Here is a 99,474-nt window from a genome sequence, read left to right as displayed (position 1 = left end):
GCCCCCCCCCACCCCGCCCACTGCCTCAGGCCCCCCGGCCCGAATCCGCTGCCTTCTCCAGCTGGAACGCCTCGTTCCCGAGGCCGATCCGCGCATGCGCGGCAGGCCGCGCCGACTTCAGGTACGCCCCGTACGCGAGCCCCACCACCGCCGCCGCCACGATGATGCCCGGCAGCACCCAGCCGAGGGTCGAGTCGGGGCCCGCGCCGACGAGGACGTCGAAGTCCTTGACGGTGTAGCCCGCGATGACGAGGAGGGCCACGGCGGCGACGGCCGACGCGATGATGCGCCAGATCTGGACGCGCGCGGCGCCGCGCCGGACGAAGAAGACGATCACGGCCAGGGACGCGGTGGCCATCAGGAGGAGCACGCCGAGGGCGCCGACGTTGCCGCCCCAGGTGAACAGGTGCAGGACCGGCGCGGTGGGGTCGCCGTGCGGGCCGTCGTCGGTGAGGGCGAAGCCGATCACGATGACGACGGAGACGACGGTCTGGAGGAGGGAACCCGTACCGGGGGCGCCGCTCGCGCTGTTGGTGCGCCCGAACGCGGCGGGCAGCAGGCCCTCGCGGCCCATGGCGAAGGCGTAGCGGGCGACGACGTTGTGGAAGCTGAGGACGGCGGCGAACATGCCGGTGACGAACAGGACGTGCATCACGTCGGTGAAGGTGGAGCCGAGGCGGGACTCGGTGAGTCCGAACAGCAGCCCCGCGCTCTGCTCCTGGGCGGCGGGCACGATGCCGGAGGGCCCGGCGGCGACCGTGAGGGCCCAGGAGCTGAGGGCGAAGAAGACGGCGACGAAGCCGACGGCGAAGAACATCACGCGGGCGACGACGACCTGGGGCCGGCTGGTCTCCTCCGCGTACACGGGTGCCTGCTCGAAGCCGGTGAAGGCCGCTATGCAGAAGCACAGCGAGGTGGCGACGCCCGCGCCGGTGAGCGTGTCGGGGTTGAACGCATGCAGCGACAGTCCCTCCTTCGCCGGGTCGGCGATGGCGGCGACGTCGAAGACGACGACGAGGGCGACCTCGACCAGGAGCAGGACGCCGAGTACGCGCGCGTTGAGGTCGATCTTCAGCAGGCCGAGCGCGCCGACGAGGGCGACCGCGACGAGGGCGGGGATCCACCAGCCGACGGTGACGTCGAGGTACTTGTCGAGGAGGCCCGAGACCTCGAAGCCGAGGATGCCGAACAGGCCCGCCTGGAGGGCGCTGTACGCCACGAGCGCCACGGCGGACGCGCCCGCGCCGACGGTGCCGCCGAGGCCGCGCGAGATGTAGGCGTAGAAGGCCCCGGCGTTGTGGACGTGCCGGCTCATCTCCGCGTACCCGAAGCTGAACAGGGCGAGGACGACGCCCAGTATCAGGAAGAGCAGGGGCTGCCCCACCACGCCCATCACACCGTATGTAGTGGGCATGACACCGGCGACGACGAGCAGGGGCCCCGTCGCGGCGAGGACCGAGAGCAGCAGGCCCGCCGTGCCGAGGCGGCCCGCGCGCAGGGCCCGTTCCTCTCCCTTGTAGGTGTTGATGCCCCCTTGGGGCGGTACCGACCTGCCCCGGGATCCGGTGCCGCCGTGGGCTCCGGTGGGCAGGCCGGCTCTGCCGCCCGCCCCTCCCGCGCTGCTTGCACTGGTGCTCGATCTGCCCGTCGCCATGGTGCGGTGATCCTCTCCGCCCGTCAGGGGGCTGTAGGTCTCTCAAGCCGTACTGGGTCTCTCAAGCCGTACTGGGTCTCTCAAGCCGTACCGAGTGCCGCGCCGCGCGCGGCGGAGTAGGCCTGGTGCGGGTCGCGGTCGGGGTACGACCAGGGGACTTCGGTCGTGTACCGGCCGATGCGGTGGAACAGTGCGGCGGCCTCGGCCGCCCGTCCCTCGCAGAACGTGGCGTGCGCGAGGAAGTTGAGGTCGACGAAGGAGCGCGGATGCGCCGGCTCGTGCGGCATCTCCCACTCCAGCCACCAGTCGAAGGAGGTCTTCATGACCTGCCGGGCACGCCGTGTGGCCCAGTGCCCCGAGGCCACCGGGTCCCTGTTCTCGCTGCCCGCCGTGGCGAGCACGCGGTAGCGCTCGGTGTGCGCGATCACCGGGAGCACGGCCAACGGCGAGTGGTCGGGGGCCTGTTCGGCCGCCCAGGAGGCGAAGTCGTAGACCTCGTGAAGCGGGTCCTGCCCGGCGCCGGGCCGCCGTTCGGCGAGCCGGGCGGCCATGAGGTGGTGCGCGTGGTGGTGCTCGGGGTGCCGGTGCCGCACCTCGTCGAAGAGGCGTACGACGTCCTCCTCGTGGCCGAGCGAGCGCTCCAGGAGCAGCAGCGCGAGCCACGGGGAGGGGTCGGCGGGGACCAGGGCGGCCGCCTCGCGGCAGGCCGCCCTCGCCTTCTCCGAGCGTCCCTTGCCGCGCAGCGCGCGGTGCACGGCGGCGAAGGCGAGCAGGACCACGGCGTCGGCGCTCTCCGGCTCCGTGATCCGCCAGTCCCGCGCCCACGCGGCGGTCGTGGACTCGCGGCCGAGCACGTCGAAGCGGTGGCCCCGGCGGTCCCAGTCGTCGCCGGTGTCCGCGAGCAGCGCGCGTACCTCGGTCCAGCGTCCCTGCGCGAGCGCGGCGCGGGCGGCGACGAGTTCGGCGTCGTCGAGGGCGGCGTCGAAACCCTGCGCGGCCTTCTTCCGGGAGCGGCCGAGCGGCGGGGGCGGAGGTGGAGACACCGCGGGACGTCCTCCCCGACGCGTTGGGCGAGCATGTGATCACGCACAGCCAACCGGTTGGTGACTCTCCGCGTCAAGGCTTAGTCATCGTTGAAACCTTGCCCGGCCCCTTACCAGCGCTTCTTCGTCCATTTGTTCGGCGTTCCGTTCGGACGGTACTGACGCGACGCCGGTCAACTCCCGCCCGAAAGGACGGAGTTGACCTATCCGACCGACTTGGCCGCCGCCCGCCCGGCGGCGCGCCCCGAGAACAGGCAGCCGCCGAGGAACGTCCCCTCCAGGGAGCGGTAGCCGTGCACTCCCCCGCCGCCGAAACCCGCCGCCTCCCCGGCCGCGTACACGCCCGGCAGCGGGTCGCCGCCCTCCTGGAGCACGCGCGAGGACAGGTCGGTCTCCAGGCCGCCCAGGGTCTTGCGGGTGAGGATGTGCAGCCGGACGGCGACGAGCGGCCCGGCCCCGGGGGCGAGGATCGGATGCGGCGCGGCGGTGCGGACGATCCGGTCGCCGATGAACCTGCGTGCTCCGCGAATGGCGTTGACCTGGAGGTCCTTGGTGTACGGGTTGACGATCTCGCGGTCGCGCGCGGCGATGGTGCGGTGCAGGAGCGCCTCGTCGATCAGAGGTTCCTTGGTGAGGGCGTTCATGCCGCGGACCAGGGCGCCGAGGTCCCGCTCGACGACGAAGTCGGCGCCGTGGTCCATGAAGGCCTTGACCGGTCCCGGTACGCCGGCCCGCGCCCGCTCGACGACACCGCGCACGGACCGGCCGGTCAGGTCGGGGTTCTGCTCGGAGCCGGAAAGCGTGAACTCCTTGCCGATGATGCGCCGGTTGAGCACGAACCAGGTGTGGTCGTACCCGGTCCCCATGATGTGACTGAGCGTGCCGAGAGTGTCGAAGCCGGGGAACAGCGGCACGGGAAGGCGGTTGCCGCGGGCGTCGAGCCACAGCGAGGACGGTCCCGGCAGGATGCGGATGCCGTGCTTGTCCCAGATCGGGGCCCAGTTCTGGATGCCTTCGGTGTAGTGCCACATGCGGTCGCGGTTGATCAGATGTGCGCCGGCGCGTTCGGCGATGCCGAGCATGAGGCCGTCGACGTGGGCGGGCACCCCGGAGATCATCTTCTCCGGCGGACCACCGAGGCGCCGCGGCCAGTTGGCGCGGACCAGGTCGTGGTTGCCGCCGATGCCGCCGGAGGTGACGACCACCGCCTGGGCACGGAACTCGAAGGAGCCCGTCACCTCGCGGCTGCTGGCCTTGCCCCGCTCCACGCCGGAGGGTTCGAGCACCTCGCCGGTGACGGTGTCGACGACGCCGCCGGTGCGCGCGAGGCCCGTGACCCGGTGGCGGAACCTGAACTGGACCAGGCCCCGCTCGGCCCCCTCCCGGACGCGGCGGACGAAGGGGGCGAGGAGGCCGGGTCCGGTGCCCCAGGTGATGTGGAAGCGGGGCACCGAGTTGCCGTGGCCCTCCGCGTCGTAGCCGCCGCGCTCGGCCCAGCCGACCACGGGGAAGAAGCGCACGCCCTGCGCGTGCAGCCAGGGCCGCTTCTCACCGGCGGCGAAGTCCACGTACGCCTCGGCCCACTTGCGCGGCCAGTGGTCCTCCGGGCGGTCGAACCCCGCCGTGCCCAGCCAGTCCTGGAGGGCCAGCTCCCGGTGGTCCTTGATGCGCAGGCGGCGCTGTTCCGGGGAGTCCACGAAGAACAGGCCGCCGAAGGACCAGTGCGCCTGGCCGCCGAGGCTCTGCTCAGGTTCCTGGTCGACGAGGATCACCCGGCGGCCCGCGTCGACGAGCTCGGCGGTCGCCGTGAGCCCGGCGAGACCCGCACCGATCACGATGACGTCTGCGTCGTAGGCCATGGGGGTCCTCCGGGGATGCGCGGCTGCCGGGCGGGGGGGTTACCGGTGAGTCAGATCCTGGGTCGGGAGGGCAGCCCAGTCAACCGTCCCGGCGGAGCCGTGCGGTTGGATGGCGGAATGAGCGCAGATATCCCCCCTGCTTCCCCGGGCCCTGCCGACGCGCCCCGCGATCCTGCCCCCGCGCCCCGCGATCCTGCCGACGCGCCCCGCGATCCTGCCGACGCGCTTCGCGATCCTGCCGACGTGGTCGGCGGCCCGGCGGACGCGGCCCGCGACCCGGCGGACGAGATCCTGGACGTCGTCGACGAGCACGACACCGTGGTGGCGCAGGTGCCGCGCGGCGATGTCTACGCCCGCGGGCTGCGCCACCGCTGTGTGTTCGTCGAGGCCCGCGACGCCGAGGGCCGCGTCTTCGTGCACCGCCGCACCCCGACGAAGCTGGTCTTCCCCTCGCTGTACGACATGTTCGTCGGCGGGGTCGTCGGCGCGGGCGAGTCCTACGACGACGCGGCCCTGCGCGAGGCCGAGGAGGAACTCGGCGTCACGGGCCTCCCCCGCCCGGTGCCGCTGTTCACGTTCCTGTACGACGACGGCGCCGGCCGCAGCTGGTGGTCCGCGGTCTACGAAGTGCGGTGCCCGCGGCCGGTGGACCCCCAGGCCGAGGAGGTCGCCTGGCACGGCTTCCTCAGCGACGAGGAGCTGGCCGCTCGCGTGGAGGAGTGGCAGTGGGTGCCGGACGGCCTGGCGGCGTACGAGCGGCTGCGGGCCCTGCGGGCTCATTCGAGCCCGCCCGGCGGTTGAGGACGAGGCGCGAAGCGCCGGCAGGGAGATACGGGGCGGAGCGCCGACAGGGAGGTCCGGGGCGAAGCCCCAGGCAGAAGGTAGGCCTATCGTGCAGGAGTGATCACTTTCGTACAGGGGCTGCGGCTCTGGTTCGCCCCAGGGCGCGTCCGGGAGGAAGGCGAGACCCCCGACTACCGCTTCTCGCTCGCCAACGAGCGCACCTTCCTCGCCTGGCTGCGCACCGCGCTCGCTCTGATCGGCGGCGGGTTCGCCGTGGACCAGTTCCTGCCGGACCTGCGCTGGGGGGTGCGCGTCGGCCTCGCGCTCGCCCTGCTCGTGGCGGGGGTGCTGTGCGCGCTGCGCGCGGTGAACCACTGGGTGCGCTGCGAGCGGGCCATGCGGCGCGGCGAGGACCTCCCGGCGTCCCGTTTCCCCGCGCTGCTCGGCGTCCTGGTGGCGGTGGTCGCGCTCGCCATGGTGGTGATCGTGGTGTTCGGGTGGGAGGGGTGAGGGACTCGGCGGCCGTGGCGCGGGACCCGGGGCTCCAGCCGGAGCGGACCCGGCTCGCGTGGCGGCGTACGACGCTGGCGTGCACGGTGGCCACGGCGCTCGGGGTGCGTGCGGTGCTGCACGACGGCGCGTCGGCGGCGGACGCCGTCACGTGCGGGCTCTGTCTGCTGCTGTGGCTGGGGTTCCTGGCCGTGGCGCACCGCAGGATGACGCTGCTCGGCGCGGCACGCCCCCGCCCTCTCGGACCGCGCGCGGCCGTGACCGCGGCCCTCGGCACGACGGCCCTCGCGATGTGCGCCGTGGCGATGCTCTTCACCTGAGGCGGCGCGAGCCGGGAGACCGAACTCGCGCGCGCCGGGAGACCGGGCCCGCGCGCACGACGAGAGGCCGTCCACGACGAGAGGCCGGGTCCGCGAAGGGCCGGGCCTCTCAGCAGGTGCCCGTGCCTACCAGTAGGCGCGCGTGACCGTGTCGGGCAGGCGGCCCTGCCGCTGCCGCTCCTGGAAGATCGCTGCGGCGACCTGCAGGAAGGCTCTTCGGGCTCCCGGGTCCGGGTCGGGGTTCCGCACGTTCCCGGTCCTCTTGTCGAGCAGCGTGTCCCCGAGGGGGTCCCCCGCCGCCGTGCACGGCCGGGCCACCGCACCCTCCGGGTCGATCAGGACGTTCCCGTCGGCTCCCTCCGCGGTCTCCCAGGCGTAGACGACGGAGCCCGTTGCGAGAGAAGCGATCTTTTTGCAGGTCAGCGATGCCGTCATCGCCGGAACCCTATCCCGTCGCCGGACGCGCGTGCTCCCTTCCGGTACCGGGGTACGGCCCGCGTCCACAGCCGCGGAGGGTCCGCCCTACTCCGCCCAGTCCACCGTCACCACGATCTTCCCGCGGGTGCGCCCCTGCTCGATCAGGCGGAAGGCGTCCGCCGCGCGGTCCAGCGGGAACGTCTCCTGGACGCTCACGGTGAGCACGCCCTGCTCGGCGAGTTCGGTGAGGCGGGTCAGGTCCTCGGCGTCGGGGCGCACGAAGCAGTACTGGCCTCCGAGGTCGACGACGGCGCCGTCCGCGACGGAGGCGAGCCTGCCGCCGGGGGCGAGCAGGTCGGCGGAGGTCTTGAGCGTGGCGCCGCCGATCGTGTCGAAGGCGGCGTCGACGCCGTCGGGGGCGAGCGCGGACACGCGGCCCGCGAGCCCGTCGCCGTACTCGACCGGCTCCGCGCCGAGGTCCCGCAGATAGGCGTGGTTGCGCTCGCTCGCGGTGCCGATGACGCGGGCGCCCGCGTGCCGGGCGAGCTGCACGGCGAAGGAGCCGACGCCGCCCGCGGCGGCGTGCACGAGCACCGTGTCGCCCTCGGCGACAGTGAGCGCCTTGTCGATCACCTGGAGGGCGGTGAGCCCGGCCAGGGGCAGCCCCGCGGCCTCGGCGAAGGACAGGTTGCGGGGTTTACGCGCGAGGGTGCGCACCGGCGCGGCCACGTACTCGGCGAGCGTGCCGCGCGACAGGAAGTCCTCGCGCACATAGCCGATCACCTCGTCGCCGACGGCGAACTCCGGTACGGCGACGCCCGGTTGCACCACCACCCCGGCCACGTCCCAGCCGGGGACCACCGGGAAGACGGCGTCGAGCGCCTGGTCGAGGTGTCCCTCGCGGCACTTGTGGTCGACGGGGTTGAGGGCGGCGGCGCGCACCTTCACGAGGACGGAGTCGGGGCCGACCTTCGGGTCGCGCACGTCGCCGTACTCGAGGACCTCGGGCCCGCCGTACGCGTGGTAGCTGATCGCTTTCATCGAGTCGCCCCATCGGGTCGCCTTGCGGAGTCACGGATGCATGCGAAACGCTTTCATAACGGGATCAAAGCGGCATTGAGTACTAGCCTGAGAGAGTCACACCGGCACGGCCCGCGGCGGTCGCACCGGCCCGTCCGGCAAGGGCCCCGCCTTCCCGAACCCGCCCGGAATCGGCTCGGAACCCGCCCGGAACCGTCCCAGAACCCGCCCAGAAGGTGTACGCCATGACCACGCTCCACCAGGAACACCCGGCCCACGACCACGCCCACGGCCCCGCCTGCGGGCACGCCGAGGTTCCGCACGGTGACCACGTCGACTACGCGCACGACGGCCATCTGCACCGTGCGCACGGCGGCCACTACGACGAGTGCGAGCCCGCACGGCACGTCGCCCACGAAGGACACGACCACCGGCACGGCGAGGACTGCGGACACCGGGCCGTGGCGCACGGGGACCACCTGGACTACGTGCACGGCGGCCACCGGCACGCCGAGCACGAGGGCCACTGGGACGACCACTAGCCCTTCGCCCCTCACCCCGGCCGCGATCCCCGCCACGGTCCCGGCCGGCTGGACCATCCCCCCAGAGGCGCCCGGCACCCCCTTCCCCGGCCGGGCGCCCGCCCATGTGCGGGGCTCAGGGCCCGCACGGACCCGCGATCCTGATCACGTTCGAGACCGGCCCTCTGGACGACATACCGACTGGTCGGCATCATGAACGGCAACGCGCCGACAAGAACCGCCCGCCGTTCACGATCAGGAGCGAGAACTGATGAGTTCCGACCGACCCCCGGGCCCGCCCGGACTCGACCTCGACCGGCTGCGCGCCCACCTCGACCGGGAGCGGCCCGGCCTCCTCGCCGCGGGTCCGCTCACGGGCCGGCTGATCGAGGGCGGCCGGTCCAACCTCACGTACGCCGTCTCGGACGGCACCGGGCACTGGGTGGTGCGGCGCCCGCCGCTCGGCCACGTCCTCGCCACCGCGCACGACATGAAGCGTGAGCACCGGGTGATCAGCGCGCTGCACCCGACGGCCGTGCCGGTGCCGCGCACGGTGCTCCTCTGCGAGGACGAGGAGGTGATCGGCGCCCCGTTCTACGTGATGGAGTTCGTCGCGGGTACCCCCTACCGCACCGCCGACCAGCTCGCGCCGCTCGGCCCGGAGCGCACCCGCGCGGCGGTGCTCGGGCTCGTCGACACGCTGGTGGACCTGCACGCCGTGGACCCCGCCGCGGTGGGCCTCGGGGACTTCGGCAGGCCCGAGGGGTTCCTCGACCGGCAGCTGCGCCGCTGGGGCAAGCAGCTCGCCGCCTCGCGCGGGCGCGACCTGCCCGGCATCGAGGAGCTGCACGCGGCCCTCGGCCGGGCGCTGCCCGTCTCGCCCGCCGCCACCGTGGTGCACGGCGACTACCGCCTCGACAACGTCCTCCTGGACACCTCCGGCGGCCCCGGCGGCCCCGATCGCGTCGCCGCCGTCCTGGACTGGGAGATGTCCACGCTCGGCGACCCGCTCACCGACCTCGGCCTGCTCGTGATGTACAGCGTCGCGCTGGAGGTGCCCGACTCCCCGGTCAGCACCACGGCGAGCGCGCCGGGCCACCCGGACCCCGCCGAGCTGATCGAGCGCTACGCGGCCCGCTCCGGCCGGGACGTCGCCGCCGTCTCCTGGTACACGGCCTTCGCCTGGTTCAAGCTCGCCGTGATCCTCGAAGGCATCCACTACCGCTACACGCTCGGCCAGACGGTCGGCGCGGGCTTCGACCGCATCGGCGACCTCGTACCCGTCTTCATCGAGCGCGGCCTGACCACCCTGAACGAAGGCTGAGAGGACCCCGACACCATGGATTTCGGCTACGACACCCGCACCGAGGAACTCCGCGCCAGGCTGCTCGCCTTCATGGACGAGCACGTCCTGCCCGCCGAGCGGGTGGCCGAGGAACAGCGCGCCGCGCTCGCCTCGCCGTGGGACACGCCCGCCGTCGTCGGGGAGCTGAAGGCCGAGGCCCGCCGCCAGGGCCTGTGGAACCTCTTCCTGCCGGACGCTCGGGACGGGGCGGGTCTGACCAACCTCCAGTACGCGCCGCTCGCCGAGATCACCGGCCGCAGCCCGCACCTCGCGCCCACCGCGGTCAACTGCGCGGCGCCGGACACCGGCAACATGGAGGTGCTGCACCAGTTCGGCACCGAGGAGCAGCGCAAGCAGTGGCTGGAGCCGCTGCTCGCGGGCGAGATCCGGTCGGCGTTCGCCATGACGGAGCCCGAGGTGGCCTCCTCCGACGCCACGAACATCACCACGCACATCCGGCGCGAGGGCGACGAGTACGTCATCAGCGGCCGCAAGTGGTACATCTCCGGGGCGATGAACCCCGACTGCAAGGTCTTCATCGTCATGGGCAAGACCGACCCCGACGGCGCCGACATCCGCCGCCAGCAGTCGATGGTGCTCGTCCCGCGGGACACCCCCGGTGTCGAAGTGCGCCGCGCCATGCGGGTGTACGGGTACGAGGACCACTCCCACGGCGGCCACGCCGAGGTGGTCCTCGACCGGGTGCGGGTGCCGGTGGGCAACCTCGTCGGCGAGGAGGGCGGCGGCTTCGCCATCGCCCAGGCGCGCCTCGGTCCTGGGCGGATCCACCACTGCATGCGGCTCATCGGCATGGCGGAGCGTGCCATCGAGCTGATGTGCCGCCGGGCCGTCGCGCGCACCGCCTTCGGCAAGCCGCTGGCCCGCCAGGGCGTGGTCCAGGAGTGGATCGCGGACGCCCGGGTCGCGGTCGAGCAGGTGCGCCTGCTCGTCCTGAAGACCGCGTGGCTGATGGACACGGTGGGCAACAAGGGGGCGCACACCGAGATCCAGGCCATCAAGATCGCCACTCCGCGGACCGTGGTCGGCATCCTCGACCAGGCCGTCCAGCTGCACGGCGCGGGCGGGGTGAGCCAGGACTTCCCGCTGGCGGAGCTGTGGGCGGCGGCCCGCACCCTGCGGCTCGCCGACGGCCCCGACGAGGTGCACCAGCGTTCGCTGGCGCGGCGGGAGCTGAAGAAGTACCTCTGACCGGCCCGGGGCCCTCAGGGGCGCAGCGCGCGCAGCAGCAGGTCCGCGAGGTGGTCCGCGACCTCCTGTGCCGTCAGGGGCCCGTCGGGGCGGTACCACGTGGACAGGTGGTGGACGGACCCGAAGTGGTAGTCCACCACCAGGTCGGCCGGGGTGGCCGTGGAGAAGACCCCGGCCGCCTGGCCCTCCTCGACCAGGGCGCGGAACCGCTCGTGGTAGCGCCGCCGCTCCGCCCGCACCTGCTTGTGCTTCTCCGGGCTGAGCTGGTGCATGGAGCGGAAGAAGATCGAGGCGTCGTCGAGGTGCGCGATGGTCGTGACGACGACGTCGGCCGCCGCGTCCCGCAGCCGCCGCTCCACCGGCGCGTCCGCGTCGGCGACCGCGTCGAGCCGCTCCTGCTGGACCCGGAGCAGCCTCGCGTACACCTCGTGCAGCAGGTCGTCCTTGGACCCGAAGTAGTGGTACAGGGCGCCCTTGGTGACGCCGGCCGCCTCGACGATCTCCTGCACGGACGTGCGGTCGTAGCCCTGGTCGGCGAAGAGCCGGGTGGCGGCGGCGAGCAGCCGCTGCGGGACGGGCGTGCCGTCACCGTCCGTCGTTCTGGCCACTGCCGCCACCTGCCTTCCGTTCCATGGTCCTCAGCCCTTGCGGATCGGACCTTCGAGGCCGGATCCGGCGAGTCTGCTTCATGAGCGAGAACGCGGTTCCCGCCTGAGGATCTTCCCACTTGTCTTCTTCGGCAGGTCCGTCAGGACCTCCACCACGCGTGGTCCTTGTACGCGGCGAGCCGTCCCCGGCGGCCGGGGGCGGCTCACTGCTCGGACGCCTCCCACTTCTGCTGGATGTGGTTCATGTTCGACAGCCAGGTGTCGGGTTCCTGGGCCCGCGCCCGGTAGTACTCGGCGACGTCGGGGTGCGGCAGGATCAGGAAGCGGTCCTCGGCCATCCCCGCGAACAGCGCGTCGGCGACGTCATCCGGCTCGATAGCGGTGGGGGCGAGGACGAGTTCGCCCGCGGAGCCCGCAGCCGTGAGCATGGCCGTGCGGACGCCCTGCGGGCAGATCGCGTGCACCTTGAGGCCGCGGTGCCGGTAGGTCAGCGACAGCCACTCCGCGAAGGCGTACGCGCCGTGCTTGGTGACGCTGTACGGGGCCGCGCCCACCATGGTGAGCAGGCCCGCCGCGGACACCGTGGACACGAACCGGCCCCCGCCCCGCTCCAGCCAGCCGGGCAGCAGCGCGTGCGCGGCCCGCACGTGCGCCATCACGTTCACGTCCCAGGCGTCGGCCCACACCCGCTCGTCCGCCGCCTCGGTGCCGCCCGCCGCGAGGCCCGCGTTGGCGCAGTACACGTCCACGGTCCCGCCGAGTGCGGCCAGGGCGTCGGCGAGGACCGCGGAGGCGTCGCCCGGCACGGCGACGCCGCCCACCTCGTCGGCGACCGCGGCCGCTCTCGGGGCGTCCAGGTCGTTGACGACGACGCGGGCACCGGCCGCGGCGAAGCGGCGGGCCAGCGCGGCCCCGATCCCGCCCCCCGCACCGGTGACGACAACTCCCTTGCCCTGCAAGCTCTCCACGGGCGGTCTCCTTCGGGCTCGATCACGTACGCATTGCAGACTAACCAGTCGGTATGTTGTCGCGGAAGGGGGCGGCGCACCCCCTGGGTGGAGCAGACCCCACCCTCGTGCCGGGTGCCTCCGGGATGGCCGCGACGGCTCCGGCCCGGGATCGTGATCTGTCGTGCGGGAACACGATTCAGGAGGACACGGATGATGAGAACCACCCATTTGAGGGCTTCTCTGTTATTGGCGGCGGCGATCGGGGCGGGCGCCCTGACGGCACCGGGCAGCGCACAGGCGGCACCCGGCACCGCACGGGCGGCGCCGCGCGCCGACGACCCGGTGCGGGCCGTCGAGAGCGTCGCGCACCCGCTGCGCGCCACCGGACCGGGCGGGTCGGCGAAGGACCTGCGCCCGCTCGACCGCATGGTGGGCGACGCCGAGGTCGTGGGGCTCGGCGAGGCCACCCACGGCACGCACGAGTTCTTCACCATGAAGGACCGCCTCTTCCGCCATCTCGTCGAGGAGAAGGGCTTTCGGACCTTCGCCCTGGAGGTCAGCTGGACGACGGGGCTGCGCCTCGACGCCTATGTCCGGGGCGGCGCGGGCGACGTGCGCGAACTCGCCCGCCAGGAGCTGGCGCGGACGCCCTGGCACCACGAGGAGTACATCCGGCTGCTCACCTGGATGCGCGCGTACAACGAACGGCATCCGGACCGGCAGGTGCGCTTCATGGGCAACGACCTCGACCACCCCCACCTCGGGGCCGAGCTGTTCGACGCCGTGACCGACCACGTGCGGCGCCACCGGCCCGATCTGCTCGGCCGCGTCGAGGCCCTGTACGCCCCGATCCGCGAGGTGCCGGACGGGGACGCCTATCTGGCGCTGCCCCTGGCCGAGCGCGCCCGCCTCGCGAAGAACGCGCGGGCCGCGTACGACCTGGTGCGCACGGCAGGGCCGGACGGTCACGACCCCACGTACGCGTGGACCCTCCAGCACGCCCGGTCCGTCCTCCAGACCGCGGACATCTACGCCTACGACGGGAGCACCCCCGAAGGGCAGCGCGGCTCGATGCTCCACCGCGACCGGATCATGGCGGAGAACACGGCGTGGTGGCAGCGGCAGACGGGCCACAAGGTCCTCGTGTCGGCACACAACGCGCATCTCGCCTACGAGTCCTACGACCCCCGCTATCCGCGCATGCAGGGCGAATTCCTGCGCGACAGCTACGGGCCGAAGTACCGGAGCATCGGATTCACCTTCAACGAGGGCTCGTTCATGGCAACGGCCCCCGACGAGGAGGTGTACACGCCGAGGACGGTCGGCGCCGCACCGCGCGGCACGAACGAGTACACCCTCGACAAGGTCTCGTACGACGACTACTACGTGGATCTGCGCACGGTCCCCCGGGCCGCGCGGAAGTGGCTGGCCGGGAAGCGCCCGACGCGCAGCATCGGCACCGCCTACCCCGACGGCCCTTACGGGATCCGGCTCGGCCCCTCCCACGACGTCCTCATCCATCTGCACGAGACCACGGCGGCGCACCGGGTGGAGCAGCGCCCTCGTGCCCGGTCGGTCAACGGCTGAGCCACCAGCGTTCGTTGTCCTTGGCGAGGGCGTCCCACAGCAGGTTCAGCGGATGGTGCGCGTCGTACGAGGCGCGGTCGCCGCGGCGGGTGAAGACGCCCACGAGGACCTCCGTGCGGGGGCCGACGTCACCGACCACGTCGAGCCGGCGCAGGCCCCCGGCCTCGGGGAGGCTGCCGGACTCGGCGGCCTCCGCGATGCCCCGGGTGACGAGCATCGCCCCGCTGACCACCCCGGAGCGCAGCAGCTCGAAGCCGTAGTGCGCGGCCTCGATCTCGGCGGCGATGGACATGGCCTTGCGGAAGTCGGCGCCGTACCAGGCGGTGAGGAAGCGGGCGATGAGGCCGCCGGCGGAGACCACCAGGGGCAGGCCCGGCAGTTCGCTGGCCCGGACGGTCGATTCGGCGGGTCCCGGCAGCTTCTCGGGCGGCAGGTTCGTCAGGATCGACAGGCCGCTGCGGCGCCACTCCACGATCTCGTAGGGGTCGAGCTCCGCCTCCTGGCCCTCGGTGACGACGATGCTGCCGCAGACCAGGTCGAGCTCCTTGGACTGCAACCGCGCGAAGAGGTCGCCGGTGCGCACATGGGTGACCTTCAGGTCGACCCCGCGGTGTTGGTAGGCGTCGCTGACGCGTTCCACGGCGTCCAGGAGAAAACCCAGCGTGTAGCGGGTCGAGCCCACCGAGAGGGTGCGGCCGAGGCGGCGGCGGGCGTCGTTGATGCCGTCCGACCACGCCGAGAGGGTGGCGCGCGCGAGCTCCACCAGATGCTCTCCGGTCGCGGTGAACAGGACGTCCTTGCCGCGGCCCCGCTTGAGCACCAGGGCCTCGCCGCACAGCGTGCCGAACGTGCGGTTCATCGTGTCGAGTTGCTTCTGCACGCTGGACTGCTCCCGGCCGAGCAGGCGCGCGGCGGCGAGTGCCGTGCCGGTCTCGTGCACGGCGAGGAGCGTCCGGAGCTGGTCCATGGTGGTGTCAAGGAGCACCGCGGGGTACTGCGTGGGACCGGTTGAGGCCATGCGAACTTACTCTCTCCGACTCCCTTTGCTTTTACGGCAATGCAGCATAGCCGCCGCGGAAACTGATCCCCCGGCCACCCCAGATTATCTGGGGATTTCTTCCGGAAAATGCTGGCTGCGTTCGCGTTACCCATGGAATGGTCGACTCAATCCGCTTGACCCGCCTGCTCGGCATTCGCGCTCCGCGTCCCCATTACCTCGTCCTGGGCGACCACGAACCGGAATCCGTCATGTCGTTCGGCTCCCTCGCGGATCTCCCGGACCCACGCGGGGTCCGGTGCCGCCACCGGGGGACGGCATCGGCTCCCGCGTGTTCCGCCGCGACGTCTGGTCAGCGTCGTCTCCCGGCAGGACCATGCGGTCGTGAAGCCCTACTGGGAACTGACCTTTGACTCCGACGGCGACGTCGACGCCGCGCAGCGCGGCCGGCTCCTCTCGGGAGCGGAGCGGGAACGCGTCACCGATCTGCTGGTGTTCGCACACGGCTGGAACAACGACCTGCGGACGGCCCGGGACCTGTACCGCAGGTTCTACACGCCGTTCGCCCGGCTCGCCGGCACCGGTGTGCGCCTCGGCTACGTGGGCGTGCTGTGGCCCGCCATCCGCTTCCCCGACGAGCCGATCCCCGACTTCGAGCCGTCCGCGGCACCCCGCGCGGCCACCCCGGCGCCCGCCGCCGGCCCCGCCGATCCCGACGGCGCCGCCCTGGACGAGGCCACGCGCCACCTCCTCGCCAGGGTCTTCCCCGGCCGGCAGGACGCGGCCCGCGTCGACCGGCTCGGTCTGCTGCTCCAGGAGCGCTCCGAGGTCCGCTCCCGTCTGGACGAGTTCGTACGGATCGTGCGGGATCTGGTGGCCGTGCGCGAACCGAGCCCGGCGCACGAGTTCGGCCACGACATCGGCGGCGGCGAGCCCGCCATGCTCACCGACGACGCCGTCGAGGTCTGCGAGGTGTTCCTCGCCATGCTGGAGAACCGCGAGGGCCGGCAGCTGCTCGGCGGGGTGCCGGGGCGGCTGTGGCGGGGCGCCAAGGAAGTCCTGCGCCAGGCCACGTACTACGCGATGAAGCGCCGGGCCGGAGCCATCGGGCAGGTCGGCCTCGGGCCCGCCCTCGGTCTGCTCGCCCGGGACGTGCCGGACCTGCGCGTGCACCTCGTCGGACACAGCTTCGGCGCCCGCCTGGTCTCGTACGCGGTGCACGGGATGCCCGCGGGGGTGCGCTGCGTGAAGTCCGTGACCCTGCTGCAAGGGGCCTTCTCGCACTACGCGTTCAGCGCCCGGCTGCCGCACGACCGGTCGCACGGCGGCGCGCTGCACGGGGTGCCGCGCCGGATCGACGGCCCGCTCGTGTGCTGCTATTCGCGGCACGACGACGCGCTCGGCCGGCTCTATCCGCTCGCCTCCAAGCTGGCCGGGGACTCCGCCGGCTTCCTCGGCCTGTGGGAGCGGTGGGGCGCGCTCGGCTTCGACGGGATCAAAGCCGTCGACGGCGCCGTCGGGGTGCGGCTCGGTGCCGCGCTGCCCGCCCGCGGGTGCGTGAGCGTGGACGCCTCGGCGGTGGTGCGGCGGGGCGGGGCGCCCAACGGCGCGCACAGCGACATCTGCCACGAGGAACTGGCGCGGGCCGTGTGCGCGGCCGGGCGGATCGCCCTGGCGGCGGGCTGACGGCTGCGCGGGCTCGTGCTGCCCGCGCAGCCGTCGGTGCACCCGGCGCACCGGCTCGCTCACCGGTGCGCCGGCGCCCTCACCGATGCCGGGGGAACTCCACCACCTGCTGGTACGTCGGCCGGTTCTGCCACTGGACGGCCCGGTGCGTGATGCCGCCGAGCGCGCGGTGGATCACGGCGTCCGCGCACCACTGGTCACCGGCCTTGCAGCTCGCGTCACCGGGGTAGACCTTCGCCGCCGGTTCGGCCGCCGCCTCGGCGAGGGCTCCGAGGAGCGCGTCCCGGCAGGCGTCGCGGGTGCCGCCCCCGCAGTACGCGTCCTCCGTCCAGCCGCGCACGGGCTCCCCGAGCACGGTCCGCAGGTCCTTGTCGGCGTAGCCCCACCACCCGTACTGGAAAGCGGAACCGGCGTGCGCGCCGGTCGGGCCGTGCCCGGCGGACGGTGCCTCGTCCACGCCGAGCTGCGCGGTCAGCGAGCCGTAGAGCCCGGACCCGAGCCCCGGCTCGAACATGGCCTCGATCAGCCGCGGCCACCAGGCGTCCATGATGCGCACCGCGTCGGGGTGGGCGTAGGTGCGCGAGCCGGGCGCGGTCTCCCTGCGCTGCGCCCCCGCCTTCTGCCAGGCCTCCAGCTGCTGCACGGCCCTGGCGAGCCGCGGGTCGTCGACGGGCTTGCCGCGGACCACCTTCAGGAGCTCGGGCAGCACCTGTTCGCCCCGCAGATCCGTGACGGCGGCCTCCGCCATGGCCCGGGTGAGCGAGGCGCGGGTCACGCCGCCCTTCTCGACGAGCCCGCGCACCCGGTCGTCGAGCAGGTCGCCGCGGTGCACGGCGCCCATGCCGAAGCCGGCCGCGCTGAAGTCCTTCGCCTGCTTGTTGTTCCAGGAGACGTAGTAGTCCTGGTTGACGGACTGCGGGTGCTCGGCGGGCGGCGTCTGCGCCGAGGTGTTGTCCGCGGGGTCGAAGTCCTGCCATTCGTAGGCCTGCCGGGCGTGCACCGGGAACGAGGGGTCGATGTCCTTCGCCCGCCGCGGGTTGGCGCCGCTGTTGTAGTACGCGGTGTCGCGCGAGTCGGCGTAGAACCAGTTGAAGGCGTAGGAGATGTTCTCGGCGGCCTTCTTGAAGGAGGCGGCGTCCTTGACGTACCCGGGGTCGTTCAGCATCTGGAAGCCGATGATCGAGTCGGCCTCGTGCCGGTAGGTGGAGCGCAGCGAGACATAGGCGACGGGTTTGCCGTCGACGGTCGCGCGGTGCGTGACGATGCCGTACTTCGTGCGGAAGACCTGCATCCGGTAGGAGCCCGCGGGGGTGGAGTCGGCGACCGTGGGCTTCCAGGCGTTCCTGCGCTCCAGCTTCTCCATCGGGGTGCAGGAGCCCCGGTACAGGTAGTGGGTGGCGTCCTTGCCCGGGGTGCCGCCGCCGGGGGCGCACAGCTCGACGGCGTAGGTGTCGGTGATGTCCTGGGTGGCGGACGTCGCCGACCACGCGTAGTCCTGGCCGCGGCCGAGCTGGACGTACATGCCGACCCCGGCGAAGGAGACGCCCCGGGCGCTGATGCCGGGGCCCTGGAGCTCCTGCTGCATGAGGAGCTGGGGCGCGAAGTAGCCGGTCTGCGGGCCGAACACGGCCACCGGGTGGCCGCTCGCGGTGTGCTTGCCGGAGACCACCAGGGCGTTGGACATGCCCTTGCGCTGAGCGGGGTTGCCCGCGGCGCCGAAGAGGTCGGCGGGCAGCACGCCGTCGTCGAACAGGCCCTGGAGCGGCTTCAGCCTCTTCGGCACCCGCACCGGGTCCTCCGCCGTCCCGGCGCCCTTCCTCGCGCCGCCCTCGCGGTCGTGCACGAGCTGTTCGCGCGCCACCGAGCCCGGGTCGGGCAGGGCGGTGCCGCGGGCCTTCTCGGGCTTGCCCGCGTACGGGAAGGAGGTGCCGTCGTGCACGGTCTGCACGGTCTCGGGGTCGTTGCGGGCGCGGAAGGTCTCCCAGATCTCGGAGCCCTTCTCGACGCCGTACCTCTGCTGCGCGGCGAGCAGCGAGAGCGCGGACTCGACCTCTCCCCCGCCGCCGTTGCCGAACAGGCCGCCGACCACCGAGGCGAGCGCGATCATGTCGGTGATCTTGAAGGGTTCGATCTCACCGGCGTTGGTGATCGCGTCGATCTTGCCGGTGAGGACGTACTCGCCGGGGAAGTAGCGGCCGTTCTTGGACTTCTCGCGGTAGGCGTTGAGCCCGTCGATGTAGGCCTGCGCGTCCGCCATGGCCTGCTTGCCGCGCTCCCCCTGTGTCGACTTGATGTACTCGACCTGCCGCTGGAGATCCTGTTCCGTGTACGGGGCCTGCGGCCAGAACTGCTGCTCCAGGCCCTGGTTGGCGGGGGCGCCGCCCGCGAACGAGGTCAGCTCGCCGCGGCCGATGTGCCGGAAGAGGTCGATGAGCCACAGCCGGTCCTGCCCGGCGGCGAAGCCCGCGCCGAACTCGGTGCCGTACCGCGTGCTGCCCTGGATGTGCGGTATGCCGTACTTCTTGTCACGGGTGATCGTGACGTCGTCGCGCGGCCTGGTGACGGAGGCCACCTGGTCGGCCCGCACACCGAAGGAGGCGTCGTTGAAGAACTCGGTCAGGCGGTCGTCGGTGAGCCCGGGATAGCCGGACGACAGCGCGTCGTAGGGGCCCAACTGATCGTCCGCGTGCGGCGGTCGGGTGCCGAAGGCCCGGTGGCTCAGGATCTCGGCGAGGGTGGCGCCGCCGTTCGCGCCGGGCGGCAGGATGTCGGCGCAGTTGTCGCCGCAGTAGTCGGTGACGGGCGGGGGCTCGGCCGCGGCGGCGGCACCGGGGCCCGGGGCGAGCAGGAGGGAGGCCCCGAGGGCCAGGGCCGCGGACATGGTGAGGGTTCTGAGCCGTGCGGTGCGTCGTCGCATGGGTGCGCTCCTCCGGTCCTTCGGACGACCATGGGTGCCGGACGGCCCCCGAGTGCCGCGGAAGGCCGTCGGGGCGGAGGTTACTGTCGGGTCGGCGAACCTGAAAGATGAACAACCGTCGCCTTTTCACAACCGCCACACGACGCCTGCGCCCCGTCCCCACGACCGGTGCCACGACTCCCTTTTCCCGGCTCTGTCTCGTTTCTCATGCATCACCGCTGACCTGCGGGGCACGCGATCGAAGAAGCCATCGGAAATCGGATGGCACCAAAACGCGAGTCGATACGTCTACTCGTTGTCCGGGGTGTCCACCGGCAAGGAAAACCCCGGCGACGACCGAGATCGGGTGACGGAGGTGCAGGGCGATGGCCGGATTCCGGAGTCTCGCGAGACAGGTGCGTGACCCTTACAGCGATCTGGCGCTGCGGCGGTACTCACTGCGCAAGTGCCTGGAGAGATTCGCTCCCTATGGACACCGGGCGACCTGGGACCACCTGTGCGCACGCGCGGGGTTCGGTCCCGAGGACCGGTCGCCCGAGCCGGCGCGGCTTGTGGCCGCGCTCGACGAACTGGAGGCGGCCCGCGCCGTCTGGCTCACCTACGAGGAGGGCTTCGCGCGCCGCCGACGCAAGGAGAAGCACGACGGGCTCCGCCGCCCCGGCAGCGTCGACGACTGGCACCGCTGCACCTGGGGCGGGCACGGGGTCGCCTGGTGCGACGACCCCGGAGTGCACCCGTCCGCCCCGCTCGCCGACGTCCTGCGCAAACTCATCACCGCCCTCGAACGCGACCCGGGCGGCGCCTGCCCCGTGTGCGCCGAACCGGATCTGGAGTGGCGCTACGGCCTGGCCCACGAACCCTCGTCGGGCCCCGTCTGCACGAACTGCGGCATCGTGGTCCCCGCCCCCGTCCTCACCCCCGAGGCGGTGCGGCAGTCCCGCAGGCGGCGCTCGCGCACGCTGGTCTCCGCGTGAGCGTCAGGGCCTGACGACATCCGTCTGGATGGCCAGCTTGAACTCGGCGAGCATCAGCGGCGCGGCGATCCTCACGTCGCCGGGGCCGCGCGCGGATATCTTCAGGCCCACCGGGGTCCCCGGGTGCACGAACATCTGCCAGGTGTAGGCGCGGTACTGCCCTCCGCGCGTCGGTACGGAGTCGGTGGTCGCCGTGGAGTCGTACCCCGTCGACAGGCTCAGCGGGTCCCGCACGAAGCGCGAGCGGTACTCCGTCGGCCTGCTGTCCGGCTCCCAGAACACCAGCGCCGACAAGGTGCCCCACCCGTCGTGGCTCGGCCAGATGAGCCCCGAGCGGGCGTCGGGGAACTTCGACGGTGCGGTGGTGCCGCCGCGGCCCGGGTCGTGCATGTGCCACGGGTCGTACTGCTCGTCACCGAGGACGTAGGGGAACCGCACCAGGTGGTACCCGTCGCTGTCGTAGACGATCTTCTGGCGCCCGCTGCGGGCCGCTTCCCACTTCAACGAACAAACCGCGACGCTCATACGTCCTCCCCCGCACTGGTGATGTTCGTGCTGTGATGGCTCGATGCAGGTATGTCTGAACGGCGCCCGGGGCGCGGACGACGGCGTGGCCGTGCCGCTGTCCCCCGGGGCGCTCGCCATCGCGGCCGCCGAGGCGGTCGCCGCCGGCGCACTCGATGTCCATGTACACCCCAAGACCCCTTGTGGGGAAGACTCCGTGGCGCCCCGCGCGGTCGCGGCGACGCTCGGAGCGGTGCGCGCCGCCGTCACCGTGACCGTGGGGGTGACGACGGGCGCGTGGGCCGAGCCCGACCCGGCGGCACGCGTCGCGCGGGTGCGGGAGTGGACGGTGCTGCCCGATCACGCGTCCGTGAACTGGCACGAGCCGGGCGCGGAGGACCTCGCCCGGGTCCTCCTGGAGCGCGGCGTGGGCGTGGAGGCGGGCATCTGGTCCGGCACGGACGGCGCCGCGCGGTTCGCCGCGTCGCCGCTCGGACCGCGGGTGCTGCGGGTACTCGCCGAGGTCACCGACCACGATCCGGCCACGGCCGTGGACACGGCACAGGACCTCCTCGCGGAGATCGGCGGCGCCCACGGCCGCCCGGTGCTCCTGCACGGCGAGGAGGGCGGCACCTGGCCCGTCCTCGCCCTGGCCACGCGCCTGGGCCTGGCCCGGCGCGTCGGCCTGGAGGACACCCTGCACCTGCCGGACGGCCGCAGGGCCGGGTCCAACGCGGAGTTGGTGGCGGCGGCGCTGGGGCGCTGAGGGCACAGGTCCCGACCGGGGTCGGTCAACGGCGCTCGCCCATCAGGCGGGAGCCCACGATCCGGTCGCCGAAGACGTCGTCGGGGTTGGACAGGACGCAGGTCTCCAGGGAGAGGCAGCCGCAGCCGATGCAGTCGGTGAGGTGGTCGCGCAGGCGCCCGAGCTGCCTGATGCGCTCGTCGAGCTCGGCCCGCCAGGCCTCGGAGAGGCGCGCCCAGTCCGTGCGCGTGGGCGTGCGCCCTTCGGGGAGCTCCGCGAGGGCGTCCCGGATCGTGGCGAGCGGAATGCCGACGCGCTGGGCGGCGCGGATGAAGGCGACGCGGCGCAGCGTGTCGCGGTGGTAGCGCCGTTGATTGCCCGAGGTGCGACGGCTGCTGATGAGTCCCTTGGTCTCGTAGAAGTGCAGCGCGGACACGGCCGCACCGCTGCGCGCGGACACCTGGCCGACGGTGAGTTCGTGGATCTTCTCTGGGATCTGGGGCACTCCTCGAAGCCTACTGGCCGGCGCGTTGACAGCGGTCGGCGGCACCCCGCATGCTGAGCAAGCGCTTAGTACACCGACGTCCGGGAGGCCGGGACATGGCAGAGCCGAGGATCTTCACGTCAGCCGACGAGCTGCGCGCCGCCGTCGGCGAGCAGCTCGGGTACAGCGATTGGCTGGAGATCGACCAGAAGCGCGTCGACCTGTTCGCGGACGCCACCGGTGACCACCAGTGGATCCACGTGGACCCCGGGAAGGCGGCCGCGGGCCCCTTCGGGACGACGATCGCGCACGGCTATCTGACGCTGTCCCTGCTGCCCGCCCTGGTTCCGCAGGTGATGCGGGTGGAGGGCATGAGGATGGGCCTCAACTACGGCACGAACAAGGTCCGTTTCCCCGCGACCGTGCCGGTCGGCTCGCGGCTGCGGGCGACCGCGGTCCTGACGGCGGTCGAGCCGACCAAGGACGACGGCGTCCAGGTCACGGCGCGTGTGACCGTGGAGCGCGAGGACGGCGGCGACAAGCCCGCGTGCGTGGCGGAGTCGGTGTCGCGCTACTACTTCTGAGGCGCGGCCCCCACCATCCGCAGCACGAGGTCGGCGTACGTCGCGCCGACCTCGTCCGGCGTCCGGCGCCCCGCGACGTTGAACCAGCGGGCGACGTCGATGCACAGGGAGAGCACCGCGAGCGTGGTGCCGGGCACGTCGGGCACGTCGAAGTCGCCCGCCCGCACGCCGTCGTTGATGATCTCCCGCACCGCCGCGTCGGACTGCCTGCGCAGCGCCACGATCTCGGTGCGGTGCTCGGCGCCGAGGGCGTCGAGTTCGTACTGCACGACCCGGGCGGTCATATGGTGCCCGGCGTGCCAGCGGACGAAGGAGCGGACGGCGTCGGAGAGCCGCTCGGCCGGGGTGCCCTCGCCGTCGGCGGCGGAGCGCAGGATGTCGAGCGCCTTGTCGTGCCCGAGCCTGCTGATGCGGTGGAGCAGCTCTTCCTTGGTCTTGTAGTGGATGTAGAGCGCGGCGGGGCTCATGCCGGCGCGGCCCGCGATGTCCCGGGTGGTCGTGGCGTGATAGCCGCGCTCGGCGAAGGCCTCGACGGCGGCGATCAGCAGCCGCCTCGCCGCGTCGGGACTGACCTCGGCCCAGGGCTGTTCCTCGCCGAGGGTCTCCTTCGCCGCACCCATGCGGGCTCCTTCCACCGATCAGGACAGACACCCTACCCTGAAGGTGAGCAAGCGCTTAGGCAAGTGGGTGCCGGCTCAGAACGCCGAGACGCCCGTCAGCGCCCGCCCGATGACCAGCTTCTGTATCTGGCTCGTGCCTTCGTAGAGGGTCATCACGCGGGCGTCGCGCAGGAGTTTGCCCACCGGGTACTCGTCGATGTAGCCGTAGCCGCCGAACACCTGGAGCGCGTTGTTCGCGGCGCGCACCGCGGCCTCCGAGGCGAACAGCTTGGCCTTGGCGGACTCGGTGGCGAACGGCAGGCCCCGGTCTATCAGGTCGGCGACCCGCCAGGTGAGGAGACGGGCGGCGTCGACGTCCACGGCGATGTCGCTGATCAGCTCCTGCACGAGCTGGTGCCGGGCGATGCTCTTGCCGAACTGCTCGCGCTCCCCCGCGTACCCGACGGCCGCGTCGAGGGCCGCACGGGCGATGCCCACACAGCCGGCGGCGACCGACATCCGCCCCTTGGCGAGGGCCGACATCGCGACCGCGAAGCCCTTGCCCTCGTCGCCCAGCATGGCGTCGGCGGGCACCCGTACGTCATCGAGGACCAGCTCGGCGGTGGCCTGGCCGCGCAGGCCGAGCTTGCCGTGCACGGCCCTGCGGGTGAGTCCCGGGGTGCTCGTGGGCACGAGGAAGGCGGAGACGCCCTTGCGGCCCGGGGTGTCGTTGGTGCGCGCGAAGAGGAGCACCACGTCGGCCCAGGTCCCGTTCGTGATGAACATCTTGGACCCGTTGACGACGTACGCGTCCCCGTCGCGGACGGCCCGGGTGGCCAGGTTCCCCGCGTCGGAGCCGGTGCCGGGTTCGGTGAGCCCGAAGCAGCCGACGTACTCCCCGGACGTCAGGCCCGGCAGCCAGCGCCGCTTCTGCTCCTCGCTCCCCCAGGCCGCGACGGACTTGGCCACCAGGCCGAGGGAGACCGACACGATGCCGCGCACCGAGGAGTCGCCCCGCCCCAGCTCCTCCGTCACCAGGCAGTACGCGAGGTGGTCGCCGCCCGAGCCGCCGTACTCCTCGTCGATCGTCAGGCCGAGGAAGCCGATGTCGCCGAGGCGCCGCACGATCGACTTGTCGACGCTCTCGGCGCGGTCCCAGGCGGTCACGTGCGGGGTGATCTCGCGCGCGACGAAGTCCTCGGCGAGCCGCCGGACGGCCTCCTGCTCCGGACCGAGCTCCAGGTTCATCGCGGGCACTCCCCGTCCTCCGGACTGCGAAGCAGCGTCTTCCGGACCTTAAATTAGCACTGCTAGTTTCTATCGGCAGCCCTACTATGTGCCGCATGGCCCGACCGCGCAAGCCCCTCCTCAGCCGAGATCGCATCGTCGACGCGGCGCGCGCCCTCGTGGACGCCGAGGGTCTGACGGCGCTGTCCACCCGCCGCCTCGCCGCCGAGCTCGGCGTCAGCGGGCCCTCCCTCTACAACCACTTCCGCACCAAGGACCAGATCCTCGAAGCGGTCGCCGACTCGGTCAGCGCGCAGGTGGACCTGTCGATGTTCGAGGACGGGCGCGGGTGGCGCAGCGCGCTGCACGACTGGGCCGTCTCCTACCGCGCGGCCCTCACCCTGCATCCGAACATCGTGCCCGTCCTGGCCCGCGGGCCGGGGCGGCGCCCCGCCGGGCTGCGGCTCGCCGACGCGATGTTCGGCGCGATGGTCGACGCGGGGTGGCCGCCCGCCCAGGCCACGTCGGTGGGGGCGCTCATGCGGTACTTCATCATGGGCTCCGCGCTCGGCTCCTTCGCCGGCGGTTTCGTCGACGACGAGACCGCGTACGACCCCGCCGACTACCCGCACCTCGGGCAGGCGCATCTGCTCGTCGAGCATCAGCACGTCGTGGACGAGCGGGCCTTCGAGGCGGGGTTGCGGGCGCTGCTCGACGGCTTGGAACTCCAGTACGCGGGCCTCACTGCCGCGCCCGCGGGGTGAGCGGGCTCAGAAGACCACCAGGGCCCGCCCGCCCCTGCCCGCCAGCATGTTCCCGAAGGCCTTCGGGATGTCGTCGAGGGTGATGCGGTCGGTGACGAGGGCGGCGAGGTCGAGGCCGCCGGCGCGGATGTGGGCGGCCAGGACGGGGAGGTCCGCGGCGGGGTCGGAATTGCCGTAGACGCAGCCGGACAGGGTGCGGCCCCAGTGGAAGATCTCCAGGGCGTTGAAGGCGACCTGCTGGTCCTTGCCGCCGATGCCGACGACCGTGGTGCGGCCACCGCGCCGCGTGGACTCCCAGGCGGCACGGATCGTCACGGCACGGCCCACACACTCCACGGCCACGTCCACCCCGTGCCCGCCGCTCAGCTTCCGGATGTCGCGGGCGGTGGTGTCGGAGGCCACCACGTACTCCGTGGCCCCGGCGGCCCGCGCCAGCTCCTCCTTCTCCGGCGACACGTCGACGGCGACGATCTGCGCCGCCCCGGCGATCCGCGCGGCCTGGAGGGCGGCGAGCCCCACCCCGCCGACGCCGAACACGGCCACCGTCTCACCGGTGCGCACCCGTGCGGAGTGGTGCACGGCCCCGTACCCGGTCAGCACCGCGCAGCCGAGCAGGGCGGCGTCGGTCAGCGGCACCCCGTCGGGCGCCGGCAGCACACAGGCGGCCGGGACCACCGTCTCCTCCGCGAACGCCGCCACGTTCAGACCGGGGTACAGCTCGGTGCCGTCGGCCCGGCGCGCGTACACCGTCCCCGCACCCGTGAGCGCGGCGCCGCACAGCCACACCTCGCCGAGCCCGCAGGCGTGGCAGCGGCCGCAGGACGGGGCCCAGTTGAGGACGACCCCGGCGCCGGGCGCGACATGCCCGACGCCCGCACCGACGGCCACCACCGTGCCCGCCCCCTCGTGCCCGAGCACCGCGGGCACGGGCACCCGCATCGTCCCGTCGGACAGCGACAGGTCGGAGTGGCACACCCCGGCCGCGGCAAGACGCACCCGCACCTGGCCGGGCCCCGGCTCGGGCAGGTCGATGTCGGTGATCTCCAGGGGAGAGCCGACGGCGGGCAGGACGGCGGCGCGGACGCGGACCACGGTGGCGTACTCCTGGGAAGAGGGGGTCGGGGAGCGGAAGCGCAGCTCGGAGCCTGGGCTCAGAACTGGAGGGACTTCGTCTGGAGGTACTCGGCGAGTCCGTGGGCGCCGAGTTCCCGGCCCACCCCGGACTGCTTGTACCCGCCGAACGGCGCCAGCGGGTTGAAGCTGCCGCCGTTGATGTCGACCTGCCCGGTATGCAGCCTCCGGGCGAACGCGGCGGCCTCCGCCTCGTCCCCCGCCCACACCGCGCCCGCGAGGCCGTACACGGTGCCGTTGGCGATGGCTTCGGCCTCGTCCTCGTCCTCGTCCTCGTACCGCAGGAGCGAGACGACCGGGCCGAAGATCTCCTCCTGGGCGACGGTCATGTCCGGGGTGACGTCGGCGAAGACCGTCGGGCGGACGTAGTAGCCGCGGTCGCGGGGGGCGTCGGGGCCGCCCGCGACGAGGCGGGCGCCCTCCTCGATGCCGCGCTCGATGTAGCCGCGCACGCGTGCCCGCTGCCGCTCGCTCACCACCGGGCCGATGCGGTCGCCGTACTTGGCCGCGGCGGCTCCGGCGAGCTCCACCGCCTCGTCGTAGCGCGCGGCGTCCACCAGCATCCGGGTCCAGGCGCTGCATGTCTGGCCGGAGTTGGCCATGACGTTCGCGACGCCGACGTTGACGGCCTTGGCCAGGTCGGCGCTCGGCAGGATGACGTTGGCGGACTTGCCGCCCAGTTCGAGGGCGACGCGCTTGACGGCAGCGCCCGCGACGGCGCCGATCTGCTTGCCGACGGCCGTGGAGCCGGTGAACGACACCAGGTCCACGTCCTCGTGCTCGGCGAGCGCCTGGCCCGCGACCGGGCCGAGGCCGGTGACGAGGTTGAACATGCCCGCGGGCAGCCCCGCGTCATGGACGATCTCCGCGAACAGCTGCGCCGTCAGCGGGGTGTTCTCCGCGGGCTTGAGGACCACCGTGCAGCCCGCGGCGAGGGCCGGGGCGACCTTGGCGACGATCTGGTGGAGCGGGTAGTTCCACGGCGTGATGGCACCTACGACGCCCACCGGCTCCGCGTACACGGTGGAGTTGCCGACCCTCTCCTCGAAGGAGTACGTGGCGGCGAGCTCCGCGTACGAGCCCGCGACCAGGATCGGCACGGCGGCGTGCACGGCCTGGGAGAAGGCGGGCGGGGCACCCAGTTCGGCGGTGACGGTCCCGGCGATCTCGTCCTTGCGGGCCGCGAGGCCGTCGCGCACGGCGCCGATCGTCGCGGCGCGTTCGGCGGGCGGGGTCGCCGCCCAGGCGGGGAACGCGGTCCGGGCCGCGCGCACGGCCGCGTCCACGTCCTGCGCGCCGCCCGCGGGGACATGGGCGATCACCTGCTCGTCGGCCGGGTTCACGACGGGGATCGTGTCCCCCGTCGCGGCCGGGCGCCACGCGCCCGCGATGTACATCCCGTCGTGGGCCTTCATCCCGTTCCTCCCGAGGACGACCGCGCGCGGGCGCCGTCCGGCACTCGCCAGGGACCCAAACTAGCGCCGTTAGTTTTTCTTCGCCAGGGCCCTCCCGGTGGACGCGGAGCACTCCTGTGCGGGAGTCCCGCGCCGCAGCCCCAGACCCGCGGCCACCAGAAGCAGCGCGCCGAGGGTCAGGAACGGCGCCCCCACTCCCGCGACGCCCGCGACGGCTCCGGCGCCCGCGGGAGCGGCGACCTGGCCGAGGCGGTTGCCGGTCAGGCGCAGGGCGAGGGCCGTGGACCGCGCCTCGGCGGGCGCCGCCCGGACGACGGTGGTCATGGACAGCGGCTGGCCCGCGCCGAGGCAGAAGCCGAGCAGGACGAGCATGACTCCGAGCCCCCACACGGGAACCGGCAGCGCGATCCCGGCGCACAGCACCCCGCCGAGGAGACAGGTGAGGGTGATGAGCGCGCGCCGCCCGAGGATCCTGAGGAGCGGTGTCATCACCAGACGGCAGGCGATCGTGGCGCCCGCGCGCAGACTCAGCAGGATCCCGACGGTGGCGGGCGCGATGCCCCGGTGCTCGCCGACGACGGGCAGGTAGGCGGTGAGGATGTCCGTCGCGGACAGCACGGCGAGGCTGATGAAGATGCCCGCAGGGACACCCCGGGACCTCAGGATGCCGAGCACGGGCACCCTGGCCGTACGCCCGGCGGACCCGGCCGCCGGGCCCTCTGCCACCGCCCCGCGACCGGTGTCGTGCTCGATCCGCCACAGCGAGGTGACCGCCGCCGCGGCGACGGCGGCCGACACCACCAGGGCGAGGGCGCTGCTGCGGTCCATGTCCGGGCCGATGAGGGCGCCCGCGGCGATGGGCCCGACGAGCTGGCCGAGGGAGGCGCCGATGGTGAAGTGGCCGAAGTTGCGGTCCTGTTCGGCGGGCGCCGACTGCCGGGCCACCAGGGACTGGGCGCCGATCACGAAGCAGAGGTGGCCGAGGCCCATGAGGCCGCTCCACGCGGCGAGCGCGCCGGGCGACGCCGCCGTGCCGCTGAGCGCGCAGCCGCCCGCGATGAGGGCGACGCCGACCGGCAGGAGCGGTGCGCAGCGCCCGTGGTCGGTGCGGCGGCCGAGCGGTACGGCGGCGAACAGCGGGAGCAGCGCGTACACCCCGGCGATGACGCCGACGGCCCGCTCGTCGGCGCCGAGGGACAGCGCCCGGTAGGAGACGGCGGGCCGCGCCATCGACACCGCACCCTGCGCGAAGCTGAAGGCGATGACGAGACGCAGCAGCCAGCCCCGGCCGGGCGGCCGGGAGCCGGCGGTGCCGCGTCCGTGCCGCATCAGATGATGCCGAAGAGGATGCCGGCGCCGAGCACGACGAGCGAGGTGAGCACGGCCCATTTGACGGTGAAGCGGGTGTGGTCGCCGAACTCCACCTTGGCCATGCCCACGAGGACGTACACGGCGGGCACGAGCGGGCTCGACATGTGCAGGGCCTGTCCGGCGATGGAGGCGCGGGCGATCTCCAGGGTGGAGACGCCGTGGGCCTGGCCCGCCTCGGCGAGGACCGGCAGGACGCCGAAGTAGAAGCCGTCGTTGGACATGAAGTAGGTGAGCGGGATCGAGAGGAGGCCGGTCACCAGGCCCATCTGACCGCCCATGCCGTCGGGGATGGTGCCGACGAGCCAGTCGGCCATGGAGTCGACCATGCCGGTGCCGGTGAGGACGCCGGTGAAGACGGCGGCGGCGAAGACCATGCCGGTGACGTTGAGGACGTTCTCGGCGTGGGCGGCGATACGTGCCTTCTGGTCCGGCATGTGCGGGAAGTTGACGGTGAGGGCGAGGGCGGCGCCGAGCAGGAACAGGACCGGGATCGGCAGCCACTCCATGATCATGGCGGTGAGGAGGAGCACCGTCAGACCGGCGTTGAACCAGTAGAGCTTGGGGCGCAGCGTGGGACGGTGGGGGTCGAGCCCCTGGAAGCCGTCGTCAGCGTCCTCTCCCTGGGCCGTCCCGCCGGAGGTGTCCGCGCCCGGGGCGCCGGCGTCCGTGCTGGAACCGGTGCCTGTGGACGACGACGGCGTCTTCGTCAGGTTCGCCCGGGGCGCGCCTCCACGCGTACCGCCCCCGGCCCCGACGAGGACCGTCTCGGTCTCGGTCTGCGTCGCCACCGTCTCCTCCGTGAGGACCTCGTCGAGCGACAGCACCCCGAGCCGCTTGCGCTCCCGCAGGCCGAGAGCGTACGAGAGGACGAAGACAGCGACGAGCCCGCAGGCGAGGGCCGGGATCATGGGGACGAAGATGTCGGTCGCGTCGACCTTGAGGGCGGTGGCCGCGCGGGCGGTGGGGCCGCCCCAGGGCAGCGTGTTCATCACGCCGTTGGCGGTGGCGGCGACACCGGTCATCACCACGAGGCTCATCTTCAGCCGCTTGTAGAGCGGATACATCGCCGAGACCGTGATCATGAAGGTGGTGGAGCCGTCGCCGTCGAGCGAGACGATCGCGGCGAGCACGGCGGTGCCGACCACGATCCGCATCGGGTCCGCCTTGCAGAAGCGCAGGATGCCGCGGACGATCGGGTCGAAGAGGCCGACATCGATCATGACGCCGAAGTACACGATGGCGAACATGAGCATCGCGGCCGTGGGCGCGAGATTGCCGACGCCTTCGAGGACGTAGTCCCCGAGGTGGGCGGCCTTTCCGACGAAGACGCAGAAGAGCGCGGGAATCAGCACGAGTGCCGCGATCGGCGACATCTTCTTCATCATGATCAGCACCAGGAAGGTGGCGATCATGACGAATCCGAGGACTGTCAGCATGGGGGCTACCTAACGTTCACCATCGAACTCCCACCAGGTCTGGCGGTTTCGGATGACCGTAGGACCGGCGATCGAGCGTTAACAAGATGTTGACGTGCGAGCAATAAGCGCAGAACTCCAGGTCAGCCAAGTTCTGCCGGGTGTGGCGAGGTGACCGTGACCGGGAAGCCGTTGAGCACCGCGGTCCCGGAGAGCGGGTCGAGCAGCGTGCCGTCGAGGAGCTGGTTGACGTTGGCGCCCGGGTCGGCGGCGGCCACCCCGAGGCGGGTGCCGGGCCGGTCGTGGCCCCAGCCGTGCGGCAGGCTCACCACGCCGGGGCGCACGGCGTCGGTGATCTCGACGGGGACGGTGATCTCGCCGCCCGCGCCGCCGACCAGGGCGGGTGCGCCGTCGTCGAGGCCGAGCCGGGCGGCGTCGTCGGGATGGACGTGCAGGGTGCAGCGGTTGGAGCCGCCGGTGAGGGCGGGCACGTTGTGCATCCAGCTGTTGTTGGAGCGCAGATGGCGGCGGCCGACCAGGACGAGTCCGCCGTCGCGCCCGCCCGTGCCCGCACCGCCCCGGGCAGGTGCGTCGCGGAGGGCGGCCCTGAGACGGGGCAGGTCGTCCGCGATCGGCCCCGGCAGCAGCTCGATGTGTCCGCTGCGGGTCCTGAGGAGCTGCGGGACACGCGGGGTGAGCGGACCGAGGTCGATGCCGTGCGGGTGGTCGAGGAGGCGCCGGAGGCTGAGCCCTTCGGGGTCCGCGCCGAACCCGTCGCCGTACGGGCCGAGGCGCAGCATCATGTCCAGGCGCCGCTCGGGGCCGTTGTCCCCGGTGAGCTGCGCCGCGAGTTCCTCGGGGTCGCGGCCGTGCACGCGCGTGTGCGGCTCGGTGACCGCCCTGGCGAGCGTGCGCTCGACGGCCGCGGCGTCCACGGCGTCCGGGTCGGCGCCGTGCAGCCCCGTGACGGCGAGCACCAGGCGGGCCTGGATCTCGGTCTCCGCCATCCCGCCCTCCTCCAGCGGGACGGCGGCGCGGGTGTAGCGGACCTGGTTGCGTACGGCGAAGGAGTTGAAGGCGAAGGGGTGGTGCGCGCTCTGCGCGGGCGGGGGCGGCGGCAGGACGACGTGCGCGTGGCGCGCGGTCTCGTTCAGGTACGGGTCGACGCTGACCATGAAGTCCAGCGACGCCAGGGCCTTGTCGAGGCGGTCGCCGTCGGGAGCGGAGAGCACGGGGTTGGCGGCGACGCAGACGACGGCGCGGATCGGGTGCGCGCCGAGGCCACGGTCGGCCGCTCCGGGGATGCCGCCCGGACCCGCGCCGGACCCCGCCGGCGCGCCGCCGGAACCGCGGTCGGCCCCCTCGGCCCCGCCCGGCGCGGTGTCGATCTCCTCCGCCAGCGCGGCGAGCGGCAGTTCGCCCTTCGCCTCCGGGTGCCCGCTCGCCCGGCTGCGCCAGCGCCCGAGCGCGAACCCCTTGCCGGGTCCCGCGGGCCGCGGCGCCCGGTCGGTGGCGGCGAGCGGGAACATGGCGCCGCCGGGCCGGTCGAGGTTGCCGGTCAGGACGTTCAGGACGTCGACGAGCCAGCAGGTGAGGGTGCCGAACGTGACGGTGCTCGCGCCGACGCGGCCGTACACGGCGGCGCTCGGCGCGGCGGCCAGGTCGCGGGCCAGGCCGCGGACGGTGGCGGCGGGCACGTCGCAGGCGTCCGCGACGGCCTCCGGGGTGAAGTCCCGTACGGCGTCGGCGACCTGCCCGACCCCGGTCACATGCCCGTCGAGCCGCCCCAGGGCGACGAGCCCGTCCGCGAAGAGGACCTGGACCATCGCGGCGAGCAGCAGCGCGTCCGTGCCGGGCCGGATCGCCACGTGCCGGTCGGCGAGCCTCGCGGTACGGGTGCGGCGCGGGTCGACGACCACGAGCCGGCCGCCCCGCCGCCGCAGCGCCTTGAGCCTGCCGGGGAAGTCGGGCGCGGTGCACAGGCTGCCGTTGGACTCGACCGGGTTGGCACCGAGGACGAGCAGGTGGTCCGTGCGGTCCAGGTCCGGTACGGGGATGGCGAGCGCGTCGCCGAAGAGCAGTCCGCTGGAGACGTGCTTGGGCATCTGGTCGAGGGTGCTGGCGGTGAACAGGCTGCGCGTGCCGAGTCCGCCGAGCAGCAGCGGCGGATAGAGGGCGCCGGCCATGGTGTGCACGTTCGGATTGCCGAGGACGACACCGACGGCGTGCGGCCCGTACCGCTCGACCACGGGCCGGATCCCCGCCGCGACGGCGTCGAACGCCTCCTCCCAGGTCGCCTCCTCCAGGCGGCCGTCCCGGCGTACGAGGGGCCGCCGCAGCCGGTCCGGATCCGCGTCGGCGGAGCCGAGGGAGGCCCCCTTCGGGCAGATGAACCCGCGGCTGAACACGTCGTCCCGGTCGCCGCGCACCCCGGTCACCCGGCTGCCCTCCACTTGCAGCGTGAGTCCGCAGGTGGCTTCGCAGAGGGGGCAGATGCGCGGGGCGGTGCGGGGCATGGCGGCCTCCAGGGCGGCAGCGGCAGCGGCGTCGACGCACGGACGGGACGAGCATACCGACCGGTATGCACGCTGGCGAGGCCCGCGCCACCGCCCTGCGCGCCGTCACGGACCGTCGCCCGGCCCGCCCGAAGCCACTGCCCCGCCCCGCCCCGCCCCGTCAGTCGAACACCCCCTCCAGATACGCCCGCAGCACCACCCCCGCCTCCGCGATGATCGCCTCGTCGCCCGCCGGGTCGATGCGGAAGGCGAGGCGGAACAGGGCGTCGGCGGTCTCGACGGCGACCAGGAAGGTGCGGTTCAGCTCCGGTCCGGGCGCGCGGTCGAGGTGGCCGAGGTAGGGCGCCAGCAACCGCGCCAGGTGCTCGGCGACGCGGTGGTTGGGGGCCGCGCCGGGGTCGCCGACGGGGATCTGGGTGCCGAAGTCGACCAGGGTGAAGCCGGGGGCGGTGCGCTTCATGGCGACGTACTCGTCGAGCACCGCGTCCAGGGCCGTACGCCAGTTCGCCGTCCGGGCCGCGGCCAGGCGGCGGGTGACCCGCTCGGCATAGCGCTCCAGGTTGCGGTGGGCGAGCGCGTCGGCCATCGCCCGTTTGTTGCCGAAGAAGCGGTAGACGGAGCCGATGGGGACACCGGCGCGTTCGGCGACGGCGCGGGTGGTCAGGTCCTCGTATCCGACCTCGTCCAGGAGGGCCGCGCAGGCGTCGAGGATGCGGGTCAGGCGCTCGGCGCTGCGGCGCTGCACGGGGGTGCGGCGCAGGGCGGTGGCGGTGGTGGCGGGCCGGTGCCCGGTGGCGTGCGGGCCGGGCGTCCCCGGAGAGTCGGGCATCCCGGGAGAGTAGAGCACCGTTCACGTTTCATCGATCCTCTTGCGCGAGGAAAAAGTGAATCCTACGGTGTTCCATAGGAATCAGGGTCGGGCCTCGGGGCCCGGCCCCCGGGGTCAGGCCTCACTGACCGGGAGCCGAGGGAGCTGTGATGAGCGGGGACCACCCGAGCAACGACGCACGCAAGACCGCCGAAGGCCTGAGCTACCTCTCCGGCTTCGGCAACGAGCACAGCTCGGAGGCCCTGCCCGGCGCCCTGCCGGACGGCCGCAACTCCCCCCAGCGCGCCCCCCTCGGGCTGTACGCGGAGCAGCTCAGCGGCACCGCGTTCACCGAGCCGCGCGCCCACAACCGCCGCTCCTGGCTGTATCGCATCCGGCCCTCCGCGGCCCACCCGGCGTTCACGCGCGTCGACAACGGCGCGATCCGCACGGCCCCCTTCACGGAGCGGGTCCCGGACCCCAACCGGCTGCGCTGGAACCCGCTGCCGCAGCCCGCGCCCGGCACGGACTGGCTCGCGGGCCTGTGGACCCTCGGCGGCAACGGCGACGCGACGCAGCGCACGGGCATGGCGGTCCACCTGTACCACGCCAACTCCTCCATGACGGACCGGGTGTTCAGCGACGCCGACGGCGAACTCCTGATCGTGCCCGAGCACGGCGGCCTGCTCCTGCGCACCGAGTTCGGGCTCCTGCACGCCGAGCCCGGCCATGTCGCCCTGATCCCGCGCGGCGTCCGCTTCCGCGTCGAACTGCTCGACGAGAGCGCCCGCGGCTACGTCTGCGAGAACTACGGCGCGCCCTTCCAGCTCCCCGACCTCGGCCCGATCGGCGCCAACGGCCTCGCGAACGCACGGGACTTCAAGGCTCCCGTCGCCGCGTACGAGGACGACGCGGACGCCGCGGGGCCGGTCGAGGTCGTCAACAAGTTCTGCGGCAACCTCTGGTCGGCCACCTACGACCACTCGCCGCTCGACGTCGTCGCCTGGCACGGCAACCACGTCCCGTACGTGTACGACCTGCGCCGCTTCAACGTCATCGGCTCCATCTCGTACGACCACCCGGACCCGTCGATCTTCACGGTGCTCACCTCGCCCTCGGACACCCCGGGCCTCGCGGGCGTCGACTTCGTGGTGTTCGCGCCGCGCTGGCTGGTCGGCGAGGACACCTTCCGGCCGCCGTACTTCCACCGCAACGTGATGAGCGAGTACATGGGCCTGATCGAGGGCGCGTACGACGCCAAGGCGGAGGGCTTCGTGCCGGGCGGCGGCTCGCTGCACAACATGATGTCGGCGCACGGCCCGGACCGGGACACCTTCGAGAAGGCGAGCGCCGCCGAGCTGAAGCCGCAGAAGATCGACGACGGCCTGGCGTTCATGTTCGAGACCCGCTGGCCGGTCACGGCCACCGGACAGGCGGCGGACGCCGACCACCTGCAGCGCGGCTACGACGACGTGTGGCAGGGTCTTGAGCGTCATTTCCGGCCGTAGGACCCCTGCTCTTGGCCGCAGCCCGCGTCACCGCATGAGTGTCGCCGTGAACGTACGGAGTCGCACGTGACAGCTTTCGCCCCGGACTCGATCGTCCTGAACCGAAAGCTGCCCCTGTGGTATCAGGTGTCGCAGTCGCTGCGCGCCTCGATACTGGGCCGGTCGCCGGACGCCCCGCTGCGCCTGCCCACCGAGGAGCAGCTGGCGGGGCACTACGGCGTCAGCGTGCTCACCATGCGGCAGGCCCTCAAGGAGCTGGAGGACGAGGGCCTGATCAGCAGGCACCGCAGACGCGGCACGTTCATCGAGCCCGGGGTGCAGCGCGGGTCGCCGGTGCGGCTCCTTGGCTCCGTCGACGCGATCGTGGCCCAGCAGTCCGGCATGGACACCGAGCTCCTGTCGCAGGGGCAGGAGCCGGTGCCCGCCGAACTCGCCGAGTACTTCCCGGACGTGGACCGGGTCGCCACGTACCACCGGCTGCGCAGCGACGCCAAGACGGGCGAGCCCACCAACCACGCCCGCAACCACATCCGCCCCGACCTCGCGGACCGCGTCGACCCCGCCGCCCTGGAGCGGTGGCCGATGACGAAGGTCCTGCGGGACGTGGTGGGCGTGGAGATCTCCCGCATCACCGACACCGTGGAGGCCCGCCTCGCCGACCCGGAGACGGCCCGCCTCCTCCAAGTGCCGCTGCTGAGCCCGATCCTGCATTACACCGGCATCACCTACGACGACCGGGGCCGGGCCCTGGACGTGGTGCGGATCCACTACCGGGGTGACCGGTTCTCCTTCACCGTCACCCTGGACGCGACCTGATGGCGGTTCGCCGGGCCGTCGTACGATGCCGGGCGTGACGCACGACGAAGCGCCGCTGCTCGCGGATCTCATGCCGTGGTCCGTCGCGCCGCTCAGGCCGGGCCGCGGGTGGCCGATGGGCCCCGACGCCGCGTCCCTGAAGGCGCGGTGGGACGCGTTCGTCCGCGCCGACGGCGCAGGGCGCGAGGCGCTGTTCGGGCCCACCCGGGCGCGCACCCTGCACACGGCCGTCGCGCAGCTGCCGGGCTTCGACGGGGCCACGGAGCCGCTCGCCCGCGCGGCGGGGCCGTGCCCCGAGCCCGTCCGGGTGCTGCACGGGCCCTTCGACGAGCAGTGGCTCATCCCCGACCACCGGCTCATCGACGTGGCACGGGCCGAGCTGTGGCGGGTCCTCGGCGCGGGCCAGCTCTTCCTGACCGAGCAGGGGTACGTCGCCGACGCGGGTACGGCGGGCTCCTCGGGCCCCCCGGTGCTGGCGTCCACCGTGCTCCCCGACGGACGCTCGCCCGCGGGCAGGCCCGGCCGGATCCGCCCGCTGTTCCGGCGCCCCGGCGGCGCCGAACCCAACCTGGCGCCCGGCCTGCTGCCGTTCCTCGCGGCCGCGTACGGCACCGACGTCACCGCCAACGACGTCCTCGCGTGGGTCCTCGCCGCCGCGCGTGCCTCGGCCGCGGGCTGCGTGGTGCCGCTGCCCGCCGACGCCGGGACGTGGGCGCGGGGGGTGGCCGCGGGGCGGCGCCTGAAGTGGCTGCATCTGCGCGGCGCGGGCGGGGAGCGGCCCCGGCTGCCGGGCGGGCGGCGGCCCTATGTCCGCTCGCCGCTGCCGGCACGGCCCGACGTGCTCACGTACGCGCCCGACGACGAGGCGCTCCTGGTGGGGGACGGCGGGATCGTCTCGCCGGTGCCCGCGGGGGCCTGGGACTTCCGGGTGAGCGGGGTCCGGGTGCTAGAGCTCTGGTTCGACCGGCGCGTGGCCGCCGCGGAGCCGGGCACTCTGGAGGCCATCCGTCCCAGCGTCTGGCCTCAGAGCTGGACGTCCCAGCTCCTCGAACTGATCACGGTGCTCGCGCTCCTCGCCGAGGAGGAGCCGTTCGCCGCGGGCGACGGCGGTTCGATCACCGGGGCGGAGCTGCGGGCCGCCGGGGTGCTGCCCGCGCCGGAGTGGGCCCGCCGTCCCGCGTCCGTGCTCGACCATCACGAGGAGGGGCCCGGGGGCCAGTTCGCACTGCTGTGACGTGCGGCAGGGCACAGGCCTGGAACGAAGACGGGGCGACTGGGCCGCACAGGCCTGGAACAGGGTGGGGCGGCTGGGCCCGCCATGCCTGGAACGAAGGTGGGGCGGCTGGGCGCCCGCCCGAAAAAGGGTGGGTGGGTGGGAAAAGAAAAAGGGGGGCGGCGCCCACGCCAGGAACGAGCCGAGGGCGCCCCCGCCAGAAACTAGTGGTTGCCGAACAGCGAGCGCCGCAACCTCCGCAGCGGTGCGAACAGCGACACCCGGCGGACCCGGGCACGCCTCCCGCCGCTGCGGTCGTGCGCGACGTCACGCGAGGTGAGCTCGCGCATCAGCAGCGTCGCCTCGGCCGCCTCGCGCTGCGGGACGGCGGGGCCGCCCAGCACCGAGAGATGACGGTCGAGTCGCGAACTGCTCGCGCCGCTCCCACAAGTGATCGCAGGGACCCTCGCCCTGCTGCGCACTGTTATCTGTTCCATGTCACTCCCCACCCGTACGAGGGCACCCGGCCCAGGGCAGGTTAACCCTATCGCCCCACCATGACACTCGTGTATCCCGGTCGCAGGATTCACCTTCCCCGCAAGGAGGTTGACGATTACTCTCCGAATCCAACTGAATTCAGGGCGAGTTGGACAACCGGGGCAGTTGTAGGCCGCACCGAGCCACCGGCCGGTTCGACGGTCACAGCGAGTGATTCCGCGTCGGTGCGCAGATCGTGCGCGACGACGGGCGTTTCGCCGTCGACGAGCCCGAGCGAGCGGGGCGCCGCCCCGGCGCGCGTCACCCACAGTTGGTGCGCCCGCCCCTCGGGCGGCCCACCGAGACCGGCGGCGGTCACCACGGCCTGTCGCCGCTCCCGCGAGGCGACGACGCCGAGGCCGCGCCCGCGCGGGTCCCGCGCCTCGGCCGCGCGGGCGTCGGGCGCGGCGAGGACGTGGGCGATCTCACGTGCGGCGGCCCGCTCCTCGTCGAGCCGTTCATCGGTACGGACCAGGGCGAAAGCGAGCAGACCGGCCGCGACCATGGCGAGCACCGCGGCGGAAGCGGCGAGCGCGACAAGAACGGGTGCACGCCCACGCGCCGGGGCGCTCCGCCCGTCCCGCGCTCCCGGCACAGGCGCCTGCCCCGGGCCCCGTACCGCGTCCGGTCCCGGCTCCGGCGCCTCCTGTTCGGTGGCGCGCACGGCGGCCAGGATCCGCTCCCGCAGATCCGGCGGCGCCGGCACGGACGCGGCCCGCGCCAGGCGCACGGTGTCGGCGGCGAGCGCGCGCACCTCGTCGGTGCAGCGCGGACAGCGCTCCAGATGCCCCTCGAAGCGGCGTGTCTCCGCCGGGTCGAGGGCGTCGAGTGCGTACGGCACGGCCAGCGAGTGCAGGCCGCGGCCGACGCGCAGACCGCCCGCGTACTCCCGGATCCGGCTGAGCCGGCCGCCCCTCGGTCTCATGCGACGGCGCCCAGGCAGTCGCGCAGGCGCAGCAGCCCGTCCCGCATCCGCGTCTTGACGGTGCCGAGCGGTACGGAAAGGCGCCGGGCGACCTCGCGGTAGGTGTAGCCGTCGTAGTAGGCGAGCGTCACGGCCTGGTGCTGGAGGTCGGTGAGGCGCTCCAGGCAGCGGCGCACCCACTCCCGCTCCAGGCTGTCCTCGACCTCCTCGGCGACCTGGTCGAACGCGGGCGGCTCGGCGCGCTGGGCCACGCGCCGCTCCCGCTCACCGGCCGCGCGGACGCTGCGCACCCGGTCGACGGCCCTGCGGTGGGCGAGGGTGAGGATCCAGGAGAGGGCGGTGCCGCGCCGCGGGTCGTAGCGGGCGGCGGTGCGCCAGAGTTCGAGGAGCACCTCCTGGGCGACCTCCTCCGACTGGGAGCGGTCGCGCAGGACCCGCTGGACGAGCCCGTACACCGGACCCGACACCAGTCCGTACAGCTCCTCGAAGGCCTGCTGGTCCCCCTGGGCCACCCGTGGCAGCAGATCGTCGGCGTCCACAGCGTCCCCCTTCCCCCCGGGCGGTACCGCTCCCCCGCGGTCCCGCTCACGGGCGCCAATTCTGGACGCGGGGGCGGGCCTGTGCGAGCCCCCGGACGGGATTGGTGCAATCCAATACGGCGGGGCCCCGCGTCCGTGTACACCACCGCCGAACTGCGTGTACACCACCGCCGAAGTGCGTGCGTACCCCCGTCGGTCCGCGGGCGGATCCGCACCAATCCGGGTGCGCCCCGGCACCGAATGGCGTGCGTCAGGCGGATCGCGCGGATGTCGCGCGGCCGCACCACGACCGTGAGGACGGACGCGATGACAGCAGTCGCAAGGAGCCGGGCGGGACGGCGGAGGATCCGCACGCTCACCGGGCTCGTGTGCGGCGCGCTGGCCGCCGGGGGGCTCGCAGCCGCCGGTACCAGCACGCTCGAACCGGAAGCGGCCCACGCTTCCAGCCACCGGGAGGCCCCGCTCATCTCGGGGCAGCCGGAGTACGACAACACCGATGTGTACGCCTTCGTCAGCCCCGACCGGCCGGACACGACGACCCTCGTCGCGAACTGGGTGCCGTTCGAGGAGCCCGCGGGCGGACCGACCTTCTACCCGTTCCCCGAGGACGGCCGCTACGACATCCACATCGACAACGACGGCGACGGGCAGGGCGACCTGCTCTACCGCTGGACGTTCGACACCAGGACGAGGAACGGCAACACCTACCGCTACAACACCGGCCCGGTGACGAGCCTGGACGACCCCGACCTCAATGTGACCCAGACGTACGACATCGACCTGCTCAAGCTGAAGGAGCAGCGGGTGGTGTCCACGACGAAGGTCGCCGACAACCTCCCGATCGCGCCGTCGAACGTCGGCAAGGCGTCGATGCCGAACTACGCCAAGCTGCGCGACCAGGCGGTGCGCAAGCTGCCCGGCGGCAACACCGCGTTCGCCGGCCAGGCCGACGACCCGTTCTTCCTGGATCTGCGGGTCTTCAACCAGCTGTACGGGGGCGACCTCTCGGAGGTGGGCCGGGACACCCTCGCCGGGTACAACGTCAACTCCATCGCCCTCCAGGTGCCGTCGGCCACGCTGCGGCAGTCGGCGGACCAGCCCGTCGTGGGCGTCTGGTCGACCACCGACCGGCGCAACGCGGACGGCAAGTGGACGCAGGTCTCCCGGCTCGGGTCGCCGCTGGTGAACGAGCTCGTCGTCCCGATCAAGGACAAGGACAAGTTCAACGCGTCCTCGCCGTGGAACGACGCGGACTTCGCGAAGTACGTCAACAAGCCCGAGCTGCCGAAGCTGATCGAGGACCAGTACAAGATCAAGGCACCCGCGGAGGACCGCAAGGACCTGGTGTCGGTGTTCCTGACCGGCGTGAAGGGCCTCAACCAGCCGCCGAACGGGCGGGCCGCGGAGGAGCTGCGGCTCGACACCTCCACGAAGCCGACCGCGGCACCGAAGCGGCTCGGCGTCCTGGACGGCGACAACGGGGGCTATCCCAACGGGCGGCGGCTGAGCGACGACGTCGTCGACATCTCGCTCCAGGTCGTCCAGGGCGAACTCGTCGGCCAGAAGAACGATCTGGGCGACGCGGTCGACGTCAACGACCGGCCCTTCGGGAAGGCCTTCCCGTACCTGGCCCTGCCCACGTCGGGCTCGCGCGGCCAGGTCGCCGAGAAGGGCTCGGGTTCCCAGTCGGGTCCCGGCGAGCGCAACATGCTGAACGGCGGCGCCGCGCCCGTGGACGACGGGAACGGCACCGACGACACCGTGCTGCTCGCGTCGATCGCGGCCGGTGGCGCCGGAGTGCTGCTCATGGGCCTCGGCTTCGCCTGGTGGCGCACCCGCGGTCCCGGCCGGACCGTCCGGGGGCGTGCCGCCGGAACGGGGGGAGTCTGACATGACGCACCGCCGACGGCACACGGACGCCTCCGCGCCCACCCCGGCGCGGGCGGGCGACGTCGTCCGGCTCGTCACGGGCGGACGGCGGCAGCGCGCCGAACGGTCCGCCACGCGCGGGCCGCAAGGCAGCGGGGCACGGAGCGGCGGACCGCAGAGCGGCGGGTCACGGAGCGGCGGGCCGACCGTGCGTCGCCTCGGCGTCGTCGTCGCCCTCGCGGTCACGCTGACCGCGACCGCGGTGATCGTCGGCGGTGCGGGAGACAAGGGGCGGCCGTCGACGACGGCCGCCCCGCCGCTCCGGTACCCGGCGGCGCCGGACGGGCTGCCCGCGGGCGACCTCGACCGGGGGGTGACCGTGCTGCGCGACCGGGTGCGGGAGTCCCCGCGGGACTTCAGGTCGTGGGCCGCGCTCGGCTCGGCGTACGTGGAGCAGGCGCGGACGCACGCCGACCCGACGCGCTACGCCGAGGCCGACCGGGCCCTCGGCCGGGCGCTGCGGCTCCGGCCGGGGTACGACGGCGCGCTCGCCGGGCGCGCCGCGCTCGCCGCGGCCCGGCACGACTTCACGGGCGCGCTGCGGTACGCCGACCGTGCCCTCGCCGCGAACGCCTACAACGAACGGGCCCTCGCCTCCCGTATCGACGCCCTCGTCGAACTCGGCTCCTACGACCGGGCGTTGCGGGCGGCCCGCACCGCGGACGCGCGCAGGCCGGGCATCCCGGTCTTCACGCGGTACGCGTACGTACGGGAGCTGCGGGGGGACGTCACCGGAGCGCGCGCCGCCCTCGAACGCGCGCTGGGCTCCGCACGGGAGCCCGACGACATCGCGTACGTCGCGACAGCGCTCGCCCAGCTCGCTTGGCGGCAGGGCCACTACGTGGAGGCGGCCCGGCGGTGCGCCGTCGCGCTGCGGGCCGAGCCCGCGTACGTACCCGCCCTGGAGACCCGGGGGCGGGTGCGCGCCGCGCGGGGCGAGACCGCCGCCGCCGTGGCGGACCTGCGCGTGGTCGTCGCCCGCCAGCCGCTGCCCGGACATTTGGTGACGCTCGGGGAACTGTACGAGGTGCGCGGGGACCGGGAGCGGTCGCGCGAGCAGTACGCGCTGATCACGGCGTGGACCGAGCTGGCCCGCGCGAACGGGGTGAACGCCGATCTGGACACCGCGCTCGCCGCGGCGGACCACGGCGACCGGACGACGGCCCTCGCCGCGGCCCGCGCCGAGTGGGGGCGGCGGCACACCGTGCACACGGCGGACGCCCTGGCCTGGGCCCTGCACGGGGCGGGACGCGACAAGGAGGCCCTGCGGTACGCCCGGCGCGCCACGGCCACGGGGTTCCGTGAGGCGCCGTTCTTCTACCACCGTGCCGTGATCGAGCACCGCGCGGGCTCCACGCGGGCGGCACGGCACTGGCTGCGGGCCGCCCTCGACCTCAATCCCGGCTTCTCCCCCGTGGGCGCGCGGGACGCGGTCAGGCTTCAGAAGGAGCTGGGATGACCGGGCGCCGACGCCGACCCGCGCGGGGTGCCCGGTGGCGGTGGGCGCGGCGGCTTGCGGCCGTCGTGCTGCTCGGTGTCGGCGCTGCCCTCGCGCTGCCCGCCGCGGGTGCCGCCGCCCACCCTCTCGGCAACTTCACCGTGAACCAGCACGACGCGCTCACCCTCGCCCCGGGCCGCCTGCGCGTCGACCACGTGGAGGACCTCGCGGAGATCCCCGGCACGCAGGCGAAGCCCGCGATCCGACGCGAGGGGAAGGAGGCGTGGGCGGCCGAGCGCTGCCGCCGGGCGGCCGGCAGCGCGCGGGTGCGGCTCGGCGGGGAGCCCGTGCGGCTCACGCCGGGTACCGCGCGGGCCCAGGTGCGGCCCGGTCAGGCGGGGCTCCCCACCGTGCGCGTGGAGTGCCGCTTCGACGCCCGGCTCCCCGGGGAGGGGGCGGGGCGCGTCGAGTTGGCCTATCGGGCTCCGGCGCAGGCGGCTCCGGGGTGGCGTGAGATCACCGCCCGCGGCGACCGCATGACCCTCACCGACAGCGACGTGCCCACCACGTCCGCCTCCCGGCAGCTCACCCGCTACCCGAAGGACCGCGCCTCGTCCCCGCCGGACACCACCACCGCCACCGTGCGCGCGCGGCCGGGCGGCCCCGCCCTCGGCGAGGAGCCGGCACCGCCCGCCTCCGCGCTGCCCGCCGCGGCCACCGACGCGCTCACAGGGCTCGTGGCCCGGCACGACCTGACCTGGGGGTTCGCCGCCGTCGCGCTGGTCACCGCGCTGTTGCTCGGCGCCCTGCACGCGCTCGCCCCGGGGCACGGCAAGACCCTGATGGCCGCGACGGCCGCGGCCCGCGGCACCGCGTCGCTGCGGGACGTCCTGCCGCTCGCGGCGTCCGTCACGGTGACGCACACCCTGGGGGTCGTCGCCCTGGGGCTGCTCGTGGCGGGCGGTTCGGCGGCGGCGCCCTCGATCGTGGCGTGGCTGGGCGTCGCCAGCGGTCTCCTCGTCACGGGCGCGGGCGCCCTGCTGCTCCGCAGGGCCTGGCGCCACCGCAAGCACGGCGGCCACGGACACGGGCACACCCACGGCCATGCCCACACCCATGGTCACGACCACGGCCACCCCCGTCCCCACGGGCACAGCCACGACCACGGCCACACGCACGGGCACGGCCACACGCATGGGCGCGGGCACACCCACGGGCACGGACACCCCCACACCCACCCCGAGCGCCCCACCCTCCGCGGCACCCTCTTCCTCGGCTTCGCCGGTGGTCTGGTGCCCAGTCCCTCCGCCGTGGTGGTGCTCGTCGGCGCCGCCGCGCTCGGCGAGGCCTGGTTCGGGCTGCTCCTCGTCCTCGCGTACGGGGCGGGGCTCGCCCTGACCCTGACGGCGGCGGGGTTCCTCGTCGTGCGGCTCGGCTCGCGGGTCACCGCGGCGGCCGGGCGGCGGCTGACGGCGCGGCGGGCACGGGGGCGGCGCCTGGCCGGGCTCGCGCGCCGCCTCGCTCCCCTCGGCTCCGCGTGCGTCGTGTTCGCCCTTGGGTGCGGATTGGTGTTCAAGGGGGCCGCAACCGCACTCGGTTGAGCTACTTTTGTGGAGAATCGCACGGCTGCGAAGGGGGCCCTCGTGACCGACGAAGCACGAGTGATCGCGGGGCGCTACCGCCTCCTCGCCCCGCTCGGCGAAGGGGGCATGGGCACCGTGTGGCGTGCCATGGACGACGTCCTCGGCCGCGAGGTCGCCGTCAAGGAGGTGCGCGCGCCCGCCGGGCTCCCGGCGAGCGAGGTCGAGCGGCTCTACGCCCGCCTGGAGCGCGAGGCCTGGGCGGCCGCCCGTATCCCGCACCGCAATGTGGTGACGGTGTACGACGTCGCCCTGGACGAGGACCGGCCGTGGATCGTGATGGAGCTGGTGCGCGGTCTGTCCCTGTCGGACGTCCTGGAGTCCGAGGGCCCGATGTCCCCGCGGCGGGCCGCGTACGTGGGCGCGGAGGTCCTCGGGGCGCTGCGGGCCGCGCACGACGCGGGGATCCTGCACCGGGACGTCAAGCCCGGCAACGTACTCCTGGCCAATGACGGCCGGGTGGTGCTCACGGACTTCGGGATCGCGATGGTGGAGGGCAGTTCGGCCCTCACCATGACCGGCGAGGTCGTCGGCTCGCCCGAGTTCCTCGCGCCCGAGCGGGCGATGGGGCGGCGGCCCGGCCCCGAGTCCGACCTGTGGTCCCTCGGTGTGCTCCTGTACGCGGCCGTGGAGGGCGTCTCGCCGTTCCGGCAGAACACACCGCTGAGCACGCTGCGCGCGGTCGTCGACGAGGAGTTGCCGCCGCCGCGGAACGCGGGGCCGCTGACCCCGGTCATCGAGGGGCTGCTGCGCAAGGACCCGGCGGAGCGCTCGCTCGCGGCGGACACCGAGCGCGATCTGCGCCTGGTGGCCGAGGGCCGCCCGCCGCAGGCGGACACGGCCTCGTCGCCGGCCTACCAGCCGACCGTCACCGCACACCGGCAGCCCGAGCACACCCCACCGCTCCCGCCCGCCGGGCTGCGCTCCGCCGCCCCGACCGCTCCCTCCCCCGACACGACCACGACAGCGGCGCCGGGGACGTCCGAGGCCCGTCGGCGGCGCGCCCGCGCGGCGATCGTCGCCGGCCTCACCGTCCTGGCCCTGGCCATCGGCGGCATCACGTACGCCCTGATGAACGACGACTCGGGCGGCGACGGCAGGAACGGCACCAACAACGACAGCGGCGGCGGGAGCGGCGGCAACGACAGCGGCGGAAACGACTCGGGCGGAAGCGGCGGCGGCTCGGGCGGCGGCGACGGCGGGAACGGCTCCGGCGGCGGCAACGGCGACAGCGGCGGCACGAACGGCGGTGCCACCGGCGGCGGAGCCACCGGCGGGAACGGCGGCGGAGACGGCGGCGGCGGGAACGGCGGCGGCGACGGCGGGAACGGCGGCAACAGCACCCCCCAGTCCGTGCACGTCACCGTCACCGGCCACCGCACCTCGTACACCGGACCGTGCCCGGTCCCGGCCGCGGCGGCGCCGTCGTTCACGGCCCGTTTCACCGTGGGGCGGGTGCCCGCGACCGTGCAGTACCGCTGGCTCGTCGCCGCGGGCGGGTCCAGCGATCCGGCGTGGAAGTCCCTGTCGTTCCCGGCGGGAGGCGGCAGGAACAAGGACGCCCAGCACGACGAGGCGCCGTCCTGGGCGGATCCCGGTACCTACCGCGGCAGTGTCCGCGTCGAGGTCCGGAGCCCGGCGGCCGTCACGTCGAACTCCGTCGCCTACACCGTGACCTGCGAGGACGAGGAGGAGCCCACGACCGGCGGGGGCTCCTCGTCGCCTTACGAGCAGTGACGCCCCCTCAGGATGCGGCGCCGCGGAAGACGGGCAGATAGCCGCCGGACTGGCCCGCGGCGGTCGGGTGGTACGACTCGCCGATGTCGCCCCAGTTGACGCTGTGCAGCCACGAGTCGCCGGAGCAGATCTCGTGTCCGGTGAAGGTGGAGGTGACGTCGCCGAAGGTGAAGCCGTGGTCGGCGGCGCGCTTGGCGGTGGCGGTGTTGAGGTGGTCGGCGGCGCCGTTGATGGCGCGGCGCTCCCCCTCGCTCAGGCCGGCGAGGCAGCTGCCTCCCAGCTTGTAGAAGCGCGGGTAGCCGAGCACCACCACGCGCGCGGACGGCGCCTTGCTCTCGATGGCCGAGTAGACCCGGTCGAGCTGGCCGGGCAGGGTCGAGTCGACGTACGCCTTCGCCTGGTTGACGCGGTTGACGCAGGCGGACTCGGACTGGAGCACGCAGGTCGTCATCACGTCGGCGAAGCCCGCGTCGTTGCCGCCGACGCTGACGGACACCAGGCCGGTGCCGGAGTTCAGGGGGCCGAGCTGGTTCGCGAGGACGTCGCCGGTGCGCGCGCCGGAACACGCGGTGAAGCTGAAGCTGGCGGGGGCGTTCTGGGCGGCCCACAGGGCCGGGTAGGCGCGGGTGCTGCGTTTGCAGGAGCCGCTGCCGCTGTCGTAGCTGCCGGCGCCGACACCGGAGGAGTAGGAGTCGCCGAGAGCCACATAGGCGGGTGCCGCGGCCCTCTCGTCGCGGGAATCCGCGTGCGCCGCGCCCACTCCGGTGAGAGTGCAGGCGGCGGCAAGGAGGAGCGAGGAAGCATATGACGTGAAGCGGGACAATCTCATGAAACCTCCCTTAGCAGGATTTCTGCCTCGACAGTGGTAGCACGCACCCGAGCCCACGGGCGGTGTCCATGTCAATTAATTCTTCAGTAATTCCCTTGCCCACCAGAGGAGTTCATTGATCGGACCACAGTCCGACAACGAACATCTGCACACACCCTCCGCATCTTGACGGGCCGCCTGAGACTGGGCCACATTGAAGCCCGGCATCCGGCGTCTTTGGGGGGCAAATTCGCCCATGCAGTCCATAGGAATCAAGTCGGCGTCATCCGGACGGGTACCGCCGGAAGAGGACCCCGACCAGGGCTCGCGCACCGCGGAGCCGTCGAAGTACGCGCGATACGCGGACTACGCACCCCTCCTCGCGGGAGTGGGCGCGACCGCCGGCTGCGCGGGGGCGCTCCTCGCCCTGCTCGACCTCTCCTCGCCGCTGCGCGGCCCGCTCGTGCTCTTCTTCCTCCTCGCGGCGCCGGGGTTCGCCCTGGCGCCCTGGTTGCGCGGGCTCGACGTCCGGGGCCGCGCCGTGGCCTGTGCCTCCGGGGCGGTGGTGGTCAACCTGTTCGTCGCCCAGGCCATGCTGGCCCTTCATGTGTGGTCGGTCCGCGGCGGTGTCGCGGCGGTCGGCGGGGTCGGCGCGCTCGTCTTCCTGTCGGCACTGGCGCGGCGACGGCGTCACCGCACCCCGAGTGGAGGGACCCCATGACGTGGACATCACCGTGCACCGCCCCGGCGAGCTCAGCGCCGCCGACCGGGTGGCGTGGACCGGGATGCAGTCCAAGGCCCATCTGAACGGCGCACCCGGCCTCTCGAATCCTTTCCTGTCACCGGAGTTCACGCTCGCCATGGGGCGCGTCCGCAAGAACGTGCGCGTCGCCGTCGTCACGGAGGACGGCGAGCCGGCCGCGTACCTCCCCTTCCAGAGATCCAGAACCGGCGTGGGCCGGGCCGTCGGCCTCGGCGTCTCCGACTGCCAGGGCGTGATGCACCGCCCCGGCTACACCTGGGACGCGCGCCAACTCCTGCGGGGCTGCGATCTGGTGCTGTGGGAGTTCGACCACCTCGCGGCCGGTCAGACCGCCTTCGAGACCGGCACGACCGGCGTCTTCCCGTCCCCGGTCATGGATCTCGACCAGGGCTACGAGGCCTACCTCGGCCGGCTGCGCGCCCGCTCGCCGAAGTTCCTGCGCTCCACCCTCGCCAAGGGCCGCAGGCTCAGCCGCGACCACGGCGAACTCCGCTACGTGCACGACGAGCGCGACCCCGGGGTGCTGCGCACGCTGCTCGGCTGGAAGTCCGCGCAGTACCGCAGGACGGGCCGCAGCGACCGCTTCGCGCACGACTGGATCACCGGGCTCGTGCACCAGCTCTTCCACACCCGCCGCGAGACCTTCGCCGGCACGCTGTCCATCCTCTACGCCGGGGACGCCCCGGTCGCAGGGCACTTCGGGCTGCGCAGCGAGCGGGTGCTGGTGAGCTGGTTCCCCGCGTACGACCCGGACTTCGCGCGGTACTCACCGGGGCTGCTGCTGCATCTGCGCATGGCCGAGGCGGCCGCCGCCGACGGCATCGCGCATCTCGATCTGGGCCGGGGCCAGAAACAGTACAAAGATTCGTTGAAGACACGTGAACTTGTCGTGTCCGAGGGATGGGTGGCGTTGCGCCACCCCATGGCTCTCGGCCATCGTGTGCACCGCGCGCCGGTCCGCGCGTTGCGCAACACCGTCGTCGGGCGACCGGCATTGTTCCGACCGGCAGACCACCTGCTCAAGCGCCTGGGGAAGATCCGTTCCGGGCACCGGAAAGAGTAGGAATCGCACAGGAAGCGCCACGGAACGGCACTGAAAAATGGGGTTCCGGACACCTGCCCGGTGTCCGAAGCAGCGGTCAAATATCCGAAAACGTGAGACCCCGTTCCAGGTCTTGCCATACGGTCGCAAGCATCAATACCGTCGTACATCCACCCGCATCGATTCATCGGCTGTCGGTCTAGGGGAGGGCTCAAGACCGCGATGGGTTCCGGTGCGGGGCGCGGTAGGGGGGTGCCCGTGCCCGGTGATCGAATTTCTGCCGGAACACGTGCCGCGCAGTTATGCCAGCTCACTCGGCATGCCCGAAGATCCATTCCAGCATGTCCGCAGTGAGAATCCCCCCTTTCGAACCGGATCCACAACCGGACCGCCCGGGGGCGGGCGGTCCACCGGACGAGAGGGATCAGACTCATGAGTTCTGCTGTGCGCCCGGCCGGCCCGGGACAAGATCCTTTGATCGAGGCGGCCGCCGACACGGCGGCGGGCCCCGAAAAGGCCGTACAGCCCGAAGAATCGGCCATTGTCGGATTGCCCGCCATTCCAAGTCAGCACGAATACCGGCCGGTCTCCTCACATCTGGCCATTGCGCCACCGGTGAGCGTGGTCATTCCCGCCATGAACGAGGCGGAGAATCTTCCTTACGTGTTCAAGACCCTGCCCGAGTGGGTTCATGAAGTCGTCCTGGTGGACGGCAATTCCACCGACGACACGGTCGCCGTGGCCCGCGAGCTGTGGCCGGACGTGAAGGTGGTGCGCCAGCTCGGCAAGGGCAAGGGCGACGCGCTCATCACGGGCTTCGAGGCCTGCACCGGCGACATCATCGTGATGGTCGACGCGGACGGCTCCGCCGACGGCCACGAGATAGTCAGCTACGTCTCCGCGCTGGTCTCCGGCGCCGACTTCGCCAAGGGCTCCCGTTTCGCCAACGGCGGCGGCACCGACGACATGACCTTCATCCGCAAGCTCGGCAACCACGTCCTGTGCTCCGTGGTCAACGCCAAGTTCGGCGCCCGCTACACGGACCTGTGCTACGGCTACAACGCCTTCTGGCGGCACTGCCTGGACAAGATCGAACTCGACTGCACCGGCTTCGAGGTCGAGACGCTGATGAACATCCGCGTCGTCAAGGCCGGACTCAAGGTGCAGGAGATCCCGAGCCACGAGTACCTGCGCATCCACGGTGTCAGCAACCTCAGTGCCGTCCGCGACGGCCTGCGGGTGCTCAAGGTGATCCTCACCGAACGCTCCAACAGGCACAGCAGGCGTACGCAGCGACAGGGTGCGCGCACCGCGGGCCTGCCACACCGGGGAGAAGCTTCTTGACCTCCATCTCGGTGGTCGTCTGCGTGTACACCGAGGACCGCTGGGAGGACATCCTCGCAGCGGTCTCCTCGGTGCGCGCGCAGTCCCACAAGGCCCACGAGACCCTGCTCGTGGTGGACCACAACACTCCACTGCTCGACCGCCTGACCAGGGAGTACAAGGAGACGGGAGAGGTGCGGGTGCTCGCCAACGCGGGCCCCCGCGGCCTGTCCGCGGGCCGCAACACCGGCATCGCGGAGTCCTCCGGGGAGATCGTCGCCTTCCTGGACGACGACGCCGTCGCCGAGCGGGACTGGCTGCTCCGCTTCGCCGAGGGGTACACCGACCCGAAGGTGTTCGCGGTCGGCGGGCGCACCCTGCCCGCCTGGGCCTCCGGGCGCAGACCCGTCTGGTTCCCCGAGGAGTTCGACTGGGTCGTCGGCTGCATGTACCGCGGCCATCCCACGGGCCGGGTCCGGGTGCGCAACGTCCTCGGCGGCAACGCCTCCTTCCGGCGCACCGCCTTCGACGTCGCGGGCGGCTTCGCCAACGGCATCGGCCGCGACGGCGACAAGCTGCCGCTCGGCTGCGAGGAGACGGAGCTGTGCATCCGGCTCACCCGCGCGCGGCCCGACGCGGTCCTGCTCATCGACGACCGCGCGATCATCCACCACCGGGTGCCGGCGGCGCGGGAACGCTTCGCCTACTTCCGCACCCGGGCGTACGCCGAGGGCCTCTCCAAGGCCCTGGTGGCGCGCAGCGTGGGCGCGGACAAGGGCCTGGAGTCGGAGCGGCGCTACACCACCCGGGTGCTGCCCGCCGGTGTCGGCCGGGGCCTCAGGGACGCGCTCCTGGCCCGTCCCGGCGGCGCCGGGCGCGCGGGCGCCATCGTGGCGGGCGTGGCCGCCGCCGCGGGCGGGTACCTCGTCGGGAGCGCCCGCGCGCGCCGCTCCGGCGCGACGTTCTCGATCGTGGACGTGCCCGGTGCGGCGTCGGGTCCCACGGACCCCGGGGCCGGACGGGGCGCGAAGGGCCCGGGGGGCGGGGAGGCCGCCGCATGAGCACCTCGGGCATACCGATCCTGATGTACCACTCGGTCGCGCGGGAGCCGAACGAGGCCACGCACGACCTGTCCGTGGCACCCGAGGCGTTCGCCGAGCAGATGGAGGTCGTCCGCGCGCTCGGCTGCACCCCGCTCACCACCGCCCAGCTGGCCTGGCACTGGCGCCACCCCGGCCGCCCGCTGCCCACCCGGCCCGTCCTGATCACCTTCGACGACGGGTACGAGGGCGTGCACCGGCACGCGCTCCCGTCCCTGGCCCGGCACGGCTACGCCTCGACGCTGTTCGTCGCGACGGGCTGGCTGCGCGGGAAGTACGACACCGGGGGCGGCCTCGACACCATGCTCGACTGGGACCAGGTGCGCGATCTGGCGGCGGCGGGCGCGGAGATCGGCGGACACAGCCACACCCATCCGCAGCTCGACCAACTCAGCGACGACGCGCTCTGGTTCGAGCTGGTGCGCTGTCGTGAGATCCTCGCCGACGAGCTGGGCACACCGCCCGTGTCGTTCGCCTATCCCTACGGCTACTCGTGCCGCCGGGTGCGGAGTGCCGTGCGGGGTGCCGGGTTCGGGCAGTCGCTCGCCGTGGGCAACAGCCTGGCCCGGCGCCGTCAGGGCCCGTACGCGCTGCGCCGGGTGACGGTGCGGCGCAGCACGGGCGTCGACGAGTTCGAGTGTCTCCTGCTCGGCCGCTCGATCACCCGGTGCTTCGCCAGGGACCGGATGCTCAGCAAGGGATACGCCATCGTCCGCAGAGCCCGACAAGCCCGCCGGAAGGCAGCTCGCGCCCGTGTCTGACACGAAGACCACCGCAGCGGCAGAGGTCACCGGAACCGACGCGCCGGACGGCGGGGCACCGCCGTCCGGCAGGCAGCGCCGCATGCGGCTGCCCGGAGCACGGAAGGGCGGGAACAGCACCCCGCTGTTCCGCAACGCCTACGCGCTCATGCTCAACACCGGCATCTCCGGCCTGCTCGGCCTCGGCTTCTGGCTGGCCGCCGCCCGGTACTACTCGGAGTCGGCGGTCGGTCAGGGGTCGGCGGCCATCGCGGCGATGAAGCTCCTCGCGGGCATCACCGCCGTCACCCTCATGGGTGCGCTCGCCCGCTTCATCCCGGTGGCGGGCCGCGCCACCGGGAGGCTCATCTTCCGCACGTACGCGGGAAGTTCCGTGGTCGTCGGCCTCGCGGCCCTCGTGTTCCTGTTCACCCTGGACCTGTGGGGCCCGTCCTACCGCTTCCTGCACGGCCCGCTGGCCGGGATCGGCTTCGTCGCCGCGGTGATCGCGTGGTCGCTCCTGACGCTCCAGGACGGCGTGCTCACCGGACTGCGCAACGCGCTGTGGGTGCCGGTGGGCAACACCGTGTTCTCGGTGGTGAAGCTGGGGCTCCTGATCGCCTTCGCCGCGGCCGTCCCCACGGCCGGGGTCTTCGTGTCGTGGGTGGCCGCGATCGCCTTCTCGGTGGTGCCGCTCGGCTGGCTGGTGTTCCGGCGGCTCGTGCCGCGCCACGTCGAGGCCACCGCGGGCCGGACGAGGCCGCCTTCGCTGCGCGAGATGGGGCGCTTCCTCGCGGGTGACTACACCGGTTCGCTGTGCTCCCTCGCCGTGGTCTACCTCGTGCCGGTGATCGTGGCCGCGCAGGTGAGTTCCGAGGACAACGCGTACTTCTACATCGCGACGACCATCGGCGGCACGACGAACCTGCTCGCCATCAACATGGGCGCGTCGCTGACCGTGGAGGGCGCCCACGACCCGGCCCGGCTCGCCGCCAACACCCGGGCCGCGCTGCGCCGGATGGCCCGGATCATGCTTCCGGTGTGCGGCATCCTCTTCGTCGGCGCGCCGTACATCCTGCACGTCTTCGGCTCCGGCTACTCGGAGGCGGCGACTCCGCTGCTGCGCTGGTTCGCGGTGGGCGCGGCGCTGCGGGTCGTCATGGAGACGTACTTCGCCGTCCTGCGCGCCCAGAGCCGGACCTCGGGCCTCGCGTGGTTGCAGGGCCTGCTGTGCGTCATGGTGCTCGGCCTGACGCTGCTGCTGCTGCCGCGGATGGGGCTGACCGGCGCGGGCGTCGCGGAGATCTCCAGCCTGGCGCTGATCGTGGCGATCGCGGCGCCCAAGCTGTACGCGATCACGCGTTCGGCTCCGGGTGAGCGCGCGGCCCCGGACGGCGACCTGGCGGACCTGGGCACCCCCGACTCCCCCGCGCACGCCCGGCCCGACGCGGCCGGGCAGGGGCCCCAGCGGTCCGCGGAGCGGCGGCGGCACGGTCCCGCGTGGGCGCTGCGCGAGTCCCTCGACTCCGACACACTGCAACTGGCGGTCCAGATCGACCTGGACCACCAGGAGCGGCGCCCGGACGTACGTCCGGGCCTGACGGATCGGGGGCCCGCGGGGGCGGGCGAGGGGGACAGCGCGATGACAGGTCACCGGCCCACGTGGGCGGCCGAGGAGGCGCCGTCCGCGGCCCCGCCCGCGGCCCCGCCCGGCAAGCGCGGGGTGGTGCTCAGCAAGACGGGCGGGGCAGCCGGGACGGCACACGGAACAGACGAAACACACGGAACGCACGGAACGCACGGAACAGACGGAGCAGACGGAGCAGTGGCTGAAGGACCGAACACGCTGGACGCCCTCGACGGCCTGGGCGACGTGGACGGCCTGGGCGATCTGAACGGGCCGGACACGGCGAAGGAGCCCGCGAAGGAGCCCTGGCCGACCGTGGTGAACCCGATGGCTCCCCCGGTCGCCGTGCCTCCGCAGGCGCTCACCCCCCGTGCCGGGACCCCGCCCACACCGACCCCGGGCGCATCGCCCGCCCCGGCTGCGTCAGTGGCACCGGCAGCCCCAGCCGCACCTGCCGCCCCGGACACCGCGTCCCCGCCCCGCACGGGTGCCGCGCCACGTCCGGGAGCGGGCCGGGCGGCGCGGCGGCTCCCGCTCGTCCTCGGCGCGCTCCTCGTCGCGGCCCTCGGCCTGTACTGGTTTCCGGTGGCCGGGCTCGGCGAGCGGGACCTCGACCGCATGGGCGGGCTCGGGCTCGTCTCCGTCCTTCCGCTGCCCACGCTCCTCGGGGCCGTGCTCCTCGTGGGCGTGTTCGCCGCGCTGCTGCGGCAGGAGCGCCCGCACCGGGGGCTGCTGCTGCTGACCCTGGTCGCGACCGTCGTGTCCCTGCACGCGCTGCCGGCCGTCATCGAGACGGAGCCGCGGTTCGCGACGGCCTGGCAGCACCTGGGCTTCATGGAGTACATCGACAGGACCGGCACGGCGGTGCCCGACCTGGACGCGCGCTGGAGCTGGCCCGGCTTCTTCGCCGCCGCCACGTTCTTCGCGAAGGCGTGCGGCGTCTCGGACATGACGGAGGTCGTCCGCTGGTGGCCGACGGCGATCCAACTGCTGTACCTGGTGCCGATGTTCCTGCTCACCCGCTCCCTGCGGGCGAGCTGGCGCGCCAAGTGGGCGGGCCTGTGGATCTTCGTCCTGAGCGGCTGGGTCGGCCAGGACTACTTCTCGCCGCAGGGCTTCACCTATCTGCTGTACATCGCCTTCGTGGCCATCCTGCTCGTGTGGTTCCGCGCGCCGCGCGTGGTCTGGACGAAACGGCGGCCCGGCGAGGCCGAGGTGGAGCCCGCGAACCGCCGCCAGCAGGCGGTGCTCCTGCTCGTCCTGATGGGCCTGTTCGCGGGCACGGTGCCCGCGCACCAGCTCACGCCGTTCGTGATGCTGGGCGTCCTCACGGTCCTGGTCCTGGTGCGCCGCAGCGAACTGCGGGGCCTGCCGCTGCTGTGCGGCGTCATGGTCGCCGTGTGGCTCGGTTTCTTCGCGGAGCCGTACTGGTCGGGGCACTTCGGCGAGCTGTTCGGCGGTGTCGGCGGCGTGGGCGGCAATGTGTCGTCGTCGGTGTCCGGCCGTATCGAGGGCGGCAGCGAGACGCACAAGATGGTCCTGTACGTCCGGGTGGCGCTCGCCGGTTCGGTCCTCGCCCTCGCCTGCTGGGGCTGGTGGCGCCGGCGCAGGAACAAGTACCGCGAGGTGTCGCTCGTCGTCCTCACCTTCGTGCCGTTCCTCGGCTTCGGCATGCAGAGCTACGGCGGCGAGATGGCGCTGCGCGTGTTCATGTTCGCGCTGCCGGGCGCGGCGCTGCTCGCCGGGCTCTCGCTGTTCCCGCGTACGGGCGCCACGGCGGAGGAGCGCGACCGCGACCGCAGGAGCCTCGCACCGGTGGCCGCGCTGCTCGCCGGTCTTGTCCTCGTCGGCGGCTTCCTGGTGGCGCGCTGGGGCAACGAGCCCTTCGAGCGGGTCAGGACCGGCGAGGTCGCCGCCATGGAGTACGTGTACGCGCACGACGACCCGACGGTGCGGCTGCTGTGGATGAGCAACGACACCGTCAACAACGTCACGCCCGCGATCCCCTGGGGCAAGCAGGACGCCGAGAAGGTCGAGTACGTGCCCACCCTCGCGCCCGCGGACCCGGTCCTGGTGTCCGGCCTGGTGAAGGCCCTCAAGGAGGCGGGCCCGAACTCGTACCTCATGATCAACCGCAGCCAGACCGTCTATCTCCAGATGGACACCGGCTATCCGGAGAACTGGGACACCCGTCTCGCCGAGAACCTCGACAAGCGCTCGGAGCTGAAGAAGGTGTACGGCAACGGCGACGCCACGCTGTACGCGCTGCGTTCGGGGCCCGACGCCCCGGTCGCGAAGGCCGACCCGGGCCCGGCCGGTCCGAAGGTGACGTGGACGGCGTGGTCGGTGGTGGGCGCCCTCGCCGTGCTCGCGCTGATCGCGCTGCTCGCCGTGCGGGAGGTCGTACGGGTGGCGGCGGCGCCCAGCGTGGGGCAGCAGCGCTGGCTCCAGAGCAGCTTCTGGTTCTCGCTGCCGCTGCTCGCGGTGTTCCTGGCCTCGCTGATCCAGCGGTTCCTGACGATGGCGTAGCGGGCGGCACTGCCCCGGCGGACGGGGGCGCGCGTGGCTCACCCGGTGAGGCGGTTCACCGGGTGAGCCACTTCACCTCGTAGGCGGCCATGTCGAACCGCTTGCCGTCGACCTCGGCGCTGATCCTGCGGTTCTTGGTGTTCACCACCAGGACCGTCTTGTCGTCGGCGAGGACGCGGACGTTCGGCACGTCGTCGGCGGCGACGGACACCTTCTCGTAGCGGGTGCCGGGCGGGAAGGCGTCGGAGAAGCGGGAGAGCATGCGCAGCATGGGCAGTTCACGGCCGCCGTCGGGGGACTGCGTCGCGGTCCACAGGCAGCCCGCGCACTTCTCGCCGCGCTTCTGCGGGTTCCAGTAGAAGGCGCTGGTCGCGCCGCCGCGGGCCATCGCCATCAGGCCGGACGCGTGCACGGCGACGCGGCGCGGCTCGCTCCAGCCGTCGCGGTCGTCCTCGCTGTCGCCCACCTCCACGTAGTACTCGGCCCACCACAGCGGCAGGTTCCCGGTGCGCTCGCGCACCCAGCGGCCGACCGCGGTGAACTTGTCCGTGGCCCCGAACTCGTCGGGCAGCAGGTCGTCGTCGACGGTGTACGTGGCGCCGTCCACGACCACGAAGTCGGCGCCGTCCTTGTGCTCGTTCCAGTAGTCGAAGGCCTCGGCGGACGGCTTGTCGAGGCGGCCCCAGGGGCCCTTGACGTCGGAGGCGTCCTCGGTCTGGCGCGGATGGACGCTGTCCATCACGAGGTAGGGGCCGCCGACCTTGATGTCCTTGTCGACCTTCTTCAGGGCCTTGTACACCTTGTTGTACAGCTCGGTGTAGCCCTCGTAGTCCCAGCGGCGCTCGGTGGAGTTCCAGAAGCCCTTGAGCTCGTTCCAGACGAGAAAGTGGCGTACGTCGGGGTAACGTTTCGCGACGGTCACGGCCAGGTCGGCGAAGTCGTCGAAGTGCTCGGGTCGGGGCGCGGTCTCCAGGGACGACTGGCTCCAGTCCGTGTTGTCGGTGCCGGGTTCGCCGCCCTTCATCCAGTCGGGGGCGCAGCACAGCGTCACGACCGGCGTGCTCTTGGTGGCGCGGATGTAGTCGATGCGCTGGTCCATCGCCTCGAAGTCGTAACGCCCCTCGACCGGCTCGGGGTTGCCCGCGCCCCAGCCCATCAGGGCCTGGACCTGCGGCAGCGGGCGGGGCTGTGCCGCGAGGAGGCGCTGGGCGCGGCCGACGGCGTCGTCGTCCCCGTCGTCGGCGCTGTGCTGGGTGTGCGTGAAGCCCCAGCCGACCTCCGCCTTGGGGTCGCCCGGCGGCTGCGCGGGGGTGCCGTGCACCTTGTCGCCGTCCGGGGTGGTGCCCGCCGTGCTGCCCCGGCTTCTCTTGTCGCCCCGGTCCTGCTCGGGGACGTTGAGCACGGTCACGACCAGGGCCAGAGCGGCCAGACCAATACCGATGAGGGCGGTGAGACGCCACCGCCGCGCATCCGAGTTCCACCCATGCCGTCGCATCAAGGGCCAGGGTAGCGGCGTGCCTTCGCGGTGGGGCGGGTTCCGCTCGACACGCCCGGCACGGGTGGTATGCGGGGTTCCGCATGTCTGCCCCGGCGCGATGTGTGCGCCGGTGTGCGGCGGCGCACCGGGGAAACCGCGTGCGCGATGCCGCCCGTGTGACGGATCATGGCGGCATGTCTGCGAACCCTCAGGACGCCTTGCCGATCCGGCTCAACGTCGACGACAGCGACTCCCCGGCGGACGTCGTGGACGCGCTGTTCCTCGGCCGCTTCGCGACGGGCGAGCAGCCGTACTCCCACAGCGCCAACATCGACCGCGTCAAGCCCGGCTCCGCGCTGCTCCCGCCGGGGGCGACGGTGCTGCGGGCCGCCCGCGACGACGACCGCAGCGCCACGCTCGCCGAGGGCGACGGCTGGACGCTGCTCGTGTCCCGCTGGAACCGCGGCGCGGACGTCACGGTGACGGCCACCACCGCCGAACTCGCCGAGAAGGTCCTGAAGGACGCCACGGACGGCGCGCAGGACGAGCCGGACCCGCAGCCGGAGAACGTGACCATGGGGTTCTGGTACGTCTCGCCGCGGCGCGGTCCGCACCGCACGACGCGGCAGATCTCCGCGGGCACGTGGGCCGAGGTGCGGGAGAACTACACCGCGCCGGTGGCCGGGGCCATGGACAAGCTGATGAAGACCACGCCGGAGGACATCTCGGGGCGGCTGCTGCTCCTGCACGGGCCGCCGGGCACCGGCAAGACGTCGGCGCTGCGCACGCTCGCCCGGTCCTGGCGCGACTGGTGCCAGGTGGACTGCGTCCTCGACCCGGAGCGCCTGTTCACCGACGTCGGCTATCTGATGGACATCGCCATCGGTGAGGACGACGGCACCGCGAAGGGCCGCTGGCGGCTGCTGCTCCTGGAGGACTGCGACGAGCTGATCCGCGGGGAGGCCAAGCACACCGCGGGCCAGGCGCTCTCCCGGCTGCTCAACCTCACGGACGGGCTTCTCGGGCAGGGCCGCAACGTCCTCGTCGGTGTCACCACCAACGAGGACCTGGAGCGGTTGCACCCCGCGGTGGTGCGGCCGGGGCGCTGCCTTGCCCGTATCGAGGTGGGGCCGCTCACTCCTGCGGAGTCCGCCGAGTGGCTCGGCACCACGGAGGGGCTTCCTCGCGAGGGCGCGACCCTCGCCGAGCTGTACGCCCTGCGGCGGGGGTCGTCCCCCACGTCGCTCCCCGCTGCGCGGGAGGGCGCTGACGCGGGTCTGTACCTGTAGCCGCCCTGTGGGCGGCTGGTCCGCTCCCGCTGGGGCCCCCGGGGCGGGCCGGGACCTTCCAGCCCGTCCGGACCCCCCGGGGCGGGGACATTCCAGCTCGTCCGGACCCCCCGGGGCGGGGACATTCCAGCCCGTCCGGCGTTTGAGGACGAGGCGCGGAGCGCCGATACGGGGGCCAGGGGCGGAGCCCCGTGTGTGTTGTCCGCGGCCCGGCGGGGGCTGATCGCGCAGTTCCCCGCGCCCCTTACGGGGCGGAGCCCCGTGAGTGTTTTCTGCCGCCCGGCGGGGGCTGATCGCGCAGTTCCCCGCGCCCCTTACGGGGCGGGGTCCCCGTACGCCGCGCGCAGTGCGTCCCGGGCCGCGGCGAGGGCGGCCTCCTCGGTGAGTCCGAGGCGCCGGACCCGTTCGGCATAGCCCTGCGCCGCCCCGGCGGCGCCCCGCGCCGCCGCGTCCCCCGCCGCGGCCACGAACGTCCCGTTCCGCCCCCGCGTCTCGATGACCCCGTCCTCCTCCAGGGCCCGGTACGCCTTGGCGACGGTATTGGCGGCGAGCCCCAGCGTCTGGGCGAGCCCCCGCACCGTGGGCAGCTTGTAGCCCACGGGCAGACTCCCGCCCCGGGCCTGCGCGGCGATCTGCTCCCGCACCTGCTCGTAGGGCGCGGCCACGGCCCGCCCCTCCGCACCCTCGTCCAGCACGATCCTCAACGTCACGCAGCGATTGTCCCGTACCCCGCGGGAGAAAAAGGAGAGGCGCCCCCCGAGCGCTCCCGCGTACGGTCCGGACCATGACAGAAGTACTGGTCCGCGCCCTGCGCCCCACCGACCCGGCGGACGCCGCCGCGTTCGCGGCGATCCGCCGCGCCTGCGTTCCCGCCATGCTGGCGACCTCCGCCTCCGTGGCGTTCGACGCGGCGCACTCCCATCCGGACGCGCATTACCTGCAACTGGTGGCCCAGGCCCACGGGGAACTGGTCGGCACGGCGCAGATCGGCATCGCGTACGACAGCCCCGAGCCGGGGCAGGGCTTCGCGAACGTCTACGTCCACCCGGAGCGCCGCGGCCGGGGCGCGGGCTCGCTCCTCGTACGCACGGCCGAGGAGCACCTGGCGGCCAGGGGCGCGACGACGCTGTACTCCTGGGTCCTGGACGCCCCGGAGAACCTGGCGTTCGCCGTCCGCCACGGCTACCGCGCGAGCCGGTCCGCGCACTTCCTCCGGCTCGACCTGGCCGCCGGCGAACTGCCGCCCCCGCAGCCGCTCCCGGACGGCGTGGAGCTGCGCACCGGTGCCGACTTCGAGGCCGACCCGCGCCCCCTGTTCGACCTGGACGCGGAGACCGTCGCGGACGAACCGAGCGACGTGGCGGCCGAGTTCACCGACTACGAGCACTGGCTCGCCGAGACCTGGGCCCACCCCCTGGTGAGCCGCGAGCTGACGACCGTCGTCCTCGTCGAAGGGCGCCCCGCCGCGTTCAGCCTGGCCCGCACCGACGGCGCGTCCCGCTACGCCAGCGGCATGACGGGCACGGCGCGCGCCCACCGCGGCCGCGGTCTCGCCAAGCTCGCCAAGAACGACTCGCTGCACCGGGCACGGGCGGCCGGCTGCACGGAGGCGTTCACCGGCAACGACGCCGGGAACGGCCCGATGCTCGCGATCAACAAGTGGTTCGGCTACGAGATCTGCGACACGGAGGTGCGTCATGTCCGCACCCTCGGCTGAGCACGGCCGGACGGGGGCCGAGGTGGAAGTGCACCTCCGCAAGGCGGGCCGTACGAAGATCCGCTATCCGGCCCGGCTGCTCGCGGACGACGGCACCCGTGTCACCGTGCGGGCGCCCTGGGCGGGCGCGGGCGTGCGGGACTTCGGATTCGTCCGGTTCGAGCCCGGTGACGTGTTCGTCGAGCACTTCTGGCGGGACCGCTGGTACGCCGTCAAGGAGGTGCACGCCCCCGACGGCACCTTCAAGGGCTGGTACTGCGACGTGACGCGGCCCGCCGTGCGCGAGGGGGCCGTGGTGACGGTGGAGGACCTGGACCTCGACCTGTGGTGCTCCGCGGACGGCTCCACGGTGCTGCGCCTGGACGAGGACGAGTTCGCGGCGAGCTCCCTGCCCGCCGCCGATCCGGCCGCGGCACGGTCCGCCCGCGCGGCCCTGGACACCCTGGAGCACCTCGCGACGACGGTGGGACTGCGGGCTCACCTCGGCCTCCGCTCCTGGTCGGAAGCCTGAGTTCCGGTCGATTCGCGCCGGAGCGGACCCGCCGGTTTGTGTCACCGGGCCGTTGTGTGGGTACGGCAGGACGAACAGGCAGGGAGGTCGTCATGCGCCGAGTGACCGTGCACAAGAGCGTTGCGAAGTCCGCCGTCCGCCGCGAGCGGAAGAGCCGGGAGACCCAGGAGGGCACCGACCGGCAGTCCCGGGAGCGGCCGGAGGTCCGCAGAGATGTGCTGCGCGTGTGGTGGCCCAACGAGTAGCGGTGCGCGGGACGCGGCCGAGGCCCTGCCCGGCCGCGTCCGGGTGGACGGCGATGCGGTGGTGGTACGCCGTACGCGCCCCGTGCGCCGTCCCGCCCGCGCGCCGTCCCGTACGTCATGCCGTCTGTCATTCCGTGTCTCATGCCGTCTGTCATTCCGTATCTCATGCCGTCTGTCATTCCGTCCCGCTACGGCGGGAATTCAGCAGGCCGCGCGCCGGTTTCCGCAGCAGGGGCCAGAGCACGATCAGCGCCACGACGGCGTACACGGTCACCGAGAACGGCGTGTCCACCAGGCCGCTGACGCTGCCGTCGCTGATCTGAAGGGCGCGGCGCAGCTGCTGTTCGGCGTTGGGGCCGAGGATGACGCCGATGACGGCGGGGAGCACGGGCAGTCCGTAGCGTCGCATGCCGAACCCGATCAGGCCGATGATCAGCAGGATGACCAGGTCGATCGCCTCACCGCCGACCGCGTACGCGCCGACCGCCGCAAAGAACAGGATGCCCGCGTAGAGATAGGGGCGCGGGATGCGCAGGAGCTTCGCCCAGACCGGGGCGAGCGGCAGGTTCAGGGCGAGCAGCAGCACCATGCCGACGAACAGGGACGCGATCAGGCCCCACACCAGCTCCGACTCGCGTTCGAAGAGCAGCGGGCCCGGCTGGATGCCGTAACTCTGGAAGGCGGCCAGCATCACGGCGGCGACGGCGGTCGTGGGAAGGCCGAGCGTCAGCATCGACACGAGGGTGCCGGCCGCCGACGCGGAGGACGCGGACTCCGGTCCCGCGACGCCCTCGATGGCACCCTTGCCCCACTCGTCCTTGTGCTTGGACAGGCGCTTCTCGGTGACGTAGGAGAGGAAGGTCGGGATCTCGGCGCCCCCCGCGGGGATCGCCCCGAACGGGAAGCCGATGAGGGGGCCGCGCAGCCAGGACTTCCAGGTCCGCTTGACGTCCTGCCTGCCGAGCCAGGGGCGGCCGACGGGGACGGCCCTGCCGCTGGTGCGGCGCAGATGCGCGGCCACCCACAGGGCCTCGCCGATCGCGAACAGGCCGACGGCCACGATCACCACGTCGATGCCGTCGGCGAGTTGGAGGGAACCGAAGGTCAGACGCTGCTGGCCGGTCATCTGGTCCAGGCCGACCAGGCCGAGGGTGAGGCCGATGAGGAGCGAGGCGAGGCCGCGGACGCGGGAGGAGCCGAGGACGGAGGTCACGGCGATGAACGCGAGGACCATGAGGGCGAAGTAGTCGGGCGCGCCGATGTCGACGGCGAGGTCGGCGACCCTGGGGGCGAGCGCGACGAGCATGACGGTGCCGATCATGCCGCCCGCGAAGTGGCCGATGGCGGCGGCCGCGAGGGCCTGGGCGCCGCGCCCGGACTTGGCCATCGGGTTGCCTTCGATGGCGGCGACGACGGCGGCGCTCTCGCCGGGCGTGTTCAGCAGGATGGAGGTGGTGGAGCCGCCGAACATCGCGCCGTAGTAGATGCCCGCGAACATGATGAACGCGCCGGTGGGTTCGAGCCCGTAGGTGACGGGGAGCAGCAGCGCCACGGCCATGGCGGGGCCGATGCCGGGCAGCACGCCGACGGCCGTGCCGAGGAGCACGCCGACGGCGGCCCACAGGAGGTTGACGGGGGTGAGGGCGGTGCCGAAGCCGTCCATCAGGGAGCTGAAGGCGTTCATGTCACAGCACTCCCATCAGGGGGCCGCCGGGCAGCGGCACACCGAGCAGGTTGTTGAAGACGGCGTACGTGACCAGGGACAGGCCCGCCGCGATCAGTGGGTCGCGGTGCACCGCACGGCTGCCGAGGGCGTAGGCCGCGCCCCAGAAGAGGAGCGCTCCGGCGACGGGGAAGCCGACGGGTTCGATGAGGACGGCGGTGGCGAGGAAGACCCCGGCGAGCAGCAGGACGGTGCGCCAGTCGGCGGGTTCGGACAGGTCGACATCCTCGCCGCCCTCGGCCTCGCCGCGGCCGCCGCGCAGGACGTCGACGGCGAGCAGGACGGAGACGAGGAGCAGCCCGATGCCGACGGCGACGGGCACGGTCTTCGGGCCGACGGGGCCGCGCTGGGTGATCTCGACGTCCATGGTGAGGGCGTCGGTGAGGACGACGGCGCCGAGGGCGAGCAGCATGACGCAGACGCCGAGTTCGGAGTGCTCGCGCAGCCAGGCGCGGCGGTCCTTGCTGCGCTCATCGCGCTCCTCGCGCTCCGGGGGTACGCCGGTGGTGGTCAAAGCCCCAGCTCCTTCAGTACGGACACGACGCGTTCGTCCTGCGCGCGGAGGAAGTCGCCGAACTTGTCGCCGGTCAGGAAGGCGTCGTCCCAGCCGTTCTTCTTCAGGGACTCGCGCCACTCGGGTGAGGCGTGCAGCTTGCGGACGAGGCCGGTGAGCTTGTCGCGTTCGGCGTCGGAGAGTCCGGGCGGTGCGACGATGCCGCGCCAGTTGGTGAAGTCCACGTCGTAGCCGGACTCCTTGAGGGTGGGCCCGTCGAGGCCCGGCACCCGCTTCGGCCCGGTGACGGCGAGCAGCCGCAGTTCGCCGGACTTGATCTGGTCCAGGTACTCGCCCACGCCCGAGACACCGAAGGCGACCTTGCTGCCGAGGATCGAGGCGAGGAGTTCGCCGCCGCCGTCGAACGGGACGTAGTTGACGTCCTTGGGCGGGATGCCGGCAGCGCGGGCCATGAGCATGGGGGCGATGTGGTCGGGCCCGCCGGGTGAGGACCCGCCGCCGACGGGCGTCTTGCCCGGCTTCGCCTTCCAGGCGTCGACGAGCTGCCCGATGGTCCTGTACGGGGAGTCCTTCGCGACCACGACGACGTCCTGCTCCTCGGTGAGGCGCGCGATCGGGGTGGTGTCGGCGAGGGTCCTGGGCGCGTGGTTGGAGCGGGCGGCGCCGACGACACCGAGGCCCATGGACATCGCGAGCTTGCCGTTGCCGTGTTCGCCCACGAGCCGGCTGAGGCCGACGGTGCCGCCCGCGCCGGGCAGGTTGAACACCTCGATGTCGTGGGTGAGCCCGGCGTCCTCGGCGTCCTTGGCGGCGGTGCGGGCGGTGATGTCGTAGCCGCCGCCCGGGGTGTTGGGGACCATGAGGCGAAGGCCGGGGATCCGGGTACCGGTGTCGTCGCCGCTGCCCGTGGTGAGCAGCGGCGGTCCCACGAGCACGAGCAGCGCGGCCCCGCACAGGGCCAAGGGTGTGCGTAGTCGCACGGGTGCCACCGCCTGTCTGAACCGGGTACGGGTGTGAAGTGGCCCACATGTTGCCGGGGCGTGGAGAAGCTGTCTCTCTTCCGGAACCAACGGACGTTGTGGTCCTTGTGGTCACGCTCGTAACCTGCGGCGACGACAAGGGCGAGGGGGCGGGGGGCTTGGGGATGACGAGGGTGCTGGTCGTCGACGACGACTTCATGGTCGCCGAGCTGCACAGCCGGTATGTCGCCACGGTGGACGGCTTCACGGTGGCGGGCGTGGCGCACAGCGGCGAGGAGGCGCTGCGCGCGGCGGAGCGGCTGCGGCCCGATCTGATCCTGCTCGACGTGTATCTGCCGGACCTCGACGGCATCGCGGTGCTGCGGGAGCTGCGGGCGGCCGAGGAGCGGGATCCCGGCAGGGCGCCGGTGGACGTCCTGTTCATCACGGCCGCGCGGGACGCGGAGGTGGTGCGGGCCGCGCTGCGGGCCGGGGCCCTGCACTATCTGATCAAGCCCTTCAACCGGGCCGCCCTGCGGGAGCAGCTGCGGCACGTCGCGGCCCTGCGGGCCCGCCTCGACACGCTGGACGAGGCCCGCCAGGAGGACGTCGACCAGATCTTCGGCCCGCGCCCGCCGGGCTCCCGGGAGCTCCCCAAGGGCCTCGCGCCGCACACGGCGGACCTGGTGGAGCACACCTTGCGCGACCACCCGGGGGGCCTCTCGGCCGCCGAGTGCGCCGAGGCGGGCTCCCTCTCCCGCGTCAGCGCCCGCCGCTATCTGGAGTACTTCGCGGACACGGGCCGGGCGGAGGTGACCCTGAGGTACGGCGGGGCGGGGCGGCCGCAGCGCAGATACCGGTGGGTGACCTGAGGGGGGCGGGCCCCGTCCGGTACCGCTACGCCGCCAGCGCCCCCGGCACGATCGCCCCGGGTCCGAACCTCTCCCTGGCCCGGTCGGCCACCTCCTCGATGCGGCGGGCCTTGTCGTCGAGGGGGTCGAAGGTGAGCTGGTAGGAGGAGTGTTCGGCGGGGTCGAGGCCCTCGGCGCGCAGGGCGATCACCCGGACCCGGGCGCGCTGGAGGCCGAGCGCCTCGTACATGTCGTACGCGGCCCTCGTCAGCGCCGCCGAGTGCGCGGTCGGCTCCTTCAGGGTGCGGCTGCGGGTGGTCGCGGAGCGGTCGGCGTAGCGGACGGTGAGGGTCAGGGTGCGGCAGACCTTGTCGAGGGCGCGCAGCCGGGTGCCCAGTTCCTCGGCGGCCGAGAGCAGGGCGCGGCGGTGCCTGCCGGTGTCCAGTTCGTCGTGGCCGAAGGGGCGTTCGGTGGCCAGGGAGCGGGAGACCGCGTTCGGGACCACCCGGCCGCGGTCGACACCGCTCGCCCTCTCGCGCAGTTCGCGTCCCGCCTTCGCGCCGATCAGGCGCTGGAGCGTGGACAGCGGAGCGGCGGCGACCAGGCCGAGGGTGTCGAGGCCGTACTCGCACAGGGTGCGGGCCGTCGCGGGCCCGACGCCCGGCAGCGCGGCGACGGGCTTGTCGGCGAGGAACTCCGCCACGGCGTCCCGGGGCACCTCGCCCATCCGTCCGGGCCCGGCGTCCCGCAGCGCCATGCGGGCCAGCGTCGGCCCCGGCCCCGCGCCGATCACGCAGTCGACGCCGTGCAGCGCGAGGGCGCGGACGCGGATCACCGCCGCGAGCTCGGCGGCGCCGCGTCCGAAGTACCGTTCGGCGCCGCGCAGATCGGCGAGCGCCCCGTCCGGCGGCAGCGCCTCGACCACCGGCGTGAACTCCTCCAGGAGCCCGAGCAGCCCCGGAAGGGCCGCCTCGTACATCGGCGGCAGCTGGAAACGTACGCAGAGGATGGTCATCCCGCACTCCCCGGACTCTGGTGCCACAACTTCCGTCCTGTCGCCGCCCTTTCCCCGGGCGGCGACAGATCTGCCCATGGATGCATCTCGTATCCGGTCTCCCACCGGATGCGCCGCCCGTTGCCCGGGTCATTCCCGGTGGCGGGTGGGGCATCCGCGGTGCCTTGTTCCGCCGGGCCCTTTTCGGCCAGGCGCGGCGCCACCGCTTCGAGGCCGCCGTCGCGGCGCAGTTCCACGAGGTCGGCGAGGTTCCACGCCGCCGTGCCGATGACGCTGAAGCTGCGCGGCCCGCGCCGCTGCACCACCCCGCGGACGAGCAGCAGCCAGGAGTGGAAGACGGTGTGCGCGCAGGCCTCGTGGCTGTCCTCGAAGAAGGTGAGGTCGACCAGGCCGGTGCCGTCGTCGAGGGTGGTGAAGACGATGCGCCTGCCGGAGCGGATCGCCGGGGTCTGGGTGGCCGCCTTGGCGCCCGCGACCAGGACCGTGTCGCCGTTGCGCGCCGAGCGCAGACGGCGCGCGGAGGTCACGCCGAGTTCGTCGAGGAAGGCGTGGTGGTCGTCCATCAGGTTCCGGGACGTGTCCATGGAGAGCACCCCGAGTTCGGCGCTCAGCCGCTCCGCGTCGTCGAGGTCGGGCAGGCCCGCGGACGCGGTCCGCCGGCCGCCCGGGAGCGGGAGCTGGGGGCCGCGCGCGCCGCGGGCGCCCCGCTGCAGCTCGGTGAGGTGCAGTTGCAGGTCGCGGCGGTTGGCGCCGAACGCGTCGAGGGCGCCGACCTGCGCGAGGCGGGTGGCGAGCGGGCGGCTCGGCCGGGCCCGCTCCCAGAAGTCGAGCAGGGAGGCGTAGGGCTGTCCGGCCGCGATGCGCTCGGCCTCCGGTTCGCTGATGCCGTGCACGTCGGAGAGCGCGAGCCGCACCCCCCACTTCCCTGATTCGGACTCCAGTTCGATGCGATGGGCGACCGCGGACCGGTTCACGTCGAGCGGCAGCACCGGCACCCCGCGCCGCCGCGCGTCCGCGAGCAGCAGCCGCTTGGGGTACATGCCGGGGTCGTGGGTGAGCAGCCCCGCGTAGAACGCCGCCGGGTGATGGGCCTTCAGCCACGCGGACTGGTACGTGGGCACGGCGAAGGCCACCGCGTGCGCCTTGCAGAAGCCGTACGAGCCGAAGGCCTCGACGATCTCCCAGGTCCGCCCGATGGTCTCGGCGTCGTACCCCTTGGCGGCCGCGGCCTGTGCGAACCAGACCCGGATGCGGCCCTGCGACTCGGGGTCGGAGAGCCCGCGCCGCACCCGGTCCGCCTCGCCGCGGCCGCAGCCGGTCATCAGGTGCACGATGTCGATGACCTGCTCGTGGAAGACGACGACTCCATAGGTCTCCTTCAGGGGTTCCCTCAGGTCCGGGTGCGGATAGCGGGCGGGCGCACGGCCGTGCCTGGCCTCGATGAAGGGGCGCACCATGTCGGCGGCGACGGGCCCGGGGCGGAACAGCGAGATGTCCACCACCAGGTCGTGGAAGGCCGCGGGCTGGAGGCGGCCCACCAGGTCGCGCTGGCCCGGCGACTCGATCTGGAAGCAGCCGAGCGTCTCGGTGGAGCGGATGAGCCGGTACGTGGCCTCGTCGCCGTCCGGGATCGCGTCCAGGTCGATCCGCTCCCCCGTCGCCCGCTCGGCCTCGGCGACCGCGTGCGCCATCGCCGACTGCATCCGCACCCCGAGGACGTCGAGCTTGAGCAGCCCGAGGTCCTCGACGTCGTCCTTGTCGAACTGGGACATCGGCAGGCCCTCGCCGCTGGTGGGCACGGTGGGGGTGCGGCGCAGCAGCGAGGCGTCGGAGAGCAGCACCCCGCACGGGTGCATGGCGACGCCGCGCGGCAGCGCGTCGAGCCCTTCGACCAGGTCCCAGAGCCTGCCGTGGCGCTCCGCGTCGGCCGCCACCGCGCGCAGCTCGGGCAGTTCCGCCATCGCCGCGCGGGCGTCGCGGGCGCGGATGTGCGGGAAGGCCTTGGCGATCCGGTCGATGTCGGCGGGGTCCATGGACAGGGCGGCGCCCACGTCCCTGATCGCGTGCCGGACGCGGTACGTCTCGGGCATCGCGACCGTCGCCACCCGCTCCTCGCCGAACCGGTCGATGATCGCGCGGTAGACCTCAAGGCGGCGCGCGGACTCCACGTCGACGTCGATGTCCGGAAGCACGGGCCGCCGCGTGGACAGGAACCGCTCCATGAGCAGCCGGTGCTCGACCGGATCCGCGTGCGCGATACCGATCAGATGGTTGACCAGGGACCCGGCACCGGAGCCGCGCGCCGCGACCCGGATACCCAAGTCCCGTACGTCGTCCACGACTTGAGCTACCGTCAGGAAGTAGGACGCATATCCGTGGTGGGCGATGATGTCCAGTTCCCGATGCATCCGCTCCCAGTACGTACGGGCGTCCGCGCGGCGGTCGTAGCCGCGCAGGACCATGCCCGCGGCGGCCCGGGAGGCCAGGACGCGCTGCGCGGTGCGGCGCCCGGCGCCGACCAGGCCCGGCTCGGGGAAGCGCACGGAGCCGATGCCGATGTCGTCCTGGGGGTCGACCAGGCACTCGGCGGCGGTCGCCCGGGTCTGTTCGAGCAGCCGGTGGGCGGTGTCGCGACGGAACCCGGCGGCCTCCACCACCCGCTCGGCGACGTCCAGCATGGCGGCCCCGTCCTTCAGCCAGCGCTCGCCGGTGTCGAGGGGGCCCGACGGGTCGATGGGCACGAGGCGGCGGGCGGCGTCCAGGACGTCGGCGACGGGCCCCTGGCCGGGGTCGGCGTAGCGGACGGCGTTGGTCAGGACCGGGCGCAGCCGCTGCTCGGCGGCGAAGCCGACGGTGCGGGCGGCCAGGCGCAGCGAGCCGGGTCCGGTGCCGGTGCGGCCGTGCCACACGGCTTCCAGGCGCAGCGCGTCACCGAACCGCTCGCGCCAGGGGGCCAGGAGGCGGGCGGCCCGGTCGGGGCGGCCCGCGGTGAGCGCGCGGCCCACGTCGGACGCCGGGCCGAGCAGCACGGCCAGGCCGTCGGCCGCGCACTCCTCCCACGGCAGCACCGGCGGCCCTTCGCCGCCGCGGTGCACGGCGCTCACCAGGCGGCACAGGTCGGCCCAGGCGGCGGCGCCGTCCCTGGCCAGGAAGGTCACCCGGGGACTCGACTCGTCGATGAAGGCACCACCGCGCACCGGGGTCCGCCGCCGCGCGCCCCGGCCGTCCCGCCCGCCCTGCTCCGCGGCGGCCGGTGGCTCGACCGCGAGCTCCGTACCGAACAGCGGCCGCACCCCGGCCTTCTCGCAGGCCTTGGCGAACCTGACCGTGCCCGCGAGGGTGTCCCGGTCGGTGAGCGCGAGCGCGTCCATGCCCCGCTCCGAGGCCTGCTCGGCCAGGCGCTCCGGATGCGAGGCCCCGTACCGCAGGGAGAATCCGGAGACGGTGTGCAGATGCGTGAACCCTGACACACGCACCTCCTGAACCTTCCGCTTCGCCAGTCCCCTCTCCCACCATAGACCACTTTCGAACCTTCGTTCGATGTCACATTCGATTCATGTTCGATAACTGTCGGCGACCACGGCCGGGGTACGGCCCGCGCGGCCCGTCACCCGTTCGGCCCGTCACCCGTTCGGCCTGTCACCCTTTCGGCCCGCCCCGCCTGCGGGCGCCCCCGGCGCCTCGGAGCGTTGAGGCATGACCTTCGCCGACGAGTTGAAGAGCGCCGTCACCCCACGAGCAGCCCTGCTCGTCATCGGCGTCCTGGCCCTGCAACTGCTGTTCATCGCCTCCTACGTGGGGGCGCTGCACAGCCCGACCCCGAAGGACGTGGCCTTCGGGGTCGTCGCCCCCGGTGAGGCGGCCGCGCAGACCAAGGACAAGCTGGCGAAGCTGCCGGGGAAGCCGCTCGACCCGCGCGTGGTCGAGGACGAGGCGCAGGCCCGCCGCCAGATCATGGACCGGAGGATCGACGGCGCCCTGGTCGTCGACCCCCGGGGCACGGAGGACACCCTCCTGGTCGCCTCCGGCGGCGGCAAGGCCCTCGCCAACGCCCTGGAGACGATCACCGCGAAGACCGAGGGCGCCGAGAAGCGCACCGCGAGGACCGTCGACGTGGCCGCCGCCTCGTCCGAGGACTTCAACGGGCTCTCGTCGTTCTACCTGGTCGTCGGCTGGTGCGTGGGCGGCTATCTGTGCGCCTCGATCATGTCGATCAGCGCGGGGTCGCAGCCCGCCAACCCGCAGCGCGCGGCGATCCGGCTCGGCGCCCTGGCCGTGCTGGCCCTCGCGGGCGGCCTCGGCGGCGCGGTCATCGTCGGCCCGATCCTCGGCGCCCTGCCCGGCTCGATCATCGGCCTGTGGGGCCTCGGCGCCCTCGTCACCTTCGCGGTCGGCGCGGTCACCCTCGCCCTGGAGGAACTCACCGGCATCGTCGGCATCGGCCTCGCGGTGCTGCTCATCGTGGTCGCGGGCAACCCGAGCGCGGGCGGCGCCTTCCCGCTCCCGATGCTCCCCCCGTTCTGGAACGCGATCGGCCCCGCCCTGCCTCCCGGAGCCGGCACCTGGGTGGCCCGCTCCATCGCCTACTTCCGCGGCAACGCGGTGACGGGCCCGCTCCTGGTCCTGTCGGCATGGGCGGTGGTGGGGACGGCGGTGACGCTGCTGGCGGCAATGCGCAAGACCCGCGCCGGCGCGGGCACTCACGTCTCCGGCCAGGGGGGTTCCAGCCGGGCCACCCTCTGAGGACGAGGCATTTCGGCCCGCCCGGCGTTTGAGGACGAGGCGCGAAGCGCCGACAGAGGGCCTGCGGTACTGACCCAAGCGCTGATCCGGCCATTCCGCCCCCGCCCCGGGCACCCGCCCAGGGTGACGCACCCCACTCCCGCACACGCCGATGGCACATTCCGGCTATCGGGGAAACTTCCCCCGATTCCCCCTTCCCGCCGGTCACACATGGTGCATCGCACCTCGACCGACCGTGAAGGATCATTACTTCACGCCACTACACACAGTTTTCAATCAACGACCGAAAGTAAGCGTCCGATGTGCTTTTGGTGTGACCTTGGGCAAGACTCCGGTCCGTTCCGTTCGTTATCCGAAACGACAAGCAAGGGAGTGTTCGAAATGCGGTACATCTCTGGGGGGATCGCGCTGGGCGCCGCTCTGGCGATCGGCGGCCTGGCCACCGCGGCCACCGCCGTGCCCACGGCCACGCCCGCAGCCGCCGCCACCTCCGTACGCGGCTACGCGCCCTCCGAGCTGGTCCTCACCGTCGGCTACGGCGACAAGGCCGCCACCGCCTCCATCCAGCGCGCCGTGACGCTCGGCTGTTCCTCCGGCGGGGTCGGCAGCCACCCGGACGCGGCGGGCGCCTGCCACGAGCTGCGCGCCGTGGGCGGCAAGTTCGACAAGGTGACCAAGGCGCCGTCGAACCGCGCCTGCACCAAGGAGTGGAAGCCGATCACGGTCACCGCCCAGGGCGTGTGGGAGGGCCGCCGCGTCTCCTACGAGCACACCTTCGCCAACGCCTGCGCGCTGACGGGCGGCCAGGGGAAGGTCTTCGCCTTCTGAGCCACGCGGACCGCGGGTTCCCGTCCCGCGAACCGCGGGGCCAGGACCCCGCGAACCGCGGGGCCAGGACCCCGCGAACCGCGGGGCTAGGACCCCGCGAGCCAGCCCCGCAGCGCGGCCTGGGCGCCGGCCTGGAAACGGGTGTCGGCGCCCAGTTCGTCCAGCAGCCTGCTGATGCGGCGGCGCGCGGTGTGCACATGCACGCCGAGGCGCCGCGCGATGGCCTCGTCCTTGAAGCCGCCCGCGAGCAGGCCGAGCAGGTCCCGGTGCTCCTCGGACAGGCGCGGACCGCCACCGCCGAGGGGCAGGGCCCGCTCCCACAGCGCCTCGAACAGCGGCCGGAGGACGTGCTGGAGCAGCGTGTCGCGTACGACGACGGCGGCACGGGTCGGATCGGCGCCGCCCGCGGGCGGCAGCAGCGCGTCCCTGCCGTCCACGGCGATCAGCTTGGTGGGCACGTCGGCCGCCACCCGCACCCCGAGCCCCCGGTCCACGAGCGGCCCGAGCAGCCGGGTCCTGCCGGGCAGCGCGAGCCCTTCCCGGGCGAGCACCACCCGCACCGAGACGCCGCGTTCCAGGAGCGCCGCGATGCCGGTGCCGGGGTCGGCCCCCGCCACCGCCCACGGGTTGAGGTAGGGCGGCCGGTCGAGGATGAGGACCTCCTTCTCGGCGCGGGCGAGCAACTGGTCGACGTGGCGCACGATCGCGCGCGGCCCGCTCACCGCCTCCACCCCCGCGAGGGCGCCGGGCACGACGGCGGGCGCGGGGTCGAGGTGCTCGGCGATCTCGTCGGCCTGCCGCCGCAGCCGCTCCAGCTCCGCCGCCCGCGAGTGCAGTTCCGCCTGTCTTCGGTGGATCAGCGCCCGGACGGCGGGCGCGGGCGGCACCGGCCGGGGTAAGGCCGCGGCGGTCGCACCGGTCCCGTCGCTCCCGCCGGTCTCCGGGAGCGTGAACCCGTGCTCCCGCAGCCGGGCCAGGGCCCGCGCCAACTCCCCCCGGGTGAGCCCCAGTTCCCGGCACAGCTGCGCGGCGTCGGGCACCGCCGGGGCCCGCCGCCGCAGCAGCGCCCCGTACACCCGCTCGTCCGCCTCCCCCAGGCCCAGGTCGCGCAGCGCGCTCCCCTTGCCGCTCCCCATGGTCATGACGGGAAGTCTCACCCCGCCCCACGGTGCACACAAGTGTGCGGCCCCACTTGTGACCAGTCGTTATTCCTTGATCAACAAAAGGGCGGCGACTTGCATGAGCACAGCACGTACATCGTGCGCTCACTCTGCGCGTGGAGGGGAACATGAGAAGCTCACGCAGACGGACACGAATATCGGGGACCGCGGCGCTGCTCGGCGCCGCCGCACTGCTCGCCTCCGGAGTTCCGGCGGCCGAGGCCGCGCCGGCGGCTCCGGGAGACCCGGCGAGCGATGTCGTCCCCGGCCGGGGCACGGCCACCCCGGCCCTGGTCGACGGGATCGAGGAGGCCGCCAAGGACTCCGGCAGCCCGGCCGACGCGGCGCGCGGCCACCTCGCCGCCAAGAAGGACCGCTACCGGATCACCGACCCGGGGCGGGACCTGACGGCCGAACAGACGGTACGGCACGGCGCCGACGAGACCGTGCGCTTCCAGCAGAAGCACCGGGGTGTGCCGGTCCTCGGCGGCCAGTACCTGGTGCGGATGGCGAAGAAGGACGGCGAGCGGGTCGTCACCGGCACGTCGGGCAAGTACTTCACGGGCCTGGCCGTCGGCACGAAGGCCGGGGTCGCGGAGAGGACCGCCGTCGCGCGGGCCGTCGAGGCGACGGCGGCCGGTGACCACCGCACGGGCAGCCTGACCAAGCTGTCCCCCGGAGCCGCCGGTGCCCCGAAGACCCACTCCAAGTCCGGTGCCAAGTCCAAGCCCGGCGGCGGCACCGCTCTCACGGGCGCCTCCCACGGCCTCGTCGTCCTGCCCCAGGGCGAGGGCGTCCTGACGTACCACGTCACCGTGACCGGCTCCGACCCGGCGACCGGCGCCCCGGTCAAGCAGGAGGTGTACGTCGACGCGGCCTCCGGTTTCCCGGTGCTCCAGTACTCGGGGATCCAGCACATCGCCGGTGCCGACGGCGGCTCCCCCGGCACCACCGGCAGCGGCGTCAAGCTGGACGGCAAGAAGGTCGGCCTCGACCTGACCCGCGACGCCGCCTCGGACACGTACCAGCTCCGTGACCGGCGCCGGCAGTGGGGCGGCAGCAAGAACGCGCTGACCACCTGGGACGCGCGCGGTGTCGACGCGAACGACGCCTCGGGCAAGTGGCCCGCCGGGATCAAGGAAGTCGCCTCCAGGAGCGCGGAGTTCGGCAAGGACGCCACCGAGTCGGGGGCCGTGGACGCGCACTGGGCGGCAGGGCAGGTCTACGACTACTACAAGAAGAAGCACGGCCGCGACAGCCTCGACGGCAAGGGCATGGCCATCAACTCCCTGGTGGGCGTGACCGATGGCGGCTTCCCGTTCGTCAACGCCTTCTGGGACGGCCAGAAGATGGTGTACGGCGGCGGCGACGAGGAGTTCAAGACCCTCTCCGCGGATCTGGACGTCGTCGGCCACGAGATGACGCACGGCGTCGTCGAGCACACCGCGGGCCTGGTCTACGTCGGCCAGTCCGGCGCCCTGAACGAGGCGGTCGCCGACTACTTCGGCAACGCCATCGACGTGAACGCCTCGAAGACGCCGATGGACGACCCGCGGGCCGCCCTGATCGGCGAGGACCTGTGCCGCACCAAGTCGCCCGAGGAGTGCGCCCTGCGCGACCTCGGTGACGGGCGCACCACGTCCAAGGACTTCCTCGGCGTCACCATCGGCACCGACAGCGGCGGCGTGCACCTCAACTCGACGATCTTCTCGGGTGCCCTCTGGGACATCCGTGAGGACCTGGGCGGCACCCTCGCCGACCGGATCGTCTACAAGGCGCTCGCCGAGTACCTGACCCCGCTCGACGGCTACACCGACGCCCGCAACGCGGTGGTCGCGGCGGCCAAGGCGCTCGGCGTCAAGGGCGCGCAGCTGCGCGCCGTGCACCGGGCCTTCGACGCCCACGGCATCACCAAGGGCTGGGAGAAGGCCATCGGCGCCGACTCCGACAAGCTCCTCGGCGACCTGAACGCCACCCGGCTCGGCGGTTTCCTGCCGAACACCGGCGCGGGCGCGGGCGGCGGCTGGTGGGCCGCGGCCAAGTCCGACGACGAGGGCCAGGAGGCCTTCTCCGTGTGGGCGGGCCGTACCGACGGCACCGGCGAGCGGAAGCTGATCAGCCCGAACGACGGCCGGTACCACGTCTACCCCGACACCGACGGCAAGACCGTGGCGTGGGTCGCGTACGGGCCGAACGACGTCGAGGTGCTGTCCCGGCCGCTGCGCGGCGGCCCGGTCAGGAAGCTGTGGTCGGCGGGCACGTCCGTCGCCAACGTGCACGTGTCGAACGGAACCGTCACCTGGCAGGAGTCGAGCCCGCACGGCCAGCAGCGGGTCGCCTATCTGCGGGCGGGCGAGCGCGAACCGGTGTTCGTGGACGGCGGCCGCTACGACGTGGTCACCGCGCTGCCCACGATCCACGGCGACAAGCTCGGCTACGCCAAGGTGTACACCGACAAGGACGGCTTCCAGCAGGTCTCCACGGAGATCACGGACGTGCGGTCCGGCAAGCAGACCCTGGTCCCGGCCAAGGGCGGCCACCTCGGCATCGCCACCCCGGCGATCAACGGCAAGTACCTGTACTGGCTGGTCGACGACATCGCCGACGACAACCGCATGGGCCTGCGCCGCGCCAAGCTGGACGGCACCGGTCGGACGGACATCGTTCCCGAGGACTCCAAGGACTCCTACTTCTGGAACGTGGACGCCTCGGAGTCGGCGGTGACCCTCACCCAGTGGCAGCCCCAGCAGGGCTGGAGCAACGCCAACCTCACCAAGCTGGTCCAGACCGACCTGGACGGCAAGGGCCTGAAGCGGGTCTCCTGCAACCGCGGCGAGCAGACCGGGCACGCGTCCGACACCGGCAGGCGCGTGGTGTGGATCGACGGCACGACCGGCCACACGGACCTGGTGACCCGGGCCCGCCCGGCGGGCACCTGCTGATCCCCGTACCCGCACACACGGCGGTGCCCCGCTCCCCGCATCGAGTCGAGGGGAGCGGGGCACCGCCGTTCCTGCCGTGTGCCGGGCGCTCAGAGCGTCGCCGCGAGCAACTCGCGGGTGTACGGGGCGGCCGGCCGGTCGAAGACCTCCTCGCGGGTGCCGGTCTCGACGATCTCGCCGTTGCGCATGACGGCGATCCGGTCGCAGAAGTGGCGGACGACGGCCAGGTCGTGCGAGACGAAGAGCAGCGAGAGACCCAGCTCGTCCCGCAGGTCCATCAGGAGGTTGAGCACCTGCGCCTGCACGGACACGTCGAGGGCCGACACCGGCTCGTCGGCGATGATCAGCCGGGGGCGCGGCGCGAGCGCGCGGGCGATGCCGATGCGCTGGCGCTGGCCGCCGGAGAACTCGTGCGGATAGCGGTCCAGGTGGTCCGCGGACAGGCCGACCTGCTCCAGGAGCACGGCCGCGCGGTCACGGCGCTCGGCCCTGTCCGCCCGGGTGTGCACGAGCAGCGGCGTGGTGACGATCTGCTCGACGGTGCGGCGCGGGTTGAGCGAGGCGTAGGGGTCCTGGAAGACGAGCTGCACCTCGCGGCTGAGTTCCCTGCGCAGCCGGGTGTCCGCCGCGGCGCCCGTGATGTCCCGCCCCGCGAAGCGCACCTCGCCCGCGGTCGGCCGCTGAAGACCGGCGAGCACCCGGGCCGTGGTGGACTTGCCCGAGCCCGACTCGCCGACCAGGCCGAGGGTCTCGCCCTGCCGCACGGACAGGCTGATGCCGCGCACCGCGCGCGTCGGCTCCCCGCGCCGCCCGAGCAGGGACCGGCCGCCGCCGAACTCGACGCGCAGGCCGGTGACGTCGGCGAGGGGGCGCTCCGGGGGCGCCACCGGTGTCCGGGCCGCCGCGCGCGGCCCCGGCTCCGGGTTCTCGACCGTCGGCAGGCGGGTGCCCGGGACGGTGGCGAGCGTGGGGGCCGCGCCGATCAGGGCGCGGGTGTAGGGGTGTGCGGGGGCGGTGAGCACCCGCTCGGTCGGGCCCAGTTCGAGCTGCCGGCTGTCCCGCATGACCAGGACGCGGTCGGTGGCGTGCGCGACGACGCCCACGTCGTGGGTGACCAGGAGGACCGCGGTGCCGTGCTCGTGCCGCAGCTCGTCGAGCAGGTCGAGGACCTGGCGCTGCACACGGGCGTCGAGCGCGGTCGTGGGCTCGTCCGCGATCAGTACGTCCGGGCTGTTGATCAGCGCCATGGCGATCATCACGCGCTGGCGCATGCCGCCGGAGAACTGGTGCGGGTGGTCCCGGGAGCGGGCGGCGGGGATGCCGACGCGCTCCAGGATGTCGACCGCCCGGTCCCGGGACTCCGTGCGCGAGGTGCCCCGGTGGTGGACGCGGTGCGCCTCGGCGAGCTGGGCGCCGACCGGGTGGAAGGGGGACAGGGCGGCGAGGGCGTCCTGGAACACCATCGCCACCCGGGAGCCGCGCAGCGCGCGCAGCTTGCCCTCGGACGCGCCGACGACCTCCGTGCCGCCGGCCAGGACGCTGCCGGTGACGCGGGTCCGCGCCGGGTCGTGCAGGCCCATGGCGGCCAGGCCCACGGTGGACTTGCCGGAGCCCGACTCCCCCACAAGGCCGAGCACTTCGCCGCGCGCCAGGTCGAAGGTGACGCCCTCGGCGGCGGTGACGGCGCCGCGCGGCCCGGTGAACGTCACGCTCAGATCGCGTACGCGCAGGGCGGGAGCGGCGGTCGGAACGGGAGCGGCCGCCGGAGCCGAAGCGGCCGTCGGAGCGGATGCGTCCGCCGCGGCGGAAGAGGCCGTGCGGGCCGCGCTCTCGGAAGCGGTCATGCGAGCCTCACCCTCGGATCGAGCCACGCGACCACGAGGTCGGCGACGGTGACGAAGACCACGACGAAGAACGCGGCGAGCAGCACGGTCCCGACGACGGTCGGCAGGTCGTTCTGGACGACGGCGTCCACGGCGAGCTTGCCGACGCCGCTGAGCCCGAAGACCGTCTCGGTGATGAACGCGCCGCCGAGCAGCGCGCCCACCTCGAGGCCGAGGAGCTGCACGAGCGGCGCCGCGGCACCGCGCGCGGTGTACTTGAGATGGGCGCGCAGCGGGCTGAGTCCCTTGCCGCGCGCGGTGCGGACATAGCCCTCGTGCATGACCTCCAGCATCTGGGCGCGGGAGAGCCGGGCGAAGACGGCCGCGTTGACGAAGCCGAGCACGAGCCAGGGAAGCAGCAGACCCGCGAGCCAGGCGCCCGGGTCGTCGCCGGGCGGGGTGTAGCCCGGCAGCGCGAACCAGCCCGTCCGGTAGACCAGCAGGTACTGGAGCGCGTAGCCGAGGAAGTAGATCTGCACGCTGGCGCCGACCAGGGTGAAGGCGGACAGGACGCGGTCGGAGGGCTTGCCGCGGCGCAGCGCGGACACGAAGCCCGCGCCGACACCGACGACGAGGATGACGGCGAGCGCGCCCGCCGCGAGGGAGAGCGTGACCGGGAAGCGGCTGGTGATGGCCGCGCGGACGGGCTCGTGCAGGGCGTAGGAGTAGCCGAGGCAGGGGGCGTCGCAGGCGATCGGGGTGCCGTCGACGTCCGCGATGGTGCGGCCCGCGAACAGGCCCCGTACATAGTCGACGTACTGGGCGAGGATCGGCTCGTCCAGGCCCATGGAGTCGCGTACCGCCGCGATCTGGGAGGCGTCGCACTTGGGGCCGCAGGCGATGACGGCCGGGTCGGACGGCGCCGCGTAGAAGAGCGCGAAGGCGGTCGCGGAGATCGCGAGGAGCACCACGACCGCCTGCACGGCCCGTCGGATGACGTGGGCGAGCATGGGTCAGGACTTCTTCAGGTACAGCCAGGCGGGGCTGATGGTGCCGTAGATCGGGTGGATGAAGGCGCCGCCGACGTCCGCGCCGCGCACCTGCTGGACGCGCTGGTGCAGGAACGGCACGACCGGCACGTCCTTCATGATCGTGTCCTTCTCCAGGGCGATGAGCTCCTTGGCCTTCTTCGTCGCGTCACCGGTCCGCGCGATGCGGTCGAGTTCCTTGTCGACGGCCGGGTTCCGGTAGCGCGGGTCGTTGTCGAGGGAGTCGCGGCGGCTGTCGAAGCGGTACGGGACACCGGTGGCCGGGGTCGGCCAGTCCACGGAGGACCCGGACATCCACAGGTCGTACTTCGGGTCGGCGCCGCGCAGGACCTCGTTGGTGTACGCGGGCAGCGGCAGCGGCTTGGTGACGAGTTCGATGCCCGCCTTGGCGAAGGCGTCGACGAGGACCTGCGCCATGCGGTCGTTGACGGCGTTGGACTCGTAGGCGTACGAGAGGCGCTCGACCTTCTTCTTGGCCTTGGCCAGGTGCCGCTTGGCCTTCTCGATGTCACCGGTGGGCCGGACCGGGTAGGTGTCGTAGCTCTCCCAGCCGACGATGGCGGGCGAGGAGTAGGTGGTGGCGATGTCACCGACGCGCGGACCGCCGAGTGCCTGGCGGGCCTGTTGGCGCGGGAAGAGGTAGTGGACGGCCTTGCGGACCTCGGGGTCGGCGACGCGGTCGTTGCGGATGATCAGGTGGTAGGTGAAGGCGCCGCGCCGGCCGTCGACGATCAGGTCCTTCTTCTTCGGGTCGCGTTCGGCCTCGCCGATCAGCTCGGGCGGGAACTCGTTCTTGGTGGTGATGGTGGCGGCGCCGTCGCCGCGCCCGTTGAGGATCTCCTGGGCGGTGTTGAGTTCCTTCTTCTCGAAGGTGAACGCGAACTTGTCGGCGTACTGGTGGCGGATCGGGTCGGTCTCCGCCTTCCAGTGCGGGTTCTTCTCCAGGGTCAGCGACCGGTTCTGGCGGTGCTCGACGATCCGGTAGGGGCCGGTCGCGAACGGCTTGAGGTCGTAGCGGGTGCCGGTGTCCTTGTCGGGGCGCACCGGCGACGAGGAGGACTGGGCGGCCATGAACGGCACGTCGGACTGCGGCTCGTGGAAGCGGAAGACGACGGTCTTGTCGTCGGGCGTCTCGATGCGGTCGAAGTCGCCGTCCTCCTTCGGGCCGCCGTAGACCTTGCGGGCCTGGGCGAGGTCGGACTTGCCGGTGAGCCACTGCGGCCAGTAGGGCGGGCCGACCTCGAAGCCGGGCGCGAAGGTGCGCTCGATGCCGTACTTGACGTGCTTCGAGGTGATCGGCTTGCCGTCCTCCCAGGCGATGCCGTCCTTGAGCCTGTACGTCCAGGTGCGGCCGCCGTCGGAGGCCTTGCCGATGTCGGTGGCGAGGTCGCCGACGAGCTTGGGCTTGCCGTCGGTCACCTGGTACTGGGTGAGCTGGCGGCCCCACAGGAGCGAGGTGTTGTACGCCTCGCCCGCGTAGATCTTCGCCGGGTCCAGGTGGGAGTAGTCCCGCAGGTTGGCGACGCGGATGGTGCCGCCCTCACGGGCGCCCTCGACGGCGGGCGCGGGGCCCGCGCTGTCCTTGGCGCTGCCCACCCCGGCGACCAGGTCGGCCTCCTCGCGGGGTGCGGCCGCGTCGCTCTTCGACCCCGCCCCGGCCGAGCAGGAGCACAGCACGAGCATGGCGGAGGCGGCGGCGACGAGGGGGACCGCGGTGCGCGAACTGAACCTGGGCATGGTGAACTCCATTGCGGACGGTGCGGGTTGGGGTGGTGCGGAGGGGGTGACGCGGAGGGGTACAGCCCCGGCGCGCCGGGGCTCAGCGGCGGGTGCGGGGGTCGAGCGCGTCCCGTACGGAGTCGCCGAGCAGATTGAAGGCGAGGACGAAGAGCAGGATCGTCACGCCGGGGAAGACCATGTAGGTCGGGTCGTCGTAGAAGACCTCGGAGCCGCGGGCGATCATGCGGCCCCAGTCGGGGACGGGTTCGCTGATGCCCACACCGAGGAAGGACAGGGCGGCCTCGGCGGTGACGACGCCGGGCAGGGCGATGGTGATGTGTACGAGGACGGGCGCCCACACGTTGGGCAGGAGCTCGCGCAGCACGATGTGGCGACGCGAGGCGCCCACGGCCCGTGCGGCCTCGACGAACTCGCGCTCGCGCAGGGAGCGCACGGTCGTCCTGAGGACCATCGCGAGCGGCACCCAGCCGAAGGCGGCGAAGATCAGCACCAGGACGGTGAACTGCATCCAGGCGGGCTCGTTCTCGCCGGGGCCGACGAAGCGGGTCTGCACGACGGGGCTCAGCGCGAGGAAGAGCAGCAGCGTCGGGAACGCGAGCAGCACGTTGCAGACGAAGGTGAAGACCCGGTCGGCGAGGCCGCTCAGATAGCCGACGGTCACGCCGAGGACGATCCCGAGGACCGCGATGACGGCGACGGCGGCGCCCGCGACGAGCAGCGAGGTGCGGATGCCGTACAGGAGCTGGGTGAACACGTCCCGGCCGAGGCCCGGTTCGAGGCCGAACCAGAAGTCGCCCGACATGCCGCCGTTGGGCAGTACGGGCAGGCCCTCCGGGCTGAGCAGACCCGCCTCGTTCTGGCCGTAGTGCTCGGTGGGGTTCTTGCCGTAGAGCGCGGCGAGCAGCGGCGCGGTGAGTGCGAGCAGCACGAAACAGGTCACCACGCCCAGGGCGGCGAGGCCGATCCGGTCCCGGCGGAGGGTGCCCCACATGCTGCCAACTCCTGATCGCTCACGGACGCGGAGGTGTTCCGCGTCGGTTCGCGATCATTAGAGTCAGCCGTCCGACGCCTTCGCAAATCCCCCAGGGGATACATTTCGGGAATGCTGCGCGCTTTAACAGCAGTGCAACACTGCGGGCCCCCATAGGGGAATGAAGCCGGGCAATTCACCCCCCTGAGATCTACGCCACACAGCCTCATCTCGCAAGGAGAAGTGCGCCAATGACCTTGCTTAACAAGGTGGCGCACGCACAGAACCTGCGAAGGGCCCCGGAACCGAGAGGTTCCGGGGCCCTTCGCTCGAAATTCAGGCGTCAGCCGATTTCCGCACCGAAGGCTTCGAGGGCCTCCGGCACCGGCTGGAAGAACGTCTCGCCGCCGCCGGAGCAGTCACCGCTGCCGCCGGACGTGAGACCGAGCGCCGTGTCGCCCGCGAACATCGCGCCGCCGCTGTCGCCGGGCTCGGCGCACACGTCGGTCTGGATGAGGCCGTTGACGATGTCGCCGTTGCCGTAGTTCACGGTGGCGTCCAGGCCCGTCACCTTGCCGTCGTGCAGCTGCGTGGTGGAACCGCTGCGCTGCACCTGCTGGCCGACGGTCGCCGCGCCCGCCTTGGTGATCTTCTGCGTGGAGCCGTTGTACAGGTTCACCTCGCTCGGGTGCGGGGTGTCGCCGGAGTACTTGACGATGCCGTAGTCGTTGTCGGGGAAGCTGGAGCCCGCGTTCTCACCGATGGCCTGGCCGCCCTGCTTGTCGGACCAGCTGGTGACGGCCTCGGTGCAGTGCCCCGCGGTCAGGAAGTGCGGCGCACCGTCCTTGACCACGTTGAAGCCCAGCGAGCAGCGGCTGCTGCCGCCGTAGATGGCGTCGCCACCGGCGAGGAAGGGCTTGAACTCCCCCTTGGTGTGCCTCAGCTCGGCCTTGCCGCCGAGGCTCTCGACGACCGACGTCAGCTTCTTCAGGTCCGCGCCCTTGACGGTGCGGTCCGCGGTGACGACGACCTTGTTGGCCGACGGGTCGGTGGCCCACGAGGTGCCGGGCACCGAGGCCTTGTCGGTGAGGGCCGTCCGGGCGCCCTTGAGTTCGGCGAGAGAGTTCTCGACCAGTCTGGCCTTGGCGCCGGCCGACTCGACGGCGTCCTTGGCGTTCTCGTCGAGGACGTTCACGACGAGGTTCTCGGCCTGGGCGTCGTAGTACGTGCCCGCGGCGTCCGCGCCCAGCTCCTTGCCGAGCGTGGAGGCGAGCTTTCCGGCCTTCGCGACGGAGAGCGTGTCCGGCTTGGGGGTGGGGGTGTTCTCACTCGCGTTCGCAGTCTGGAAGGTGACGGCCGCGCCGATCAGGGCGACGACACCCGCGCCTGCCATGGCGGCACGGCGCTTGGGTATGCGGCGGTGCTTCAACTCGCGTCCTCCTGTGGGGGGTCGAACCGCTCCGGCGTGGGGGCCTCGGCGGTCCGAAAAGCGTACGCGCACGGACTGCGGCGCTGGATAAGCCGCGTCCATGCCCATCAGGACCCGGCCCACTGTTCCCTGCGCGCGATGTCGCACACAAGGGCTGCTTCCGGACGCCCGCCCGGCAACGGACGCAGGGCTCACGGCTGTTGACCCACCGTGGTCGCGCCACGTCGGTTCCCGATGCAAACACCGCGCGCAAGGAGTGATCGGCAATGGGTGAGGACTAGTCCTGTCTTGATTTCGATGGTCGATGGCGCGGCGCGGCGCACACAGGAAGCCCCCGCCCGGAACTCGGACGGGGGCTCACGCACTGGTCAGCTCACCGACTGCACCGGCTGTCGCACCGGCTCAAGCGGGTCGGTCAGAACACACTCACGTTGTACGCCCGCAGGGCCTCGGTGACCGGCTGGAAGTACGTCGTGCCGCCGGAGGAGCAGTTGCCGCTGCCGCCGGAGGTCAGACCGAGCGCCGTGGAACCGGCGTAGAGCGGGCCGCCGCTGTCGCCGGGTTCGGCGCACACCGTGGTCTTGATCAGGCCGCTGACGACGTCGCCGCTGCCGTAGTTCACCGTGGCGTTCAGGCCCGTGACGCGGCCGGAGTGGGTGCCGGTGGTGGCACCGCGGCGGGTCACGTTCTGCCCGACGGTCGCGTCGGCGGCGCGGGTGATGTCCTGACTGCCGACGGTGCCCGACTTGGTGACCGAGTTGTTCGTGTACCGCACGATGCCGTAGTCGTTCGTCGGGAAGCTGGAGCCGTGCGTGCTGCCGAGCACGGTGGTCTTCGCCGAGTTCGACCACCAGGTGCCCGCGCCGTCGGTGCAGTGTCCGGCGGTGAGGAAGTAGTACGTGCTGCCGTTGCGCACGTTGAAGCCGAGGGAGCAGCGCCAACTGCTCGCGTACGTGACGTCGCCGCCGGATATGTACCGCTGGAGCTTGCCGGGTGTCCGCTCTATCCGCAGAGCGCCCGCCCTGTCGCCCGCGGCCTGCTTCAGCTCCGCGATCTCGGCCCGGGAGACGGTGCTGTCAGCGGTGACGAGGACCTGATCGGTCTTCGGGTCGATGCTCCAGGCGGTGCCGGCCACATCCGCTCTCAGGACGGCGTCACTGGCGGCGGTCAGTTCGGCGCTGCTGTAGGTGCGGGCCTCGTCGGCGCCGGCGGCGGGCACGGCGAGCGCGGCCGCGGCCACGAGCCCGGTCGCCACGGCGACGGGCCGGAGGTGTCGGCGGGGGGTGGTGCGCTTGATCCTCACTGCTGGTTCCTCCCGAGGGAAGTCAGGGGACCCCTGTGGGTGGGGGTCCGTGAGGCGCGGTCGGAGCCAGGGCGGATTCCGGTCGCACCGTGCCTCCGACAAGCGCTGCTCGGGAGTATTGGGGCGGCCGTGGCACCGCACAAGGGTGTCTTTCGGCCGCGTGGGCGCATCCACGCCGACCGGCCCCGGTGGTTTCCACACCCTGAGGTGCGCCACCGGGGCTCTGGGTCGTCGGCGTCCTGTCGGACGTTCCGGGAGTCAGCCGCTTGGAGAGTCAGACGTCCCGGGACGGCGAAAGGTTCCGTTCCCCGGCGGGGATCCCGGCGTCGAGGGTGTTGCCGGGCGGCGGGAAGGGGCAGATGAAGTGGTCGGCGAAGGCGCACGGCGGCAGCAGGGCGCGGTTGAAGTCGACCGTGGTGCGGCCCTGTCCGTCGGGCGCGGCGGGCCGCAGGAAGCGGAAGCGGTAGCTGGTGTCGCCGCTGGTGGCGTCGGCGAACACCGCCCACAGCGAGCCGTCGTCCTGCACGGACACCTGAAGGGTGTGCTCCTGCCCGGCGAGCGTGAAGGCGAGTTCACCGCCGAGGCCGAGCCCGCGCTCCACCCCGTCCGCGTTGCCGACCCGTACGGTGCGGTGCTCCGCGTACGGCGTGAAGCGGCCCCCGGTCACGAAGAGCGGGTCGTACCCGGTCACGTCGATGCCGGTGAAGGCGCGGCGCGCCGGGGCGTCCGGGTTGAAGTCGCGCACCGCCCAGAGCCCTTCGCGGCGCAGCACGACGAGGCGCCGCTCGCCCAGCCCGAGCCGGGCGGCGGTGACGGGTCCGGGGTCGGGAGTCAGCGGCACGGTGCCGGTGACGGGCCGCCCGTCCAGGGTGAGGCCGTCCTCGTCGGCGGCCGTCAGGGCGAGGGTGTCGCCGTCGTCGGCCCAGCGGCCCGGCAGGCCCGGGAGCTCTCCGTCCGGATGGTCGGCGAGCCAGTGGGTGCCGGTCAGGGACAGCGGGCCGTAGGGCGCGGAGACGGTGGCCGTGCGCTCCTCGTGCCACAGCGCGAAGTCCCGCAGCGCCTCGTCGGTGGTGGTACTCATCGTGATTCAGCCTTTCCGTACGGGCTCGGGCAGCCCGAGGTGTGAGCGCAGCGTCGTCCCCGCGTATTCCGTACGGAACACGCCGCGCTCCTGGAGCAGCGGCACCACCCGTTCGACGAACTCGTCGAGCCCGCCCGGAGTCAGGTGCGGTACGAGGACGAAGCCGTCGGCGGCGTCGGCGGCGACGAACTCCGCGAGTCCGGCGGCGACCGCGTCGGGGGTGCCGATGAAGGACTGGCGGGCGGTCGTCTCGATGACGGTCTGGTGCAGGGACAGGCCCTTGGCCCGGGACAGGGCCCGCCACTGCTCGGCGACGGCGAGCGGGTCGCCGAACCCGGCCCGGCCCTGGACCGGGCCGGCGTGCGGGTCGGGGTCGATGGCGGGCAGCGGTCCGTCGGGGTCGTGTCCGGACAGGTCGACGCCCCACACCTGTTCCACGGCGAGGAGCGCGTTCTGCGGCGAGACCTGGAGGCGCCGGATCTCGGCGGCGCGCTCCTGGGCCTCGGCCGCGGTGTCGCCGAGGACGACGGTGACTCCGGGCATGATCTTCAGCTCGTCGGGGGCGCGCCCGTACGTCGCGAGCCGGCTCTTCACGTCGGCGTAGAGGGCGCGGTCCGCCTCCAGGGTGCCGTGCCGCGTGCTGTGCTCTCCCGGGGGGTGGCCCCCGGGCCTCCAGCCGGTGAAGACCACATCGGCGGTGGAGGCGGCGAACTCGCGGCCCTCGGGCGTGTCACCCGCCTGGATCACCACGGGGTGGCCCTGCGGTGAGCGCTCCACGCCGAACTCACCGGCGATGTCGAAGTGCTGCCCGTGGTGCGCGAACGGCCGCGGCGCCACGGGGGGCCCGTCGGGCCCTGCGGGCGCCCAGGTGTCCCACAGCTCGCGGGCGGTGGCGACGAACTCGGCGGCGCGGGTGCAGCGGTCGGCACGGTCCAGGAAGCCGCCGCGCCGGAAGTTCTCGCCGGTGAAGGCGTCCGACGTGGTGACGACGTTCCAGGCGGCGCGGCCCCCGCTGAGGTGGTCGAGGGAGGCGAGTCTGCGGGCGAGTTCGTAGGGCTCGTTGAAGGTGGCGTCGACGGTGGCGGCGAGGCCGAGCCGGTCGGTGACGGCGGCGAGGGCGTTCAGGACGGTGATCGGCTCGGGGCGGCCGACGACGTCCAGGTCGTGGATGCGGCCCTTGTGCTCCCGCAGCCTGAGCCCCTCCGCGAGGAAGAAGTAGTCGAAGAGGCCGCGCTCGGCGGTGCGGGCCAGATGCTCGAAGGAGGAGAAGTCGATCTGGGACCCGGCGGCCGGGTCCGTCCACACCGTGGTGTTGTCGGCGCCCGGGAAGTGGGCGGCGAGGTGCATCAGCTTCCCGCCGCGGGGGCTGTGGGGGCGGGGGGTGTGCGTGCGGGGGCTGTGGGTGCGGGGGCTGTGGGTGCGGGTCATGACGGGCCCCCCGCGAGTGCCGCGTACCGGTTGGCGGGCCGGGCGAGGCCGAGGTGGTCCCGGAGCGTCGTGCCCGGGTAGAAGGTGCGGAAGAGGCCGCGGTGCTGGAGCAGCGCCACGGTGCCGTTGACCAGGCGCTCCAGGTCGCGCCGCGGTTCGACGGGGGTGAGGTGGAAGCCGTCGACGGCGCCCGCGCCGTGCCAGGTGGCGATGAGCTCGGCGAGGTCGACGGGGCCGCCGCGGTAGAGGGGGCCGTCGGCGGTGGGCAGCGGGCCGCCGCCGTGGCCGGGCTGCGCCGCGTGTTCGCCGCCGCCGAGGTCCACGAGCAGCGCCGCGAACACCCGCAACTTCCCCCGGTTCCGGCCGAGTTCGGTGGCGCGGCGGTGCAGTTCGGCGCGGACGGAGTCGGCTCGGGCGGGGCTCGCGGCCCGTACCAGGGCGACGTCCGCGTGCCGGGCGGCCGTCTCCCGGGTGTGGCCGTCGGTGGCGTCGACCACGACGACCGGGTGTCCCTGCGGGGGCCGGGGCACGAGGGAGGGGCCCCGTACGGAGAAGGTGTTGCCGGCGAAGTCGACGTGGTGCAGCTTGTCGCGGTCGACGAAGCGGCCGGTCGCCGCGTCACGGATCTCGGCCCCGTCCTCCCAGCTGTCCCACAGCCGCCGTGCCACGTCGGCGACCTCGCCGGCCTCCCGCCACAGCGCCTCGCGGGAGGCGACCCGGCGGCGCCCGAAGAGCCGGGCGTCGGCCTCGGTCGCCGAGACGTCCACGGCCCAGCCGGCCCGGCCGTGGCTCACCCAGTCCAGGGTCGCCACGGCCGCCTGCACGTGGAACGGCTCGGTGTGCGTGGTCGTCACGGTCGGCACCAGGCCGACGCGCCCGGTGTCCGGGGCCACCCGGGCGAGGACGGCCAGGGCGTCGGGGCCGTGCCGGGCGAAGGAGTCCCCGAGCGTGACGAAGTCGAGCGCGCCGCTCTCGGCGAGCCGCGCGAGCTCGGTGTAGGGGGCGGCGTCGAAGGCACCGGGCAGGTCGACGGCGGCTGCGAGGTGCAGGGGGCCGTGGCCCGGGGCGGGTGGGGTCATGAGGGTCGAACCTCTCTCGGCGGAACGTGCCCGCACCCGCGGGGGGTCGCCGGGGGCCCGGCGGTTTCCGGACTCTCCGCGGCGCGGGCGGGGCCTGAGGTGATGGGCGGGGGCGGGTACGGGGCGGGGTGCCCGGCCCCGTCGTCGCGCTCACCGAGGCCGGAGCCGCGCCCGCCCGCGCCGGGGCCACGCCCCGCCGCGCCGGAGTCGCGCGCCGCGCCGGGGGCACCGCCCTCCCCGGCAGCGGAGCCGCGCCCACCGCCACCAGAACCACGCGCCTCCGCGAAGAACACCAGCACCGCCCGCGCCGTCGCGTCGTTCTGGCGGAACGCGGGACTGTTGGTGCGGGGCCGGGTGAAGGCGCCGGCGCCGCGGGAGTCGGTGTGGGGGCCGAGGGCGAAGCGGCGGGGGTGCGGGGTGCCGCTCTCGTCGCGGATGCGGCCGTCGGACGGGTCGACGGCCAGCAGGCCGTCGGCGGTCTCGGCGACTCCGTCCACGTGCAACCCGCGCAGGAGCGGGTCACGGGTGCGGGCGAGCGTGGGCTGCGGCAGCCGCGCCTCGACGAGGGCGCGGGCCTCGACCCACGCCCCGGGCACGGTGGCGCTGCGCGCCCGGAACACTCCCGCGTCCGCCTCCACCGTCATGTCGGCTCCGAGGAACCGCACCACGCCGGCCCGCGACAGGGCGAGCAGTTGCCGCAGACGCGGTCCGGGCGGCCCCGAGGCGAGGTAGCTGAAGAAGCCGTGCCACCAGGGCCCGATGTCGCCGAGCCGCACCAGTTGCCCGTACGCGGAGAGAAGACCGAGGAAGACGGCCAGGTCGGGGCTGTGCGCCGGGTCGTGGCGGCGGGTGAGATCAGCCGTGATGTAGGCCCGCATGCCCTCCTGGAGGCTCTCGTACGAGGGGTGGCGGACCCCGTCGAGGGGGTGGTCGAGCGCGGTGAGGTCGAGGCGGTCGGCGGGGTCGGGCACGGCGGACGAGACGAGGGCGGCGAGTTCGGGGCTGCCGGGCGGGCAGACCGCGTACTTCTCGTCGAAGTCCCGCCAGGCGACGGCGGTGCGTTCGGGATGGGCGGTGAACAGGCGGTGGTAGTGGGCGAAGCCCAGCTCCTTCTCGACGAGGGGCCACACGTCGCGGGTGAAGTCGAAGCCGCCGGGCCGCGCGAGGAGTTCGTCGATCTGCTCGGGCCCGAGGTGGCGCGGCAGCGGCGGCCGCTCCCCGCCGTCCCAGGTGTAGCCGATCTTGGAGTGGTAGGGCACGCCGCGCCGGGAGCCGACGTACAGCACGGGTTCACGGCCCGACGGGACATAGGTGTCACCCTCGTACCGCCCGCCGCGGCCCTCGGTCAGGAGCACCATCAGGTCCACGAAGGCGAGCCCGAAGCCGCGCACCAGGACGGGCTCGCCGCCCCGCAGCGCGCTCAGGTCGGCGTCGGCGGTGAAGTCGGGCGGCAGGTGGACAAGGCCGTGGCGCCGGGCGTGGGCGGCGAGTTCCTTCTGCTCGTCGTCGAGTTCGGCGTCCAGGTGCCCCTGGGCGAGGACGACGAGGTCGGCGAGGAGCGGGTACTTCCTGCCTTCGAGCCACACCTTCTGCGGCCCGCGCCGCGGCCCGGTCAGCCGGGTGGCGCGGCAGGCGTGGTGGCGGACAGTGACCCGGGGCGGCAGGTCGGCCACGGCCTGCTCGTACACCCAGCGCAGATAGCCGCCCTGGGTCTGCCGGTCGGCGAAGAGCTGTCCCTCGACGTCCGCCCACTCGTGCAGCGCGGGCCCCGGCCGTACGGGCCCGGTGACCTCGACCGTGTCGTCGGTGAACATCGTGACGTCCTGCGCGTGCGAGTTCATCCACAGCAGCGGCGACTGCTGCTCGCGCCAGATCCGGCCGGGGCCCGGCGGATAGGGGTCGACGAGGTGGATGGTCAGAGGCGCGTCGCCGTACAGCTCGGGGGCGTTGGCCGCGACGCGTTCGAGCAGGCCGGTGGCGCGCGGGCCCGCGCCGACGATCACCAGGGTGGGGGCGGCGGGCCGCGGGGCGCTCATCGCGTCCGCTCCGTGCCGCGCGCGTAGTACCGCTCCACGTAGTGCTGCCCGACGCTGAGCAGCGAGGTGACGACGACGTACCAGAGGGTGGCGACAAGCAGCAGCGGGATGACCTGGTACGTGCGGTGGTAGACGAGCTGCACGGAGTAGAGCAGGTCCTGTACGGCGATGACGCTGACGATCGAGGTGCCCTTGAGGGTGCCGATCAGCATGTTCCCGGCCGGCGGCACGATGGAGCGCATCGCCTGCGGCAGCACGATCCGGCGGAACCGGCGCCACCGCCCGAGGCCGAGTGACTGCGCCGCCTCGAACTGGCCGCGGTCCACGGAGAGCACACCCGCGCGCACGACCTCGGCCGCGTACGCGGCCTCGTGCAGGGTCAGGCCGATGACGGCGATGGTGACGGGCCCGAGCAGGTCCACCGTCCTGACACCGAACAGCGTCGGGTAGAGGGCGCCGATGTTGAACCAGAACAGGAGCTGCACCAGGATCGGCATCGACCGGAAGAACCAGACGTAGCCCCAGCTCACGGACCTCAGGACCGGGTTGGCCGAGAGCCGGCCGAGGGCGAGCAGGGTGCCGAGCGCGAAGCCGAGCACCATCACCACGGCGGTCAGCCACAGCGTCAGCCAGAGTCCGCGCAGCACCGCGGGGGTGGTGAAGTAGTCGCCGACGACGCCCCATTGGAACGCGTCGTTGCGGGCGACGGAGTTGACGACCAGCGCGAGGGCGACCAGGACGACGACGGCGGCGGTCCACTGGCCGATCCGGGGACGCCCGACGACGGTCAGGGCTGCGGAGTCGTCCTCGGGAGGGTCCGGCGGCCGGACGGGAACTTTGGCGAGGGTGTCGGATGACATGCGAAGGCTTTCGTCAGAAAGAGCAGGACGAGCAGGACGACAGTGCGAATGCCGCCTTCACATGGGGCGCGCGCCAAGGCGCGGCCGACACGGACCCAGCCCCTCAGCAGGGGTCCGCCTCTTTGAGACTACGGGGAACTTCGCGTCCGCTGTCAAGGCTGTCCGGAAGCAGCCCCCGGCTTGTCCAGAATATGAGCCGTACGTCTCAAGGCAGTTGACGGAAAAACGGATGCCTGTTCCACTTGGCCTCATGCATCCACAGCAGTGGCTGGTCAGGCGCTCCCACATCGACTTCGGTCGCGTGTGGTCGGCGTCGTGTTGATGCACTTCTGAGCTGACTTGTCGGCATCTCCGAGCTGATCCGTCAGCACCTGTGAGCTGACCTGTCCCACCCGCGCGTCCGGGTCTCCCACCCCGCGCGTTCCATGATGCGGACAGCTGTCTCAGCTTCTCCGAACTCCGTCGCGCTCCCGCGCCGTTGCTCAGCCTTCACACGTGTACGTGCACGCTTCCCACGCGTACGTGCACCCCCTCCCCTCGTACTCCCCTCGCACCACCTTCGTCGCACCGAGCCCGGAGAACGCCACGCCATGCGCACAGCCCTGCCCTCCCGCCGCCGTCTCGCCACCGTCCACGCGCTGCTCGCCGCCGCCGCGCTCACGCTCACCGCCTGCGGGTCCGGCGACTCCACGACCGCCGCCAAGGGCGCCGCACCCGGGGGCGGCGGCAAGATCCCCACGACGGACGTCGTGTCGTCGGTCGCGAAGGACGACAAGGCGGCCCGGCTGCTCCCCGCCGACGTGCGGGACCGGGGCACGCTCAGGCTCGCCGCCAGCGTCGGCGGCACCCCTCCCAGCGCGGTCCATCTGCCGGACGGCAGAACCGTCGTCGGCCAGGACATCGACTTCGCGGACGCCGTCGCCAAGGTCCTCGGCGTCCGCCTGAAACGCGAGACCGCGAGCTTCGAGGCCATCCTGCCGTCCCTGGGCAGCGGCAAGTACGACCTCGGCACCGGGAACTTCGGCGTCACCGACGAACGCCGCAGGACCATCGACTTCGTCACCTACATCAACGACGGCCAGGGCTTCGCCGTCCGCGCCGACAGCAAGCTCAAGAAGGTCACGGACTTCGAGCAGCTCTGCGGTCTGAACGTCGCCACCGGCGCGGGCACCACCTTCGAGGTGACCCTGGAGGACAACAAGCACGTGTGCGCCGACGCGGGCAAGAAGCCGTACAGCGTGAAGACCTACGCCGAGCAGGGCGCGATCTGGCCCTCGCTCCAGCAGGGCCGCAGCGACGTGGTGATGTCGACGATCAACGGTCTGCGGTACGCGGTGAAGCAGCAGGAGGGGCTGCGGTTCCTGGGCGAGTACCACCGCCTGGACGTGGGCTTCGCCTTCAAGAAGGGCACGAAGCTGGCGCCCGCGTTCCAGGCGGCGGTCGACCGGCTCATCGAGGACGGGACGTACGACCGCATCCTGAAGAAGTGGGGCACACTCCCCTCGGCGATCGACCGGTCCCGGATCTCACCGCCCGAGATCAAGGACTGACGGCACGTCACCGGCACCGGGCCCGCACCCTGCGGGCCCGGCTCAGTCGCAGCACGAGCAGCACTCGCAGCAGTCGCAGTCGCAGTCCCGGCAGACGCCCTCGCGCTTCTTCCGGGACCACGGCCCCTCGTACTCCTTCGCGCAGCACAGTCGGCACGTGCAGCACAGCCCGATCGCGACGGCGCACCCGGCCCAGAAGCCGCGCCGCGGCTTGGGCGGCTGTCCCCCGGCCGACCAGCCGCCGGAGTCGCCGCCGTACCCGCCACCGCCCTGCCCGCCGCCGTGGTCTCCGCTGCCGCCGTAGTAGTCCCGGTAGTTCCCCGAGTGGTTCCCCGATCCGTACGAGGACCCGTCGCCGCCGTACGCACCCGGCCCCGAACCCTGGCCGGAACCCCAGGAACCGTTACGCACGGTCACCTCAGGACCGGCCGCGCCCCCGGCCCGGTGCGGGGCGTGGCCGCACGAGCCGGTGCCGAACGCCCGGTCCACCGAGCGCGTCAGTTCGTGCACGAGCAGGAAGTGCGCGAGGCCGCCCTCGGTGAAACGCACCTCCGCGAGGGCGAGCCGGATGCCGTGCAGCGCGTCGTCGGCGAGCCGCCGGGCCTCGGCGCGGGACGTGCCGAGGGCCGTGAGCGGGTTCCAGGCACCGGCCTCGGCGTCCGCCTGCCGGTCCTCGACGGCGTCCAGGAGGTGCGCGAGCCTGCCGAAGAGCCGCCCGGCCTCGGCCAGCGGCTCCGCGTTGCCCGGCCGGCCGGCGAGGACGGCGGTGTGCGCGAAGGCCGCGGCCGTCGCGGTCTCGGTCGGCTCGGTGACGGTGAGCAGGGACGTGCCGGGCCCCGCCAAGGCCTCGATGCCCTCCTGCCGTTCGACGGCGTCGAGCAGGACCGCCGTGTCGAAGCCCACGTCGGCGCCGGTGCCCGCACCCGCGCGGTCCCATCGCGCCGCCACCCGGCGCGCGGCCGCGGCCACCGGCCTGCGCGCCAACAGGCCGTCGCCGTCGACCACGTGGTCGCGCACCTTCGCCGACGCGAGGACGAGCGAGACGGCCGCGGCGAGCCGGGCGCCCTCGCCCCGGGCGACGGACGCGGTGCGCAGGCCGCGCAGCGGACAGGGTCCCGCGGTGCGCCGCCGGTCGCCGGACCGCTCGGCCTGAGCCTCCGTCAGAACCGAGATGATGAGCCCGTCGTAGTTGGTCACGACGCGTGCGAACTGCCCGTGGTCCCCGCGCAGCGCCAGACAGAGGCCGCACAGATGCGCCATCCACTCGGCCTTGAGACGGTCCCCGAGTCGATGACTGCAAGGCCTGACGATTCCGAACATGACGGCTCCCCCCGTGGCTCCGACGCCGAACTCCGGCATCGTAGCGAGCAGTCCGTTCACCCGTACGCACCGCCCGTCACCCGTACGCCGCCAACCATCATATTTCACTCTCTGTCAGCAGCCGTGCGTGAGAGGACCCTTGAAGAACCACGTTTATCGCCGTCTTCACTGTGCACCAGTACCGTCACGAAAACCGTGCGCGACGACTATCCCCTTGGCGCACCATCCGCATCATGGACGACCATAGGGGTGCGGAACGCAAGCAGACCGCTGCGAGAGGAGGCGTCCATGGGATCGGTGCGCAAGGCGAGTGCCTGGCTTGGCCTCGTCGACGACAACAACGACGAGCGTTACTACGACGGATACGAAGACGACGGGGCGGACGGCCCCGAGGCGGCCGAGCCCTGGGTCACGGACCCGCGCGTCAAGGTGACGGCGGACGCGGCCGAGGACAAGGGCCACAAGATCGGCACGGTCACCCCGGACAGCTTCCGCGACGCCCGCGGCATCGGTGAGATGTTCCGGGACGGCGTGCCCGTCATCGTGAACCTCACGGCGATGGACGCCGCCGACGCCAAGCGCGTCGTGGACTTCGCGGCCGGGCTCATCTTCGGCCTGCGCGGCTCCATCGACCGGGTGGCCCACCGTGTGTTCCTGCTCACTCCCGCCCACACCGAGATCGTCAACGGCGAGGCCACCCCGCACCGTACGGACGGTTTCTTCAACCAGAGCTGAGGCAAGGCCGCTCGCCGCGCCCACGCCCCCGCGCCGGGGCGCGCCGCGCGCTCAGCGGAAGGCGTCGAGTCCGGTGAGCGCCTTGCCGAGGACCAGCTGATGCATCTCGACGGTGCCCTCGTAGGTGAGCACCGACTCGAGGTTCGTCGCGTGCCGCATCACGGGGTACTCGAGCGAGATGCCGTTGGCGCCGAGGATCGTGCGCGCGGTGCGGCAGATCTCGATGGCCTCCCGTACGTTGTTCAGCTTGCCGAAGCTGACCTGCTCGGGCCGCAGCCGGCCCGCGTCCATGCGGCGCCCCAGATGGTGGGCGAGCAGGATGCCCTTGTGCAGTTCGACGGCCATGTCGGCGAGCTTGGCCTGGGTGAGCTGGAAGCCGCCGATGGGCCTGCCGAACTGCTCGCGGGTCCTGGAGTAGTCCACGGCCGCCTCGAAGCAGGAACGGGCGGCGCCCATCGCGCCCCACACGATGCCGTAGCGCGCGTGGGAGAGACAGCTGAGCGGCCCCTTGAGGCCGGTGACGCCGGGCAGCACGGCGTCGGCGGGCAGCCGCACCTCGTCCAGCACCAGCTCGCTGGTGACGCTGGCCCGCAGCGACCACTTGTGCTTGATCTCCGGCGCGGAGAAGCCCGGGGTGTCCGTGGGCACGGCGAAGCCCCGGATCCCCTCGTCGGTCCGTGCCCACACGACGGCCACCCCGGCGACCGACCCGTTCGTGATCCACATCTTGCGTCCGGTGAGGACCCAGTCGGTGCCGTCCTTCTTGGCGTACGTGCGCATCGAGGCCGGGTCGGAGCCGATGTCGGGCTCGGTGAGGCCGAAGCACCCGATGATCTCGCCCGCGGCCATGCCCGGCAGCCACCGCTGCTTCTGCTCCTCGGAGCCGAAGCGGTGGATGGCGTACATGGCGAGCGAGCCCTGCACCGAGACCAGGGACCTGATCCCGGAGTCGGCCGCCTCCAGCTCCAGGCACGCCAGGCCGTACTGCACGGCGCTCGCGCCCGCGCAGCCGTAGCCCGTCAGCGACATGCCGAGGGCGCCGATCGACCCGAGCTCCCGGGCGAGGTCGCGCACGCCCGGCAGTTCGCCGCTCTCGTACCACTCCGCGACGTACGGCAGGACGCGGTCCGCGGCCCACTCCCTGACCGTGTCCCGGACCGCGAGGTCCTCCGGCTCCAGCGTGTCGTCGAGGCCCAGGGGGTCCTCGGGATCGAAGGGGGGCGGGGCTTGACGGCTTGCGGTCGACATATCGGCCTCCGGCGGGACGTAAGGACTTACCTAGCGCTGCTAGCCACGGGAACGGGCCTGACGCTATGCCGCGTGCGGGTCGCCGTCCAGCGTGACCGTCCCTGATGAACAGGCCGTCCGGCGAACGAGGACCGGGTGTCCAGGGGGCGGAGCCCCATGGTTACGGGAGAGGGGCGGGACTGGGGCGCTTCCGCGAGGGGGTGGGCGGCTCGCACGCCGCAGGGGCACCGCAGTCCATGACCCGCGGCAACCGCAGCGCGGCCAGCGCGCCCACGAGCAACAACCCGGCGCTGACCAGCAGGGTCACATGCAGACCGTGCACGAAGGCGTCCCGCGCGGCGGCACGGAGTGCCTCGCCCTGCCCGCCGCCGAGCCGCGAGGCGACGTCATAGGCCTCGCCCAGCGAGTGACTCGCGGCGGCGCTGTCCGCAGCGGACACCCCCCGCACGGACGAGAGCCCGGGTGCATAGGCGGCGTTCATGACACTGCCGAGCAGGGCGATGCCGATCCCGGCTCCGAGCTGGTAGGACGTCTCCCCGATCGCGGCGGCCCCGCCCGCCTGCGCCTGCGGCGCCTCGCTGAGCATGGACTCGTACGCCCCGAAGAGCGTGGTCTCCAGGCCGAAGCCGAGCAGCACGAAGCCGGTGAGGAGCAGCGGCGCGTTGTCGTCGGTGCCCATGCCGGTGAGCGCGGCGACGGCGAGCGCGGTGAGGCCGAAGCCGGTGGCGACCATGGTGCGCGGCCCGAAGCGCTGCAACATCCGCGACCCGGCGAGGCCCGCGGCCATGGCGGCGACGGTGAGGGGCAGCAGCCGCAGCCCCGTCTCCAGCGGGGACAGGCCGAGCACGAGCTGGAGGTACTGCGCGGCGATGAGTTCGAGGCCGACGAGCGCGAGCATCGCGAGCACGATGCACCCCACGGACGTGCTGAACGCGGGCCGCGTGAACATCGTCAGGTCGACGAGCGGATGACGGCGGCGGCGCTGGCGGCGGACGAAGGAGACGAGCAGGCCGACGCCGACGACGAGCGAGAGGACCGTGGTGGCGCCGAACGGCGACTCCCCGCCGCCGAGCCGCTTCACGCCGAGCACCAGGCCGAACAGGCCACCGGCGGCCATCAGCGCCCCCGCCACGTCCCACGGCCCGTCCGGGCCGCCGGTGGACTCGGGCAGGAGCCAGCGTCCGACCGGCAGGCTGACCAGCATCAGCGGGATGTTGATGAGGAAGACCGAGCCCCACCAGAAGTGTTCGAGGAGGAATCCGCCGAGGAGCGGGCCGCAGGCGGCGCCCACGGCGGCGACCGCGCTCCAGATGCCGATCGCGAGGGCGCGCTCGCGCCGGTCGGGGAAGACCTGGCGCAGGATCGACAGGGTCGCGGGCATGATCATCGCGCCGCCGACGCCGAGCAGCGCGCGGGCCGCGATCAGGACCTGCGCGGTGTCCGCGAGGGCGGCGACGGCCGAGGCCACGCCGAACAGGCCGTAGCCGAGGAGGAGCACGCGTCTGCGGCCGACGCGGTCGCCGAGGGTGCCGAACAGGATCAGGAGCGAGGCGCAGACCAGCGGATAGATGTCCACTATCCACAGCAGCTCGATCCCGCCGGGCTTCAGGTCCTCGGTGACGGCGGGCACGGCGACGTGCAGGACGGTGGCGTCGACGGCGACGAGCAGCAGGCTGACGCAGAGGACGACGAGCACCACCCAGCGGTTCGCACCCGCGCCGGGGGTCCGACGGCCGGATGGAGCGGCGGCCGTGGTCGTCCCGGACATGTGCGTTCCTCCCAGTGATTCCTCGCGAGTGCGGCCAGGTGGGGGGCCGGCGGGACCCTGCGGGATCCGTCGTCCGGCTGTGGCGGCGGTGAACGGCGAGTGGCCGTCAGCGTACGCGAGTCCGTGGCCGCGTCGCGTGGCGGACCTCTCATGGTTGCGCTGCGGGGGTGTGGCATGCACCACGTTCGCTCGTGTCGGTGATCTTTCGGTGGACGCGAGCAGTCCGGTCGGCGACCGATAATCGAGCCCGTGACCGATCTTGATCAGCGCCCCGCCACGGGGCACGGACTCGCCGACGCGCTGCGCCGCACGGCGCCCGCGCTCTCTGTGTACGCCGGGGTGCGCGCGCTGGGGCTCGTGGTGCTCGCCGTGTGGGGCGCCGCGGCGGGCAAGAGTCCGCACACCCTGCTCTCCGCCCGCTGGGACTCGCTCTGGTACACCCGCGTCGCCGACCACGGCTACGGCTGGGAGGTGACGCTCCCGGACGGCAGCGTGCACTCGAACCTGGCGTTCTTCCCGCTGCTCCCCTGTCTTGAGCGGGCGCTGTCGGCGGTGAGCCCGCTGTCGTACGCGGACGCGGGCCTGGTGGTGAGCGCGGTGGCCTCGCTCTGCGCGGCGGGCGGGATCTTCGCGGTCGGGGACCGTCTGTACGGCAGCCGGGCCGGTGTCTGCGCGGTCGCCCTGTGGGCCGTGCTCCCGGTCGGGATCGTGCAGTCGATGGCCTACAGCGAGTCGCTGTTCACGGCGCTCGCGGCCTGGTCGCTGTACGCGGTCCTGACCGGGCGCTGGGTCACGGCGGGCGTGCTCGCCTCGCTGGCCGGGCTGACCCGGCCCGTGGGCGCGGCGGTGGTCGCCGCGCTGTGGGTGACGGTGCTGCTCGACGCGCGCCGCAGGGGCGGGCTCGCCGCGCGCGCCGCCCTCGGCGCGCTGCTGGCCCCGCTCGGCGCCGCGGGCTACGTCCTGTGGGTGGGGCACCGCACGGGCGGCGGCCTGTTCGGCTATCTGGACGTGCAGGAGCAGTGGGGCAACGGCTTCGACGGCGGCTACGCGTTCGCCCGTTTCATCGGCGAGAAGTTCACGTCCGTGCCGGGTGCGCTCGCGGGGATCGGCCTGATCGCCGGTGTGGCGGGGCTGATCTGGCTGTATGTGACCTGCGTGCGGCAGCGGCAGCCCGCCGCCCTCCTCGTCCACACCGGCGTCGTGGTGGCGCTCGCCCTGTGCGCCTCGGGCTACTTCGGCTCCAAGCCGCGCCTGCTGATGCCCGCGTTCCCGCTGCTCCTGCCGCTCGCGGTCACCCTCGCGCGGCTGCGTACGCGCCGGTCGGCGTGGATCCTGGGCGGGCTCGCGGTGGCCGGGGCGGTGTACGGGGCCTTCTGGCTGCACGGCTCGGGACCGCCGTGATCCCGTCAAGATCACCAATCAAGATCATTTCAGCGCGCACCCGGTGAGCGTCCGGTGAGCTCCCGGAGAATTCCGCACCAGCCCCCGGTGAACGAATTCGAAATCCGCCCGAAATCGCCTGCGTAATGATCAACCCATTGGGTAAAGCCGACATCATTGAAAAGGCATTCGGACCGGAATAAACCACGGCCTGAGATCAATGCCACATCACATCGTCATCACAAAGCCACTGATTCGGCCGGGTGCGGCACTCACTCGCTGTAACGTCGATTGGGTGCGTACCGAACGAAGTCTGACCCGTCTGGACCGGCTGTTCGCCCGTCTAGACCGTGAGCCGGAACGGCCGGCCCACCTCGACGAGCCGAGGATGAGCCCGCACCGGGTCGTGCTCCTCAGCGCGACGCTGGCCTTCTACGCGGCCATCGTCGTCGCCGTCGTGACCACGTCCTGGCTCGTGCGGTTCGACTGGCAGGTCATGTTCTTCCGCCCCTACCAGCAGTGGC

At 72.9% G+C, this 99,474-nt stretch carries 82 protein-coding genes (1 of these 82 running past the window's edge); 37 read left to right on the top strand and 45 right to left on the bottom strand.

Translation table 11 applies throughout. The features are described 5' to 3' along the window. Window positions 1-25: 25 nt before the first annotated feature. From GPA10_RS34145 to GPA10_RS34135, 3 genes are all read right to left on the bottom strand, one after another. A complete protein-coding gene (locus tag GPA10_RS34145; protein ID WP_157168825.1) occupies window positions 26-1,654 on the bottom strand; it encodes an APC family permease in 1,629 nt (542 codons plus the stop codon). A gap of 80 nt (window positions 1,655-1,734) precedes the next feature. After that, window positions 1,735-2,697, bottom strand: a complete 963-nt coding sequence (locus tag GPA10_RS34140) for a hypothetical protein (protein WP_343041632.1) — start codon at window positions 2,695-2,697, stop codon at window positions 1,735-1,737. A gap of 203 nt (window positions 2,698-2,900) precedes the next feature. Further along, window positions 2,901-4,556, bottom strand: coding sequence for an FAD-binding dehydrogenase (locus tag GPA10_RS34135; protein WP_157168824.1), 1,656 nt, complete (start codon window positions 4,554-4,556; stop codon window positions 2,901-2,903). A gap of 243 nt (window positions 4,557-4,799) precedes the next feature. Here GPA10_RS34135 and GPA10_RS34130 point away from each other — a divergent pair, with 243 nt between their 5' ends. From GPA10_RS34130 to GPA10_RS34120, 3 genes are all read left to right on the top strand, one after another. Beyond that, on the top strand, window positions 4,800-5,357 hold the full coding sequence (locus GPA10_RS34130; protein WP_343041631.1) for an NUDIX hydrolase: 558 nt from the start codon (window positions 4,800-4,802) through the stop codon (window positions 5,355-5,357). Between the two features lie 99 nt (window positions 5,358-5,456). Next, a complete protein-coding gene (locus tag GPA10_RS34125; RefSeq protein ID WP_343041630.1) occupies window positions 5,457-5,849 on the top strand; it encodes a YidH family protein in 393 nt (130 codons plus the stop codon). Next, complete coding sequence (locus GPA10_RS34120) at window positions 5,837-6,169, top strand: DUF202 domain-containing protein (protein ID WP_079087052.1); 333 nt, start codon at window positions 5,837-5,839, stop codon at window positions 6,167-6,169. The genes GPA10_RS34125 and GPA10_RS34120 overlap by 13 nt, the downstream gene beginning before the upstream one ends. Before the next feature lie 126 nt (window positions 6,170-6,295). Here the strand turns inward: GPA10_RS34120 and GPA10_RS34115 are convergent, their stop codons facing one another. Together GPA10_RS34115 and GPA10_RS34110 are read right to left on the bottom strand one after the other, a co-directional pair. Beyond that, complete coding sequence (locus GPA10_RS34115; RefSeq protein WP_157168822.1) at window positions 6,296-6,604, bottom strand: hypothetical protein; 309 nt, start codon at window positions 6,602-6,604, stop codon at window positions 6,296-6,298. A gap of 87 nt (window positions 6,605-6,691) precedes the next feature. Next, a complete protein-coding gene (locus GPA10_RS34110) occupies window positions 6,692-7,627 on the bottom strand; it encodes an NADP-dependent oxidoreductase (protein ID WP_157168821.1) in 936 nt (311 codons plus the stop codon). A 224-nt stretch (window positions 7,628-7,851) separates the two neighbouring features. Here GPA10_RS34110 and GPA10_RS34105 point away from each other — a divergent pair, with 224 nt between their 5' ends. The 3 genes from GPA10_RS34105 to GPA10_RS34095 all read left to right on the top strand — a co-directional run bounded on the left by GPA10_RS34105 (window position 7,852) and on the right by GPA10_RS34095 (window position 10,681). Continuing rightward, window positions 7,852-8,148 (top strand): hypothetical protein, encoded by a 297-nt coding sequence (locus tag GPA10_RS34105; RefSeq protein ID WP_157168820.1) that lies wholly within the window; start codon window positions 7,852-7,854, stop codon window positions 8,146-8,148. A gap of 250 nt (window positions 8,149-8,398) precedes the next feature. Beyond that, complete coding sequence (locus GPA10_RS34100; RefSeq protein WP_157168819.1) at window positions 8,399-9,451, top strand: phosphotransferase family protein; 1,053 nt, start codon at window positions 8,399-8,401, stop codon at window positions 9,449-9,451. A 15-nt stretch (window positions 9,452-9,466) separates the two neighbouring features. Next, window positions 9,467-10,681 (top strand): acyl-CoA dehydrogenase family protein, encoded by a 1,215-nt coding sequence (locus GPA10_RS34095; RefSeq protein WP_157168818.1) that lies wholly within the window; start codon window positions 9,467-9,469, stop codon window positions 10,679-10,681. 14 nt (window positions 10,682-10,695) lie between these two features. Here GPA10_RS34095 and GPA10_RS34090 read toward each other — a convergent pair whose 3' ends face one another. After that, window positions 10,696-11,289 carry a TetR/AcrR family transcriptional regulator gene (locus GPA10_RS34090; RefSeq protein WP_058852313.1) on the bottom strand — a complete coding sequence of 198 codons (594 nt, stop codon included), beginning with the start codon at window positions 11,287-11,289 and terminating at the stop codon, window positions 10,696-10,698. A gap of 203 nt (window positions 11,290-11,492) precedes the next feature. Beyond that, the gene (locus tag GPA10_RS34085) at window positions 11,493-12,257 is read right to left on the bottom strand and encodes an SDR family oxidoreductase (RefSeq protein ID WP_343041629.1); all 765 of its coding nucleotides are present in this window, start codon (window positions 12,255-12,257) and stop codon (window positions 11,493-11,495) included. Between the two features lie 192 nt (window positions 12,258-12,449). Here GPA10_RS34085 and GPA10_RS34080 point away from each other — a divergent pair, with 192 nt between their 5' ends. Next, on the top strand, window positions 12,450-13,826 hold the full coding sequence (locus GPA10_RS34080) for an erythromycin esterase family protein (RefSeq protein ID WP_157168817.1): 1,377 nt from the start codon (window positions 12,450-12,452) through the stop codon (window positions 13,824-13,826). Here GPA10_RS34080 and GPA10_RS34075 read toward each other — a convergent pair. After that, on the bottom strand, window positions 13,816-14,844 hold the full coding sequence (locus GPA10_RS34075) for a LysR family transcriptional regulator (RefSeq protein ID WP_157168816.1): 1,029 nt from the start codon (window positions 14,842-14,844) through the stop codon (window positions 13,816-13,818). The two genes, GPA10_RS34080 and GPA10_RS34075, sit on opposite strands and share 11 nt — an antisense overlap. A gap of 363 nt (window positions 14,845-15,207) precedes the next feature. On the opposite strand from GPA10_RS34075, the gene GPA10_RS34070 reads away from it, so the two are divergent. Next, on the top strand, window positions 15,208-16,509 hold the full coding sequence (locus GPA10_RS34070) for a serine-threonine protein kinase (RefSeq protein WP_343041628.1): 1,302 nt from the start codon (window positions 15,208-15,210) through the stop codon (window positions 16,507-16,509). Between the two features lie 79 nt (window positions 16,510-16,588). Here GPA10_RS34070 and GPA10_RS34065 read toward each other — a convergent pair whose 3' ends face one another. Then, window positions 16,589-19,426 carry a penicillin acylase family protein gene (locus tag GPA10_RS34065; protein ID WP_157168815.1) on the bottom strand — a complete coding sequence of 946 codons (2,838 nt, stop codon included), beginning with the start codon at window positions 19,424-19,426 and terminating at the stop codon, window positions 16,589-16,591. A gap of 365 nt (window positions 19,427-19,791) precedes the next feature. Here GPA10_RS34065 and GPA10_RS34060 point away from each other — a divergent pair, with 365 nt between their 5' ends. Beyond that, window positions 19,792-20,400 carry a hypothetical protein gene (locus tag GPA10_RS34060; RefSeq protein WP_058852307.1) on the top strand — a complete coding sequence of 203 codons (609 nt, stop codon included), beginning with the start codon at window positions 19,792-19,794 and terminating at the stop codon, window positions 20,398-20,400. Between the two features lie 3 nt (window positions 20,401-20,403). Here GPA10_RS34060 and GPA10_RS34055 read toward each other — a convergent pair whose 3' ends face one another. Continuing rightward, the gene (locus GPA10_RS34055) at window positions 20,404-20,925 is read right to left on the bottom strand and encodes a hypothetical protein (protein WP_058852306.1); all 522 of its coding nucleotides are present in this window, start codon (window positions 20,923-20,925) and stop codon (window positions 20,404-20,406) included. A 43-nt stretch (window positions 20,926-20,968) separates the two neighbouring features. Here GPA10_RS34055 and GPA10_RS34050 point away from each other — a divergent pair, with 43 nt between their 5' ends. Next, a complete protein-coding gene (locus GPA10_RS34050) occupies window positions 20,969-21,670 on the top strand; it encodes a 3-keto-5-aminohexanoate cleavage protein (protein WP_157168814.1) in 702 nt (233 codons plus the stop codon). 25 nt (window positions 21,671-21,695) lie between these two features. Here the strand turns inward: GPA10_RS34050 and soxR are convergent, their stop codons facing one another. Further along, entirely contained in the window at window positions 21,696-22,154 is a 459-nt protein-coding gene (soxR, locus tag GPA10_RS34045; RefSeq protein ID WP_058852304.1) for a redox-sensitive transcriptional activator SoxR, read from the bottom strand. 95 nt (window positions 22,155-22,249) lie between these two features. On the opposite strand from soxR, the gene GPA10_RS34040 reads away from it, so the two are divergent. Further along, window positions 22,250-22,717 carry a MaoC family dehydratase gene (locus GPA10_RS34040; protein WP_058852303.1) on the top strand — a complete coding sequence of 156 codons (468 nt, stop codon included), beginning with the start codon at window positions 22,250-22,252 and terminating at the stop codon, window positions 22,715-22,717. Here the strand turns inward: GPA10_RS34040 and GPA10_RS34035 are convergent. Further along, window positions 22,708-23,337 (bottom strand): TetR/AcrR family transcriptional regulator, encoded by a 630-nt coding sequence (locus tag GPA10_RS34035; protein WP_157168813.1) that lies wholly within the window; start codon window positions 23,335-23,337, stop codon window positions 22,708-22,710. The genes GPA10_RS34040 and GPA10_RS34035 overlap by 10 nt on opposite strands. Before the next feature lie 75 nt (window positions 23,338-23,412). After that, window positions 23,413-24,564, bottom strand: a complete 1,152-nt coding sequence (locus tag GPA10_RS34030; RefSeq protein ID WP_157168812.1) for an acyl-CoA dehydrogenase family protein — start codon at window positions 24,562-24,564, stop codon at window positions 23,413-23,415. 95 nt (window positions 24,565-24,659) lie between these two features. Here GPA10_RS34030 and GPA10_RS34025 point away from each other — a divergent pair, with 95 nt between their 5' ends. Then, on the top strand, window positions 24,660-25,307 hold the full coding sequence (locus GPA10_RS34025; protein WP_157168811.1) for a TetR family transcriptional regulator: 648 nt from the start codon (window positions 24,660-24,662) through the stop codon (window positions 25,305-25,307). A 6-nt stretch (window positions 25,308-25,313) separates the two neighbouring features. Here the strand turns inward: GPA10_RS34025 and GPA10_RS34020 are convergent, their stop codons facing one another. The 6 genes from GPA10_RS34020 to GPA10_RS33995 form a co-directional block, all read right to left on the bottom strand. After that, window positions 25,314-26,399 (bottom strand): zinc-binding dehydrogenase, encoded by a 1,086-nt coding sequence (locus GPA10_RS34020; protein WP_343041627.1) that lies wholly within the window; start codon window positions 26,397-26,399, stop codon window positions 25,314-25,316. Window positions 26,400-26,458: 59 nt separating this feature from the next. Continuing rightward, complete coding sequence (locus GPA10_RS34015) at window positions 26,459-27,853, bottom strand: aldehyde dehydrogenase family protein (RefSeq protein WP_157168810.1); 1,395 nt, start codon at window positions 27,851-27,853, stop codon at window positions 26,459-26,461. Window positions 27,854-27,922: 69 nt separating this feature from the next. Continuing rightward, the gene (locus GPA10_RS34010) at window positions 27,923-29,182 is read right to left on the bottom strand and encodes an MFS transporter (protein ID WP_157168809.1); all 1,260 of its coding nucleotides are present in this window, start codon (window positions 29,180-29,182) and stop codon (window positions 27,923-27,925) included. Then, window positions 29,182-30,660 (bottom strand): CitMHS family transporter, encoded by a 1,479-nt coding sequence (locus GPA10_RS34005; RefSeq protein WP_157168808.1) that lies wholly within the window; start codon window positions 30,658-30,660, stop codon window positions 29,182-29,184. The genes GPA10_RS34010 and GPA10_RS34005 overlap by 1 nt, the downstream gene beginning before the upstream one ends. A gap of 122 nt (window positions 30,661-30,782) precedes the next feature. Next, window positions 30,783-33,155 carry a molybdopterin-dependent oxidoreductase gene (locus GPA10_RS34000; RefSeq protein WP_157168807.1) on the bottom strand — a complete coding sequence of 791 codons (2,373 nt, stop codon included), beginning with the start codon at window positions 33,153-33,155 and terminating at the stop codon, window positions 30,783-30,785. Window positions 33,156-33,315: 160 nt separating this feature from the next. Next, entirely contained in the window at window positions 33,316-33,984 is a 669-nt protein-coding gene (locus GPA10_RS33995) for a TetR/AcrR family transcriptional regulator (RefSeq protein ID WP_157168806.1), read from the bottom strand. A 149-nt stretch (window positions 33,985-34,133) separates the two neighbouring features. Here GPA10_RS33995 and hmgA point away from each other — a divergent pair, with 149 nt between their 5' ends. The 3 genes from hmgA (at window position 34,134) to GPA10_RS33980 (ending at window position 37,521) form a co-directional block, all read left to right on the top strand. After that, window positions 34,134-35,471 (top strand): homogentisate 1,2-dioxygenase, encoded by a 1,338-nt coding sequence (gene hmgA / locus GPA10_RS33990; RefSeq protein ID WP_157168805.1) that lies wholly within the window; start codon window positions 34,134-34,136, stop codon window positions 35,469-35,471. A 66-nt stretch (window positions 35,472-35,537) separates the two neighbouring features. Further along, complete coding sequence (locus GPA10_RS33985) at window positions 35,538-36,287, top strand: GntR family transcriptional regulator (RefSeq protein WP_058852292.1); 750 nt, start codon at window positions 35,538-35,540, stop codon at window positions 36,285-36,287. 25 nt (window positions 36,288-36,312) lie between these two features. Continuing rightward, a complete protein-coding gene (locus GPA10_RS33980) occupies window positions 36,313-37,521 on the top strand; it encodes a type ISP restriction/modification enzyme (protein ID WP_157168804.1) in 1,209 nt (402 codons plus the stop codon). Between the two features lie 203 nt (window positions 37,522-37,724). Here the strand turns inward: GPA10_RS33980 and GPA10_RS33975 are convergent, their stop codons facing one another. From GPA10_RS33975 to GPA10_RS33965, 3 genes are all read right to left on the bottom strand, one after another. Beyond that, entirely contained in the window at window positions 37,725-37,997 is a 273-nt protein-coding gene (locus GPA10_RS33975) for a hypothetical protein (RefSeq protein ID WP_030560169.1), read from the bottom strand. A gap of 116 nt (window positions 37,998-38,113) precedes the next feature. After that, on the bottom strand, window positions 38,114-38,962 hold the full coding sequence (locus GPA10_RS33970; RefSeq protein ID WP_157168803.1) for an anti-sigma factor: 849 nt from the start codon (window positions 38,960-38,962) through the stop codon (window positions 38,114-38,116). Continuing rightward, window positions 38,959-39,501, bottom strand: coding sequence for a sigma-70 family RNA polymerase sigma factor (locus GPA10_RS33965; RefSeq protein ID WP_058852290.1), 543 nt, complete (start codon window positions 39,499-39,501; stop codon window positions 38,959-38,961). The genes GPA10_RS33970 and GPA10_RS33965 overlap by 4 nt, the downstream gene beginning before the upstream one ends. A gap of 306 nt (window positions 39,502-39,807) precedes the next feature. On the opposite strand from GPA10_RS33965, the gene GPA10_RS33960 reads away from it, so the two are divergent. From GPA10_RS33960 to GPA10_RS33945, 4 genes are all read left to right on the top strand, one after another. Beyond that, a complete protein-coding gene (locus GPA10_RS33960; RefSeq protein WP_157168802.1) occupies window positions 39,808-41,391 on the top strand; it encodes a DUF4331 domain-containing protein in 1,584 nt (527 codons plus the stop codon). Window position 41,392: 1 nt separating this feature from the next. After that, window positions 41,393-42,889 (top strand): tetratricopeptide repeat protein, encoded by a 1,497-nt coding sequence (locus GPA10_RS33955; protein WP_246260285.1) that lies wholly within the window; start codon window positions 41,393-41,395, stop codon window positions 42,887-42,889. Then, entirely contained in the window at window positions 42,886-44,469 is a 1,584-nt protein-coding gene (locus GPA10_RS33950; RefSeq protein ID WP_157168801.1) for a HoxN/HupN/NixA family nickel/cobalt transporter, read from the top strand. The genes GPA10_RS33955 and GPA10_RS33950 overlap by 4 nt, the downstream gene beginning before the upstream one ends. A gap of 108 nt (window positions 44,470-44,577) precedes the next feature. Further along, window positions 44,578-46,245 carry a serine/threonine-protein kinase gene (locus GPA10_RS33945; protein ID WP_157168846.1) on the top strand — a complete coding sequence of 556 codons (1,668 nt, stop codon included), beginning with the start codon at window positions 44,578-44,580 and terminating at the stop codon, window positions 46,243-46,245. 7 nt (window positions 46,246-46,252) lie between these two features. On the opposite strand, the gene GPA10_RS33940 is transcribed toward GPA10_RS33945, so the two are convergent. Continuing rightward, window positions 46,253-47,074 carry an SGNH/GDSL hydrolase family protein gene (locus GPA10_RS33940; RefSeq protein ID WP_058852288.1) on the bottom strand — a complete coding sequence of 274 codons (822 nt, stop codon included), beginning with the start codon at window positions 47,072-47,074 and terminating at the stop codon, window positions 46,253-46,255. Between the two features lie 235 nt (window positions 47,075-47,309). On the opposite strand from GPA10_RS33940, the gene GPA10_RS33935 reads away from it, so the two are divergent. The 6 genes from GPA10_RS33935 to GPA10_RS33910 all read left to right on the top strand — a co-directional run bounded on the left by GPA10_RS33935 (window position 47,310) and on the right by GPA10_RS33910 (window position 56,177). After that, window positions 47,310-47,774: a hypothetical protein gene (locus GPA10_RS33935; RefSeq protein WP_063803709.1), complete on the top strand. Its 465-nt coding sequence runs from the start codon at window positions 47,310-47,312 to the stop codon at window positions 47,772-47,774. Window position 47,775: 1 nt separating this feature from the next. Beyond that, on the top strand, window positions 47,776-48,879 hold the full coding sequence (locus GPA10_RS33930) for a GNAT family N-acetyltransferase (protein ID WP_343041626.1): 1,104 nt from the start codon (window positions 47,776-47,778) through the stop codon (window positions 48,877-48,879). 411 nt (window positions 48,880-49,290) lie between these two features. Further along, window positions 49,291-50,202 (top strand): glycosyltransferase family 2 protein, encoded by a 912-nt coding sequence (locus GPA10_RS33925; RefSeq protein ID WP_241845621.1) that lies wholly within the window; start codon window positions 49,291-49,293, stop codon window positions 50,200-50,202. Then, entirely contained in the window at window positions 50,199-51,242 is a 1,044-nt protein-coding gene (locus GPA10_RS33920) for a glycosyltransferase family 2 protein (RefSeq protein WP_246260283.1), read from the top strand. Before GPA10_RS33925 ends, GPA10_RS33920 begins: the two co-directional genes overlap by 4 nt. Then, entirely contained in the window at window positions 51,239-52,042 is an 804-nt protein-coding gene (locus tag GPA10_RS33915) for a polysaccharide deacetylase family protein (protein ID WP_058852285.1), read from the top strand. Before GPA10_RS33920 ends, GPA10_RS33915 begins: the two co-directional genes overlap by 4 nt. Further along, window positions 52,035-56,177 (top strand): lipopolysaccharide biosynthesis protein, encoded by a 4,143-nt coding sequence (locus GPA10_RS33910; protein ID WP_425505861.1) that lies wholly within the window; start codon window positions 52,035-52,037, stop codon window positions 56,175-56,177. The genes GPA10_RS33915 and GPA10_RS33910 overlap by 8 nt, the downstream gene beginning before the upstream one ends. 55 nt (window positions 56,178-56,232) lie before the next feature. Here GPA10_RS33910 and GPA10_RS33905 read toward each other — a convergent pair whose 3' ends face one another. Further along, complete coding sequence (locus GPA10_RS33905; protein ID WP_058852283.1) at window positions 56,233-57,672, bottom strand: GH39 family glycosyl hydrolase; 1,440 nt, start codon at window positions 57,670-57,672, stop codon at window positions 56,233-56,235. 176 nt (window positions 57,673-57,848) lie between these two features. On the opposite strand from GPA10_RS33905, the gene GPA10_RS33900 reads away from it, so the two are divergent. After that, entirely contained in the window at window positions 57,849-58,943 is a 1,095-nt protein-coding gene (locus GPA10_RS33900; protein WP_058852282.1) for a DUF5925 domain-containing protein, read from the top strand. A 314-nt stretch (window positions 58,944-59,257) separates the two neighbouring features. Here GPA10_RS33900 and GPA10_RS33895 read toward each other — a convergent pair whose 3' ends face one another. Continuing rightward, window positions 59,258-59,653 (bottom strand): GntR family transcriptional regulator, encoded by a 396-nt coding sequence (locus GPA10_RS33895; protein ID WP_058852281.1) that lies wholly within the window; start codon window positions 59,651-59,653, stop codon window positions 59,258-59,260. A 74-nt stretch (window positions 59,654-59,727) separates the two neighbouring features. On the opposite strand from GPA10_RS33895, the gene GPA10_RS33890 reads away from it, so the two are divergent. The 3 genes from GPA10_RS33890 (at window position 59,728) to GPA10_RS41935 (ending at window position 61,416) form a co-directional block, all read left to right on the top strand. Continuing rightward, complete coding sequence (locus GPA10_RS33890) at window positions 59,728-60,660, top strand: GNAT family N-acetyltransferase (protein WP_157168799.1); 933 nt, start codon at window positions 59,728-59,730, stop codon at window positions 60,658-60,660. Beyond that, window positions 60,641-61,171, top strand: coding sequence for a ribonuclease FAU-1 family protein (locus tag GPA10_RS33885; protein ID WP_157168798.1), 531 nt, complete (start codon window positions 60,641-60,643; stop codon window positions 61,169-61,171). Before GPA10_RS33890 ends, GPA10_RS33885 begins: the two co-directional genes overlap by 20 nt. A 92-nt stretch (window positions 61,172-61,263) precedes the next feature. Then, window positions 61,264-61,416 carry a hypothetical protein gene (locus GPA10_RS41935; RefSeq protein ID WP_198351784.1) on the top strand — a complete coding sequence of 51 codons (153 nt, stop codon included), beginning with the start codon at window positions 61,264-61,266 and terminating at the stop codon, window positions 61,414-61,416. 175 nt (window positions 61,417-61,591) lie between these two features. Here GPA10_RS41935 and GPA10_RS33880 read toward each other — a convergent pair whose 3' ends face one another. Genes GPA10_RS33880 through GPA10_RS33870 form a run of 3 tightly spaced genes read right to left on the bottom strand, consistent with a single transcriptional unit; the run spans window position 61,592 to window position 64,633 of the window. Next, window positions 61,592-63,100, bottom strand: coding sequence for a tripartite tricarboxylate transporter permease (locus tag GPA10_RS33880; protein ID WP_157168797.1), 1,509 nt, complete (start codon window positions 63,098-63,100; stop codon window positions 61,592-61,594). 1 nt (window position 63,101) lies between these two features. Continuing rightward, window positions 63,102-63,653 (bottom strand): tripartite tricarboxylate transporter TctB family protein, encoded by a 552-nt coding sequence (locus GPA10_RS33875; protein ID WP_157168796.1) that lies wholly within the window; start codon window positions 63,651-63,653, stop codon window positions 63,102-63,104. Continuing rightward, on the bottom strand, window positions 63,650-64,633 hold the full coding sequence (locus tag GPA10_RS33870) for a Bug family tripartite tricarboxylate transporter substrate binding protein (protein WP_343041625.1): 984 nt from the start codon (window positions 64,631-64,633) through the stop codon (window positions 63,650-63,652). The genes GPA10_RS33875 and GPA10_RS33870 overlap by 4 nt, the downstream gene beginning before the upstream one ends. A 164-nt stretch (window positions 64,634-64,797) precedes the next feature. Between GPA10_RS33870 and GPA10_RS33865 the strand changes: the two genes are divergently transcribed. Beyond that, entirely contained in the window at window positions 64,798-65,484 is a 687-nt protein-coding gene (locus tag GPA10_RS33865; protein ID WP_157168795.1) for a response regulator, read from the top strand. A 25-nt stretch (window positions 65,485-65,509) separates the two neighbouring features. Here the strand turns inward: GPA10_RS33865 and GPA10_RS33860 are convergent, their stop codons facing one another. Both GPA10_RS33860 and GPA10_RS33855 read right to left on the bottom strand, forming a co-directional pair. Then, entirely contained in the window at window positions 65,510-66,478 is a 969-nt protein-coding gene (locus tag GPA10_RS33860) for a DNA polymerase Y family protein (RefSeq protein WP_157168794.1), read from the bottom strand. Further along, window positions 66,475-69,948 carry a DNA polymerase III subunit alpha gene (locus GPA10_RS33855; RefSeq protein WP_343041624.1) on the bottom strand — a complete coding sequence of 1,158 codons (3,474 nt, stop codon included), beginning with the start codon at window positions 69,946-69,948 and terminating at the stop codon, window positions 66,475-66,477. The genes GPA10_RS33860 and GPA10_RS33855 overlap by 4 nt, the downstream gene beginning before the upstream one ends. A 226-nt stretch (window positions 69,949-70,174) precedes the next feature. Here GPA10_RS33855 and GPA10_RS33850 point away from each other — a divergent pair, with 226 nt between their 5' ends. Continuing rightward, window positions 70,175-71,221 carry a DUF3533 domain-containing protein gene (locus tag GPA10_RS33850; RefSeq protein ID WP_157168793.1) on the top strand — a complete coding sequence of 349 codons (1,047 nt, stop codon included), beginning with the start codon at window positions 70,175-70,177 and terminating at the stop codon, window positions 71,219-71,221. Window positions 71,222-71,602: 381 nt separating this feature from the next. After that, window positions 71,603-72,049: a subtilase-type protease inhibitor gene (locus tag GPA10_RS33845; RefSeq protein ID WP_058852272.1), complete on the top strand. Its 447-nt coding sequence runs from the start codon at window positions 71,603-71,605 to the stop codon at window positions 72,047-72,049. 86 nt (window positions 72,050-72,135) lie between these two features. Here the strand turns inward: GPA10_RS33845 and GPA10_RS33840 are convergent, their stop codons facing one another. Beyond that, the gene (locus tag GPA10_RS33840) at window positions 72,136-73,191 is read right to left on the bottom strand and encodes a hypothetical protein (protein ID WP_343041623.1); all 1,056 of its coding nucleotides are present in this window, start codon (window positions 73,189-73,191) and stop codon (window positions 72,136-72,138) included. A gap of 146 nt (window positions 73,192-73,337) precedes the next feature. Between GPA10_RS33840 and GPA10_RS33835 the strand changes: the two genes are divergently transcribed. Then, the gene (locus GPA10_RS33835; RefSeq protein ID WP_157168792.1) at window positions 73,338-76,151 is read left to right on the top strand and encodes a M4 family metallopeptidase; all 2,814 of its coding nucleotides are present in this window, start codon (window positions 73,338-73,340) and stop codon (window positions 76,149-76,151) included. Between the two features lie 89 nt (window positions 76,152-76,240). Here GPA10_RS33835 and GPA10_RS33830 read toward each other — a convergent pair whose 3' ends face one another. The 11 genes from GPA10_RS33830 to GPA10_RS33780 form a co-directional block, all read right to left on the bottom strand. Continuing rightward, window positions 76,241-77,995 (bottom strand): dipeptide ABC transporter ATP-binding protein, encoded by a 1,755-nt coding sequence (locus GPA10_RS33830; RefSeq protein ID WP_157168791.1) that lies wholly within the window; start codon window positions 77,993-77,995, stop codon window positions 76,241-76,243. Continuing rightward, window positions 77,992-78,984, bottom strand: a complete 993-nt coding sequence (locus GPA10_RS33825; RefSeq protein ID WP_157168790.1) for an ABC transporter permease — start codon at window positions 78,982-78,984, stop codon at window positions 77,992-77,994. Before GPA10_RS33825 ends, GPA10_RS33830 begins: the two co-directional genes overlap by 4 nt. 3 nt (window positions 78,985-78,987) lie before the next feature. Continuing rightward, window positions 78,988-80,760 carry an ABC transporter substrate-binding protein gene (locus tag GPA10_RS33820; protein ID WP_157168789.1) on the bottom strand — a complete coding sequence of 591 codons (1,773 nt, stop codon included), beginning with the start codon at window positions 80,758-80,760 and terminating at the stop codon, window positions 78,988-78,990. Between the two features lie 82 nt (window positions 80,761-80,842). Continuing rightward, the gene (locus GPA10_RS33815; protein WP_058852268.1) at window positions 80,843-81,754 is read right to left on the bottom strand and encodes an ABC transporter permease; all 912 of its coding nucleotides are present in this window, start codon (window positions 81,752-81,754) and stop codon (window positions 80,843-80,845) included. 322 nt (window positions 81,755-82,076) lie between these two features. Next, a complete protein-coding gene (locus tag GPA10_RS33810; protein ID WP_157168788.1) occupies window positions 82,077-83,162 on the bottom strand; it encodes a S1 family peptidase in 1,086 nt (361 codons plus the stop codon). Window positions 83,163-83,577: 415 nt separating this feature from the next. After that, entirely contained in the window at window positions 83,578-84,465 is an 888-nt protein-coding gene (locus GPA10_RS33805; protein ID WP_343041622.1) for a S1 family peptidase, read from the bottom strand. A gap of 274 nt (window positions 84,466-84,739) precedes the next feature. After that, window positions 84,740-85,546, bottom strand: a complete 807-nt coding sequence (locus GPA10_RS33800) for a DUF1684 domain-containing protein (protein WP_157168786.1) — start codon at window positions 85,544-85,546, stop codon at window positions 84,740-84,742. A 6-nt stretch (window positions 85,547-85,552) separates the two neighbouring features. Further along, window positions 85,553-86,893 carry an NtaA/DmoA family FMN-dependent monooxygenase gene (locus GPA10_RS33795; RefSeq protein ID WP_157168840.1) on the bottom strand — a complete coding sequence of 447 codons (1,341 nt, stop codon included), beginning with the start codon at window positions 86,891-86,893 and terminating at the stop codon, window positions 85,553-85,555. Window positions 86,894-86,970: 77 nt separating this feature from the next. Further along, window positions 86,971-88,053, bottom strand: a complete 1,083-nt coding sequence (locus GPA10_RS33790) for an LLM class flavin-dependent oxidoreductase (RefSeq protein WP_157168785.1) — start codon at window positions 88,051-88,053, stop codon at window positions 86,971-86,973. Continuing rightward, a complete protein-coding gene (locus GPA10_RS33785; protein ID WP_157168784.1) occupies window positions 88,050-90,089 on the bottom strand; it encodes an FAD/NAD(P)-binding protein in 2,040 nt (679 codons plus the stop codon). The genes GPA10_RS33790 and GPA10_RS33785 overlap by 4 nt, the downstream gene beginning before the upstream one ends. Continuing rightward, entirely contained in the window at window positions 90,086-90,949 is an 864-nt protein-coding gene (locus GPA10_RS33780; protein ID WP_058852262.1) for an amino acid ABC transporter permease, read from the bottom strand. The genes GPA10_RS33785 and GPA10_RS33780 overlap by 4 nt, the downstream gene beginning before the upstream one ends. Before the next feature lie 590 nt (window positions 90,950-91,539). Here GPA10_RS33780 and GPA10_RS33775 point away from each other — a divergent pair. Continuing rightward, on the top strand, window positions 91,540-92,499 hold the full coding sequence (locus GPA10_RS33775) for an ABC transporter substrate-binding protein (RefSeq protein ID WP_157168783.1): 960 nt from the start codon (window positions 91,540-91,542) through the stop codon (window positions 92,497-92,499). A 42-nt stretch (window positions 92,500-92,541) separates the two neighbouring features. Here the strand turns inward: GPA10_RS33775 and GPA10_RS33770 are convergent, their stop codons facing one another. Further along, complete coding sequence (locus GPA10_RS33770; protein ID WP_157168782.1) at window positions 92,542-93,819, bottom strand: DUF5685 family protein; 1,278 nt, start codon at window positions 93,817-93,819, stop codon at window positions 92,542-92,544. A 288-nt stretch (window positions 93,820-94,107) separates the two neighbouring features. Here GPA10_RS33770 and GPA10_RS33765 point away from each other — a divergent pair, with 288 nt between their 5' ends. Then, window positions 94,108-94,554, top strand: a complete 447-nt coding sequence (locus GPA10_RS33765; RefSeq protein ID WP_157168781.1) for a cell division protein SepF — start codon at window positions 94,108-94,110, stop codon at window positions 94,552-94,554. A 51-nt stretch (window positions 94,555-94,605) separates the two neighbouring features. On the opposite strand, the gene GPA10_RS33760 is transcribed toward GPA10_RS33765, so the two are convergent. Beyond that, window positions 94,606-95,802 carry an acyl-CoA dehydrogenase family protein gene (locus GPA10_RS33760; protein ID WP_058852258.1) on the bottom strand — a complete coding sequence of 399 codons (1,197 nt, stop codon included), beginning with the start codon at window positions 95,800-95,802 and terminating at the stop codon, window positions 94,606-94,608. 160 nt (window positions 95,803-95,962) lie between these two features. Beyond that, a complete protein-coding gene (locus tag GPA10_RS33755; protein WP_157168780.1) occupies window positions 95,963-97,570 on the bottom strand; it encodes an MFS transporter in 1,608 nt (535 codons plus the stop codon). A gap of 249 nt (window positions 97,571-97,819) precedes the next feature. Between GPA10_RS33755 and GPA10_RS33750 the strand changes: the two genes are divergently transcribed. Continuing rightward, window positions 97,820-98,971 carry a glycosyltransferase family 39 protein gene (locus GPA10_RS33750; RefSeq protein WP_343041621.1) on the top strand — a complete coding sequence of 384 codons (1,152 nt, stop codon included), beginning with the start codon at window positions 97,820-97,822 and terminating at the stop codon, window positions 98,969-98,971. Window positions 98,972-99,245: 274 nt separating this feature from the next. Further along, window positions 99,246-99,474: the 5' portion of a phosphatase PAP2 family protein gene (locus GPA10_RS33745; protein WP_343041620.1), read on the top strand. The gene runs 782 nt beyond the window's last position; only the first 229 of its 1,011 coding nucleotides appear in the window; it begins with the start codon at window positions 99,246-99,248; the stop codon falls past the right edge of the window.

Source organism: Streptomyces typhae (genome assembly GCF_009755605.1).
GTDB lineage: Bacteria > Actinomycetota > Actinomycetes > Streptomycetales > Streptomycetaceae > Streptomyces > Streptomyces typhae.
Note: the sequence above shows the minus strand (reverse complement) of the source record. Positions and strands in the feature narration are given on the sequence as shown.

Bases quoted from the DNA above. Each gene is read 5' to 3' on its own strand.
- GPA10_RS34145 (WP_157168825.1), bottom strand. From the start codon at position 1,654: ATGGCGACGGGCAGATCGAGCACCAGTGCAAGCAGCGCGGGAGGGGCG.
- GPA10_RS34135 (WP_157168824.1), bottom strand. From the start codon at position 4,556: ATGGCCTACGACGCAGACGTCATCGTGATCGGTGCGGGTCTCGCCGGG.
- GPA10_RS34115 (WP_157168822.1), bottom strand. From the start codon at position 6,604: ATGACGGCATCGCTGACCTGCAAAAAGATCGCTTCTCTCGCAACGGGC.
- GPA10_RS34110 (WP_157168821.1), bottom strand. From the start codon at position 7,627: ATGAAAGCGATCAGCTACCACGCGTACGGCGGGCCCGAGGTCCTCGAG.
- GPA10_RS34105 (WP_157168820.1), top strand. From the start codon at position 7,852: ATGACCACGCTCCACCAGGAACACCCGGCCCACGACCACGCCCACGGC.
- GPA10_RS34100 (WP_157168819.1), top strand. From the start codon at position 8,399: ATGAGTTCCGACCGACCCCCGGGCCCGCCCGGACTCGACCTCGACCGG.
- GPA10_RS34095 (WP_157168818.1), top strand. From the start codon at position 9,467: ATGGATTTCGGCTACGACACCCGCACCGAGGAACTCCGCGCCAGGCTG.
- GPA10_RS34080 (WP_157168817.1), top strand. From the start codon at position 12,450: ATGATGAGAACCACCCATTTGAGGGCTTCTCTGTTATTGGCGGCGGCG.
- GPA10_RS34075 (WP_157168816.1), bottom strand. From the start codon at position 14,844: ATGGCCTCAACCGGTCCCACGCAGTACCCCGCGGTGCTCCTTGACACC.
- GPA10_RS34065 (WP_157168815.1), bottom strand. From the start codon at position 19,426: ATGCGACGACGCACCGCACGGCTCAGAACCCTCACCATGTCCGCGGCC.
- GPA10_RS34060 (WP_058852307.1), top strand. From the start codon at position 19,792: ATGGCCGGATTCCGGAGTCTCGCGAGACAGGTGCGTGACCCTTACAGC.
- GPA10_RS34055 (WP_058852306.1), bottom strand. From the start codon at position 20,925: ATGAGCGTCGCGGTTTGTTCGTTGAAGTGGGAAGCGGCCCGCAGCGGG.
- GPA10_RS34050 (WP_157168814.1), top strand. From the start codon at position 20,969: ATGCAGGTATGTCTGAACGGCGCCCGGGGCGCGGACGACGGCGTGGCC.
- GPA10_RS34040 (WP_058852303.1), top strand. From the start codon at position 22,250: ATGGCAGAGCCGAGGATCTTCACGTCAGCCGACGAGCTGCGCGCCGCC.
- GPA10_RS34035 (WP_157168813.1), bottom strand. From the start codon at position 23,337: ATGGGTGCGGCGAAGGAGACCCTCGGCGAGGAACAGCCCTGGGCCGAG.
- GPA10_RS34030 (WP_157168812.1), bottom strand. From the start codon at position 24,564: ATGAACCTGGAGCTCGGTCCGGAGCAGGAGGCCGTCCGGCGGCTCGCC.
- GPA10_RS34025 (WP_157168811.1), top strand. From the start codon at position 24,660: ATGGCCCGACCGCGCAAGCCCCTCCTCAGCCGAGATCGCATCGTCGAC.
- GPA10_RS34015 (WP_157168810.1), bottom strand. From the start codon at position 27,853: ATGAAGGCCCACGACGGGATGTACATCGCGGGCGCGTGGCGCCCGGCC.
- GPA10_RS34010 (WP_157168809.1), bottom strand. From the start codon at position 29,182: ATGCGGCACGGACGCGGCACCGCCGGCTCCCGGCCGCCCGGCCGGGGC.
- GPA10_RS34005 (WP_157168808.1), bottom strand. From the start codon at position 30,660: ATGCTGACAGTCCTCGGATTCGTCATGATCGCCACCTTCCTGGTGCTG.
- GPA10_RS34000 (WP_157168807.1), bottom strand. From the start codon at position 33,155: ATGCCCCGCACCGCCCCGCGCATCTGCCCCCTCTGCGAAGCCACCTGC.
- GPA10_RS33995 (WP_157168806.1), bottom strand. From the start codon at position 33,984: ATGCCCGACTCTCCGGGGACGCCCGGCCCGCACGCCACCGGGCACCGG.
- hmgA (WP_157168805.1), top strand. From the start codon at position 34,134: ATGAGCGGGGACCACCCGAGCAACGACGCACGCAAGACCGCCGAAGGC.
- GPA10_RS33980 (WP_157168804.1), top strand. From the start codon at position 36,313: ATGCCGGGCGTGACGCACGACGAAGCGCCGCTGCTCGCGGATCTCATG.
- GPA10_RS33975 (WP_030560169.1), bottom strand. From the start codon at position 37,997: ATGGAACAGATAACAGTGCGCAGCAGGGCGAGGGTCCCTGCGATCACT.
- GPA10_RS33970 (WP_157168803.1), bottom strand. From the start codon at position 38,962: ATGAGACCGAGGGGCGGCCGGCTCAGCCGGATCCGGGAGTACGCGGGC.
- GPA10_RS33960 (WP_157168802.1), top strand. From the start codon at position 39,808: ATGACAGCAGTCGCAAGGAGCCGGGCGGGACGGCGGAGGATCCGCACG.
- GPA10_RS33955 (WP_246260285.1), top strand. From the start codon at position 41,393: ATGACGCACCGCCGACGGCACACGGACGCCTCCGCGCCCACCCCGGCG.
- GPA10_RS33950 (WP_157168801.1), top strand. From the start codon at position 42,886: ATGACCGGGCGCCGACGCCGACCCGCGCGGGGTGCCCGGTGGCGGTGG.
- GPA10_RS33945 (WP_157168846.1), top strand. From the start codon at position 44,578: ATGGGCACCGTGTGGCGTGCCATGGACGACGTCCTCGGCCGCGAGGTC.
- GPA10_RS33940 (WP_058852288.1), bottom strand. From the start codon at position 47,074: ATGAGATTGTCCCGCTTCACGTCATATGCTTCCTCGCTCCTCCTTGCC.
- GPA10_RS33935 (WP_063803709.1), top strand. From the start codon at position 47,310: ATGCAGTCCATAGGAATCAAGTCGGCGTCATCCGGACGGGTACCGCCG.
- GPA10_RS33925 (WP_241845621.1), top strand. From the start codon at position 49,291: ATGAGTTCTGCTGTGCGCCCGGCCGGCCCGGGACAAGATCCTTTGATC.
- GPA10_RS33915 (WP_058852285.1), top strand. From the start codon at position 51,239: ATGAGCACCTCGGGCATACCGATCCTGATGTACCACTCGGTCGCGCGG.
- GPA10_RS33905 (WP_058852283.1), bottom strand. From the start codon at position 57,672: ATGCGACGGCATGGGTGGAACTCGGATGCGCGGCGGTGGCGTCTCACC.
- GPA10_RS33900 (WP_058852282.1), top strand. From the start codon at position 57,849: ATGTCTGCGAACCCTCAGGACGCCTTGCCGATCCGGCTCAACGTCGAC.
- GPA10_RS33890 (WP_157168799.1), top strand. From the start codon at position 59,728: ATGACAGAAGTACTGGTCCGCGCCCTGCGCCCCACCGACCCGGCGGAC.
- GPA10_RS33885 (WP_157168798.1), top strand. From the start codon at position 60,641: ATGTCCGCACCCTCGGCTGAGCACGGCCGGACGGGGGCCGAGGTGGAA.
- GPA10_RS41935 (WP_198351784.1), top strand. From the start codon at position 61,264: ATGCGCCGAGTGACCGTGCACAAGAGCGTTGCGAAGTCCGCCGTCCGC.
- GPA10_RS33880 (WP_157168797.1), bottom strand. From the start codon at position 63,100: ATGAACGCCTTCAGCTCCCTGATGGACGGCTTCGGCACCGCCCTCACC.
- GPA10_RS33865 (WP_157168795.1), top strand. From the start codon at position 64,798: ATGACGAGGGTGCTGGTCGTCGACGACGACTTCATGGTCGCCGAGCTG.
- GPA10_RS33860 (WP_157168794.1), bottom strand. From the start codon at position 66,478: ATGACCATCCTCTGCGTACGTTTCCAGCTGCCGCCGATGTACGAGGCG.
- GPA10_RS33850 (WP_157168793.1), top strand. From the start codon at position 70,175: ATGACCTTCGCCGACGAGTTGAAGAGCGCCGTCACCCCACGAGCAGCC.
- GPA10_RS33845 (WP_058852272.1), top strand. From the start codon at position 71,603: ATGCGGTACATCTCTGGGGGGATCGCGCTGGGCGCCGCTCTGGCGATC.
- GPA10_RS33840 (WP_343041623.1), bottom strand. From the start codon at position 73,191: ATGACCATGGGGAGCGGCAAGGGGAGCGCGCTGCGCGACCTGGGCCTG.
- GPA10_RS33835 (WP_157168792.1), top strand. From the start codon at position 73,338: ATGAGAAGCTCACGCAGACGGACACGAATATCGGGGACCGCGGCGCTG.
- GPA10_RS33830 (WP_157168791.1), bottom strand. From the start codon at position 77,995: ATGACCGCTTCCGAGAGCGCGGCCCGCACGGCCTCTTCCGCCGCGGCG.
- GPA10_RS33825 (WP_157168790.1), bottom strand. From the start codon at position 78,984: ATGCTCGCCCACGTCATCCGACGGGCCGTGCAGGCGGTCGTGGTGCTC.
- GPA10_RS33820 (WP_157168789.1), bottom strand. From the start codon at position 80,760: ATGCCCAGGTTCAGTTCGCGCACCGCGGTCCCCCTCGTCGCCGCCGCC.
- GPA10_RS33815 (WP_058852268.1), bottom strand. From the start codon at position 81,754: ATGTGGGGCACCCTCCGCCGGGACCGGATCGGCCTCGCCGCCCTGGGC.
- GPA10_RS33800 (WP_157168786.1), bottom strand. From the start codon at position 85,546: ATGAGTACCACCACCGACGAGGCGCTGCGGGACTTCGCGCTGTGGCAC.
- GPA10_RS33795 (WP_157168840.1), bottom strand. From the start codon at position 86,893: ATGCACCTCGCCGCCCACTTCCCGGGCGCCGACAACACCACGGTGTGG.
- GPA10_RS33790 (WP_157168785.1), bottom strand. From the start codon at position 88,053: ATGACCCCACCCGCCCCGGGCCACGGCCCCCTGCACCTCGCAGCCGCC.
- GPA10_RS33785 (WP_157168784.1), bottom strand. From the start codon at position 90,089: ATGAGCGCCCCGCGGCCCGCCGCCCCCACCCTGGTGATCGTCGGCGCG.
- GPA10_RS33780 (WP_058852262.1), bottom strand. From the start codon at position 90,949: ATGTCATCCGACACCCTCGCCAAAGTTCCCGTCCGGCCGCCGGACCCT.
- GPA10_RS33775 (WP_157168783.1), top strand. From the start codon at position 91,540: ATGCGCACAGCCCTGCCCTCCCGCCGCCGTCTCGCCACCGTCCACGCG.
- GPA10_RS33770 (WP_157168782.1), bottom strand. From the start codon at position 93,819: ATGTTCGGAATCGTCAGGCCTTGCAGTCATCGACTCGGGGACCGTCTC.
- GPA10_RS33765 (WP_157168781.1), top strand. From the start codon at position 94,108: ATGGGATCGGTGCGCAAGGCGAGTGCCTGGCTTGGCCTCGTCGACGAC.
- GPA10_RS33760 (WP_058852258.1), bottom strand. From the start codon at position 95,802: ATGTCGACCGCAAGCCGTCAAGCCCCGCCCCCCTTCGATCCCGAGGAC.
- GPA10_RS33755 (WP_157168780.1), bottom strand. From the start codon at position 97,570: ATGTCCGGGACGACCACGGCCGCCGCTCCATCCGGCCGTCGGACCCCC.